This window comes from Kribbella sp. NPDC000426 (assembly GCF_040300265.1).
In the GTDB taxonomy this organism is placed as follows: Bacteria; Actinomycetota; Actinomycetes; order Propionibacteriales; family Kribbellaceae; genus Kribbella.
The window spans coordinates 109750-220988 of record NZ_JBEPDK010000006.1; the positions used below are offsets into that span (position 1 = coordinate 109750).

A 111239-nucleotide genomic window follows, 5' to 3' on the forward strand; every position below is an offset into this window, starting at 1 on the left:
GTGGCCGGAATCGGTCGGCGGGAGATCGAGTTTGAGGAAGACGTTGCCGACGTGTTTGTGCACGGCACCGTCGGAGATGACCAGCTTCTCGCCGATGGCTGTGTTGCCGAGGCCTTCGGCCATCAGGGCGAGCACTTCGCGCTCTCGCGGTGTGAGGCGGTCGAGCGGGCTGCTGCGCTTGACCATCAGCTGGCTGACCACCTCCGGGTCGAGCACGGTCCCGCCCGCCGCAACCCGGCGTACTGCTTCGAGGAACTCGTCGACGCGGGAGACCCGGTCCTTGAGGAGGTAGCCGACACCTTCGCTGCCGGCGGCGAGGAGCTCGGCGGCGTACACCTCCTCGACGTACTGCGAGAACACCAGCACCGGAAGCCCTGGCCGGACCCGGCGTGCCTCGATCGCGGCCCGGAGGCCCTCGTCGGTGAAGGTGGGCGGCAGCCGTACGTCGACCACGGCGATGTCGACCGGGTGCTCGGCGATCGCCTTGGCGAACTCGTCTGCGTCGGTGGCGACCGCAGCGACCTCGAAGCCGGAGTTGTTCAGCAGCAGGCTCAGGCCCTCGGCGAGGATCGGGTTGTCCTCGAGGATGATCACCCGCACGGAAGGATCACCTCGATGGTGGTCGGCCCGCCGATCGGGCTCTGCAGCTCCATGTGACCGTCGATCGCCTGCACGCGGTGGAGCATGCCATGCAGCCCGCTCCCCCGGCCCAGTAGGTCGGACTGCTCGCTGATCCGCGCTCCGCCGATCCCGTCGTCCATGACGGACAGGTAGAGCTCAGTCCCCCGCCGTTCGAGCTGTACGTCGACATGGCCGGCCGCGCTGTGCTTGGTGACGTTGGTGAGTGACTCCGCGACCACGAAGTACGCAGCGGCCTCCACTGCGGCCGGGACCTCGCCCAGCTCACCGATGCGCAGCTGGACCGGGAGAGGGCACCGGGCGGCCAGTGCGGAGACCGCCCCGACCAAACCGCGGTCAGCGAGGATCGGCGGGTACATGGTCCGCAGTACGCCGCGTAGCTCGGTCATGGCCTGCTCTGCGCCGTCACGGGCGTCGTCGAGCAGCTTGGCGGCCTTCTCCGGGTCCTCTGCCATCGTCTGCTTGGCAATGCCGATCCGCATGGCCAGTGACACCAGCTGGGCCTGGGTGCCGTCGTGCAGGTCCCGTTCGATACGCCGCAGCTCGGCACCGTGGGAGTCGACCGCACCTGCGCGGCTCTTGGTGAGCTCCTCGACCCGCTGCGACAGTCTGGCGTTCTCCAGCTGGTCCTGGCTCGGCGTCAGCAGCTTGAGCGTGGCCTTGGCGTGGCCGCGGGCAAGAGCCGGTGCGACCCAGCCCAGGATGCCCAGACTGAACACCACCTGCAGCGGGCCGAGAGTGAGGGCCTCGAACCAGCTGTCGACGTCCACACCCATCAGGCTGAAGTTGCCCGGGTCAACCCACCACAGCAGCATCCCAGCGATCGCAGCGGGCACGCCGACAAGTCCGATCACTGCGACGAGCAGTTCGGGAACCATGGCCAGCGGCATCAGCAGCAGCCACAAGCTGCGCTTGAACGACCGGTCCCTGAACAGCGTGACCACGTCGCCCGGGTTCCGCGGTGTCGCGGCCGGCAGCGGCGTACTTTCAGACACGCCCAGGTGCTTGGCGGCCCTGCGGCGCTCACTGTTGGCCAGCTTCACCAACGCGCCGGTGAACGGCGTGATCAGCCAGCCGAAGAACACACCGTTCGGCAATGCCAGCAACAACAGCAGCGCCCGGAGGTAGCGGACCGCCAGGTAGGCGCATGCCCGTCCGCCCCGAGCCAGGATCTTGTTGACCATGACTCAATCCTGCGGGACGGCCGGGCACGTGTCGGTACAGCGGGCTCTACCTTTGCGGCTCTAGCAGTCTGGAACGCCGGGGAGTTTGGCGTTCGGATCGTCGATGTAGATGTTGGTCATGTAGCCGCCCTGGTCGCGGAGCTTGGCCCACCAGTTGTTGGTGTAGCCGTTCGCCGTCACGGTGTCGCCCTGGACCTGGCACTCGACGAAGACCTGCGTCGGGCCGGGCAGCGTGGTCACGACCGAGGCGGAGAGCTTCGGCGCCGAGCGGACGTTGACGCCGTTGCCCCAGGTGGTGAAGTTGTACTCCGGCGGGTTCGGGTCGCCGCCGTTCACCAGCTGCATGTAGTAGTCCCAGTTCCAGTTCGGGCCGGGGTCGGTGTGGTCGTTGCCGGGCATCTCGCTGTGGCCCTTGATGTGGTTGCGGTCCTTCGGGATGCCACGGCGGTCGGCGATGTTCGCGGTCAGCGCGGCCGACGACCGGTACATCGCGTCGGTGAACCAGGACGGCTGGTCGATGAAGCCTTCGTGCTCGATGCCGATCGCGTACGGGTTCGCGCTGCGGGCGTGCCAGGCGGTGTCCTTCTCGGCCACCATCTGGGTGATCTGGCCGTCGCTGGACCGGACCACGTAGTGCGCGCTGACCTGGGCCGCCGGGTCCTTGAACCAGCTGATCGTGCCGGCGTACGAGCCCTGGGTCACGTGGATCACGATCGTGGTGATCGCCTGGGTGCGGCCGACCGCGTAGTTGCAGGTGCAGGCCGGGTTCCAGATCGCGCCCGGGTAGTCGGTTGCCTGGACCTTCGCTTCGGTCCCCAGCGGCGATACCTTCGCATAGGCGCCGAGGTCCGGGGTGACCTGCTTCGGGTCGGTCGAGACACCCGCGGTGCTGACGCCGCGGGCGATGACCCGGTAGACCTCGTCGGTGTACAGCCGCGCGGTCGGGCCGTCGGCGGAGTGCGAGTACTTCGCGATCACGGAGTACCACTTGCCGAGGTCGGAGCGGTCCTTGAGACCGGCCTGGTCGGCGTACGAGTCGAGGACCGCGGCGGCGCCGAGGATGTTCGATGAGTCGTCCTTGCTCAGTTTCGCGACCGGCAGCCCGGTCAAGGTGCTTGCCTCGGACATCGTCTTGTTGGTGTTGTTGCCGGCCAGGTGCATGACACCGTAGCCGTTCGCCTGGCTCGGCGCGCCGTCGTGGCCGTCGAGGTGCGTCTCGGCGAATCCGACGCTGACGAGCACCTCACGCGGTACGTCGTACTTGCTCGCGGCGGCCTGGAACGCCGACGCGAGATCCGGCTGACCGGTGGGCTGTGGCGGTTGAGCTGCGTGGCTCGGGAGGGCTGTCAGCGCGAGTGCTCCGACAGCAAGCAGAATCGTGGCGGTCTTCCGCATGGGCGGCGGTCCTTCCCTCTGTCCGGTCCGCCGAGGGGCGTCGGCGGTCCCGGGAGCCACGCTAAGGGAAGATCTTCCGTCCGATCCAGTGTTTGAGTGAATTTTTTCCCGTCACCGGTGGAATACCACGCGACCACGGAGTGCGATCAGACGCGGATGCGTGAGGACGGCCAGATTCGCCCGCGGGTCCTCGTCGTACACGACCAGATCGGCCGGGTCTCCGGGCCGCAGCTCGCTCGGCGCACCGAGCCAGGCACGAGCCGCCCACGATCCCGCGGCCAGGGCCTGCTCCCCCGACATGCCGATCTCGGTCAGCGCCTGGATTTCCTGGGCGACGAGACCGTGCCCGAGGACACCGCCCGCATCGGTGCCCGCGTAGACCGGGACCCCGGCCTCGAACGCGTCCCGCAGCCGGTGCAGGCGACGCTCGTACAGGTCGCGCATGTGCGCCGAGTAGACCGGGAACTTCGCGGCGGCCTGCTCGGCGTACTCCGGGAAGTTCTCGAGCTGGATCAGCGTCGGTACGACGGCGACGCCGTGGTCGGCCATGTGCGCGAGCATGTCCGGCTCGAGGCCGGTGCCGTGCTCGATGCAGTCGATGCCCGCGGCAAGCAGATCGGGCAGGGCGTGCTCGCCGAAGACGTGCGCGGTGACGCGGGCTCCGAGTTCGTGCGCCCGGGCGATCGCCGCCGTCAGCGCATCGGCCGGCCAACACGGGGTCAGGTCGCCGGCCTCGCGGTCGATCCAGTCGCCGACCAGCTTGACCCAGCCGTCACCGCGACGAGCCTCCTGCTCGACGTACGCAACCAGTTCCGCCGGTTCGATCTCCCAGCCGTAGTTGCGGATGTAGCGCTTGGAGCGGGCGATGTGACGGCCGGCGCGGATGATCTTCGGCAGGTCCTCGCGATCGTCGATCCAGCGGGTGTCGGCGGCCGAGCCGGCGTCGCGGACCAGCAGCGCGCCGGCGTCGCGGTCGACGACCGCCTGCTGCTCCTGGACGTCGATGCCGACGGCACCGTGCTGGTCGAGGCCGATGTGGCAGTGCGCGTCGACCAGGCCGGGCACGATCCAGCCGCCGGCGTGCACGGTGGTCACATCAGCAGCGGTGGGCCGGTCGACGACCAGCCCACCGCTGAGGTGAAGCTCCTGCTGCTCACCGACCGGCAGCACCGTGCCGACGAGCTTGAGTACGGTCATGGCTCGACCGTATCCGGGGACCTCCTAGCCGTGCGAGCCGCCGCCCGGCGTACAGGTCGGGGTGGTGGGCTCGTTGCCGGCGCACGGCGTCCCGGACGGGGTCTCCGTCGGGGTGTCCGTGGGCGTCTGGGTCGGAGTCTGCGTCGGAGTCTCCGTGGGCGTCTTGGTCGGAGTCTTGGTCGGCGTCTTCGTGGGGGTCTTGGTCGGCGTCGACGTCGGCCGGTGCGTCGGCGTACCAGTCGGGGTGTCGATCGGCTTCGGCACCGTCGGCTTGTCCCACTCCGTCGACGGCGGCGTCGACGGCGGCACCGGCGGCGGCACGGTCGCGGTCGGCGTCGCGGTCGTCGTCTTCGTGTCGTCAGGGACGTCGGGAACCTGGCGCGGGTCGACCTTGCGGTCGGCGTTGCCGGTCCACTTCGCGGCGGCGATGTTGCCGGACGCGTTCGGGATCAGAACCGCGTTCTTGCTGTAGACCCGCATCCACTTCAGCACCGTGGCGACGAAGTCCTTGGAGTGCTGGTAGCGCAGCAGAGCCTCGACCAGGTCCCGCGGCTGCTTCAGGTCGTCGCCCTGGGAGCACAGCACGACGGCGACCGTGGTGACCGCGTCGTACACGTTGTTGGGGTTGCGGAAGCCGTCGCCGTTGCCGTCGGCCCCGAACTCGTCCCAGACCTGCGGGATGATCTGCATCGGCCCGACGGCCCGGTCGTACGTCGCGTCGCCGTCGAACTTGCCCTTGTCGGAGTCGCTGATCCGGCCGTTGCCGTGCCGGCCGTTGAGCACCGGGCCGAGGATCCGGCCGCGGGTGGTGCCGGCCACGTCGACGCGGCCGCCGCTGGCGTGGTCGGACTCGACCTTGCCGACGCCGGCGAGCAGCGGCCAGGTGAGCCCGCAGTTCGGCCGGACGACCGCGAGGTTGGCGGTGGCGCGGCGGTACGCGGGGAACACCCCGCGCGGAATGCCGTTGACTGCTCCCGGCCGGCCGGGACGGACGACCGACCGGCCGTCGGTGGCTCCCTGCACGGGAACGTCGGCGCGGGCGGGCTGGTCGGATCCGAGCCGGCCGTCCACTCCCGGACGCTGCGGCACGATCATCGTCAGTTCGTCGAACTCACCGCTGTTCAGCCCGGCCCCAGGCGACGGGGCGACCGGGTTGGTGCCGGCGAGCTGGCCGGTGGCACCGGCCCCGCCCGAAGCAACTGTCACGATGGCCCCGACCAGGAGCGGGGCCGTGCACAGCGAAGCGATGATTATTTTGACCCGACGGTTACCACTACGGGTTAGGCGCATAGCCCCTTCAACGAACCATGCGCCACAAAGTTACATCAAGACGACGCAAAGTTACGGGCCACAGAAACCGCTCGGAAAACCGGCACCGAGGTAACGATCGCGGCTACCTGAAGCCGTGTCGGCCCTGAGGCTACAGCCGGCGTCAGTTGCCCGATCAGCTGCCCGGCACGGGGGCGTCGCTCGGGGTCGCCGCCGTCTTCGTCGGGTCGGACTCCGTACCGGTCGTGGTGCACGGACTCGGCGTCGGGGTCGGCGTGGGTGTCGGGGTGACCGTCTCGCTCGGCGACGGGGTCGGCGTCTCCGACGGCGGCGGGGTCGGCGTACAGGTCGGGTCGTTCGGCGTGCTCGGCGGAGTCGTCGGCGGTGTCGTCGGGGGCGTGGTCGGCGGGGTGTACGGCGGCTTGGTGGGTGACGTCGAGGTCGAACCCGGGCCGTTCGTCGGCCGCGGGACGGTCGGCTTCGACGAGCTCGGGCGGCTGCTGGTCGGCTTCGACGTGGTCGGGGCGACTGTCGGGCTCGTGGTCGGCGCGGTGGTCGGAACCGTCGTCGGGGCCGTCGTCGGCGTGGTGGGCGGCGGCGTGGTCGCCGTACGCCCGTCGTTGTCGCCGTCGCCGTTGTTGCCGCCGTCGCCCGGGGTGTCGATCGTGCCCGGTTTGTCCGGCACGGTCACGGTGTCGTTGCTGTACGACTGCATCCAGCGGAGGACGGTCGACACGTAGTCCATCGAGTGGTTGTAGCGCAGCACCGCCTGGACCAGGCCCTGCGGGTCGGCCAGGTTCGCGCCGCCGGAGCAGAGGTAGTCACCGGTCGCCCGGGCCGCGTCGAAGACGTTGTGCGGGTCCTTGATCCCGTCGCCGTTGCCGTCCGCGCCGAACGCCCGCCAGGTGCCGGGGATGAACTGCATCGGACCGACGGCGCGGTCCCAGGTCGTGTTCCCGTCGTACACACCCTGGTCGGTGTCGGCGATCGCCGCCATCCCGGGGCTGCCGTCGAGGACCGGGCCGAGGATCTTGCCGCGGGTGTTGCCGTTCGCGTCGACCTTGCCGCCGCTGGCGTGGCCGGACTCGACCTTGCCGATGCCGGCGAGCAGCGGCCAGGTGAGGTGGCAGCCGGGCATCGAGAGCGCGAGGTCCCTGGCTGCCTTCTGGTACGCCGCGAGCACCGTGCCCGGGATGCCCGAGGTGTCGCCTATCGCACCCGGGATCGGCTGCACGGTGCCGTCGGTCGAGCCGGTGACCGGGACCCCGATCGTGGACTTCTCCTGCGTCGGCAGGCTGCCGTCGACACCGGGCTGGTTCGGCACGTTGTTGGCCAGGTCGTCGAAGACCGCGTCCTGGCGCGGGGCGGCCAGCGCGTGCGCGTCGACGATGAACGTGTTCGAGGTGACGCCGCCGACGACGAACACGGCGACCATCGCGGTCGGCGGCGCCAAGCAGGTACAAGCGGCGGACAACTTGCCCCGCCACGTGTCCAGGTTCTTGAACTGCTGCCTCATCCGAACCGTCCTCGACGCATTCCGCAGGTGGTGTGTCTCTCGGGCGTAGGCACGATCTTAGCCGTCACAGGTTCGAGGACAACCGGTAACGGTGTGCCAACCCTCGCCGTGACCGGATGCCGAACGGGTCCGTTCAGACGGGTTTCGCCCAACGTTCACGCCCCCTCCCCCGTCCACCGTAAGCCGAACCGGGGGCGGCGGCGCCGGCTGAACGATGACAGTTCAGACATCCGGTCAGACATCCGCACTGCCCTTTCGGGAAGGTCAGTTGCCGCCGAGCATCTTCTTCAGGTCGTCCGGCAGCTCGAAGTCGCCGCCGTTCTGCTGACCGCCGCCGAACGCGGCGGGGAGCTGGCCCGGCTGCGGAGCCTGCGGCTGCGCGCTGCCCTGGTTCGCCCGCTTGGCGGGGTTGCCGGAGCCGCGCTTCTTGCCCTTCTTCGCCTGCTGCTTGGCCTTCCGGGCCCCGCCGGCGCCCGCACCCGGCATACCCGGCATTCCGGGCATCCCCGGGATGCCCTTGCCGGACGCCATCGCGGCCATCATCTTGCGGGCCTCGAAGAACCGCTCGACCAGGCCGCTGACCGTAGCGACCTCGGTGCCCGAACCCTTCGCGATCCGGGCCCGGCGGGAGCCGTTGATGATGTTCGGATCGTTGCGCTCGGCCGGCGTCATCGAGTGGATGACCGCCTCGATCCGGTCGATCTCGCGCTCGTCGAAGTTCTCCAGCTGGTCCTTGAACTGGTTCGCACCGGGCAGCATGCCGAAGATCTTGGTCAGCGGACCCATCTTGCGGACCGATTGCATCTGGGCGAGGAAGTCGTCCAGGGTGAAGTCCTTGCCACCCTTCTTCTGCAGCTTGGCGGCGGTCTTGGCCGCCTCCTCGGCGTCGAAGGTGCGCTCGGCCTGCTCGATCAGGCTCATCACGTCGCCCATGCCCAGGATGCGGCTCGCCATCCGGTCCGGGTGGAAGACGTCGAAGTCCTCGAGCTTCTCGCCGTTGCTGGCGAACATCACCTGGCGGCCGGTGACCTGCGCGATCGACAGCGCGGCACCACCGCGGGCGTCACCGTCGAGCTTGGACAGGACGACGCCGTCGAAACCGACGCCGTCGAGGAAGGCCTGCGCGGTGGTGACCGCGTCCTGGCCGATCATCGCGTCGACGACGAACAGGATCTCGTCCGGGCTGACGGCGTCGCGGATGTCCGCGGCCTGCTTCATCAGCTCCTCGTCGACACCCAGCCGGCCGGCGGTGTCGACGATCACGACGCTGTACTGCTTGGCGCGCGCCTCGTCCATCGCCTTGCGGGCGACGTCGACCGGGTCGCCGACACCGTTGCCGGGCTCGGGCGCGTACACCGGGACGCCGGCGCGCTCACCGACGACCTGCAGCTGGGTCACGGCGTTCGGCCGCTGGAGGTCGGCGGCGACCAGCATCGGGGTCTGGTGCTTGGTCTCGCGCAGCCACTTGGCGAGCTTGCCGGCCAGGGTGGTCTTACCTGCACCCTGCAGACCGGCGAGCATGATCACCGTCGGCGGCCGCTTCGCCATCCGCAGCTCGCGGGTCTCGCCGCCGAGGATCTTGACCAGTTCCTCGTTGACGATCTTGATCACCTGCTGCGCCGGGTTCAGCCCGCCGCGCACCTCGGCGCCGCTGGCGCGGTCCCGCACCGCCGCGATGAACTCCCGCACCACCGGCAGCGCAACATCCGCCTCCAGCAACGCGATCCGGATCTCCCGGGTGGTCGCGTCGATGTCGGCGTCGGTCAGCTTGCCCTTGCCCCGCAGATTCTTGAACGCGGTGGAGAGCCGATCGGAAAGCGTGTCGAACACGAGAAACAGTCCGTTTCGTCGAAGCGATGAACTCCCCGAGTCTACCGGCCCGGCAACCTGTGGATAACTCCGGCAGCAAGCCACCCTCCCTCGCTACCGTGAACCCCATGCCCCTCGACATCCCAGCCTTCAACATGGCGTTCGGCCGAGCGTACGACCGAGTGCACCGCAGCGCTCAGCCCGCCGACCTGTCAGTTGAACAGGAGAAGCTGCGCACGCTCGTACCCGCCGACGCGTCGGAGGAGGACCGCACCTGGACCGGCCAACTGATCAACGACCTCGCCGAGCCGCCACCTCCGCCCCGCGAATGGAGTGAGCTGTACCACGAAGCAGTGCGGATCCATGTCGCCGTCTATCCGCCGAAGGGGACGACGGAGGAACAGATCGCGATGCTGGCGGACGGGCGTCGCCGGATCTGGGAGCTCGCCGATCGCGCGTCGTCGGACGAAGAGTGGGACATCCGGGCGATGACGGAGGACCTCGAGTCGATGGAGAACTGGATCCGCAACCCACCGTTCCCCTTGACCGACGCCCCCTTCCCCACCTCCGATGCCTGAGTCAGCCGAGCGGGTTCCGGAGGACTCGCCGACATACCGCGAGTTCACCCGGCTGTACGAACTTGCGCGGCAGCTCCGGCCGACCAGCGTCGACCGATGGAACCACGAGCTGTACGAGACGAGCGGAACTGGCGGCTTCGACCAGGACAGCGGTGCGATCGGGATCCACAAGCCGCTCCTGAGGGAAGGGCTCGCGACACAGTCGACCGCGAATCCTCGGCTCCAGGCACGCGCACTGCAGGCGGTTCTGACCCGGGTTACTCAGGCCGGGATGGAGCTGGACGCACCAGGTGAGACCAATGCGGTCCGGACGACCCAGTCACGAGGTTTGCACGACGGCGTGGCGTCGGTTCGCGCCGCCACGGACCTCCACGCCTTCAGCAGAAGAGCCGGATACCCGAGTCTGACAGTCGACGACCAGCAGTCGGGCGCGTACGCCGCCGCGAACGGGTTGATCCAGCAGGCGTCTGGGGTGGGGGTTGATCGGCGGGAGTTGATCGATCGGCTCAGTCAGGGGCCGGCGGTCATGCATTTTGATCAGTTGGCGGAGGCTGTTGTGCGGAATCGGTTGGCGGAGATTGCGCCGGCTGAGGGGGTGGATCGGGCGGCGGTGCGGCGTGAGTTGGTTGAGACGATGTTGCATCCGCAGTGGGAGTCGTTGGCGGGGCGGTCGCCTGAGGCGGGGCAGCATGTTGCTGAGGAGATCGGGCGGGGGCTGAACGCGAAGGTCGAGGAGATCCGGCGTCGGGGGCCGCACCCGGCGCGTGGTGCGGAGAGTGGCGACGTACCGCAACAGCAGGTAGGTCGGGATGCGCCGGTCGACGGGACGCAGCCGCGGCCGGAGAAGCCGAGTCAAGCGACCGAGGTGCCGGCGGCGAGGTTCTTGAGCGGGGTGGCACCGGCCGCGGGGGCGGCAGGGCGAGGGTCGGCGCTCGGGGACGGGTCGCGGGCGGCAGCCGCTCGTGCGGCGGGCCTGGGGCGAGGCGCGTCGGTGCCGCGGGGTGCTTCAGCGCCGCGGGATACCCCGCGACAGCGCAGCGGTTAGGCCCCGCGGGATACCCCGCGACAGCGCAGCGGTTAGGCCCCGCGGGATACCCCGCGACAGCGCGGCGGTTAGGGGCCGGGGGGTTGGGCGTTGACAGGTGGGGGTGGAGTCGTGAGGATCTAACCGGCTGGGTGGTGTTTACAGGTTAGGAGCGATGGCGTGCGGGTTGTGGTGGATGGGCCTTCTAACTTGGGGTTGCGGCCGCCGGTGGAGGGGGCTGTGCCGGGGTGTTACAAGCTGGCGGGGGCGTTGCGGGATCGCGGGTTCGTGGGGCGGATCGGCGCGGAGGATGGTGGGTCTGTGACGCCGCCTCGGTACGACCGGGGTTCCTGGAAGCCGGGTGACGGGGTGTTCAACGCTCGGGCGATGGCGGCGTACACGGTGAAGTTGGCGGATCGGGTTGCGGGGTTCGTCGAGCAGGGGAAGTTCGTCGTGGTGCTGGGTGGTGAGTGCAGCAATCTGCTCGGGCCGGCGTTGGGGTTGAAGCGGCTGGGGCGGTACGGCGTGGTGTACCTGGACGGGCACTCCGACTTCCGGACTGTCGACAACGCGCCGTACGTCGGTGCTGCGGGCGGCGAGGCACTCGCGTTGGTCACGGGGCGCGGCCAGGCCGATCTGACCGACTTGGAAGGGCTGGGGCCGTACACGCGGGACACCGACGCGGTGCTGCTCGGGATCCGCGAGAACGACGAGTACGCCGCCGACGCGGTGAAGGCCGGGATCCCGGTGTGGCCGGCGTTGACGATCGCCGGGGACGTGGACGCCGCGGCGGCCGGGACGCTGGAGCATCTCGAGCGGGACGAGCTGGACGGGTTCTGGGTGCATCTGGACGTGGACATCCTCGACGCGGAGATCATGCCCGCGGTCGACAGCCCGGATCCCGGCGGGATCGACCACGCTCAACTGCGAGCACTCCTGCGACCGCTGCTCGCCTCGCCGAAGTGTGTCGGGATCGACGTCGGGATCTTCGACCCGGACCTCGACCCGGACGGCGGCTACGCGACCGAGCTCACCGACACCCTCGTTGCAGCGCTCAGCTGAGGTTCCAGACGAGCGCCTGGCCGTGCGGCCCTACTGCACCGAGCGTGCGCCGGCTGCTGCCGGGCCAGGTCTGGAGGTCGACGCGGTACTCCCAGCCCTCGGCGCCACGGCTATGACTGATCGAAGCGTGGGGCTCGAGGCTCAGATGCGCCAGTGGTGCAGACTCCGTCGCCTGGGCACCGAGTTCTTCCAGCCGGGCTTCGATCGCGGCTCGATCCGGCCTGCGAAGGTACTGCCACATGATCGAGTGCCACACCACCGTCACGTGCCCCTCGGAGAGCTCCAGCCCGCGCAGGAACGACACGGCGTCCTCCCGGTGTACGTCGGCCGGCACCTGCCGCGCCACCTCAACCGCCCCGTGCAGGCGCGCCAAGCGCTCGGCCTGGTCCGGCCACACGTACGACGCCAGCGTGCGGGCCCCCTCCTCGGTCAGGGGGTTCACCGGCGCGATGTCGCACCCGACACGTTCCGCGATCCGCAGGTCTGCGGCCGGCATGTCTCCGACCCAGGCCGGATCGAACACCACCGGACTGTCCGCGGGCCCGTACGACACCCGGTCACCGACGTAGCGGAAGTGGTCGGCGCGCAGGTTCAGTCCGGCCGACGCACCGATCTCGAACAACCGCACCGGTAGCGGCACGGTCTGGGCCAATTGCAGGAGACCGCCGTACAAGGCGACAGATCGGTTGACCTCGTTCGTCTGTGGTGGCTGGGTCAGCAGCGACCGCACCTCCCCCTGACGCGACTGCAGCACCTGCTCGAACGCCTCCCAGCCGAGGACCGGGTCCCACGCGCCGCCCACGCTCGGGTAGAACTCCGCGAGCTCGGGCACTGTCCCGGACAGCACCAGACCGTGTACGGCGCCCAGCAACCGCAGACCGATCGCCTCACCGAACGACCGGTCCTCGTACCCCTCCAGCACTTCGACAGACACACCACCGACCTCGTAGTCGTCGACGAGCAGCCCGAGCAGCTCGGCGTACATCGGGGACCCGAGGTCCTCGCAGGCGACGGCTTGGCGCTGTAAAGCCTCTACGACATGCACAGCGCTGAGACTAGAACGTCAACCGATCGAGCACGGACTTCGCCGTCGTTCGCGCGTCCTCCGGCTCGAGTGGTGCGCCGTGACGGTCGGTGAGGTAGAAGACGTCGACGCACTCCGCACCTAGCGTGCTGACGTGCGCAGAGCGGATGTCCGCACCAGTCGCCGCGATCGCCGCAGTGACGTCGTACAGCAGTCCTGGACGGTCGTGTGCTCGCACTTGCAGCACAGTCGCGGTCTCGGACGCTTCCGGTAGCAGGTCCACTCTGCTGGCAACACGTGCAGTAGACGAGTCCCGCGCGGCCAACCGGCGTACGACGTCGCTGGAGTCCCGCAGCGCAACTGCCAGCCGGTCCCGCAGCCGGACCGGATCAGGAGCCGACCCTGCAACGGTCCACTGCGAGATACCAAGGCCTTCGACCGACGTGATGACGGCAGACCGCACTGCCAGCCGCTCTACCGCGAGTACGGCGGCCACGGTCGACAGCGTGCCCACCTGATCGGGTACGGCGACGTTGATCCGCAGGTCGCCATGGTGGTCGGACACAGTGAGCCCGAGCCGCCCCACACCGACCACCTGGTGCAGCACTGGCACCGGAACGGGCGGGGCCTCGGTCCACATGCCCTCGCCGCCACCGGACAGCTCACCACGCACCCGGCGACACAGCTCACCCACCAGCCGCATCCGCCACGGTGACGAGGCCGCCGGACCGGCGGCCCGCGCGTCGGCGTACGTCAGTGCTTCCAGCAGATCCAAGGTCTCAGTACTGCGAACGATGCCGGCCACCATGTCCACAGTCATGGGGTCGTCCAGGTCCCGCCTGGTGGCGACCTGGGCGAGCATCAGGTGCTGGCGGACCAGCAACGCGATGGTGTCCGAGTCCGCCTCGCTGAAGCCGATGCGGCGAGCCAATCGAGCCGCAATGGCCGCACCGGTGACGCTGTGGTCGCCGTCGAGCGCCTTGCCCAAGTCATGAATCAACGCCGCGATCAGCAACAGGTCAGGCCGTCGTACGTCGCGGACCATCGCCGACGCCTCTACGCACGTCTCCAGCAGATGCCTGTCGACAGTGAACCTGTGGACCGCGGACTGCGGCGGCCGGAATCGCACCGAGTCCCACTCGGGCAGGATGCGCGAGACGTACCCGGCCTGGTCCAGCGCCTCCCACACTTCAAGCAGTCCGCTGCCCGCACCGAGCAGAGCACACAGCAACCGCCGCGCCTCCCCCGGCCACGGCTCCGGCAGGTCAGCAGCCGACGCGGCCAACCGAGCACAGACAGCGGGAGACAGAACGAGTTGACGATCCGCAGCGACCGCAGCAGCACGCAGACCGAGCACAGCGTCCCGCTCCGGTCGCGCATCCGGCATCAGCACGACCTCGCCCTCGTGCTGGCCAACTCCTTCGTCCAGGGCAAGCAGCAGCGGCCCACCGGTCCGCTGGCGGCGCCGGGAACGCGGCGGCTTGGTCATCAAGCTCTCGACCCGTCGCCAGGACACGTCGCACACGTGCGCGAGCGTCCGGCCGGTCGCGTACACGTGGCGCAGTAGCTCGTCCCGCCCGGACAGACCCAGCCCAGCGGCCACCTCACCCGCCAGGTCAGCCACCAGCCGGTCAGTCGCCCGCCCGGCGATCTCATGCAGTACGTCGCGGACCTCAAGCAGATCACGCCGCGCCCGCTCCACCACCGGATGCGGTACGTCGACCAGCCAGGACGCCACCAGTGCACGCAGTACGACGGCATCCCGCAGACCGCCGTACGCCTCCTTGAGGTCGGGCTCTGCGAGATGCGCGAGCTCCCCGACCGTGGACGCGCGGTCGCGGCACGCCTGCGCCAGTCCGGGCAGCCGGGTCCGCGCCGTACGACGCCAGTCCGCCATCAGCACGGACCGCAGCTGCAGCGTCAGATGCGAGTCGCCGGCTACGTGGCGCGCGTCCAGCAGACCGAGTGCCACCCGGTCGTCCGCCGCGGCCGCTTCGCGTGCTTCGGCGAGTGTGCGGACACTGTGGTCCAGCTTGGTCCGCGAGTCCCACAGCGGATACCAGATCTGTGCGGCGAGCTCGTCCACCCGTGGGTACCCCTCGACGTGCACGAGCATCACGTCGAGATCGCTGTACGGCGACAGCTCCTCCCGGCCATAGCCGCCGACCGCGACCAGCGCGACGCCCTCGGTAGGTACACCGAGGGCGTCACAGGCCTTGGAGAGGAGCAGGTACAGCAGCGCGTCGGCCTCCTCGGCACGGACGCGCCGCTGCTCTGCTCGGTCCACCATCTAGAGAGCGTCTCCGTCCAGTTCACCGGTGCGAACCCGGACGATCGTCTCGACCGGCGTGACCCATACCTTGCCATCACCGATCTTGCCGGTCTGCGCCGCCTTGACGATCACGTCGACCACGTCGGCGCTGTCACCGTCCTCGACGACCACCTCGAGCCGGACCTTGGGCACCAGGTCCACCTCGTACTCGGCGCCGCGGTAGACCTCGGTGTGGCCCTTCTGCCGGCCGTAGCCGCTCGCCTCGGTCACCGTCATACCGGTGACGCCGAACGTCTCCAGCGCGGCCCGGACGTCCTCCAGCTTGTGCGGCTTGACCACCGCGGTGACCAGCTTCATGCCTTGACACCTTCCTTCTCCGACGGCTCAGCAGCCTCAGTGGTCCCATTCTCGGTCCCGGCCGGGACCGGGCGGGCCGACAGCGCGCCGCGCAGACCGGACGAGCCGAGGTAGTCGTACGCCGTCTCCGCGTGCTCGACCTGGTCGACACCGGTGACCTCGTCGTCCTCCTTGAGCCGGAAGCCGATCGTCTTGTCGATGACCTTGCCCAGGATGTAGGCGACGGTGAAGGAGTACAGACCGACGACCACGTTGGCCAGCGCCTGGCGCCCGAGCTGGGTAACGCCGCCGCCGTAGAACAGCCCGTCCACGGCCGACGGAGCCGCCGCAGTACCGAGCAGGCCGATCGCCAGCGAGCCGAACAGACCGCCGACGAAGTGCACGCCGACAACGTCGAGCGAGTCGTCGAAGCCCAGCTTGTACTTCAGCGACACCGCGAAGCAGCAGATCGCGCCGGCTGCGAGGCCGAGGATCAGTGCGCCGATCGGCGACACCGCGCCACAGGACGGGGTGATCGCGACCAGACCGGCGACCGCACCGGACGCCAGGCCGAGCGTGGTGGCCTTGCCGTGCACGATCCGTTCGACGATCAGCCAGCCGATCACGGCCGCGGCGGTGGCGGCCTGGGTGTTCACGAAGGTGACGGCGGCGGTGGTGCCGGCGCTCAGCGCGGAGCCCGCGTTGAACCCGAACCAGCCGAACCACAGCAGACCGGCGCCGAGCAGGACCAACGGCAGGCTGTGCGGCCGCATCGGGTCCTTCTTCCAGCCGACGCGCTTGCCGAGCACGATCGCCAGTGCGAGCGCGGCGGCGCCGGCGTTCAGGTGGACCGCCGTGCCGCCGGCGAAGTCGACCGCCTTCAGCTTGTCGCCGATCCAGCCGCCGTTGCCGTCGTCCAGGAACCAGACCGAGTGCGCGACCGGGAAGTACACCAGCAGCGTCCAGCCGACGACGAACGCGATCCAGCCGCGGAACGTGGCCCGGTCCGCGATGGCGCCGGAGATCAGCGCCGGCGTGATGATCGCGAACATCAACTGGAAGGCGACGAAAGCGAGCGTGGGCGTCGTCCCGCTCACCGCCTCCGGTGCGAGCAGGCCCTTCAGGCCGACCTCCGAGAAGTTGCCGATCACGTGTCCGGTGTCACCGGCGAACGTCAGCGAGTAGCCGACCACCACCCAGAGGATGGTGACGACGGCGATGGTGATGAAACTCATCATCATCATGTTCAGCACGCTCTTCATGCGCACCATGCCGCCGTAGAAGAAAGCCAGGCCCGGTGTCATCAGCATCACCAGGGCGGCACTGGCCAAGACCCAGGCGGTATCGCCGGCGTTGATCTCCATCAACGTCATCCCTTCCATCGATACAGGGGGTGGCCGACGTCCTCAGTCGGGTGAACTCCACAACACCGGGGAGCCCGCGCCCAGCCACACCGCAAACGGTGTCGGCGCGCCGTTTCAGCCGATCGGTCCATTTGTTTCAGGCATGTGACAAAGCGGTCTCCCACGTGACATCGAGGTGACATCACCCCTGAATCGTTCAGGTGTGGCACTCTGGCCTGGACCACACGGGCCCGCAGCCGCGCCACTGCACCCGTCCGAGCTGGGGACGAAGAAATGGAGCAGACGTACGGGGTGAGGCCGCGCCGCGGCAGACCACGGGACCCGGAGGCGGAGCCGAGGATCCGCCGATTCGCCGTCCAACTGCTACTGGAGCGGGGATTCGACGGAATGACGGTGGACGACGTTGCCGAGGCCGCGGGGGTCGGCAAGGCGACGATCTACCGTCGGTGGGCCAGCAAGGAGTTGCTCGCCAACGACGCGATGGCCGACCTGTTCAACATGGAGATACCGGATGCGGACACCGGCTCGATCGCCGGCGACCTGCTGGAGGTCTACCGGACCGCACTGGTTTTCGCCAACAGTGAAAGGGGACTTGCCTTGATCCGCCTCGCAGTTGCCGAGGCGAACCGCGACCCACGGTCCGCGCAGATCTACCGGGACGTCCTGGACCGGCGGATCGAGCTGACCGAGGCCGCGCTGGACCGGGCCAGAGCCCGGGGAGAACCGGTCCGCAGTACCGCGGATCCGGTAGTGATGGTGGAGTGGATGGCTGGTGTGTTCGTGGTCCGGGCATTGACCGGACGACCGATGCCGCCGCCGGAGGACGCCGAGCGCCTGGCCGACGTCACCCTGCGGGCCATCCTGGACGGGTGGAGCGGCTCATGGCCGCAAGCCGGGGCCGAGCGCCAGCTGGCCCACCGCGAGTTCGGTGACCCTCCGGACCTGACCTGAGTCCAGGTCCCAGGCCAAGACCCAGCCTCGGACCTGCACCAGTACGTTCTGCTGGTCGTACCAGCCCAGGACCTCGCAGCAGCCGGGCTCCCGCACATAGGAGGGATCCCCGGCGCCGACCGGTGTCTGTGCCGAGCCGGCGAAGGGTTCGCCCAGGATCAGCAACCGGCTGGGACGCATGCTCAAGGTCGAAACAGCCGCCACGCCCTGTGGTTGCGACCGCATCGTGGGGACCTGCGGCAGCTTCTCCGCCACGAACAGCCGGGCGACACCGCTACCGGACGAGAACGTCTGACCGACCCACGACCGGACCGGCAGTGTGAGCGGGTTTTCCTCCATCCACTGACCGGTGACGAGGTAGCGCATCAGATGGCCGGTCTCGATCCGGAACGGCGCGGTGATCGCCTCCGGGTCGTTCGAGCCCTCGATCCGGACCAGCGGCGGCTCACCGTCGCCGCCCTCCCCGACCAGCACCCGGTACGCGACACCCGGTCCGCTGACGAGGATGCGCTGGTCGTCCTCGAGCCATGACACGCTGCGGAAGTCCCCAGCGGGCAGGTCGTACTGCGAGATCTCCGCCGTCGAGGCATCGACGACCACGAGTTTCCCGGGCTGTGCAAAGGCGACGACCTTGCCGTCAGGTGACACCGCTCCCGGACTCAACGGTGAACCCTCGTCGACGGGAGCCAACTGGACCGCGGCCTCCGACCAGGACCCGTCACGGCCGAGCAGGAGCGGCTCGTAGCCGTCGCCGTTCTTCACCAGCACCACGGCGGCGACACTGTCGAGCTTGTGCTTGGCCAGCGGATGCACCTTGCGCGGCAACTCCAGGCGGTCGCCGAGTGGAGTCTCGAGCCGGTCGAGGAACCGTTCGCTCCCGGGCGGCGGCGCCACCCAGAAGTCGATCCCAGCGATCTGACCGGCCGGCGCGAGGTAGTCGCGCGGCGTGTGCTGCAGCCTGTTCGGCGGGGTGATGTCCGCGTTGCCGCGCGAACCCACCTCGATCGTGATCGAGACGATCAGCAGCACGACGAACACCAGGATCACACCGGCCAGAGTGATCCGGCGCCGACGCCGTCGTACCTTCAGGCCGGCTGCCCAGGCCGCGTCGGCCAGGTCCGGCTCGGACAGTTGGTCGGCGGCCCGGACCAGCAGCGGTGGAACGTCTTCACGCCTCATTTGGCATCACGCCAGTCCCCCGCACCCAGCGCCGCACGGAACCGCCCGAAGGCCGTCAGACCGTGTGCGTGGACAGCTGTGTGCGACATCCCGAGCAGATCAGCGACCTCGAACTCGGTGAGCTCCTCCACGTGCAGCAGGACGAACACGGTGCGCTGTGCGGGTGTCAGCTCGCCCAGTGCGGCCTTCACCTGGTCGTCCTCGTCCGGGAACGCCGGCGTGCGGTTCCACGGCTTCAGCACCGGCAGGTACAGCACCCGCTGCACGAACGCATCCGGATCGTCCACCCTGGTCCACTGCATCGACAGTTGCGTGAACGCGCGCAACAGCGCCCGCTCGGCTCGTTCGAGGTCGCCGTACACCAGGTACGCCGTCCGGAGCCATCTGCCTTGTCGTGCGTCGACGAACGAGGCGAAATCCGGGTCGACCGTGTCGCGCATCCACCCTCCCGCCTCTATTCAACTCCTCAACTACTCCCTGCGGCCAGAGCCTGTTTTCTTTCGCGCCGAAGCCGTCTCTTCGACGATCAGGTCGTAGTTGAGCCCGGCACCCGCCATCAGGCCGGCTCCGGCGGATGGCATCACCTGTGCCATCGGATTGGTGACGTTGCCGGCCGCGAAGACGCCGGGGACCTCTGTCGCTCCCATGCCGTCGACCTGGATCGCCGTACCGACCTCTACCCCGTTGTTCTCGACCATGGTTGGCTCCAGGCCCAGATCGGCCAGGAAGCCCGCCCGGGCGCGCACGGTGGTCTGGATCGCCAGCGCCTGTCGTGGAATGACCTTGCCGCCCTCCAGCCGCACTCCGGTGATCCGGTCATCGGACACCTCGAGCTGCTCGACCTTGCCTTGTACTACGGAGATCCCGCGCGCAGCCAGCTCCTCCCACTGCTCCTCGGTCGGCTCCGGCGCAGTGTGGAGGAACAGCGTCACGTCGTCACTCAGCTGCCGGAACAGCTGCACCTGGTGCAGCGCCATCGGACTGGTCGCCAGTACGCCGATCGCCTGGTCCCGCACCTCCCAGCCGTGGCAGTACGGGCAGTGGATCACGTCCTTCCCCCACCGCTCTGGCAGTCCGGGTACGTCGGGCAGTACGTCGGTCAGCCCGGTCGTCACCAGCAGCCGCCGGCTCCGGTACGTCGTACCGTCGGCCAGCTCGACCACGAAACCGTCGCCGTCCTTCCGTGCGGTCGTCACAGTGCCTTCGGCGATCTCGCCGCCGTACCCCACGACCTCCTGGCGGCCAAGCGCGTAGATCTCACCCGGCGGCGTGCCGTCGCGGGTCAAGAAGTTGTGCACGCCGTCCGCGGGCGCGTTGCGCGGCGTACCGTCGTCGATCACCAGCACCGAGCGGCGGGACCGGACCAGCGCCAGCGCTCCACTCAGGCCGGCGGCGCCGCCGCCGATCACGATCACGTCGTACTTCGTCATGTTCCGGGCTCCTCGTCTCGACTGTGATTCGAGGATGCGTCGTGGTTTTCATTTTCGACAAGTACTGTTGCTGATATGGCAAACGACGAGGACGTCCTGGAGTCGGTCGGACCGCGACTGCGGTCGCTGCGGATCGAGCGCGGGACCACGCTGGCCCAGCTGTCCGAGGTCACCGGCATCTCGGTCAGCACGCTGTCCCGGCTGGAGTCCGGCCAGCGCCGGCCGACGCTGGAGCTGCTGCTGCCGCTGGCTCGCGCACATCAGGTGCAGCTGGACGAGCTGGTGGACGCGCCGCCGACCGGCGACCCGCGGATCTACGCGAAGCCGATCAACCGTCACGGCACGGTGCACATCCCGCTGAGCCGGCGCCCGGGTGGGCTGCAGGCGTTCAAGCAGATCCTCCCGGAGGGGTATCCGGGCAACGACGCGGTGCAGAAGACGCACGAGGGCTACGACTGGCTGTACGTGCTGTCCGGCCGGGTCCGGCTGAAGCTCGGCGACAAGGACTTCATCCTGAAGGAGGGTGAGGTGGCCGAGTTCGACTGCCGGGTGCCGCACTGGTTCGCCAATCCCGGCCCTGGACCGACAGAGGTGCTATGTCTTTACGGCCCGCAAGGGGAGCGGATGCACGTCAGAGCCCGCACCACATGACAGGAGACTCGTAGTGAGTGTCGCGTTGTTCACCTTGGGTGGAACGATCTCGATGGCCGGCAACCAGCGCCTGACCGGTGACGACCTCACCGCGGCGATGCCCGGGCTGTCCGAGCTGGGACACCCGGTGGAGATCCAGGACATCGAGAAGATCCCCAGTGCCAACCTGACTGCCGCCAAGATCCTCGAGGTCGTCGACGCCGCCTCGAAGGCCGTAGCTGCAGGTGCTGCCGGCGCCGTGGTCACGCAGGGCACCGACACGCTCGAGGAGAGTGCGTTCCTCGCGGATCTGGTCTGGCCGCACCCGCAACCGCTCGTCTTCACCGGTGCGATGCGCAACCCGACACTGGCCGGTCCTGACGGTCCCGCCAACCTCCTGGCCGCGCTGCGCGTCGCCTGCTCCCCTGCTGCCCGCGATCTGGGCGCTCTGGTCGTCTTCAAGGACGAGATCCACGCCGCGCGCTGGGTGCGCAAGACACACAGCACGAGTACGGCGACCTTCGTGTCTCCGAACACCGGGCCGATCGGCCATGTCGTGGAGGACCGCGTCAGCGTCCTCACCCGGCCGCTGCGGCTGGACGGCGTACAGGGCAGCGCTGAGCCCGCCGAGCTCGACAACCTCAAGGTGGCGCTCTACACGGTCACCATGGACGACGACGGCCTGCTCCTGCAGGGACTGGCCGACACCCATCAGGGCCTGGTCGTCGCCGGGTACGGCGTGGGCCATGTGCCGGCCGCACTCGCACCGGTGCTGGGCGACCTGGCCGCCCGGATGCCGGTCGTCCTGACCTCACGCACCGGCGCCGGCTCGGTGGTCCGCAACACGTACCACTCCCCCGGCTCGGAGACCGACCTGTTGCAGCGCGGCCTGATCGACGGCGGATTCCTCGACCCGTACAAGGCGCGCATCCTGCTTCGGTTGCTCTTGGCAACAGATGACGACGTCGCCGGGGCGTTCGCCCAGTACGTCTAGACGTCTAGCTGAGCGAGGCGGCCTTGGCCGTCAGGTAGTCGCGTTCGGGGAGGCTCGTCGTACCGCGGGCCGCGGCGCGGAAGTGTTCGGCGGCGGTCTCGCGGTCACCGCGCATCTCGTAGAGGTGTCCGCGGGTGGCGTCCAGGCGGTAGTGCCCGGCCAGTTCGTCGTCGAGTGGTTCGAGGAGTTTCAGACCGGCGTCGGGGCCGTCCACCATGGCGGCCGCGATCGCCCGGTTGAGTTTCACCATCGGGTTGCCGGACAGGTCCTCCAGCAGTCCGTACAGCGCGAGGATCTGCGGCCAGTCGGTGTCCTCGGCGCGGTCCACCTCGTCGTGCAATGCTGCGATGGCGGCCTGGATCTGATACTCGCCGAGTGGCGGCGTGTTGAAGGCTTCGACCGCCAGCGCCACGCCTTCGGCGATGTGGTCGTGGTCCCACAGCGATCGGTCCTGCTCTGCCAGCGGGATGAGCTCTCCGCTCTTGCCGGTCCGCGCTGCGCGGCGGGCGTCGGTCAGCAGCATCAGAGCGAGCAGTCCGGCGACCTGACCGTCGTCGGACAGTTGGCGGCGTACTGCGCGCGTCAGCCGGATCGCCTCTGTCGAGAGGTCGCTGCGGTGCAGCTCCGGACCGCTGGTGCTCGTGTAGCCCTCGTTGAACATCAGATACAGGACATGCAGCACGTTGCGCAGCCGGTCCGGGTCGGCGTCGAGTTCGAAGCTGGCGCCTTTCAACTTCTGCTTCGCCCTGCTGATCCGCTGCGCCATGGTTGCCTCAGGCACCAGGTACGCCGTCGCGATCTCCGCTGTGGTCAGACCGCCGACCGCCCGCAGGGTAAGCGCGATCGCCGAGGCCGGGGTCAGCGCGGGATGGCAGCACAGGAACAACAGCCGGAGCGTGTCGTCGTGCTCCTCCGTCTCCCCGACCGGTACGTCGCGCAGTGCGGCGCGTTCCTCGCGCCGCCGGCGCGCCTGCTCCTGCCGTACTTCGTCGATCAGCCGCCGCGAGGCCGTCTGGATCAGCCAGGCCTTCGGCTTGTCCGGGCGGCCGTCGCGCGGCCAGGTGGTCGTGGCGGCCAGCAGCGCCTCCTGGACCGCGTCCTCCGCCGCGGCGAAGTCACCGGACCAGCGCACGACCGCGCCGAGGACCTGCGGCGTCAGCTCACGCAGCAGGTCCTCCAGGCCGTCGCCCGCGTCAGAAGTCGTACAGATCGGCATCGCCGTCCATCACGCGGCGCACCTCGATCGGCTGCTCGAGAGGTACGCCGCCGGGACCGGGGGCGGCAGACTGCTCGGCAGCGATCTCCAGCGCCCGCTCCTCGGACTCGACGTCCACCATCGTGTAGCCGGCCAGGACCTCCTTGGCCTCGGCGTACGGGCCGTCGGTCAGCACCGGCGCGCTCACACCGGTCGCGCGGACCACCTTCGCGTGCTTGGGCCAGGTCAGTGCGTTGACCTCGACCAGCTCGCCGCTCTGCCGCAACCGCTCGATCGAGTCGCCCAGGTGCTTCATGTGGGCGTTCCGGTCGGCCTCGTCCCACTCCAGCATCGGGATGTCGGTGTTACCGCCGTCGTTGGTCATCAGCAGCATGAACTTGGTCATGTCATCTCCTTCTCGTTCGGGCCTTCACCCGGAGACGAAGCCGGCCTCTGCAGCTCTACATCATTCCAGCGGCGTCATTCGAGCGGCGTCATTCCAGCAGGGCGTCGACGAACTGCTCGGCGTCGAACGGCGCCAGGTCGTCGGGTCCCTCGCCCAGGCCGACCAGCTTGACCGGTACGCCGAGCTCCCGCTGGACCGCGATCACGATGCCGCCCTTCGCCGTACCGTCCAGCTTGGTCAGGACCAGCCCGGTGACGTCGATGACCTCTGCGAACACCCGGGCCTGGGTGAGGCCGTTCTGACCGGTGGTGGCGTCGATGACCAGCAGTACTTCGTCCACCTCGGCCGTCTTCTCGATGACGCGCTTGACCTTGCCGAGCTCGTCCATCAGACCGGTCTTGGTGTGCAACCGGCCGGCCGTGTCGACCAGTACGACGTCCGCCTCTTCCGTGATGCCTTCCTTCACGGCGTCGAACGCGATGCTCGCCGGGTCGCCGCCCTCGGGGCCGCGCACGGTGCGCGCGCCGACGCGCTCACCCCAGGTCTGCAGCTGGTCGGCCGCGGCCGCGCGGAAGGTGTCGGCCGCACCGAGGACCACGTGCTTGTCCTCGGCGATCAGCACGCGGGCCAGGCGGCCGACGGTGGTGGTCTTGCCGGTGCCGTTCACCCCGACCATCAGCATGACCGCGGGCTGCCCGTCCTTACGGCTCGCCTTGAGCGACCGGTCCATCGACGGGTCGACCAAGGCGACCAGCTCCTCGCGGAGGATCTCGCGGGCCTGTGCGGCGCCGACACCCTCGACGCGCATCCGGGTGCGCAGCTTCTCGACCAGCTCCTGCGTCGGCGCGACACCGACGTCAGCGGTGATCAGCGTGGTCTCGATGTCCTCCCACGCCTCCTCGTCGAGCTTGTCGCGCGACAGCAGCGCGAGCAGCCCCTTGCCGAGCGAGCCCTGCGACCGCGCCAGCCGGGCACGCAGCCGGACCAGCCGGCCCTGTGCGGACTCCGGCTTCTCGAGCGTGGTGCCAGGAGCTGCGGTCTCCGCCTCCGGCAGCTCGGTGTCCTCCAGCGTCCGGGTGGGGGTGTCCCGGGGTTCCTCGGCGTCCTCACCGACCTTCGGCTCCGGTGCCTCCACGGCCGGCATGGTGGCCGCGGGGAGCTCGGAACGGCGCCGCCGGGCGACGACCAGACCGGTCGTGCCGACGACGAGCACGACCGCGATCACGACGACGATCGTGATCAGGGCCTGGTCCGTGACGAGCGGCAGGACGAGTGGCGTCAGGAGCGAGACAAGCAGTGGGGTCAACACGATTCCCCATCTTGACAGACACCGGGCCCGCCGCCCGCATTTGTCACGTCAGGCAAACCAGTTGTCGCGGTACGTGAGGAGGCACAAGCTCCGGACGGTGCGTGAGCAGTACGACGGTCCGCTCGCCCGCGGCCGCGAAGAGGTCCGCGAGCAACGCCTGGCCGGTCTCCTCGTCCAGGTGCTCGGTCGGCTCGTCCAGCACGAGTACGTCGCGGTCGGCGAGCAGGAGCCGCGCGAACGCTAGCCGCTGACGCTCACCGCCCGACAACCGGGCACCGTGCTCGCCGACCATAGTGTCGAGGCCGTCCGGCAGTTTCTCGACGAAGAGGCCGAGACGTGCGCGGTAGAGCGCCTTCCACAGCTGCAGGTCGCTCACACCCGGCTTCGCGAGCAGCAGGTTCTCGCGGATGCTCGTGTCGAAGACGTGGCTCTCCTGGGTCAGCAGGCCGACGACGGACCGCACCTGGTCGCCTTCGAGCCTGGCGAGGTCCACGCCGTCCAGCAGCACCTCTCCCCCACGCGGCTCGAGGAACCGCAGCAGTACTGCGGCCAGAGTGCTCTTCCCCGAACCACTCGGGCCGGTGATCACCACGCGGCTCCCAGCGGGCATGTCCAGGCTGAGCCCGTCCAGTACGTCGGTGTCGTCGTACCCGACGCGCAGCAGCCGCACCTGCAGGTCACGTCCGGTCGGGAGCGGTAGCGGATCGGTCGGCTCGGTGACTGCGTCCGGGGTGTCCATGAGTTCCTGGACTCGGCCCAGTGACGCTCGGACTCGGATGGCTAGCTGGGCGGCGGCTGGGATGCCCCCGAGCACGTCGGCCAGGGCCAGCGGGGTGAGGACCAGTACTGCGAACACGGCGCCGCTGATGTTCGAGGTACTGCCGAGGACCAGCGCAGCGATGCTGGCGCCGCCGATGCAGAGGACGAGCAGGGCGCTGCCGAGGCCGGTGCTCCAGGCCGAGCGGCGTTCTGCGGCGGCCAGGCGGGCGTCGTGGCGGGAGAAGTCGTCCAGGACTGCGTCGACCGCGTTGTAGGCGAGTACGTCGGCTGCCGTGAGCAGGGTCTCTGTCGTGGTGGCTGCCACGTCACCGCGGGCACCGGCGATGTTCCGCTCGGCTCGCTGGGCGGTGCGGGCGGTCAGCCACGGTACGACGGTGCAGGCGACCAGTACTGCCAGCGCGACCGCCGCACCGGCTGTTGGGAGGAGAAGGGCCAGGAGAGCCACGGTCGCGGCGGCCGTGACGGCTGCTACCGCGACCGGCAGGAATACACGCAGCCAGAGGTCGAGAACCGCGTCCACGTCCAGCACGAGCCGCGCAAGCAGGTCGCCCTTCCGCTGGGACGTCGGTCCGAGCTTCTCGAGCCGACCGGTGACGCGGGCGCGCGTCTCACCCAACACCCGGTACGCCGCGTCGTGGCCGACCAGGCGCTCGACGTACCGGAAGACGCCGCGGCCGACGCCGAACGCCCGCACCGCCACGATCGGTACCAGCAACAGCAGGATCGGAGGCTGCGCCGAAGCCGCCGTAATCAACCAGGCGGAGGTAGCAAGGAGAGCCACCGCCGACCCGGCAGCGGCAACGCCCAACACCAACGCAAGCACCAGCCGCCACCGCACCCCTGGCTCGGGCTGCACCAATTGCGAGCTCATGCGTTCACCAGCTCTCGAGCCCCGACGGAGACTGTTCGATCGGCGGCCGCTATCAGTGCTGGCCTGTGAGCGACCATCAGGACGGTCCGGCCGGTGGAGCGGAGGCCGGTGATGACGGCAGCTTCGGCGTCCGGGTCCAGGCCGGCGGTCGGCTCGTCCAGCAGGAGCACTGGGGCGTTGGTGATGAGTGCTCGGGCCAGAGCGACTCGGCGTTGCTGACCGCCGGACAGGAGCTGGCCTTGCTCGCCGACCGGCTTGTCCAGCGCGAGCTCACCGGCACCTGCAGTGATGAGGGCCAACCGAACCTCGTCGTCGGACCCGGTCGGACGGCCTAGCCGCACGTTGTCCGCGACAGTCCCGAGGCGCAGACCGGGGCGCTGAGGCACCCAGGCGAACTGGCGACGCCACTCGGCCGGGTCGAACTCGTCCGCCGCACTGCCACCGGCCACAACCACACCGCTCTCTGGCTCGACGAAACCGAGCAGCACAGCCAGAGCGGTCGACTTCCCAGCGCCACTAGGACCGGTCAGCGCCACCACCTCCCCCGGCCGCAGCTCCAGGTCGAACCCGTCCAGCGCCGGCTCGTCACGACCCGGGTACCGGACTGTCACGTCGTACATCTGCACTGGACTCACCCGCAGGTCAGGCACATCGGTCCGGTCGCCGCGGACCGGCAACGGCGTCTCCAGCACGCGGAACACCTCTTCGCTCGCCGCAACGCCGTCAGCGCTGGCGTGGAACTGCAGGCCGACCTGGCGGAGCGGCAGGTATGCCTCCGGCGCCAGGATCAGCACCATCAGCGCGGTCTCCAGCCCCAGCTTCCCGTCGACGAGCCGGAGCCCGACGCCAACGGCAACCAGCGCCACGGAGATACTCGCCAGCACCTCCAGCGCGAACGACGACAAGAACGCCAGCCGCAGACTCCCCATCGACGCAGCACGGTGCTGATCGGTCACCCGACGTACGGCGGACTCCTGCGCCTTCGCGCGTCCGAACAGCTTCAGCGTGGTCAGTCCACCGACCACATCAGCGAAGTGATGCGCCAGCACGGCCAGTGCGTGCTGACGCCGCCGGCTGCGCGCCTGTGTCGCCCAGCCGATCAGCGCCATGAAGATCGGGATCAACGGCAGCGTGACCAGCACAGTCCCTGCCGCGATCAGATCCCCTGTGGCCATCCAGCCGATCACACCGGCCGGGACAGTCGACGCGAGGACGAGCTGCGGCAAATAGCGCGCGAAGTACGGGTCCAGGTCGTCAAGACCCTTGGTGAGCAGCGTTGTCAGCGCACTGCTGCGTTCACCGCTCAGCCACACCGGTCCGAGCTTCAGCGAGTGCTCCAGCACCTGCCGCCGCAGCGTCGACTTCACCGCTGCCGCAGCGCGCTGCGCGACCACCTCCTGCCCCCACACCAGCAACGCCCGCCCTGCAACGACCAGCGCCAACGCCAGCCCCACACCGGCGACCCCGTTGCCGCGCAGTACGACGCCGGTGATGCCGTGCGCCAGCAGCACAGCCTGTACGACGATCAGCACGCCACTCGCGACACCGATCAATACCGAGGCGGCCAGGAAGACCCGGGCGCCCCGGGCCCTCCGCAGCAACCGCGGGTCGAGCGGCTTCACGACGCCGCCACCATCACGCGCTTCCGGAACACCCAGTACGTCCAGCCCTGATACAGCAGCACAAGTGGGAAGAAGATCGCCGTGATGATCGTCATCGCCTTCAACGTGTACGCCGAGGACGCCGCCTCGACCGCGGTCAGCGTCGACCCGGGCTCCAGCGTCGACGGCATCACGTCCGGGAACAGCGCGATGAACAACGACACGACCGCCAGCCCGATGGCCGCCGTCGTACCGATGAAGGCCCAGCCCTCGCGACGCAACAGGTTCGCCACGAGGCCGCCGGCGAACGCGACCACGGCCGCAACCGTGACGACGATCGAGACGGTGTCGCCGCGCAACGCCTGCGCCCAGGCCAGGAAGGCGATCGTCAGCACCGCGGCCACGATCCCGGTGCGCGTCGCCAGCCGATTGGCGCGGACGCGCAGGTCGTCGGTGGTGCGCAGGGCCAGGAAGATCGCGCCATGTGTCACGAACACCGCGACGAACGTCAGTCCGCCGAGCAGCGCGAACGGGTTCAGCAGCGTCCCGAAGCTCCCGATGTACTCGTGATCGGCGTCCAGCGGTACGCCGCGCACGATGTTGCCGAAGGCAACGCCCCACAGCAGCGCCGGCAGCAGCGAGCCGATCGTGATCATCAGATCCATCCGCCCGCGCCAGACCGGATCGTCGCGCTTGCCGCGGTACTCCAGCGCGACACCGCGCACGATCAGCCCGACCAGGATCAGGAACAACGGCAAATAGAAGCCGCTGAACAACGTCGCGTACCACTCGGGAAACGCTGCGAACGTCGCGGCGCCGGCCATGATCAGCCAGACCTCGTTGCCGTCCCAGACCGGCCCGATCGTGGTGATCGCAGCCTTTCGTTCGGGCTCGTTGCGGCCGAGCACCCGGAACAGCATCCCGACTCCGAAGTCGAAGCCCTCGAGCACGAAGTACCCGGTCCACAGCATCGCGATCGCGATGAACCACACGGTGGTCAGTTCCATGTCGAGCCCCTCAGTACGCGAACGACAGTGGTTTGTCGGGCTGATCCGGTGAGGTGTCCGGTGGCTCGTCGGTGCCGGCCAGTCCGCCGCGGATCGTTCGCAGCATCAGCTTGGTCTCGACGACCGCGAGCGCGCCGTACAGCAACGTGAAGCCGACCAGTGACGTGATCACCTCGCCGCTCGTCGTACTGGGCGACACACCCGATGCCGTGGGCAACAAGCCGAACACCAGCCAGGGTTGTCGTCCGGTCTCGGTGAAGATCCAGCCGAACGTGTTCGCGATCAACGGCAGCAGCGGCAACGGCGCGGCCAGCCAGATCAGCCAATGCGCAGGCGCCCGGCCGCGGCGCGTTGTCCACAGCAACCACAGCGCGATCGCGGCGGACAGCATCCCGACGCCGATCATCAGCCGGAACGTCCAGTACGTCAGCGGGATGTTCGGCTTGTACGACCCCGGGCCGTACAACTGCTCGTACGCGTCCTGCAGCGAGTTGATGCCCTTCACCTCGCCGTTGAAGTGCCCGGTGGCCAGGAAGGACAGCAGGTACGGCAGCTTGATCGAGAAGATCTCCTTCGACCCGTCCAGCGTGCCGACGGTGAAGACCGAGAACGACGCCGGCTTCTCGGTCTCGTACAACGCCTCCGCGGCAGCCATCTTCATCGGCTGCACTTCGGTCATCACCTTGCCCTGCAGGTCGCCGCTGATCGCCACGCCGACGCTGGCGACCAGCACCACCGACGCGCCGATCTTCAGCGCCGATCGGAACACGTCCTTGTCCACCAGCGGACGCCGGACCAAGTGCCACAGCGCGACGCCCGCGACGAACGCGCCGCCGACCATGAACGCGGCGAAGATCGTGTGCGGGTACGTGACGAGTACGACCTTGTTGGTCAGCACCGCCCACAGATCCGTCAACTCGGCGCGACCGCGGGCGGCGTTGTAGCGGAAGCCGACCGGGTTCTGCATCCACGAGTTCGCCGCGAGGATGAAGTACGCCGAGAGCTGCGTACCGAGCACGACCATCCAGATGCAGCCGAGGTGCACGAGCTTGGGCAGGCGCTCCCAGCCGAAGATCCACAGGCCGATGAACGTCGACTCGAGGAAGAACGCGAGCAGGCCCTCGAGCGCGAGCGGGGCGCCGAACACGTCCCCGACGAAGCGCGAGTAGTCGCTCCAGTTCATCCCGAACTGGAACTCCTGCACCAGGCCGGTGACCACGCCCATCGCGATGTTGATCAGGAACAGCTTCCCGTAGAACTTGGTCAGCCGCAGGTACTTCTCCTTGCCGGTGCGGTACCACGCGGTCTGCAGGCCGGCCGTGATCGCGACCAGCGAGATCGTCACCGGCACGAAGAAGAAGTGGTACACGGTGGTGATCGCGAACTGCCACCGGGCCAGATCCAGCGTGTCCATCGGAAGGCCTCCCGAGCCGTCTACGACGTTTCGTAGTAGATGCTAGCGCGGATCTACTACGACGTGTAGTTATACTGGTCACGTGGCGAGTGAGGACAAATCGCCGAGGCCTCTCGGGGACCTCGAGCGGCTGGTGATGGAGCAGCTGTGGGCTGCGTCGGCGGCGTTGACCGTGCGCGAGGTGCACGAGCGGTTGTCCCGCACCAGGGAGCTCGCCTACACCACCGTGATGACCGTTCTGGACCGGCTGGCGAAGAAGAAGCTGACCGAGCGCGAGCGCGACGGCAAGGCCTGGCGCTACCGCGCGGCCGCGCCCCGTGAGGAGCTGGCCGCCGACCTCATGCGCGACGCACTCGACCGCGCCGGCGACCGGCGTGAGGCGCTGGTCCGCTTCGTCGGCCAGGTCTCCGACGAGGAAGCAGCGCTGCTGCGCGAGGCCCTGTCCCGGCTGGACGGTCAGGAGCGGACGGGGTGATCACCCCGGTCCTGCTGGCCGTCCTCGCACTGGTCCTCACCGGTCCGGCACCGGCCGTGCTGGCTCGCTCCAACTGGCCCTACCGGGTCCCCCGCGCCGCGGTCATCCTCTGGCAGGCGATCGCGCTGGCCGCCGTCCTGGCTGCGCTGGGTGCCGGTATAGCGCTCTCGTACTCGATCGCGGGCCAGCCTGGTAAGCCGAAGTTCGACCCGTCGTCACCGCGGGACCTCGTGGCCGCACTGATCCTCGCGATGACCGCGTCGGTCGTTGTGCGGTTGCTCTGGGCCGTCGGGAAGGTCGCAGTCGGCACGAGGGCACGTCGCAAGCGGCACCGCGATCTGGTCGACGTACTCGCCACTCCGGACGGACTGATCCCCGGACTGCGGGTGCTGGCCGAGGAGACGCCGCTGGCGTACTGCCTACCTGCGCTGCGAGGCGCACGGGTCGTTGTGTCGGTCGGTGCGCTGGACCGGCTCGACGACAGCGAGCTGAAGGCAGTGCTGGCGCACGAGCAAGCTCATCTGCGGGCACGTCACGACCTGGTGCTGGAGGAGTTCACAGCGCTCCACCACGCGTTCCCGCGCTGGGTGCGGAGCGACGTGGCGCTGGAGCAGGCCCGCACACTCGTGGAGCTCCTCGCTGACGACGACGCCCGCCGCCGCAACGGCCCGCGCCCGCTGGCCCGCGCACTGGTCGCCCTGGCCGGCTCACCAGCGCCCGAAGCGGCTCTGGCCGCAGCCAAGTCCGCCACAGTCCTCCGAGTCGAGCGCCTGGCCGACCCGGCTCCTGACGAGCGCGTGCTCGCTGCCCTGACGTACGCCGGTGCCGTCACACTGCTGGTCCTGCCCACGATCACCATCGCCGCCCCGATCGTGAAGGCGATCGTGGACGCCGTCAGCTAGCCGGCCGGTACCGCACGAGTACGCCGCCGCTGGCCCACGGGCGCGCTTCGATCAGCTCCAGCTGGACCGGTGACTCGCCACTGGGAAACGCGCTCGTGCCTGCTCCCAGCAGGATCGGGCAGATGCGCAGCTGGACCTCGTCGACCAGCCCGGCGCGCAGCAGCGACTGGAACAGCGTGATGCTGCCCCACAGGATGATGTCCTTGCCGGTGTCCTCGGCCTTGAGCGCACGCACCGCATCGAGGTCGCGGATCACCAGACCCGGTTCGTAGGACCCCCACGGCGCACTCTCCAGCCTGGTCGACACGACGACCAGGCGCAACGCGTTCAGCTTCGGCGCGATCGGCTGGTCCGCCGAGGCGTCGGTCGGCCAGTAGCCCGCGAACAACCGGTACGTCTCGGCGCCGAGCAGCATCGTGTCGATGCTGTCCAGCAGCTCGAGATTGTCGTCATCGGCATGGTCGGCGATGGAGTCGAAGAACTCCAGTCCCCCGTCAGGCCCCGCGGCGTAGCCGTCGAGTGTCACGTACTCCTGGAAGATGAGTCGCCTCATGCCCTGCGACAGTACAGCGAGACTACCCGAACCGCTTACCCTCCCCACGAGCCACAGCGAGCAGCACCAGGCCCGACAGAACCAGCAGAACGACCATCGTCACAACGAATGTCAGCACTTCACTCCCCGAATCCCCACGCCCCAACACACTTCCCGACGCTCTCAGCGCGTGAGAAGTTCCCCGAACGCCTTCGCGATCTCGTCGACCTGCCAGGTCAGCGAGTGCGGCGTCACCACCACTTCGATCCACGACCAGCCAGGCACGTCGGCCGGCTGCCACGGAGAGCACAACGCCTCCCGGGTCCGCTCCATCCTATCGATCGACGCGTGCTCGATCGAATCGGCCGCCCGCGGCGCATAGAGGCGGAACGAGTTCGTGTGCGGCGGCTCCGGGAAGACGCGGAATCCCTCGCTCTGCAAGGCCATCGCGACCTCGACGGCACGCTGGTGCAGCTCGTCCATCAGCGGGAGAACGGTCCGCAGACCGTCGCGCGCGGACACGGCGTACGGGAAGAGCGAGAAGAGGTTGCCGCCGAGCCGGCGCTGCCAGCGGCGTACTTCGGCGATGACGTCCTCCGGACCGGCCAGGGCGGCGCCGCTGATCCCGCCGAGCACCTTGTAGAAGGACACGTAGACGGTTGAAGCCAGTGCGGCGATCTCCGCCAGGCTGTGTTCGAGGTACGGCGTGCTCTCCCACAGGCGCGCCCCGTCCAGGTGCAGCGGTACGCCGCGCTCGGCGCAGTACTCGGAGAAGACGACCAGCTCGTCCCACGTCGGCAGCACGTACCCGGCGTCGCGCAGCGGCAGCTCCAGCGTGACCGTGGCCAGCTTGCCGGGGATAGCGGCCAGCTCGTCCGGGCGCGGCTGGCGCGGCTCCGACGTCAGCCGCTCGATCCGCAGGTGGTGCACCTCTTCCAGCGCGTTCAGCTCGTGCACCAGGAGGTGGGACAGCCCGTGTACTGCGACCCGGCTGATGCCCGCGCGGTCGGCGTACACGCGGAGCACACTCTGCTGCGCCATGATGCCGGTCGGCAGGAACACTGCGGCCGGCTTGCCCAGCAGGTCGGCCACCTCCTGCTCCAGCGCCGCGACCTCGCCGCCGTTGCCGTACATGTCGACGAGGTCGTCCGTGGCGACTTCTGCGAGACGCTGGAGCCGCTCCGGCGCCGGCACTCGCCGGTTGCCGAGCCATCGCTCGCAGTTGTCCGTCGCGCTCTTCCGGCGCTCCCGCAGGTCCTCGGAGGTTGTAGTAGCCACGGCTCCATCCTCTCGTGTCCCGCAACTACTTTCAGATGGTGGCGGTGATCACGTGCTTTCCCTGGAGGGTCCTGATCTCCACCGAGTGCACCTGATCGAGCGGAACCAGCACACCGCCGCCGAACGTGCTGCCGTTCTTGGCTGCCTTCTCCGAGACCACCCAGCTGCCGGCGGTCCAGGTCTTGCCGGCCTTGTCGGTGACGAGCAGCTGGCACTGGTCTCCGGCCTTCAGACCCGTGACCTGCACCTGCACCCAGCTCCAACCGGTCCGCGGTTCCACGGTGGTTGCCATGCTGGCACCGGAGTCTGTGTCGGTCGTAGTGACTTCCCTGTAGCCGGCCGCAGGCTCGGTCGCCTGTGGCGGCGCGGTCGACCGGCCCAGTGCGACGCCGCCACCGAGCGCACCGCCAACCACGACCAGTGCGGCGGCCACCATGAGCCAGCGGGAGCCGCGGCGCTTGGCCGGAACCTGGACGACAGGCTCCGGCACCGCCTCGCGGACCTCCCGCAGTGTGCGCTGCAGCAACAGGTCGCCGCCTTCCGGCGGTCCTTCGAGGAACGCCTCCGGCGGGACCTCACCGAGGAAGTCCTTCATCTCCTCGAGCTCAGCGAGCTCGGCGCGGCACTCCGCGCACGTGGCCAGGTGCTCATCCACCTCGGCTACCTCACTGGGTTCCAATGCGCCTAACGCGTAGGCGCCGAGTTGCGTACGGTCGTGCTCGTTCATCGGGACACCTCCGCCTCTGTTCCGGCCATCACCGCGCGCAGAGCTCGGAGGGCGTAGTACGAACGTGATTTCACGGTACCGGGTGGGACACCCAGCTCCTTGGCAGCTTCTGCCACGGACCGCCCGCGGTAGTACAGCTGCACGAGTACTTCACGGTGCTCGGGCGACACCTTGTCCAGTGCGTCCATCACAACCATGGTGTTGACCACAGACTCGGAGTGGTCGCTCTGGACCGGCGGCTTGTCCACCACGTCCGCCACCTCGGCCGGACGCACCGCTCTGGCCCGGGCGCGGTCGGTGACGATGTTGCGCGCCACTGTCAGCAGCCAGCCCCGCACCGACCCTTTGCCGGTGGTCAGGTCGCCGGCGTGCTTCCACGCGCGTACGAGTGTCTCCTGTACGACGTCCTCGGCGGCAGCCCGGTCTCCGGTGAGACGGGTCGCGTAGGCGAGCAGACTGCGCCCGTGTTCGGCGTACAGCGTGCGAATCAGCGTCTCGGCATCCTGCGGCCCTGGGGTGTCACCCACCGACCGCACGATACCGGGATTCGCCGGTGCCAACACCAGCAGAGGTTCAGTAGCCGTTGCCATTTCCGGAGCCGCTCGGCTGGGTGGTGATCTTCTTACCGTCTGCGCCGACGACCCACCAGACACCGCCGACAGCCTGGCCCTTGGCCTCACCGGCCGCGCTGTCGCCCGCGAACAGGTAGAGCGGCAGGCCGTTGATGGCCAACTGCTTGGTGCCGTCCGAGCGGGTGACCGTGCTGACCAGCGAGGCCCGTCCGTTGCCGTCGACAACGGACTTGCCGAGCCCGCTCACGTCCGCGGCCGCCGGCTTCGCTGCGCCGAGCACTCCGACCGCACTGCTCAGTCGCTTCATCAGACCCTCCTCCGTCGACCGTTCGTCACCCCGCCATACGTACGGATTCACGGATCGGTTCAACCGGGAGGGCTATCGTCGCCACCATGAGCCAGGAGATCCCAGCCGCGGTCCAGCGCGCGCTCACCGCGATCGACGAACAGGACAACGACGCGTTCGTGGCGGCGTTCGCCCCGGACGGGTACGTCAACGACTGGGGCCGGGAGTTCCGCGGCCCGGACCAGATCCGCTCCTGGAGCCGGAACGAGCTGATCGGCAAAGAGGCCACGTTCACCGACACCCGGGTCACGGTCGCGGGCAACCCGCTGACGATCCTGACCCAGGTGGGCGGGAAGGGCTTCAACGGCCCCTCCCACTTCACCTTCGCCGTCGAGGGCGACCAGCTCGCCTCGATGACGATCACGGCCTAGACGCGCCGGCCCGGGCGGGCCGACGCCGGCGGGCCGGCCCTAGACGGGTTCGGGCTCGCGGATCCGCTGGGAGATGACCGAGGAGACGCCGTCGCCGCGCATCGTCACGCCGTACAGCGCGTCGGCGACCTCCATCGTGCGCTTCTGGTGGGTGATGACCAGCAGCTGGCTGTTCTCGCGGAGCTCTTCGTAGATCTCCAGCAGGCGGCCGAGGTTCGTGTCGTCGAGGGCGGCCTCGACCTCGTCGAGGATGTAGAACGGCGACGGCCGGGCCTTGAACAGCGCGACCAGGAACGCGACCGCGACCAGTGAGCGCTCACCGCCGGACAGCAGCGACAGCCGCTTGACCTTCTTGCCGGGCGGGCGGGCCTCGACGTCGATACCGGTGGCGAGCATGTCGTCGGGGTCGGTCAGGACGAGCCGGCCCTCACCGCCCGGGAACAGCCGGCTGAACACATGCTCGAACGCGATCTCGACGTCGCGGTACGCCTCGGTGAAGACCTGCTCGACCCGCTCGTCGACCTCCTTGACGATGTCCATCAGGTCGCGGCGGGACTTCTTCAGGTCGTCGAGCTGCTCGGACAGGAAGCGGTGCCGCTCCTCCATCGCCTCGAACTCCTCGAGCGCGAGCGGGTTGATCTTGCCGAGCTGGTTCAGCGCCCGCTCGGCCTGCTTGAGCCGCTTCTCGACCTTGGTCCGGTTGAACGGCTCGCCCTCGAGCTCCAGCGTCCCGTCGTCACCGTCCTTCGGTAGCGGCGGCACCAGCTGATCCGGCCCGTACTCCGTGACGAGGGCGTCGACCTCGATCCCGAGCTCGCCCAGCGCCCTCTCGTACAGCTGCTCGAGCCGCATCTTCTGCTCGGCCCGGGCCAGCGCGTCCCGGTGGACCGTGTTCGTCAGCTGCTCCAGCTCGGAGCTCAGGTTCCGCGTCGCGGACCGGGCCTGCGACAGCGCCTGCTCACGGTCGGCCCGCTGCGCCTGGATCGCCGACCGCTCGGCCGCCGCCTGCTGCAGCGAGGACTCCAGCCGGGCCAGCACGTGCCCAGCGGCCAGGTGCACAGCCTGAGCCGCGTCTGCCTGACGAGCCCGCCGTGCCGCCCGAGCGATCGCCCTGGCCCGCGCCTCGCGCTCCTGCCGGGCAGCGCGCTCCAGCGAGTCGGCCCGGCCGGACAGTGCCCGGGCTCGCTCCTCGGTGGTACGCAGCGCCAGCCGCGCCTCCATCTCGGCCGCACGCCCAGCCTTGGCCGCCTCGGCCAGCCGGTCACGCTCCGACGCGTCCGGCTCGTCGCCGTCGTCGTCGAACGCCTCGGCGTCCATCAGCCGCTCTTCGAGCTCGGCCAGGCCGGACAGGTTCTTGTCGCGCTCCTCCTCGGCCGCAGCGATCGCCTCGCCCATCCGCTGCGCCTCACCGCGGGACGCCTTCGCCAGCGACCCGAAGTGCGCCAGCTGCTCCGCCACCGCAGCCATGGCTGCGTCGGACTCGTGCAGCCGGGCCAGCGTGATCTCCACGGACTCCTTCTGCCGGGCCCGCTCGTCCTCCAGCCCCTGCAGCTCGAACCGCAGCCGCTCGCTCCGCGCCGTCGCCTCGAGCAGCTTCTCCGCCGCCTCGTCGACCGCGGACTGCACCTCGATCAGGCTCGGCGCCGCGTCCGATCCGCCGAACGCGAAGTGCGCACCCAGTACATCGCCGGCGCGCGTCGCGCAGGTGACGTCAGGCAGGTTCCGCACCAGGGACTGCGCGGCGGGTACGTCGTCCACGACGGCCACCTTGCGCAGCAGCCGCCGCAGCGCGGGTCGCAGCGTCTCCGGGCAGTCCACGACGTCGACGGCGTACGACGCGCCGTACGGCAGCACCGGCCACATGGAGTAGTCGTCCGCGGGGGCGTCGCCGAGCAGCATCCCGGCCCGGCCGAGGTCGTGCTGCTTCAGGTGCCCGACCGCCTGCAGCGCCGCGTCGGCGTGCGTGACAGCGACTGCGTCAGCTGCCTCGCCCAGGGCGGCCGCGATGGCCGTCTCGTACCCGGCGCGCACGCTCAGCAGCGCGGCGACCGAGCCCATCAGGCCGTTGACCTGCTCGGAGGCGGCCAGCAGGGCGCCGGCGCCGTCCTTGCGGTTGAGACCGAGCTCGAGCGCTTCCTTGCGCGCCGCCAGGCCGGTGCGCTCGCGCTCGGCGTCACGCTCCTCGGCCCGGAGCTTCGCCAGCCGCTCGTCCATCTCGTCGAGCACCGCCTGCGCGGCCTCGAACTGGTCGTCGAGCCCCTTCTCGCCCGCGTCCAGCCCGGCGACCTGGGTCTCCAGCGCGGTGAAGTCGTGCTGCGCCTTCGCGGCCCGCACCTCGGCCTCGTGCATGTTGCTCGCGAGCCGGCCGATCTCGGACTCGGCGGCGGCCGCGCGGCTCTTCAGCGCGTTCACCTGACCGGTCAGCCGGGCCAGGCCCTCGCGGCGGTCGGCGGCGGCCCGGATCAGCGCGGAGATCCGGCGCTCCTCCTCGGCCTCCTGCGCCTCGAGCTGCTGGCGGCGCTCGACGGATTCGGCGAGCAGCTCGGAGTGGGCCTCGACCTCGGCCTCGATCTGCGCCTCGGTCTCCCGGACCCGCGCGGCCTCGAGCTCGAGCTCCTCCGGGTCCCGGCCGGAGCGCGGTCCGTCGTCGGCCTCGTCGTTCAGCGAACGGATCCGGTCGGCGGCGATCCGCGCCGTACCTTTGATCTTCTCGCCGAAGCCGGACAGCTGGTACCAGGTGTCCTGGGCGGCCTGCAGGGCCGGCGCGTCCTCCCGGAGCGCGTCCTCGAGCTCGGCCTCCAGCTCGCGGGCCTCCCGCAGCTTCGCCTCGGTCTCGGACCGGCGCTCGGTCAGCGCTGCCTCGTCCCGCAGCTCGGCCTCGAGCGCGGACTGGGCCTGAACGATGTCGTCGGCGAGCAGCCGCGCGCGGCCGTCCCGCACCTCCGCCTGGATCGTCACTGCCCGGCGCGCCACCTCCGCCTGGCGCCCGAGCGGTTTCAACTGGCGGCGGATCTCGGCGATCAGGTCCCCGAGCCGGTGCAGGTTGCCCTCGGTGGCCTCCAGCTTCCGGATCGCCTTTTCCTTGCGCTTGCGGTGCTTCAGGACGCCGGCGGCCTCCTCGACGAAGCCGCGGCGGCCCTCCGGCGTGGCGCGCAGGATCGAGTCGAGCTGGCCCTGGCCGACGATGACGTGCATCTCGCGGCCGATACCGGAGTCGCTGAGCAGCTCCTGGACGTCGAGCAGCCGGCAGTTCTGGCCGTTGATCTGGTAGTCGGACCCGCCGTTGCGGAACATCGTCCGGCTGATCGTCACCTCGGCGTACTCGATCGGCAGCGCGCCGTCGGTGTTGTCGATGGTGAGCACCACCTCGGCGCGGCCCAGCGGGGCGCGGCCGGAGGTGCCGGCGAAGATGACGTCCTCCATCTTGCCGCCGCGCAGCGACTTCGCGCCCTGCTCACCCATCACCCAGGCCAGCGCGTCGACGACGTTGGACTTGCCGGAGCCGTTGGGGCCGACGATGCAGGTGATGCCTGGTTCGAAGTTCATCGTCGTCGCGGACGCGAACGACTTGAAGCCTCGGAGCGTCATGCTCTTCAGGTACAAGGCGAAGCTCTCCAACCCGTGAAAGGACAGACGATACCTAAGGAACCGTCGTAACTGCTCGTGCCGCTACCCGGGGGAAGTAGTTCCGCTCTGCAGTCTAGGGGCAGAGGCGCGTGAACCTGTGGAGGCCGACCGGTGAAGAAACGGCCGGCTGTTAGGGCAACAGAAGCTGAACATAGAACCGGCGGAGGCCCGGACGGGGGCCACCGCCGTGGTTGTGCGGACGGTCGAGATGCAATTCTCTGTTGTCGCGGCTAGGGTCCTCAGACCGAAGCGGGGGCGCGCAAAGCCTCGTCGACGGTCAGCAGGCGACCCTCGTGAATCTGTGCGACGAGGTGGTCGTTCTCTGCCTGCAGACGCATCACGTGCGCCTCCAGGTCGGCGACACGCCGGTTGAGCAGACGAACCTGCTCGAGCATGCGCGGGTCAGTGCCTCCAAGATGCCCTAGAAGAGCCTTGGCCATTGTGCTGTCCTCCGGAAGGGTTCTGGCCGGGTGCGCTCCAGGTCCTGGTCATGAAGGAGCGCTGAAAATGTGTGCCGTCTTTCAGGGTGACACCGGCGGGGCCGACGGGTCAACCTGGGCCACGTTTATTAACGATACCTCGCTCACCAGCGAACATGGCGGGGAACGGGCTGACATTTCGGGCACCGGTACGACGAACGGTTCATGAACGGCTCGCGACGGATCGGCCGGCCGTCCCGCGGGCACGGCGATCCCTCCTGCCCGTAGACGTTCAGGCCGCGCTCGAAGTATCCGGATTCCCCATTGACGTTGACGTAAAGCGCGTCAAAGCTGGTGCCACCAACGTTCAGCGCCTCGGCCATCACCTCGTGGGCATCGTGCAGGATGCCCTTTATTTGCACGGGTTTCAGCGTCTCGGTCGCCCGGGCGTAATGCAGCTTGGCCCGCCACAAGGCTTCGTCGGCGTAGATGTTGCCGATCCCGCTGACCACGGTCTGGTCCAGCAGCGCCCGCTTCAGCCCGGTCCTGCGGCGCCGGATCCGCGCCGTCACCGCGTCCGGATCGAACAGAGGATCGAACGGATCCCGGCCGATGTGGGCGATCTCGGCGGGCAGCTCCGCGCCGCCCTCGGAGTAGGACAGACCACCGAACATCCGCTGGTCCACAAAACGGACCTCTCCGAGGTCGTCCGCAAAGCGGAACCGGACCCTCAGATGCGGTTCGTCGGGCGCGCCGACGGGCTGGACCCGGAACTGGCCGCTCATCCCGAGATGGGTCAGAACGGCATCTCCGGACTCCAGCGGGAGCCACAGGTACTTGCCGCGGCGGGCCGGTTCGGCGAACACCTGGCCCTTGAGCCGGGCGGCGAAATCGTCCGGCCCGGCGGCATGACGCCGTACCGGGCGGGGATGCAGGACCTCGACCGCGTCGATGGTCCGGCCGTTGGTGAACTCCGTCAGCCCCCGGCGGACGACCTCGACCTCAGGAAGCTCGGGCACTCAGGACTGCGAGGGGTCGATCGTGTCGGGATGCGCGGCGCGCAGGGCCTTCCAGGCGGTCTCGGCGGCCTGCTGCTCGGCTTCCTTCTTGCTCCGGCCGATGCCGTGACCGTAGGTGTCGGAGCCGATCCGGACCCGCGCCTCGAACGTCTTCGCGTGGTCCGGTCCGGACTCCGCGATCACGTACTCCGGGACGCCGACGCTGAGCTGGGCGACCAGCTCCTGCAGCGACGTCTTCCAGTCCAGGCCGGCGCCGAGCCGGGCCGACGACTCCATCAGGTCGTCGAACAGCCGGTGCACCACCAGGCCCGCGGTCTCGAACCCTCGGTCCAGGTAGACGGCGCCGATCAGCGCTTCGACGCAGTCGGCCAGGATCGACGACTTGTCCCGGCCGCCGGTGGCTTCCTCCCCGCGGCCGAGCCGCAGGTACTTGCCGAGCTTGAGCTCGCGGGCGACACCCGCGAGCGCACGCATGTTGACCACCGCGGCCCGTAGCTTGGCCAGCCGGCCCTCGGACAGGTCCGGGTGGTTCCGGAACAGCGACTCCGTGACGATGACGCCGAGCACGGAGTCCCCGAGGAACTCCAGCCGCTCGTTCGTCGGCAACCCGCCGTTCTCGTACGCGTACGAGCGGTGGGTGAAGGCGTGCTCCAGCAATTCGTCAGCCAGCGATACGCCGAGCCGCTGGTTCAGCTCGGCGTAGAGCCCCGTTTCGTTGGCAGAGTTCACTGGGTTGGTTGCCGTTTAGCTCTCGACGACCTGGCGACGCTCGCCCTTGGCGCCGTACTGGCCGCAGTTGGGGCAAACGGTGTGCTGCAGGTGCTTCGCGCGGCAGGCGGGGTTCACGCAGGTCACCAGCGACGGGGCAGTGGTCTTCCACTGGGCCCGGCGGCTACGGGTGTTGCTGCGCGACATCTTCCGCTTCGGAACGGCCACGGTTATGACTCCTCGGTTCGGCCGGGGGCTGGTGGACCCGGCCGGCTAGCTGACGTTGTTCGGTCTTCAGTTGTCCTGCTGGTCGTTCTGGAGCAGTCCGCCGAGGGCTGCCCAGCGAGGATCGGTCGGATCCTCGTGCTTGTGGCCGGGCTCGTCCGCCAGGCGAACCCCGCACTCGGGGCACAGACCCGGACAGTCGTCCGTACACAGCGGCTGGAACGGTAGTGCGAGCACCACCTGGTCCCTCAGCACCGGCTCGAGGTCGATCAGATCGCCCTCCATCCGGCTGGCCTCGTCCGGCTCGGCTTCGCTCTCCGGGTAGACGTACAGCTCCTGGACGTCAGCGAGGAACTCGTCCTCGATATCGACCAGGCACCGCGCGCACTCCCCGACCAGACGGCCGCGGGCCGTACCGGTGACGAGCACCCCTTCGACCACCGATTCCAGCCGTAGATCGAACTGGATCGGATCGCCTTCGGGGACGCCGATCACGTCGATTCCGAGATCCGCCGGCGCCGGGGCAGTGAAAGTGACTTCGCGTTGGGACCCGGCGCGGCGTGTCAGCTCGTGCGTGTCGATCACGAGTGGGGACCGCGGGTCCAAGACGCTCAGAGCAAACCTTTCAAGCACGGGCAGGCAGGAACTCGGTCTCGTCGAGACCGGTGATCTACACTACCAACTCCGCGGCGCTGCGCCCAATTCGGGTCAGCCTAGAGCTTGTCCAGTAACCGGGAGTGAACGGCCGGCGTCACGAACGTGCTCACGTCGCCGCCGAGCCGGGCGATCTCCTTGACCCAGCTGGAGGAGATGAAAGCGTTCTCCGGGGCCGTCGGGAAGAACAGCGTGTCGACCCCGGTCATCCGCCGGTTCAGCTGCGCCATCTGCAGTTCGTAGTCGTAGTCGGCGGCCGAGCGCAGACCCTTCACGATCACTCCGGCGCCCTCGGCCCGGCAGTAGTCGACCAGCAGCCCGTCGAAGGTGCCGACCCGGACGTTCGGGAACGGGGCGATCAGCTCGGTGAGCATCTCGATCCGCTCCTGCGGGTCGAACAGCCGGTTCTTCGACTGGTTCACCCCGGTCGCGACGATCAGCTCGTCGAAGGCGGCGGCCGCCCGGGTGACGATGTCGAGGTGCCCGACGGTGGGCGGATCGAAGGTGCCGGGGAAGACAGCCTTAGCCATGGCGGTGACCGTACCAAAGCCGGGCCTCGCCGTACTTGCGGTCCCGCAGCGCGGCGAACCCCTCCGGCCACTCCCACGGCTCCCGCTTGCCCCGCTCGACGACCACGATCGCGTCGTCCGCGAGCCAGCCGCGCGCCGCCAGGTCGGTCAGGACGTCCTGCAGCTCGGTGGTCTCCAGCTTGTACGGCGGGTCCGCGAACACCAGGTCGAACGCGGCCGGGACCTCACCCGCAGTGATCTTTTCCACCGGGCGTGTCACGAGCTTCACGCCGGGCAGGCCCACGACCTTGATGTTGGCCGCGATCACGTCGGCGGCCCGCCGGTCGGACTCGACCAGCACCACGTCAGCGGCGCCGCGGGACAGCGCTTCGAGCCCGATCGCGCCGGATCCGGCGTACAGGTCGAGGACTGCCAGTCCGTCGAAGCTGCCGAACTCGGACTCCAGCGACGAGAACAGCGCCTCCCGCACCCGGTCCGCGGTCGGCCTGGTCCCGCTCCCCGGCGGCACGGCAATCCGCCGCCCGCCGGCCGCTCCCCCGACTATCCGGCTCACGTCTTCTCCAGGTACTCGGTGGTCTCGGACTCGAGGGCTGCCCGTACGACGGCCCTGAGCGCCGGGTACTCGGCGAGGTCGACGTCGACCGAGACGATCGAGTTCGCGACGTGGCGGGCGGCCAGGATGATGTCCTCGTCCCGCAGCACGCTGAGCAGCTTCAGGCTGGTCCGCCGCCCGGACTGCGCCACGCCCAGCACGTCGCCTTCCCGCCGGGTCTCCAGGTCGATCCGGGACAGCTCGAACCCGTCGGTCGTGGATGCGACCGCGTCGAGCCGCCCGTACGAGCGCGACCCCGGCCACAGGTCCGTCACCAGCAGGCACAGCCCCGGCACCTTGCCGCGGCCGACGCGGCCGCGGAGCTGGTGCAGCTGCGAGATGCCGAACCGGTCGGCGTCCATGATCACCATTGTCGAGGCGTTCGGTACGTCGACGCCGACCTCGATCACCGTCGTCGCGATGAGTACGTCGATGTCGCCGGCCGCGAACCGCGACATCACCGCGTCCTTCTCGTCGGCCGGCAGCCGCCCGTGCAGGATGTCGACGCGCAGGTCGTGCAGGATCTCGCCCAGCGCCTCGGCCACCTGCATCACCGAGATCGGCGGCCGCGCCTGCTTCTTCCCGCCCTCGTCGGTCTCGAGGAGCTCGCCTTCCTCGTCACCGGCGTTCTTGACGTCGTCCCCGATCCGCGGGCACACGACGTACACCTGGTGGCCTTTGCCGACCTCCTCGCGGACCCGTTTCCAGGCGCGCTGCAGCCAGTCCGGCTTCTCCTTGGCGGGAACGACCGAGGACTGGATCGGCGACCGGCCGGCCGGGAGCTGGGTCAGCGTCGAGACCGCGAGGTCGCCGAACACCGTCATCGCCACGGTCCGCGGGATCGGTGTCGCCGTCATCACCAGCACGTGCGGGGTGTTGTCACCGGACTTGGCGCTCAGCGCAGCCCGCTGCTCGACGCCGAACCGGTGCTGCTCGTCGACCACGACCAGCCCGAGATCTGCGAACTGCACCTTGTCCTCGAGCAGCGCGTGTGTCCCCACGACGATCCCCGCGGCCCCGCTGGCCGCATCGAGCATCGCCGTACGGCGGCCGGCCGCGTTCAGCGAGCCGGTCAGCAGACCGATCTTGGTGGCATGCTCCGCGCCGCCGAGCATCCCCTGCTCCGCCAGGTCACCGAGCATCTTCGTCAGCGTCTTGTGGTGCTGGACGGCCAGCACTTCGGTCGGGGCCAGCAGGGCCGCCTGGCCGCCGTTGTCGACCACGGACAGCATCGCCCGCAGCGCGACCACGGTCTTGCCGGAGCCGACCTCGCCCTGCAGCAGCCGGTGCATCGGGTGCGGCCGGGCCAGGTCGGCGAAGATCTCCTCCCCCACCTCGGCCTGCCCCTCCGTCAGCTCGAACGGCAACCGCTGGTCGAACTCGTCGAGCAGACCACCCGCGACGCGCGGCCGCGGTACGGCGTTCAGCGCGTCGGTCACCGCCCGCCGCTGCGCGAGGATCGTTTGCATTACCAACGCTTCTTCGAACCGGAACCGGTGCTGGGCCTTGTCGATGTCCTTCTCGGTGTCCGGAAGATGCACCAACTGCAGGGCTTCGCGCAGGCCGAGCAGCTTCTCGTTGCGCAGGATCAGGTCCGGGATCGGGTCGTCGAGCCGCTCGTCCAGGCTGTCCAGCACGATCTTCACCGACCGCTCGATCGTTGCGGTGGGCAACTTCGCGGTGGCCGGGTAGAGCGGGCGGAAGGGGCGGGCCCGGCGTTCGATCTCGGCCTCGGTGAGGTCCTCCTCGTCGAGGATCTCGGTGCCGGGGTTCTTCAGCTGCATGGTGGTGCGGAACATCGTCACCTCGCCCCAGAACAGGGCGGAGGTGCCGGGGGTGAGCTTGGTCAGCAGCCAGGGCTGGTTGAAGAACGCCGCTTCGAGGTCGTTGCGGCCGTCGGTGACGACGACCTTGGTGATCGTCCGCCGCTTGCGGAACTTGTGCACCTCGTCCGGCCGGATCTCGATCTTGCTGTCCAGGGCGCGGGCGGTGACCTTCTTGACCCGCCCGTTGACGGTGGCCTGGTCGCCGACCTCGAGCTCGTCGAACGGGGTCAGCTCGCCCTTCTTCAGGTACCGCCGCGGGTAATGGCGCAGCAGTTCGCCGACGGTCTCGATCTCGAGCACCTCGGCGAACGTCTTGGCCGTCTTCGCTCCGAGGAAGTCGCGGAGCTTGCGGTCAATGTCAGTCCTCATTCCACCCCGATCAGCAACGGGTACCTGTCCTGCCCTCCGTCGTACACCACGACGTCGACATCTTTGCGTTGCCGGCGCACGTGCCGCTCCACGGCTTCGGCCAGCGCCGGGTCCGCGTCCCGGCCGGTGACGATGGTCAGGAGCTCGCCGCCGCCGCCGAGCAGCCGGTCGACGACTCCGACCGCGGCGGTCTCGAGGTCCTCGGTGATCAGTGCGAAGTCTCCGTCGACCACGCCGAGCGCGTCTCCGATCCGGCACCGGCCGGCCATCGTCCAGGCGTCCTTGATCGCGATGGTCACCGCGCCGTGCCGGGTCTGCCCGGCGGCGGCCGACAGGTGTACGACGTCGTCGTCGAAGCTGCGCTCGGGGTCGTGGACGGCGATCGCGGCCAGGCCCTGGACCTGCGCGCGGGTCGGGATCACGGCGACCCGGATGCCGTCCTGGCGGGCGGCGGTGGCGGCTGCCTCGGCGACCGCGATCGAGTCCTGGTCGTTGGGCAGGACCACGATCTCGGGCGCCTGGGACTGCTCGATCGCCTGCAGCAGTTCGCCGGTCGAGCAGCGCCGGCCGGGGCCGCCGCGGATGACCCGGGCGCCGGCTTCGGCGTACAGGTCGGCCAGTCCGTCACCGGCGACGACGGCGATCACCGCACGGCCGGGGGCGGGTTCGTGGTGGTGGGTCTGGTCGGCGAAGTGGGTGACGCGGATGCGGTGCGGGCGGCCGATGTCGATGCCGTGCTCTATCGCGGCGCCGACATCGTCGGTGTGGACGTGCACGTTCCAGAGCCCGTCGCCGCCGACCACGACGACCGAGTCGCCGAGCGCGGCCAGGCTCTGCCGGAAGTCGCCGACCTTGTCGTCGGGCGCGTCGAGCAGATACATCACCTCGTACGCCGGTCCCTCGGAGCTCAGATCGGTCGTGCTCTCGGTGGGAATCCTCGCCGGTACGTCGACGTGTACGTGCCGGCCTGTCAGCACGGACTCCATCGCGCCGAGGATCACGACCAGGCCGGCTCCCCCGGCGTCGACGACCCCGGCACGACGCAGTACGTCGAGCTGCTCGGTGGTCTTGGTCAGCGCCTGCCGGGCGGACGCGACTGCGGCGAGGCAGACGTCGGCGAGGGTCTTCCCGTCGTTGGCGGCGGTCATCGCGCCGGTCGCGGCGGCGCGGGCGACGGTGAGCATCGTGCCTTCGACGGGTTGCGCGACCGCGCCGTACGCGGCGTCGGCGGCGTACTTGAGCGCGTCGGCGAAGGCGGCGGCCTCGCTCATCCTGGGGTCCGCGAGTACGCCTTCTGTGCGGTCTGGGCGGCCTGGGCGGTCGCGTGGGAGGTTCTCGTTGAGGCGGTTCCCGCAGGCGCGGATGAGTTGGGAGGTGATGACGCCGGAGTTGCCGCGGGCGCCGAGCAGGGCGCCGCGGCCGAAGGCCTGGATCGCCTCGGTGAAGGTCAGCTCGCCCTTGGGGAGGGCGTCGCAGGCGGCTTCCCAGGTCAGGTAGAGGTTGGTGCCGGTGTCGCCGTCCGGCACCGGGTACACGTTCAGTTCGTCGATCTCGGTCCGGGCCCGCGTCAGCTCCGCCAGCGCCGTCCGCGCCCAGGCCCGCAGTACCTCGACCGTCAATTCCTCCACGCCCGGAAGGCTAACCAATCCGTTTACGATGTGCTGTGCCCCGCTCGATTCTGTTCTCGTTCGCGTCCGACAGTTACCGGTACGCGGTCCGGGAGATCCGGGAGGCGTTTCCGGGCGAGCACCGGTTCGAGCGGCTCGGGGCCGAGGTGGCCCGGCTGGTCGACACGGCGGTTCCGATCGGGGAGTTCGCGGCGGCGTGTGACGAAGGCCGCATCATGTTCGTCCGGCATCTGACGGTCGAGGTGGCCGGCTATCCGCTGGACGACCTGCCGACCGAGCCTGAGCTCGCCACGACGCTGCTCGAGGAGGTCTCGGCCAGGTCGGTCGCGGTGCAGACCTGGGTCGACGGCACCGGCAGCTCGCACCACCACTTGATAGTCGAAGCGTTGGCCGGCCGCGGGGTCACCAGCACCCGGTCCGGGCAGGACGTCGTCGTGTCCGGCGTCGTGGTCGGCAAGCAGCTGTTGATCGGTGTGAACCGGCTGGCGGACAGCTTGTCGGACTGGCCGGGTGGGCGGATGCGGTTGGCGCGCGGGGACGAGCGGGTGTCGCGGTCGGAGTTCAAGCTGGAGGAGGCGATCGCGACCTTCGGGCTGGTGCTGCCGGCCGGCGGGAAGGCGGTCGATCTGGGTGCCTCGCCGGGCGGCTGGACGCGGATTCTGCGGCTGCACGGGCAGGAGGTGTGGTCGGTGGATCCCGGTTCGCTGGATCCGCGGCTGCGGCGCGATCGGCGGATCCATCACGAGGCGACGACCGCGGGCCGTTTCTTCGCGGCGAACCGGGTGCGCTTCGACGTGGTGGTCAACGACATGCGGATGGATCAGTTGATGAGCGCGCGGATGATGCTCGACGCGGCGGCCCAGTTACGCCGCGGCGGGCTGGCGATCGTCACGTTGAAGGGCGGCGGCAAGAACCCGCTGGACGGGGCGCGGCGCGGTATCGAGGTGCTCCGCGAGCAGTACGACGTATTGCATGCTCGTCAGCTGCACCACAACCGCAACGAGATCACTGTGGTTGCGCGGAAACACGAATAGGCGCCCGGGAGAGTGTCCCGGGCGCCTTTCGAAAGGCCCTACACGGAGTAAAAGCTGGGATCAGCCGACGACGCGCTGGACCTTGCCGGCCTTGATGCAGGACGTGCAGACCTTCAGCTTGGTCGGGGTGCCCTTGATGAGCGCCCGGACCGGCTGGATGTTGGGGTTGAACCGCCGGGGCGTGCGAGCCTTGACCCGGCGGATCATCGCGCCCTTACCCAAGCGGGCAACGCTGTTGCCGAACGTCGGCTGCTTGCCGCAGACATCGCACTTCTTAGACATGATTCTCCGTGTTCAGGGTCGTGACACCGACAGACCATGTTACATGGGTGTCAGCGAGCCACCAATTCGGCTTCAGGACGTGAGGTAGGCCACTTCGTCCTCGGTCAACGACACCGAAAGTCCCGGTGTCGAGGTGCGGGTTTCGCTGATGTGACGCGGCCCGATCAGCGGAAATACAGGATACGGCTGGTGCAGCAGCCACGCCAAAGCGATGGCGGTCGGCTCGACTCCCTTGGCCTTGGCGAGCTCCCGCGCGCGGTCCAGCCGCTGGAAGTTCTCGTCGGAGTAGAAGCAGCGCACGAGCTCGGCGTCCGAGGTGTCCTCGGGCTTGGCGCGGCCGGTGAAGAACCCGCGGGCCTGGCTCGACCACGGGAACAGCGCGACCTGCCGTTCGCGCAGCCAGGCCTGGGACTCGTCGTCGGACACGTGCCGGCAGCCGGCCCACGGTACGTCGTACGCCCGGGCGAGGCTGAGGTGGTTGCTGAGCAGCGTGAACGGCTGCTTGCTGTTGGCCTCGGCGTACGCGTTGGCCTCGTCGAAGCGCGCGGTGGACCAGTTCGATCCGCCGAAGGCCTTGATCCGGCCGGCCTTGAAGTGCTCGTCGAGGACGTCGACGAATTCGGAGACCGGGATCTCCTCGTTGTCGCGGTGCATCAGGTAGAGGTCGACGTGGTCGGTCTGCAGCCGCTCGAGGCTCTCGTGCAGCTGGCGGGTGATCGCCTCGGGGTTGCAGTGCGGGGTGTGCGCTCCCTTGCCGATGACGACGACGTCGTCCCGGTTGCCGCGGGACTTCATCCATTGCCCGAGCAGCCGTTCACCGCGTCCACCGCCGTAGATGTAGGCGGTGTCGAACGTCGTACCGCCGCGTTCGACGAAGTCGTCGAAGATCACCGCGGCGTGCGGCAGTGTCTGCTGGTTGTCGACGCCCATGACGAGCCGCGACACCTGCTTGTCGAGGCCCGGGACCTTCCCGTAGGTCATCGTTGCGTCGTCGCGCCGGGTGAGCGGACGGCCGCTCGCGGTCGGGATGACCGCGTCGTCGCGCTCGCTCGTGTACTGCTGCCCGATCGCCGCCCGCCACTGGTCCTGGACGGTGAGGTTGCCGAGGGTGTCGGCCCAGCTCATCTCCGGGGCTTCCTTCGCCCCGGCCTGGATCGCCACCTGGACCGCCTCGGCCTCGGCCGTGTAGATCAGGGCGGGTTCCGCGGAGATGTCGCGGGGTTCCTCGCCGACCTTGTGCAGGGTGACGTGGGTGGGTTTGCCGTCGCCGCCGAACCACGGGTCCTCGACGACGAGGTATCCCTCGCTGCCGAAGATCCGGACCTGGTTCTGGTCGGCCAGCCGTACGCCGGTGCTCACCTGTGCGGTGATGCCGCCGTCGAAGAACAGCGTGGCGACGCTCCATTCGTCGACGCCGGTCTCGCCGACGTGGCCGACGGCGTTGACGGCGGCCGGGTCGGCGAAGGGCCGGCCGGTGGCGGCGCCGGCGATCAGCCGCGAGTACGAGACCGGGTAGCCGCCGACGTCGAGGATGCCGCCGCCGGCGAGTTCGTCGGCGAAGATCCGCGATTCGGGCCGGAAGCCGGCGGCGAACGCGAAGGTGGCCTGGATCTGGTGGACCGTGCCGATCTCGCCGTCGCGGACGAGCTGGGCGACCAGTTTGGTCTGCGGCAGGCACCGGTACATGAATGCTTCCATCAGGAAGACGTCGTTGCGTACGGCGGCCTCGATCATCGCCTCGGACCAGGCCCGGTTGATCGAGAGCGGCTTCTCGCACAGCACGTGCTTGCCGGCTTCGGCGGTCTTGATCGCCCACTCGGCGTGCGACGGGTGCGGGGTGGCGATGTAGACGGCGTCGACGGTGTCGTCGGCGAGCAGGTCGTCGTACGAACCGTGCCGGTGGGCGATGTCCCATTTGTCGGCGAAGGCGTTGGCCGAGTCGAGGGACCTGCTGCCGACGGCGACGACCTCGTTGGTCTTCGAGGTCGGTACCTGGCTGGCGAACCGGGAAGCGATGTTGCCGGTGCCGAGGATGCCCCAGCGGAGCGTGTGGTCAGTCAAAAGAGATCCCGTGTCTGTGTGGTTGGGTCAGAACTTCATGGCGCCCGCCGCGAGATCGGCGATGAAGGAGCGGGCTCCGATCAGGAAGACGCCGATCAGGGGGATGACGCTCATCAGGGCTCCGGCCATCACCATTGAGTAGTCGGTGCCGTAGATGCCGTTGAGCTGGTCGAGGGCGACCTGCAGGGTGAGACGGTTGGGGTCGGTCATCACGATCAGCGGCCAGAGGTAATCGTTCCAGACGTTGATGAAGGTGAAGATACCGAGGAAGGCGAGGCCGGGCCGCAGTACCGGCAGGCCGACGGTGAGGTACTGCCGGAAGAACCCGGCGCCGTCGACCTTGGCGGCGGAGATGAGTTCGTCCGGGATCGCGCCGCGGGCGTACTGGCGCATCCAGAAGATCCCGAACGCGTTCGCGGCGCCGGGGATGACGAGTGCTTTCAGCGAGCCGATCCAGCCGAACTCGGCGAGCGTGACGAACTGCGGCACCAGCGACAGCTGGGCCGGGATCATGAACGTCGCGAGCAGGATCGCGAACAGGACGTTCCGGCCGGGGAAGTCGTACTTCGCGAACGCGAACGCGGCCAGCGAGTCGAAGAACAGCACCAGCACGGTGACGCCGAGCGAGGCGATCAGCGTGAGCAGCATCGAGCCGAAGAAGTCGATGTTGTCGAGCACCTTGCCCATGTTCTCGAACAGATGCGATCCGATCCAGAGCTTCGGCGGGTAGGTGAAGATGTCCGGGGTGGTGTTGGAGGCCATCACCACCATCCAGTAGAAGGGGAACAGCGAGACCACGACGCCGAGCATCAGCACGACGTGGCCGACGGCGGTGCGTAGGCGCTCAGTGCTGGTCTGCATGGACATCTGCGGCCTCCCTCTTGGCATTCTGGGCTGCGATCTTGCGTTCCACCCGCCGAGCGGCGCGTCGGGTCAGGCGTTCGTCGTCGTTGCCGCCGATCAGCCGCCAGTTGATGATGCTGAACAGCACGATCAGGATGAACAGCGCCCAGCCGATCGCGGCGCCGTACCCGAACTGGTTGTCGATGAACGCGCTCTGGTAGAGGTACGAGACGATCGTGAGACCGGCGTCGCCGGGGCCGCCGATGCTGCTGGTGTCGCCGAACAGCACGCGGGACTCGGTGAAGATCTGCAGTCCGCCGATGGTCGAGGTGACCGCGGTGAACAGGATGACCGGCCGCATCATCGGGACGGTGATCCGCCAGAACGTCTGCCGCGGGCTGGCACCGTCCACCTTGGCGGCCTCGTACACGTCGGCCGAGATGGCCTGGAGTCCGGCGAGATAGATGATCGCGTTGTAGCCGACCCAGCGCCAGGTGACGATGGTGGCGATCGCGATCTTGATGCCCCACGGCGAGGTCAGCCATTCGACCTGGCCGACGCCGATCGATTGCAGGAACGCGTTCAGCAGGCCGAAGTTGTTGCTGAAGATCGAGCCGAACACGAGGGTGATCGCGACCACCGAGGTGACGTTGGGGATGAAGTAGGCGACCCGGTAGAAGGTGCGGAGCCTGGTGGCGTTGTGCAGCGCGTTGGCGATGATCAGCGCGAGCAGCAGCATCGGCACGGTGGAGAGCACCCAGATGATCAGGGTGTTGCCGATGGTCTTCCAGAACGTCGCGTCGGTGAGCAGGTAGTGGTACTGCTCGAGGCCGACCCATTTCATCTGGCCGATGCCGTCCCAGGAGTGGAACGAGATCCAGATCGAGAACAGCACCGGGAACGCGCCGAAGATCGCGAACAGGATGAAGAACGGCGAGACCGCGGCGTACTGCGGGAGTGCCTGCCGGTACTTGTTCGGCGGTTTGTCGTCGGTCGCGGCTGTCCGGCTGACGGTGGTGGGGAGGGTTTTGCTGGTCACGGCCATCTCAGATCGCCCCCGCTCGGGTGAGTTCGCGCTGCACCTGACGCTGGGCGTCGGCCCAGGCCTGGTCGGGGTCCTTGCCGGCCGCTTCGACGTTCACGAGTTCGGCGCCGATGGGCGTGTCGACGATCGAGTCGTACGGCGAGAAGTACGCGCCCGGGTACTTCTTGGCGGAGTCGGCGAACACGTCGACGATCTGCTGGCCGCCGAAGAACGGATCCGGCGCAGTGAGGGTCTTGTCCGTGTAGGTCGCCGGGGTGGACGGGAACAGGACCGGGTCGAGGAACGCCTGCGCCTGGTTCTTCGCCGACTCCAGCCAGCTGATGAACGCGAAGGCCGCCTTCGGGTTCTTGCAGTACTTCGTGATCGCCAGGAAGGACCCGCCCTTGTTGCCGGCGCCACCAGGAGCCGCCGTCACCCGCCAGAGTCCCTTGGTCTTCGGCGCCGCGTTCTTCGGCCCGAGCTGCGCCCACCAGACGGCCGCGTTGTACGCGACGAGCTTGCCGTTGGTGACGACGGCGTTCTTGTCGGTCGAGTTCTGCGCGTTGGCCGACAGTCCTTCCTTCACGACCCGGACCGCCAGGTCGAAGGCCTCCCGGACGTGGTCCTGGTCGCCGATGTACTGCCCGTCGGCGGTCATGTAGCGCTTGGACTGCTGCGCCATCCGGTAGCCGTAGATACCGGTGATGTTGTCGGTGATCGTGGAGCCGGGGACGGCCTGCTTGAGCTTCTTGCCGAGCGCGATGTAGGTGTCCCAGTCGGGTGCCAGCTCGGCGACGGCGCCGGGGTCGACGTCGATCCCGGCCTTGGTGAGGACGTCGCTGCGGTAGAACAGCGCGGTCGGGCCGGTGTCCATCGGGTAGGCCATCATCTTGCCGGTCTCGGTGATGCCCAGCTTCCACTTCCAGGGCAGGAAGTCCTTCTCGAGATCCTTGGCGCCGAAGTCGTTGAGGTCGTGGAACTGGTCGGCGTTGGGGAAGTAGGTCGCGACGTCGTCGTTGATCGCGACGATGTCCGGGACGAGGGATTTGCCGGCCAGGGCGGTCAGCACCTTGGTCTTGTAGTTGCTGCCGATCCGGGTCATGGCCAGCTTCATGCCGTCGTACCCCGGGATCGCCTTCTCCGCCTGACCGATCAGGCCGTCGTTGACAGACCCGACCCAGGTCCACATGCTGAGCTCGTTCGATCCGCCCAGTGAGCTGCGGGATCCGCAGCCGGTGAGTCCCGCGGCGGCCGCGACTGCGGAGCCGCCGGCCGCGAGGAAGTGCCTTCTGCTCAAGGTCATAGCCTCACCTGGCGCTTTCTGTTGGATTTCGCCGGAAGGTGTCCAGATATGTTTACGTAGCCATTAGGTAAGCGCATACCGACTGAACCGGTCAAGGTGCCGGTGACAAGATTGGACTCATGATGATGCGTGGCGTCACCGCCGTCCTCTTCGACGCGGACGGCGTCGTCCAGCGCCCGACCTCCGACTGGTGGTCGCGGTTGTCGTCGCTCGTCCCCGGTGACGGGGAGGCCTTCGTGGCGGACCTGATGGCGGCGGAGAAGCCGTGCCTGGTCGGCAAGGTCGACTTCAGGGACGCGCTGGCCGACGTACTGCGGCGATGGAACTCGACCGCGTCCGTGGACGAGGCGCTGGAGCCGTGGAGCTGGTTCGCCGCGGAGCCCGAGGTGGTGTCGTTGATCGGGACGCTGCGGTCGGCCGGGGTCGGGTGCCATCTCGCGACCAACCAGCAGGCGTACCGGCGGGCGATCATGCAGGACGAGCGCGGGTACGGCGAGTGGTTCGACCAGACGTTCTACTCGTGCGATCTCGGGCTCGCGAAGCCGGATCCGGCGTATTTCCGGGCGATTCTGGCCTCGCTGGACCTGCCGGCGTCGTCGGTGCTGTTCATCGACGACAACGTCGCCAACGTGGCGGCCGCGTCGAGCGCCGGGCTGCAGGCATCGCACTACGACCTCTCGGCCGGCGTACCGGCGCTGGCTTCGGTGCTTCGGCGTTATGGGCTGCCGATTCCGGCCTGAGGTCTTGTGAAGGAGTGACGGCTGTGGCATCGTCGCCGGTCAGTTGACAACGTAGGACATCCACCAGCCGCTCCCTGGAGGCCTCCCATGTCCGATCGGTTCAATCTCTCCCGCCGACGCCTTCTCGGCCTGACCGCCGGGGTCGGTCTGACGGCGGTTGCGTCGCCTTCACTCGCCTTCGGTTCTGGGGTCGGTGCTGGGGTCGCGTCGGCCTATCCCAAGGGCCAGCGGCCGCGGATGCTGAACGTCCTGACCGAGGATTCGCTGTCGTCCGCTGAGCGGACACTCGCGACGACGCTCCAGGGTCTGATGGCGCGCCGCGGCGGTGAATCCCTGTACCTCAACCTGCCGACTCTCGGCTACCAGCACTGGCTCGACGGCCTCGTTACGCAGTACGGCGTCCGCACCCGGACCGAAGACCTGTGGAAAACCGTCGGACGCTCCGGCATCCGCGGATATGTTCTCTTCCGTACAGGCACTCCGTCGGTCAACGTCGCGACCACGCTCGCCGGCGTGACGGGTGCAGTGGCAATCGAGGAAAGCTTGGAGGCACTGGCAATCCAGCAGGGATTGCACAAAGTCCTGGACGTGCGGGACAAGGACGACCGCTGGGTGTTCGAGACGTACTGGCCCCGCCTGCGACACGACGTCGTGGTCGAGCAGCGCGCCGACTTCCCGGAGCGGCTCCGGGACTACGTCACGATGGCGGGGACGCTCGCCTTCTTCGACGGCAACTCGGACTTCCGCGCCGAGGTGGTCAACGCGCTCACCGACGACGGCACAGTCATCGGCTGGGGCGACGCCTCGAACGGCGAAGACGCATTCATCGGGGTCAACTCGAGCACGGGCGTAAAAGCCCTGCCCGCCGACCACGCACGCAACCTGTCCGTGCTGTCAGGAATCCAAGAAGACTCCCTGAAACAGCAAGGCCGCGCGTTCGACCCCGCCCTGCGCCCAGCCCCAGCGCCGTCCACCGCTCAACCGACGAACGGACCACAGAGCGGAGGGGGTGGGGGGAGGGCCCTCGAACCAGCCCCGGACCCCAACGCCCACTACGTGAGTTTCCTGATCACCGACGGCGACAACATCCAGTGGGCGCTCGGCGACTTCCCGACCGACCCGCGGTGGTTCGGCAGCCCCCGCCGCGGTGAGGTCGACCTCGGCTGGGGCATCTCCCCCTCGCTGATCGATCTGGCCCCGTCGGTCATGCGCTGGTTCTACGAGCAGTCCGAGAAGGACCGCTGGGTCGTCGGCCCCTCCGGCGGCGGCTACATGTACCCGAGCCGCTACCCCACCGCAGCCCTCGACAAGCACACCGCCTCACTGGCCAAGGCGATGGGCCGAGCCGACTTGTCGGTGGCCCAGATCATCGACTTCGACGCATTCGACAACACCCGCCTCTGGTCGTCGTACCTCAAGCGCCGCGAGATCGACGGCCTGATCTACCTCGAGTACTCCCGGTACGACGGTCTCAAGGGCAGGGTCGTCTGGTCCGAAGGCAAGCCGGTCATCTCGGCTCGCACGATGCTGTGGGACGGCCTCGACGGCGCCGACGAGGCGTCCGTCACCGCCGAACTCAACGCTGCCACCCGCAACCCGCACTCAACCGCCGGCTACTCGATCGTCGTCTGGCACGCCTGGAGCAAGTCCGTCGACAACGTCCTGTCCGTCGTCAACAACCTGGCTCCACACGTAAAGGTCATCCCGCCGGACACGCTGGTCCGCATGGTCGGCAAGTACGCCAAGCCCTAGTTGCCCATAGCAACTAGGACGAGGTTATCCACAGATTTCAATCTGTGGATAACCTGAATCCCTTGAAATAAAGGGATTCCGCGTTTGAGAACTGTCGGTGACCATGTCTAGAGTCATCGACATGGAGCTGTTGGGCGAGCGACCGGCATGGTCGATGAGCGGCGCAGAAGTGCTGTCGACTCTCGACCGGCTGGATGCTGACCTCGCCCGCCGCGAAACGTACCGTCTCCAGCTCATCGCCCGGATGGACCTGCTAGAACACGCACAGGAGATCGGCGCACACAACACCGCCCAGCTGCTCGAGTTCCGCTACCGCCTGGACCGCTCCCGCGCCCACCGCGACGTGCGCCTGGCCCGTTCCCTCGCCAAGTACGACGCTGTGTCGTCCGCCCTCCCGGATCCCCACGCCGACCCCAACTCCGACCCCGACTCCGAATGCGGCGATGCCCCAGATGTCGTACTGCGTCCCGCGCAAGCGGAGGCAATCGTGTCAGCGCTCAACCAGGTCCCGTCAAAGGTGCCGCCCGACGACGTCGCCGTCGCCGAACGCGAACTGGTCGGCCTGGCCCGCCACCTGTCCCCCTGGGAACTACGCCAAGCCGGTCAACGCATCCGAGACGTCCTCGACACCGACGGCCCCGAGCCCGAAGAACACAAGGCCTACGCCCGCGAAACCCTCACGCTGACCACCGCCGACCGAGGCGTGAAGTTCCGCGGCTACCTAGCCAACGAAAACGCAGAACTCTTCCGCGCCCTCATCCACGCCGGCGCCCGCCCCCACAAAACCCTCGACGGCGACCCCGACCCCCGCTCCCGCGAAAAACGCCAAGCCGACGCCCTATCCACCACCCTCACCATCGCCGCCACCTCGCTAGACGCCGGCACTCCCACCCCACACACCCCTCGCCCCACCCACACCCCCTCACCCAACCAACCCCCAAACCCACCCCGCACACCGACCACCTCCACCACAAACGACGCAACCACCGTGAGCCGCACACCCAGCACGAGCGATGACACCACCACGTCCCGCACGCCCGGTGCGCCCAGCACGCCCGGTGCGCCCGGCACGAGCGGCACGACCCGCACGCCGGCGACACCCGGCGGTGCAGGAGTCGGCCGGGGACCTGAGGGACGCGGCGAGGTACCGGGTTTCGGCGCCAAGGCGAACATCACGGTGACCATCGACCTCCAGGACCTGAAGTCAGCGGCCTCGGCTGCAATCGGAGACATCGTGTACGGCGACGGCCTATCGGCGGCTACGATCCGCCGTCTCGCATGTGATGCGAAGGTCATCCCCCTGGTCCTCGGGACAAACTCCGAACCCCTCGACGTAGGCCGCGCCGAACGCCTAGTAACTCGAGCGATGCGTCGTGCCCTCAACACCCGCGACAAAGGCTGCGTCATCTGCGTAGCCCCACCAATCATGTGCGACGCCCACCACCTCACCTCGTGGATAGACGGTGGCGAAACCAAGATCTCCAACCTTGCCCTGCTCTGCCGCCGCCACCACATCGACCTCCATGCCGGCGACTGGACCATCACCATCACGAACGGCGAAGTGCACGTATCCCGCCCCCACTGGGCCGACCCACCACCCCGCCAACGAACAATCCCCACACCCCCGAACGCCGCGGCACAGCCTCACGCCGCGCGCCACTCATCCACGCCCAATGACAAACCCTCTGCCAACAACTCACCCCACCACGCGGCGATCAGTCCGGAGACGGATCCACCCAAGGCAGCCCGTCAAGACGCAGACCCACGGACCACACGCGATCAGGACGAGTCGGACGGTCCGCCGATGGGCGGTCCGCCGGTGGGCGGTCCGGCGGTAGCTGGTCCGGCGGTAGCTGGTCCGGCGGTGGGTGGTCCGGCGGTAGGTGACTGTCGTTTGACCGAGCGTTCTGTGGCAAGGGCTGCTGTTGCGTCCGTGGTTCGGCGGTCTGCGCTGGGGCGTGAGCTGCTTCGTCGAGGTCGGCCGGACGAGGCCAGCGGTGCTGATCCGAGCGGCGCTGCTGATCGGAGCAGTGGTGCTGGTCGGAGCAGTGGTGCTGGTCGGAGCAGTGGTGCTGGTCGGAGCGGTGTTGACGACGGGTCGACGGCTTCGTTTGGCGAGGCTGCGTATCAAGCGATCTGGGGCGAGACGCCCACGCCGCCCGATCCACTCGCCGATCCACTCGCCGATCCACTGGGTGATCCACTGGGTGATCCACTGGGCGGTTCACTGGCTGGCCCTGCGCAGCTTCAGAGCAGGGATCGCCGGCTCGGGGTTCCGTTCGAGTCCAGTGCCGGTCCGCCAGTGGAGCCGGCAGCCCGTGCCGTGGCCACGCAGGCCGAGGCCACGCAGGCCGACGCGGTCGTCACGCGACTGCCGACGGGTAACGAAGGCAGCGGTATCCCACCGAGGCCTTTCCACCGGGCCTCGTAGGGTTGGCTGCCTAGGCAACAGGTCGGCGCGCCGGGCGCATGTGGGAGTAGGCGTTGGCACGGCCCCGCCGCGGACCTGACTTCGGTGCCGACCGAACTGCGGGTCGACGGTGATGACGTCTGCAAGTCCGCGCTGGCCGTTCGCAGGAGCCGGCAGCAAACGTGCGTCATCGGTGCTGCGGGTAGTCGGCGAAGAGCTGCAGGCCGCTGGGATGAGTCCGTCGGGTTGCAGCGGCGGTGGACTCACCTCAGCGGGAGCAGGAGCAGCTCAGGTGCGGGGCACCTTTAGTTTGTCCCAGGTTTCGGGGCCTGGGATTCCGTCGGCGTCGCTGCCGGGTTGGGAGACGGAGCCGTGGAAGCCGAGTTTTTGTTGCCAGGCTGAGTAGGACTTGAGGTCGCCGGTGCCCCACGTGTCCTTGTTGGTCTGGGTTTCGTATTTGTTGCAGCCGACGGCGATCAGCCGCGCGTGCATGGCTGCGATGATCGGGCTCTTGCGGCCCATCACGAAGAACGACTTGCCCGGGAACGTGACGAAGCCGGTGCGTGGTTCGGTCGAGTGGACGTACGACGGGCGGCCGTAGCCGGCGATCACGTCCGACTTGCGGGTGTGGCGATCGCATTTGTCGTCGAAGTTGCCTTCGATGGTGTAGATCTTCGAGCCGCTGACACCGGTGACGAGGCCGACGTGGTCGATCTTCGACTTGGTGTCGGTGCCGCCCCAGTCGAAGAAGACGATGTCGCCGCGCTGGATGCCGGCGACGTCCTTGTGCCATTGGCTGTGGTTCTTGAACGCGTGGGCGTGGGCCGTGGTCAGGGCGTAGAACCCGCCGTACGTCACCGCGTTCTGGTTGCCCGAATGCCAGGCCCAGTAGGTGATCGAGGCGTCACACCATGGGAAGTTGCCGCTGAAGGCTGAGCCGTTCTTGTCGCGGTACCACTTCTGGATCTTGTTCGGCTCGCCGAGTCCGAGGTCGAGTTCGGCCTGGTGGACCATGTCCTCGACGCCGCTCATGAGCCGCTGCTCTCGCTGTACTCCGGAGTGGCCGGCGGGCGTCCGAAGCCGCCGCGTTCGGGTGGGCCGAACTCCTCTTCGAGCAGTTCGGATTCGTTGTCGAGCCGATTGTCGAAGCTCGGCTCGGTGAGCAATCTGGCTTGTTCTTCTTGGGACATCTCGTCCGGGTCCTGCGGATACGGTCCTCCGTCGGACCGCACGTCGTCGATGGTCACAGCTCCCCCTCAAGACGCTCTGAGCCCCCAGCCTTGATCTGTTCATCATGCTCCGGCCCCGGATGTTCGTCCACGGGCCGGAGCATGATCAACGGGCTAGCTCAAGCGCTTCATCGACAAGCGCGTCTAGAGCTCGCGGAAGTACACCGCGAGCGGGAGTTTCACGCAGCCGAGACTCTCGTAGAACGCACGCGCCGGCGCGTGGAAGTCGTCGCCGCCGGTGCCGATCTCGACGTACTCCGCTTGTTCCGCGCGCATCGCCTCGAACGCGTGCTCGCACAGTGCGGTTCCGGCGTTCGACCGACGGTACGCCGCTGAGACCGCCAGCAGCGTGACCGTACCTTTCGAGCGAGCCGGTTCGACGTGCCAGGCGACGTACCCGAGGAGTACGCCGTCGTCCTCGGCGAGCGCGACGTGCTTGTGTTGCGCCGGGTCGTGCAACCCGGCGACTTCCTGGTGGTAGTCGCCCCGCCAGTCGCCGTGCTGGCGCGTGAAGATGGTCTCGCCGACCAGCGGGCGGAACGATTCCTCGAAGAACGGCCCGAAGGTGTCGATGGTCAGGTCGATGAGCCGGGCCAGGTCAGCATCGACGTACGAACGAATCTGCATGGAGTGTGCCTCTCGCAGCGAAGGTGGAATCCGGGCAGGCGTCACCGGCGCGCCGCGCGTGTGGCAGCGGCGGGCCGGTGTCAGCGCCGAGTACGCCCGGCGGCGAAGCACTCCATGCAGGGGATCTTACCGACCGACGCTGACGGGGACGGTGAAGATCTGGCCGGTGCGCGGTCCGTTCTTCAGCCGGTCGAGGTTGTCGGTGATGCCGTCGTCCGCCCGCCACTCCGAGGTCAGGATGCAGAGGGTCGGGCCGTTGAAGTCGGCGAGCGTGAGCGCGAACGGCGCGCGGTGCTCGGGGAGATCGATGTGCTGCAGGATCTCGCCCCCGTCGGTGACGCGAACGACGGCGTTGCCGCCGGTCTGGACCCAGATCGCGCCCTCGGCGTCGAGGCAGATGCCGTCCGGGCCGAGGTTCTCGGCGAACACGCGGCGCTTGGCCAACCCGCCGTCCGGCTCGACGTCGAACGCGGTCAGGCGGCCGGCGAACGACTCCGAGATGACCAGGGTCCTGCCGTCGGGCGTGAGCACCATCCCGTTCGGGAACTGGATCTCGTCGGCGACCTGGCGGATCTGACCGTCAGGCGTGACCAGCTTGATGTAGCCGGGTTTCGGCGCCTCTCCCCCGGCGAAGTTGAAGTCCGCGCCGTTGAGATAGATGTTGTCGTGCGCGTCCAGCACGAGCTCGTTGGCCTTCTGTTCGGCCAGAACCGTGACCGATCCGTCGGGCTCGTAGCGGCGCAGCTTCTCGCCGGTCGTCAGCATCCTGCCGTCGGCCAGCCAGTCGATCGACCAGCCCATGAGCTGTTCGACCGGCACCGGGAAGTACTCCGCTTTGCCGTCGGCGTCGACGGCAACCACCTGCTGCTCGATCCAGTTGCAGAACCACAGCCGTCCGTCGTGCCACCGGGCAGACTCGGGCATCCCGAGACCGTCCAGCAGAATCGTCGGTTCGGACATCACGTCACCTCATTCGTCGATCGGGTCGTTTCACCCCCTACACGAACGAGGCCCGGCCGGATCGACGGCTGAGCAGAAAAAGTACGGCGATCAGCGGAAGCGTCACCAGGTACGCCGTACGCAGATCGACGACACGCGCTAGTACGGCGAGGACCGCGGGCGCGAGCAGGATCGCCGTACCGGAGGCCAGCGCGCCGATCGCGGACAGGCGGGCCGAGCTGAGGCCGGGTGTCGCGACCAAGGCGGCGAGGGTGACCGGGTAGAGCGGCGCGACGCCGAGACCGGCCACGACCAGGCCGAGGGCGACGATCGCGGGGGTGTCGAACAGGCTCACCATCAAGGTGCCGCAGGCGGCGAACGCGCCGGAGGGCAGCACGGGCGACCAACCGCGCCAGCGGATCGGGCCGATCGCTCGCCCGGCCGCCATCCCGATCGGGAACGCACTCCCGAGCAACGCAGCCGTTGCCGTCGGCAATCCGGTGGCCACCAGGCGCGCCACTGCCCACACCACGAAACAGAACTCGACCGAGACCGACAGCACCACGCGCAGCCATCCGATCCCGACGTCCATCACAACCTGTCGCCCCACCCGACCCCGCCATTTCCGCCCCAGCCCCACCGCCGGCGCGGAATCAATCAAGACCGCCACCGGCTGCTCGACGTCCCCATCCACCTGCCGGATCGACTGGTCCGGGGGTTGGCCGAAGCCGGGGCTGACGGGGTTCGCGCGGCGAGTTAGAACGGCGGCGCTGACGGGGTTCGCGCGACGGGTTAGAACGGCCAGGAGCAATAGAGGTGGCGCGGCAGCGAGCATGGCCAGGCGGCCGCTGGGTCCGAGGCCGTCAAGGGCGCCGATGGCGAGTGGCGCGAGAATGCCTGCCCCACTGGCAACAGCGTTGACGCGGCTGAGACGCAGTGCGGCTGTTGGTCCGTTGAGCATCAGCGGGGCGACCAGTGTGAGCATCGCTCCACCCAGCCCGACACAGAGGGTGCCTGCGATGACGACGGCGTACACAGGGGCGACCGCGATCAGCACCGCGCCGAATGCGCAGACAACTGAGCCGAACGCCATCGCCATCGGGATCGGCAACGACCGCAGCAACCGCGGCCCGACGAAGGCGACCACCAGCAGCCCGACCGCGAACCCGGACGACAACAGCGCCAGCCGGCCCGTCGGCTGGTCGAGATCGCGGGCGAGGATCGCGACGCAGGCGCCGAGCCCGGCGAGGACGAACCCCATCGCGGACAGCGCGATGCCGATCCGGACCTCGTCGCCGCGAGCTCCGGAGTCCGCCGGCGCCTCCGTGGCCGCGGTCATTCCGAGCCTTTGAACAGCCTGCCGAGCTGGTGCAGGTCGGCCAACTCGATGTCAGCGGCAATGCCCTTCAGCCCAGCCGTCAGCGCGCCGGAAGCCCGCCCAGCCGTCAGGCCGACCACGGTGTCCTCGACGACCAGGCACTGCACAGCTGGTACGCCGAGCAGCTCGGCAGCCCGCAGGTATCCCTCGGGATCCGGCTTGCCCCGCCTGACGTCGTCAAGCGTCACGAGGACCGACGGCGAGATCCCGACCGCGCCCAGCCGGACCTTCGCCAACCGGGTCGACGCACTCGTGTAGACCGCCCACGGCAGACCCAGCTGATCCAGCAGTGCAGTCAGCACGAGCGCGCCCGGCGTGGCAACGACATCGGACACGTCGTCGCATTCGATCTCCAGCACGCGCTCGACCGCGGCCGCACGATCGGTCGGCGAGAGGTCAGGCCGCATCCGCGTAATGGTCGCCTCGGCGGGGCTCCCGTGCGCGATCGCGAGCACGTCGTCGACGGGCACGCCGTACTCCGTCGCCCAGCGGCTCCAGCTCCGGTCGACGACCGCGTCGGAATCGACCAGGGTGCCGTCCATGTCGAACAGGACGGCGCGGATGTCCCGGATCTCCATGACCTTCCCTCCCATTAAACTCGTCCCACGAGCATAAACTGCTCCGGGGACAGAACGGAAGGCAGCTATGAATCCTGTGCGCCGGGGACAGTGGCAGACGGCTTCGGACGTGCTGACCCAACTTGCCCGTCAGCCCGGGATCACCCGGGCCGCGGTCGCGCGGACGCTGCGATTGAGCACGGGTTCGGCGACAGAAGTGACTGCTCGGCTACGCGACGTTCACCTGGTGACCGAAGTACCGGCGCCTAGTCAGGGGCGGGGTCGGCCGACGACGCTGCTGCGGGCGCATCCAGAAGGACCTGTGGTGCTCGCGCTCGACCTGCGGCAGAGCAGTTGGCGGAGTGCGATCGTGACGCTCGACGGGTCGCTGCAGGATCCGGAGCACCGGCGTCACCGGAGCAGACGGCCGCAGGTGGTGCTGCACAACCTGCGCCGGCAGGTGGAGCAGGCACGGGAGCAGTACGGCGACCGGCTGCGGATGGTGAGCCTCGCCGTACCAGGGACCATCCGCGACAACCACCTGATGCAGGCGCCGACGCTGGAGTGGGCCGAGCTGGATCTGGAGGCCGTGACCGAAGGCACTGGGCTGCCGCTCTTGGCCGGCAACGACGCGACTCTGAGTGGCGTGGCGGAGGCTCGTACGGGCGCCGCCGCGGGAGCTGGTACGGCGCTGCACCTGATCATCGAGGTGGGCATCGGCGGGACGCTGCTGATTGACGGCGTGCCGGCGCAGGGGGCGTCCGGTGCGGGCGGTGAGTACGGGCATATGCCGTTCGGTGACCGCTCAAGGGCGTGTCCGTGCGGTGCGCGCGGGTGCTGGGACCTGGAGATCGACGGGCGTGCTCTGGCGCGGCACCTGAAACAGGGGCGGCCGGACGACCCGTACGCGTACACGGAGCAAGTCCTGCGGCGCACAGACCGGAGTGCGCAGGCCGCAGTCACCAAGGTGGTGTCAGCGCTGGGCAGCGGCATCGCAGGGCTGGTCAACGCGCACGACCCGGATGTGATCACCATCGGAGGGCTGGCGATCCCACTCCGGGCGGCTGCCGAGCGCACGTTCAAGGACGCCTACGAGGGTGGGCTGATGACGTTCCACCGCGGCACTCCCCCACCGGTGCTGCCTGCGACCCTGTCCGACGGTCCGCTCCGTGGCGCGGCGGCGCTGGCGCTCGACCAGCTCACCACGGAGCCCGCGATCGCCGCGTGGGTGGCGCGGCGCTAGTCGGCCACCTGTTGCGCGACGGCCTCTTCGACAACGGCCTCGTCCACGACGGCTGCTTCGTCAGCCTCTTCGGCCTTCGGCTTGGGGACGATCGGCGGCTCGACCTTCGCCAGGATCTCAACGATGTCGTGCCGGTGGTGCTGGATCTCGTGCGCGGTGTGCCGGATGATCCAGCCCAGTGTCCGCGGCGCCCGCACCGGGTAGTTGTACAGCCCCAGCTTCCCCAGCTCCTGCGGCCGCAGCACACGCGCAGCCGCACCGAAGTCCTTGGCGTTGCGCACCAGCGCGGCCGCCACCTCCATCGGGTCCTGGTTCTCGTACTTCTCCTGCTTCACCCGACCGGTCCGGTCCATCGGCGCGTACACCGGCCGGTCCTCCGCCAGGCACTGCGCGATCCGCAGCCGCTGCACCTCGAGTACGTCGCGCACGTGGCACGCATACTCGATCGCGGACCACACCTCCGGCTCCGGCCGCAGGCGCACGACGTTCGCATCCGGACCGGCCGCGGCCTTCGTCAGCGCCATGCTGCAGTCCGCCGACTGCCGGATCAGCAGGGTCACAGTGCCCTGCAGATCACCGGTGTCGTAGTTGAAACCGCACTGCTCGCAGTACCCGTCGACCGGGGGCTGCTGCTTGGTCAACTGCTTCTCCCTCGAAATCTCCACGCATGATCGACCGGACCGATCCCGTCACCGAGTGCGAACCCGGCCGCGATCGCTCCGGTCACGTACTCCTTCGCGGCACCGACCGCGCCCGGCACGTCGTACCCACGTGCCAGGTACGACGCGATGGTGCTCGCCAGCGTGCATCCGGTGCCGTGCGTGTGCCTGTTGTCCGCGCGGACCGCGCTGTACGAACGCCGTACCCCCGGACCGTGCAGCACGTCCACAGCCGCCGTCCCGACGTCGTGGCCGCCCTTCACGAGTACCCAGCGTGCACCGGCGTCCAGCAGTAGCTTCGCCGCGAGCTCCCGGTCCTCGATGGTCTCCAGCTCGACCCCGGCGACCGGTCCGAGCTCGGTGAGGTTCGGAGTGAGGACCGTGGCCAGCGGGACGATCTCGGAGCGTACGGCGTCCATCGCGTCAGCAGCCAGTAAGGCGTCGCCGTGCTTGGACACCGACACCGGGTCCACCACGATCGGCACGCCCTCCGGCAGCGTCCGCAGCAGCGAGGCGACGACCCGCACCATCGACTCCGACGCCAGCATGCCGGTCTTCACCGCGTCCACGCCGATGTCGTCGACCACGCTGTGGAACTGGGCGCGCACCTGCTCCTCCGGCAGCTCCCAGGCGCCCTGGACGCCGAGGCTGTTCTGCGCGGTGATCGCGGTCAGCACGCTCATACCGTGCACGCCGTTCGCGAGCATCGCCTTGAGGTCGGCCTGGATCCCGGCCCCGCCGCCGGAGTCGGACCCGGCGATCGTCAGCACTCTGGGCGGTGCGATCCCGACCGGCATCTCAACTCCTGAAGTGGGCGTGTCCTGTCTCGTCAGCATACGGCGAGCCGTCCACCGTCACGGTCCCGGCCGGGCGTTCCTCGTTGCCCTCAGCAACCGACCCGATGACGGTCCAGCCCTCGGGCACGTCGGCGGGCTCGAAGGTGCCGACCAGGGCGTGGTCCTCACCGCCGGTCAGCACGAACTTCAGCGCGTCCACACCGGTCGCCGCAGCAACCGCCTGCAACGGCTCCGGCACGGTCAGCGCCTTCGTGTGGACGTCGATGATCACCTGGCTCGCAGCGGCGATATGGCCCAGGTCGGACAGCAGTCCGTCGCTCACGTCGCACAGTGAGGACGCTCCAGCGACCGCGGCGCGCGGACCTTCGGCGTACGGCGGTTGCGGGCGGCGATGCGCTTCGACGACTGCCCGCGGTGAGCGGAAGCCGCGGGCGAGAACGGCCCAGCCTGCCTCGGCCCAACCCAGCCGGCCGACGTACGCCACCTCGTCGCCGGGGCGGGCGCCTGACCGCAGTACCGGCCGGCGTCCGTCCAGCGAACCGAACGCGGTGACCGACACGACGATCTTGTCCGACTGGACGGTGTCACCGCCGACGATGCTCGCCTCGACCAGTTCGCACTCGTCGACGAGGCCCTGGTTGAGCTCCAGCGCCCAGGCGGTCGGCAGGTCGGCCGGACCGCCGAAGCCGACCACGAGCGCAGTCGGCCGGGCACCCATGGCCACCACGTCGGCCAGGTTCTGTGCGGCCGCCTTACGGCCCACGTCGTACGCGGACGACCAGTCCTGGCGGAAGTGGCGTCCCTCGACCAGCAGGTCGGTCGTGATCACCATGCGGCCGTCCGGCACTGCCATCACGGCCGCGTCGTCACCTGGACCTACCAGGACGTCCTCACCTGTGGACAGCCCTTTGGTGACGGCCGCGATCAGGCCGAACTCACCCGTGCTCCCCAACGTCTCTGTCACGTCAGCAGACCTCCCATATCGCTGACCGGAGTCTAGGCGGTACCGTGACCGGGCAACTATGAGTACGCCCGGCTGTCTCGCAGTACTGCACGACAGCCGGAGCCAGCTGAGGACGACTGAGTGGAGAACGACGTGGTGGTCCAGGCCTACATCCTGATCCAGACCGAGGTCGGCCGCGCGGCCGACGTCGCCGCGCAGATCGCCGAGGTCCAGGGCGTCACCCTGGCCGAGGACGTCACCGGTCCGTACGACGTGATCGTCCGCGCGGAAGCCCGCAACGTCGACGAACTGGGCAAGCTGGTGGTTGCCCGGGTCCAGAACGTTCCCGGCATCACCCGTACGCTGACCTGTCCCGTCGTCCACATCTGAGCCGTCCACACGAGGACCCGTCTGTTTTCGGTATGCCCAAAATCCTGCTAGCTGCACTCGGCGTGATCGTGCTCGCCGGGTGCAGCCCGGGTCCGACGCCGGTCCCGGTTCCCTCCGCCGCGCCCGAGGTCGCCGCCGCCTGCACGCAGCTCATCCAGGCGATGCCGGCGAAGGTGCTCGATCAGCAGAAGCGGAAGACCTCGCCCGAGAGCCCGCTGACCACCGCGTACGGCGACCCGCCGATCGAGGTGACATGCGGCGTCGCGCCGCCGGCCGGGACGGCCGACGACCTGTCCAAGTGCTTCCAGGTCAACGGCGTCGGCTGGTTCGCCAAGCAGGTCAAGAACGGCTACATCTTCACCACCATCGGCCGCGAGCTCTATCTCGAGATGGCTGTTCCGTCGAAGTACTCCCCCGAAGCCAACGCGCTCACGGACGTCTCGGACGCTATCCACAACCACAACAAAGTCGTCACGCCCTGTACCTGACGAGTGCATACTCCCTGGCGAGATCGAAAATCGTCTGTTGACGGTGTCCGGTTGGGCGCCTCGGGGGCGACGTCTCGGGTGGAGGCGCCCGCGGTGGGCGTCCGGACGACGGGAGACAGTTGTGAAGTACATGATCCTGACGTATGCGTCGCAGCAGGACTACGACGGGATGGCCGGGAAAGAGACCGAGAAGCCCGCGTGGACGGCGGAGGCCTTTGCCGCGATGGGGGCGTTCATGGAGAAGTTCAACAACGAGTTGGCCGAGTCGGGCGAGCTGGTCGAGACGCGGGCGCTGGCGGCGCCGGTGCTGACGCGGCGGCTCGGGTCCAAGGACGGGCAGGCGGTGGTGACGGACGGTCCGTACGCCGAGACCCAGGAGGTGCTCGCCGGGTACTGGATCGTCGAGTGCGAATCGTTCGATCGGGCGACGGAGATCGCGTCCCGGCTCGCGGATACGCCGGCGCCTGAGTTCCTGCGTGCCACGGCGTACGCCGACATCCGGCCGATCGTCGAGGGCCAGGACGACCTGGTGGGGTGACCGGGATGACCGTCGCGCTTGGGGAGCTGCTGCGGGAGTTGGCGCCGCAGGTGCTGGGTGCCTTGGTGCGGCGGTACGGGCATTTCGACACGGCTGAGGACGCGGTGCAGGAGGCTCTGCTGGCGGCGGCGGAGCAGTGGCCGGTGGATGGTGTGCCGGACAGTCCTCGCGGGTGGTTGATCACGGTGGCTTCTCGTCGGCTGACGGATCTGCTCAGGCGGGAGCAGGCTCGTCAGCGGCGGGAGGACCGGGTGGCGCACTGGGCGCCGCAGGGTGAGCCGGTCGGCGGTGCGGACGACACGCTGGTGCTGCTGTTCCTGTGTTGTCATCCGGCGTTGTCACCGGCGTCGCAGATCGCGTTGACGCTGCGGGCGGTCGGTGGTCTGACGACGGCGGAGATCGCTCGGGCGTTCCTGGTGCCGGAGGCAACCATGACGCGGCGGATCAGCCGGGCGAAGGCGAGTGTGAAGGAGAGCGGAGCGCGGTTCACCTTGCCGGCCGATCGCGAGGAGCGGCTGGGTGCGGTGCTGAAGGTCGTGTACCTGATCTTCAACGAGGGCTATGCGAGTACGACGGGATCCAGCCTGCAGCGGGTGGAGTTGGCGGCCGAGGGGATCCGGTTGGCGCGGATGCTGCATCGGTTGCTGCCTGCCGACCCTGAGGTGGCGGGGTTGCTGGCGTTGATGTTGCTGACCGATGCGCGACGGCCGGCGAGGACCGGGCCGCTCGGTGAGCTGGTGCCGATGGCGGAGCAGGATCGGTCGCTGTGGATTCCGGAGCTGATCCGGGAGGGCGTGGAGCTGATCACGGCGGCGTTGCCGCGGGGGCCGGTCGGGCCGTACCAGTTGCAGGCGGCGATTGCTGCCGTTCATGACGAGTCGCCCAGTGGAGAGGAGACTGATTGGCCGCAGATCGTCGCGCTGTACGAGGTGTTGCTGCAGTTGACCGACAACCCGATGGTTGCGCTGAACCACGTGGTCGCTGTCGCGATGGCGCGGGGTCCGGACGCGGGGCTCGCGCTGCTGGGTGAGATCGAGGACGACGAGCACCTCGCGAAGGACCACCGGCTGGCGGCGGTCCGGGCGCATCTGCTGGAGATGTCAGGTGATGCGGCTGGTGCTCGCGAGGCGTACGAGGAGGCGGCGAGCCGGACCACCAGCCTCCCCCAACAGCGCTACCTCCACTCCCGGGCCAGCCGCTTGTAGCCGGCCCGCCGGGAGTTCCCGGCCCGCCGGGAGTTCCCGGCCCGCCGGGAGTAGGAGGTGACGCCGGGAGTAGGAGGTGACGCCGGGTGGGTTAGCGGAGGCCGGTGGGGCGGGTCATGGCTAGGGAGAGGAGGTGTTCGACCAGTGCTGCGTAGTCCTTGCCGGAGGCGGCCCAGAGGCGGGGGAACATGCTGGTCGGGGTGAAGCCGGGCATGGTGTTGATCTCGTTGATGATCACGCGGTTGTCGGCGTCGAGGAAGAAGTCGACGCGGGCCAGGCCCTCGGCGTCGATGGCGTCGAAGGCGGTGAGGGCCTTGGCGCGGACCTCGGCGGCGATCTTCTCGGGGAGGTCGGCCGGGACCGAGAGCGCGGTGTACTCCTCGCCTTCGGGCAGGTACTTGGTCTCGAAGTCGTAGAAGTCGTGGCCGCCGCCGGAGACCGCGATCTCGCCGCAGACGCTGACCTCGGGCTTGGCGCCGTCCAGGCCGCCGAGTACGCCGACCTCGATCTCGCGCGGGTGCTTCGCGGACGCCTCGACGATCACCTTCGGGTCGTGGGCGCGAGCCACCGCGACGGCCTCGTCGAGCTCGTCGAGGCTGTTCACCTTGCTGATCCCGAGGCTCGAGCCGCCGCGGCACGGCTTCACGAACACCGGGTAGCCGAGGGCGTCGACCGCCGCGCGGCAGGCGTCCTGGTCGCGGGTCCAGTCGCGGTCGCGGATCACGACGTACGGCGTGACCTCGAGGCCGGCGGCCTGGAAGACGACCTTCATGTAGTGCTTGTCCATGCCGACGGCGCTGGCGAGTACGCCGGAGCCGACGTACCGGATGTCGGACATCTCGAGCAGACCCTGGATGGTGCCGTCCTCGCCCCACGGGCCGTGCAGCAGCGGGAAGACCACGTCGACCTGGCCGAGCGTGCTCGGGACCTGCTCGGGTTCGCTGATCACGAGCTCGCGGTTCGCGCCGAACAGCACCGGCATCGCGGTCACATCGACCTCGGGGAGCTTGCCGTCGGTGATCGACAGCCGCTCGGGGTCGCCGCTCTCCAGCACCCAGTGGCCGCTGGTGCTGATCCCGATCGGGACGACGTCGTACTTGTCCCGGTCGATCACCTGCAGAACGTTGGCCGCGGTGACGCAGGAGATGGCGTGCTCGCTCGACCGGCCACCGAAAACGACGGCGACGCGGGGCTTGCGCTGTTGTTCGCTCGAGTACTCACTCACCGGCTCGACTGTAGCGGCCCGGGGATCAGGTTCCGACCAGGGTTCGGTTAAGACCCCTTCAGATCGCGCTCCGTAGCGAACGGCGCCGAAGTCAGTCCCAGGCGACTGGCAACGCTGTCACTCCGTACACGAGCGTGTTGTCCCGGTACTCGATCTCCTCGAACGGTACAGCGAGTCGCAGCGTCGGGATCCGCGCGTACAGCCGGGTGAAGACCTCGTGCAACTCGACCCGCGCCAACTGCTGCCCGAGGCACTGGTGCGGCCCGAACCCGAACGCCACATGCGCCCCGTCCGACCGCTGCAGATCCAGCCGGTCGGGATCCGGGAACACGTCCGAATCCCGGTTCGCCGAGGACAGCGCCGCGATCAGGTAGTCGCCTGCCTGCAGAGTCGCGGCCCCGACCGGCAGCTCGTCCGTGACATGACGGAACAGCCCGAACTGGACGACGGACAGATACCGAAGCAGCTCCTCGACCGCGGCCGGCGCCAGCGTCGGATCGGCCCGCAGCGCGGCCAACTCGACAGGGTTCCGCAGCAGCGCGAGCGTGCTCAAAGCGATCATGTTCGCCGTCGTCTCGTGCCCGGCGATCAGCAGCGTGATCCCGATCGACACCAGCTCCGGCAAGGTCAGCGGCTCGCCAAGCTCCTCGCCACGGGTGATGAGCCGCGACAGCAGGTCGTCCGACCGGGAGGACTGCTTCGCCAGCACCAGCCCGACCATGTACTGGTTGAGCGCGTCGCTGACCCGCATGATCTCGTCCCGATCGCCGTCGACCCGCACCAGCGTCGCGCTCCGCTCCTGGAACTCGTCGCGATCCGCATAAGGAACACCCAGCAGCTCGCAGATCACCAGCGACGGGATCGGCAGCGCGAACGCCTGCACCAGATCGACCGGCCCGCCGGCGGCGAGCATCGTGTCGAGCTGGGTGTCGATCATCGCGGCGATCCGCGGCCGCATCGCCTCCATCCGCTTCACCGCGAACTCGGTCGCCAGCATCCGCCGCAGCCGTTTGTGGGCCGCACCGTCCGCGTGCAGGATCGAGCCCGACTCGGCCTCCCGGTCCAGATCCGCGCCCGGTACGACGTGGTCCGACGGCGCGGACCGCGAGCTCAGCCGGCTGTCGCGGAGCAGCGTGCGTACGTCGTCGTACCGGCTGACCACATAGGCGTCGACGCCGGCCGGGGTGGAGACCTTCGCCAGCTCGGGAGTACGGCGGAATCCGGCGTACGCCGAGGCCGGGTCGAAAGGACACCCGGACGGCCGGTCGACGGGGAAGCTCTCGGTCATCAAACCCTCCCGGAAGATTTTGGTAGTGACTACCATATGGCTGAGTCAACCAAACAGAAGCAACATCCGGCGAGTCGGCGAACCGGTACCCTGCCCGCGGAGGTGCTGATGGGACTGCGCGAGGTGAAGCGGGAGCGGACCCGCCGGCTGATCGCGGACAAAGCGTTCGAGCTGTTCAACGACAACGGCTTCGGCCGGACCACGGTCGAGCAGATCGCCGCGGCGGCCGAGGTCGGGCCGAGCACGCTGTACCGGTACTTCCCGACCAAGGAGACGCTGGTCCTCGAGTTCGTCGAGGACTGTCTGGGCGACGCGGTCAGCTGGTTCCGTGAGCAGCCCGAGCTGGAGCTGACGGCCGGCCTGCAGGCGGTGATCGAGCGCGTCCTGGAGCAGCTGGAGACCAATCCGGGCCGGGTGCGGGCCGTGTTCGACATGGCCGCGCAGACGGCGTCGGTGAGCGCTCATCTCAACGAGCTGATCTGGCGCTTCCGTACCGACCTCGCCGACGAGCTGGTACTGCGGTTGCCGGCCGACAGCCGGGCCGAGTTCACCGGCGCGCTGGCGGCCGGGATCGCGATGAACATCATCGAGACGGTGGTCCGCGTCTGGGTCGACACGCCCGATACGACGGACGCGAAGTCGCTCGCTCGCCAAGCGATGAGTCTGCTCCGTACCGGCGGCATCCCCCTGCCCGCAGCTACCTACCGGGTCAGCGACAATTCGCGGTATGACTCCTGAGCTTGATCCCTCCACGGTCGTCGTCCACGCCGGGCGGCCGGAGCGGGTGCCGAATGCGCCGGTCGGTGAGTCGCCGGTGTTCAGCTCGACGTACGTCGCCGGCGGAGATCGCGGGTACGGGCGGTTCGGCAACGACGCGTGGTCGGCGCTGGAGGAGACGCTCGGCGAGCTCGAGGGCGGCCGCGGGGTGACGTTCGCCTCGGGGATGGCGGCGGCAGCGGCGGTGATCGACATGGTCCCGGTCGGCGGGCGGGTCGTGGCGCCGCAGCACGCGTACTCCGGCGTGGTGGCCCTGCTCGATCAGCAGACCGAGACCGGCCGGCTCATGGTCGAGCACGTCGACATCGCGGACACCGACGCCGTCAAGCAGGTCGTCGACGGAGCCGACATGCTGTGGATCGAGTCACCGACCAACCCCGCGATGGAGGTCGCCGACATCCCCGCGCTCGCCGAGGCGGGCCATGCGGCCGGCGCGATCGTTGTCGTGGACAACACGTTCGCTACTCCCCTGCTCCAGCAGCCACTCCGGCTCGGCGCGGATGTCGTGATGCACTCGGCCACCAAGTTCATCTCCGGCCACTCCGACGTCATCCTCGGCGCGGTCGTCACCGCGGACGACGACCTGTGGTCCGCGATCGAGCACCGCCGCCGTGGCCTCGGCGCGATCCCGGGCCCGATGGAGGCCTGGCTCGCGCTGCGCGGTCTGCGTACCCTCGCCCTGCGCCTCGAGCGCGCCCAGTCGAACGCCGCGTTCCTGGCTGAGCGCCTGCTGGCACACCAGCGCGTCAGCCGCGTCCGCTACCCCGGACTGCCGAGCGACCCGGGCCACGACCGCGCCAAAGCCCAGATGTCCGGTTTCGGCGCGATCCTCGCCGTCGAACTCGGTGGCGACGCGGCCCTCGCCCAGCGGGTCTGCGAGCGCACCGAGCTCTGGGTGCACGCGACGAGCCTCGGCGGCGTCGAGTCGATGCTCGAACGCCGCCGCCGCTGGGCGATGGAGGTCCCGACGATCCCCGAGGACCTGATCCGCCTGTCGGTCGGCATCGAGCACCCCGACGACCTCTGGGCGGACCTCGAACAAGCCCTCAGTTAGCAGCATTCTTCGGCGCCGACCCCTTGAGAACAGGGCCGCCGAAGAACGTCAGCACACAGAGCACGACCGGCAGGATGAACGCGATGTTCAGCGGCATCCAGTGCGCGAGTCCGCCGATCAGCGCCGGCCCGGCCAGCAGTCCGACGTATCCGAGGCCGACGACGCGCGCCATCAGCGCGCCCGAAGACCGCGGGTCGAGGTTGCCCGCGGCGGTGAAGAGCTGCGGTACGCCGCCCGCGAGGCCCAGCCCGAAGACGGCCCAGCCGACGAGCGCGGCCGGCACCCACGGTACGACGATCACGAGCGTCAGACCGACCGCCGCCATCGCCGCGCCCCACCGGACGATCGCCGCCGGACCGACGACGGCCGCGACCCGGTCGGTGAGGAATCGGCCCACGGTCATCGCGACCGCGAACGCGCCGTACGCGTAGGCCGCCGTGCTCACGGAGGTGCCGAGGATGTCGCGGAAGTGCAGTGCGGCCCAGTCGTTCGCGACGCCCTCGGACAGCATCAGGCCGAAGGCGAGTCCACCCAGAGCCCAGACCAGCTTGGCCGACGGCTTCGCCCGCTGCTCCCCCTCGGCGACGTCGTCCTCCGGCGGAACGGTTGCCTCCAGCAAGAACCGGCTGGCGACGAGCGACAGCGCGATGCACAGCACACCGGCCGAGGCGAGGGTGACCTCCGGCGGTACGTCGGCCCGCAGCGTCGCGGCACCGACGATCGCGGCGATCGCGCCGCCGATCGACCACATCGCATGGAAGGCGGCCATGATCGGTCGCGGGTAGCCGCGCTCGACGACCACGGCCTGCGCGTTCATGCCGACGTCGATCGAGCCGTTGCCGAAGCCGATCAGGATCAGCGTGAGGCCGAGCGTCCACCAGTTCGTCGCGAGGCCCGGTCCGGCGAGTGCGATGCCGAGCAGGATGCCGGCCGCCGGGACGAGCCGGCGCTGGCCGAGCTTGTCGACGAGCGGACCCGCGACCTGCATACCTGTGAACGCCGCGCCGCCGAGGACCAGCAGGAGCAGTCCGAGCGTGCTGTGGGTGATGCCGGTCTTCTGCTCGATGCTCGGGATGTGCACGACCCACATCCCGACCGCGAACCCGTTCAGACCGAAGTACATCCAGGTGGCGACCCGAGCGGCGCGCGGCGGCGCGGTCTGCGGTCGCAGATCAGTCGCGGTCAAGAAGCCACCTCTACCAGAACGCCTCGTTGGGTCAGGATTGTGCGTTGGTCTTCGGGCGCCGACTCGTCGGTGATGATGAGGTCCGGGCGGTCGGCGGGGCAGACGTACGCGAGCGCCGAGCGGTCCCACTTGGCGCCGTCCGCGAGTACGACGGTGCGGGTGGCGACTTTCATCGCCTCCTGCTTGACCTCCGCATCGCCCAGGTCGAACGCCGTCAGCCCCGCGTCGAGACTGAACGCGCACGGACTCAGTACGGCGGCGTCGAAGCGCAGCGCTCGCAGCGAGGCGACGGTCAGCGGGCCGACCAGCGACAGTTCGCCCTTGCGCGCCTCGCCGCCCGGCATCAGCAGCCGGATCCGCGGCGCGTCCGCCAACTCGTGCGCGACATGCAGCGAGAGCGGCATCACCGTGAGAGCGCGGTCGTGCAGCAGTCGCGCGGTCTCCAACGCGGTCGTACCGCTGTCGAGGACGATCGTCTCGCCGTCGTGCAGATGCTCGACCGCGGCCTTGGCGATCGCCTTCTTGGCGGCGGCCGCGGCCTGCGTGCGGAGCGAGTACGGCGGCTCGAGGCCGGACGGCATCGCGGACACGGCGCCGCCGTGGACGCGCTTCAGCACGCCCTGCGCCGCCAGGAAGTCGAGGTCGCGGCGGACCGTCATATCCGACGCCTCGGTCGCCTCGACCAGTTCCTGGACCGACACTCGGTCGACGACTCGTAGTCGTTCTACGATCACTTGATGCCGTTCTGCACTTCTCACGTGCAAAAATCTACCATCCGTCTGATCGTTCAAACAGATAGCGTGTTTGCTTGTGACTGAAGACACCGCCCTCGTCAAACGTTCCCGGTACGCCGTGGCCGCCGTCTTCTGCGTGCACGGATCGGTGACCGGATCGTTCGCGACCCGGGTGCCCTGGATCCAGGAACACGCGGGAGTGTCCGCCGGGCAGCTCGGGCTGGCGCTCGCGTTCCCGGCGCTCGGCGCGGCGCTGATGATGCCGCTGGCGGCCCGGATCAGTCACCGATTGGGCACCCGGAACGCGCTGCGCGGTCTGCTCGCGCTCTGGACCCTCGCGCTGATCCTGCCGTCGCTCGCCCCGGGTCTGCTGACGTTGTGCGCGGCGCTGTTCATCTACGGCGGTACGGCGGGCATGGCCGACGTGGCGATGAACGCGCTTGGTGTCGAGATCGAGCACCGGCTGAAGAAGTCGATCATGTCCGGGCTGCACGGTCTGTGGAGTGTGGGCGCGCTGCTCGGTTCGGCGGTCGGGACGATCGCTGCCCACAAGAACATCAGCGCACAGCTCCATCACGCAGTCGTAGCCGTCGTGCTGACGGTGATCGGTGCGGTGGTGTGTCACTTCGTGCTGAACATCCATCCGGAGGAGGACGAGGAGCCGCCGGCGCGGTTCGCGCTGCCGCCGAAGTCGGCGTTGCTGATCGGGGCGGTCGGGTTCTGCGCGGTGTTCGCGGAAGGTGCGAGCCTGGACTGGTCGGCCGTGTACCTGCGGGACATCCTCGACAGCTCGGCGGGGGTCGCGGCCGGCGCGACGACCGGGTTCGCGTTGACGATGGCGGTCGCCCGGTTGACCGGCGATGCGGTGGTTGATCGGTTCGGCGCCGTACGGACGGTGCGGTGGAGCGGTGTGATCGCGACGCTCGGCGGGTTGCTCGTGGTGGTTTCGCCGACGGCGGTCGTGGCGATGGCCGGCTTCGGCCTGATCGGCGTGGGGATCGCGGTCGTCGTACCGCTCGCTTTCGCCGCCGCCGGTCACACCGGCCCCAACCCGAGCCAGGCGATCGCGGGCGTCGCGACCATCACCTACGCGTCCGGGCTGGTCGCCCCGTCGATCATCGGCGGCATCGCCCAGGCCAGCAACCTGACGATGTCGTTCATCGTGGTCACCGCACTGGCCGCGGGAATCGGCGTGTTCGCCCGCGTGCTCGCACCCCGTCGGGCGGATGCCCGCTCAGCCCAGTAGGCGGTTGAGGACTTCGGCTGCTTCGTCGTAGCCGGCGTCGGCGATGCGTTGGAGTTCCAGGAGGTCCTTCGCGGCGGCGGCGCGGCGGGTGAGGTGTTCGCCGGCGCGGTCGGAGCCTTCGTCGAGTAGTTCGCTCAGGGCCTCGGCGTCGTTGCGCTCGTCGGCCAGATCCGCGAGCCGGTCGAGCGCCTTCTCGTTGCCTTCGTCGGCGAGCGCGCGCAGCGTGTCCCAATCGGTCATGCGGCCATCGTGCGACATTGCCCCTAGGGCAAGGTCAAGAATGGTGTCGTGCTCACCATCGGACAGCTGGCGCGGTACGTCGGGGTGTCGACCAAGACCGTCCGCGTCTACCACGCGAAGGGCCTGCTCCCCGAACCCGAGCGGGACGCGTCCGGATATCGCCGGTACGGCGCGGACGCGGTCGTCGAGCTGGTCCGGATCCGCATGCTGGCCGACGCCGGCGTGCCGCTCGCCCGGATCCGCGAGCTCGGGTCTGCGCCGGACGAGCTCGGGACCGCAGTCAAGCAGATCGATGCCGACCTGACTGCCCGCATCAAACGACTCCGCGACACCCAGCGACGGCTCCGCAAACTGGCCGCCGGCGAGATCCGCATCCTGCCGGCCAACGTCGAGGAGCACCTCGCCGGCTTGACCACGCTCGGCTTCACCGACCGATGGATCGCGATGGAGCGGGACCTGTGGATCATCGTCTACGCAACCCATCCGGACCTGGCCGGCACCTTGTTCCACGACCAGGCGCAGGCGCTGACGCAGCCGGAGCTGAGGAACCTCTACCTCGCCGCCGACCACGCCCACGACCTCGACCCGGACGACCCCGCCCTGACGGAGCTCGCCGACCGGATCGTTGCGGCCAGCATCCAGCGCTACGGAACCGAGCCACCCGGCAGCGAGGCCGATCCCGCCATCCCCGACCTCCTGCAGAACACGCTCAACGCATCCTCACCGGGCTGGCAGCAGCTCGACTCGTTGATCCGCCGCCGAATGGCGGACGCCGGGTTCACCCTTCGGACATCCCCGGAGGACCGCCGGAGCGAGTGATACCAATGCGAGGATGAACGAGCTGCGGTTTCGGACGGCTGGGGCAGATGACGCGGCAGCGGTGGCTGAGCTGCACGGGGACAGTTGGCGGCGGCACTACCGCGGTGCGTACGCCGACGCGTTCCTCGACGACGAGTCGGCCGGCTATCTCGACGCGATGTGGGCCAAGCGGCTGGCAGCGCGCGAGGGCACGCGGACGACGCTCGCGGAGTACGACGGTCAGCTGGTCGGGCTGGCCCACCTGATTGTCGGCGCCGACCCGAAGTTCGGTGCGCTCGTCGACAACCTGCATGTCCGCGCTCCACTGAAGCGGCAGGGGATCGGGACACAGCTACTCGCGTTGACCGCCAAGGCGCTGCAGGAGGACGCACCGGGGTCCGGGATCTACCTGTGGGTCCTCGAGCAGAACACGGCCGCACAGGGGTTCTACGAAGCGCGCGGCGGCGTCCGTGGCGACCGCAAGGACGTCCCACCGCCCGGCGGCGAGCCGCGGCGGCTCAACGGGCAACCGGCCTGCTTCAGGTACTACTGGCCGGATCCTTCGCTTCTTGCTTGATGGTCTCGATCAGGGCGTACGACGCCTGACTGGCCGCCTCGGGATCGCGCGCGCGGATCGCCTCGAGTACGTCGACATGCGCGTCGAGGATCCGGTGGTCCTCGGGCATCGTGGCGGTCTGGTGGATCGACTCGGTCAGCACTTCGGCGATCGCGTCGTACAAACGCAGCAGCAGCGGATTCCCGCTCGCGACCACGACTCCGCGGTGGAAGTCGGCGTCAGCAGCTACGAACGTGTCCAGGTCACCCGCAGCCGCCCGAGCCTCCAGTGCGACGACCAAAGCCGCCTGGCTGTCCTGGTCGGGGCGCTGAGCGGCCAGGCGGGCAGCTGCGGCCTCGATGCCGGCGCGGGCGTCGAGCACGTGCGTCAACGATGCGGAGAGCTCGTCCCTGACCAGTACGCCGCTGATCTCGTTCGTCGCGCGGACGTAGGTGCCGTCGCCGACGCGCGGCTCGAGCAGGCCGGTCAGGCTCAGCGAACGCAGCGCCTCGCGGATCGTCCCGCGGCTGACGCCGAGCTCGGTCGCGAGCTGGTTCTCGCCGGGGATCCGCGAGCCGCGCGGCCAGGCCCCGGACTCGATCTGGGCACGGAAACGCTCCGACACCTGCAGCACGAGCGGCACCTGCCGCACTGGTCCTTCGATCGACAACGCGCCCACCTCCGTTTCGGGGATAGCGTACAGTGTGTAAATGTCGGACATCTGCAGAGAGCGGGAACAGGGAGAGGTGTGTCGTGGCGGTGTTGACCGAACCAGTGGCTCGGGAGCGGTCGGCGCTGATCACAGCGACCGCCTTCGTGGTCGCGCTGAGCCTCCGGCCGGCGCTGACCGCGGTCGGTCCGGTGCTGCCGCGGATCGGTCTCGACCTGCACCTGGGTGAGGCCGCGCAGGGCCTGCTCGGCACGCTGCCGCTGCTCGCGTTCGCAGCCGCCTCTCCCCTGGTGCATTTCGCGTCCCGCCGGTTCGGGATGGAGCGGACGGTCTTCGCGTCGCTCCTGGTGCTGGCGCTCAGCAGCGCGCTGCGCCCGTACACGGGCCACGCCGGTCTCTGGATCGGTACGGCGGTGGTCGGCGCGGCGATCGCGGTGGGGAACGTGCTCGTCCCGGTGATCATCAAGCGCGACTATCCCGGTCACGTGTCCCGCGCGACCGGCATCTACACGGCCTTCATCACCGGCGGTGCGGCGACGGCGTCGATCCTGGCCGTGCCGATCGCGGATGCAGTCGACTGGCGACTGTCACTCGCCGTCTGGGGCGGCCTGGCGCTCCTCGTGGCTGTGGTATGGCTGCCGCGGACGCTGGCACCTGAGCCGATGCCGGCCACGCACACAGACGACGAGACGCCTCCGGTCAGCGTCTGGAAGCAGCCGATGGCGTGGCTGGTCACGGCGTTCATGGGCCTGCAGTCCACGAGCTTCTACCTGTTCGTGAACTGGCTGCCCACCATCGAGATCTCGACCGGCGGGGTTTCCGAGCGCGCCACCGGCGTGCATCTGTTCATCTTCCAGGTGTTCGGCCTGATCGGCGGTCTGACGATTCCGCTGCTGCTCAAGCACCCGACCAACCAGCGGGCCGGTCTGATGACCGCGAGCACGCCGATCCTGATCGCGCTGCTCGGCCTGTTGCTGGCGCCGCACCTGGCCGTCGTCTGGGCGATCGTCGGCGGTCTGGGCCAGGGTGCCGGGCTGGTCGCCGCGCTGTCGCTGATCAGTCTCCGCGGCCGCGGGCACCACGAGACCACGCAACTGTCCGGGATGGCGCAGGCAGTCGGCTACACGCTGGCCGCGGCCGGTCCGGTCGTCGCGGGCTACCTGACCCAGGTAACCGGCGGCTGGAGCACGACGCTCATCGTGTTCGTCGTACTCTCAGCCACGCAGGTCACCATCGGGTTCGTCGCCGGACGCGACAACCGCTGACTTACTCGGCTGACTACTTGTCGGTCGCGAAGGCCGCGTCGAAAGCCGCCGCCGGCTTGTCGAACGCGAGCGCGCGGATGACGTTGACCGCCTCGGCGGCGCCGACCTTGCGCTCCATGCCGGCGTCCTCCCACTCGACCGAGATCGGGCCGTCGTAGCCGATCGAGTTCAGCACCCGGAAGCAGTCCTCCCACTTCACGTCGCCGTGACCGGTCGAGTAGAAGTCCCAGCCGCGGCGCGGGTCGCCCCACGGCAGGTGCGAACCGAGCCGGCCGTTGCGGCCGCCGCCGACCCGCATCCGGGTGTCCTTGCAGTCCACGTGGTAGATCCGGTCCTTGAAGTCCCAGAGGAACGCGACCGGGTCGATGTCCTGCCAGACCATGTGCGACGGGTCCCAGTTCAGGCCGAACGCCTCGCGGTGACCGATCGCCTCGAGTGTCAGCGTCGTGGTCCAGTAGTCGTACGCGATCTCCGACGGGTGCACCTCGTGCGCGAACCGCACACCCTCCTCGTCGAACACGTCGAGGATCGGGTTCCACCGGTCGGCGAAGTCCTTGTAGCCGGCCTCGATCCGCTCCGCCGGCACCGGCGGGAACATCGCGACGTACTGCCAGATCGACGAACCGGTGAAGCCGATGACGGTGTTCACACCGAGCTTCTTGGCCGCGCGGGCGGTGTTCTTCAGGTCCTCGGCGGCGCGCTGCCGGACACCCTCGGCGTCGCCGTCGCCCCAGATCCGGGACGGCACGATGGCCTGGTGGCGGAAGTCGATCGGGTTGTCGCAGACCGCCTGCCCCACCAGGTGGTTGGAGATCGCGAAGACCTGCAGGTTGTACTTCTCCAGGATGTCCTTGCGGCCCTGGACGTACGTGTCGTCGTCGACGGCCTGCTGGACGTCGAAGTGGTCGCCCGAGCAGGCGATCTCCACGCCGTCGTACCCGGCCTCGGACGCGAACTGGCAGACCTCCTCGAACGGCAGGTCGGCCCACTGACCGGTGAACAGCGTGATCGGGCGTGGCATCTGAAGGCTCCTAAGAATTGTCGACGGTGATCCAGGCAGAGTCCGCGGCGGCCGAGCGCAGTACGGCGTCGACCACGCGGGCGGACCGCGCTCCCGCGGTGAAGTCCGGCAGGCCGTCCGGGTGGTCCCCCAGTACGGCGGCATAGCTGTCGGCGACGAACGAGTCGAACGCGTCCTGGTACCCCTGCGCGTGCCCGGCCGGCAGCCGGTTCACCCGCGCGGCAGGCGGGCTCAGCGTCCCGGGATCGCGGGTCAGCAACTGCGATGCGTCGCGGCGGCCGACCCACAGGCGGTCCGGGTCCTCCTGGTCGAATCCGAAGCTCGACTCGGTGCCGGACACCTCCAGGTACAGGCGGTTCTTCCGGCCGGCCGCCACCTGGCTGACCACGATCGTCCCGACCACTCCGGCCTCGGTCCGGAACTGCGCCGTCGCCAGATCTTCGGTGTGCACGTCGACGCCACCGCGCTGCGCCCGCACGGTCCGCAGCTGCGCGCTGATGGCGGCGATCCGGTCGCCCGTGACGAACTCGGTCAGGTCACACCAGTGCGACCCGATGTCCGCGAACGTCCGCGACGGGCCGCCGGTCGAGTCGTCGACACGCCAGTTCTGGTCGTCCGCGCCGGCCAGCCAGTCCTGCAGGTACGAGCCGTGCAGGCTGGTGATCGTCCCCGCGTCACCTGCCGCGATCCGGGTTCGCAGCTCGCGGACCATCGGGTGGTAGCGGTACACGAACGGGACGGCGCCGACGAGGCCGGCCTCCTGGGCCGCAGCGGTCAGACCGGTCGCATCTCCGACTGACGTGGCGAGCGGCTTCTCGCAGACCACGTGCTTGCCCGCCTCGAACGCCTTCAGCGTGACATCGCGATGCGTGTTGTTCGGCGTACAGACGTGGACGACGTCGATGTCGGAGGCGAGCAGCTCGTCGAGGGTCGCGAACCCGCGCTCGGCGCCGGTCGCCTCCGCGGCGGCCTCGGCTCTTGCCGGTGACGAGCCGACCGCGCCCACCACGGTTGCTCCCGAGACCAGCGCGGCCCTGCCGTGGACCTGGCCCATGAAGCCGCCGCCGACGATCCCGACCTTGAGCTTGCGCGCAGTGGTGGACACGTCGTAGGACGCTATGGGACCCTTTTGAACCCTGTCAAGCAAAAGTCCACGGCTGGTACGACGAAAGTCCGACACATGAGCGAGCTGGGTACGACGGATGCGGTCCTGCGGCTGCTCCTCGACGGGCAGGCCCGGACCCGCGCCGAGCTGATCGACGTCACCGGTCTGGCCCGGTCCACGGTCACCGGGCGGATCGAGGCGCTGCTCGCGGCCGGTCTCGTCGTACCGTCCGGAGAAGCCGCGTCTACCGGTGGGCGACCGCCGGCGCGGTTCCGGTTCAACCCGACTGCGCGACTCGTGCTCGCCGCGGACGTCGGCGCGACGCACCTGTCCGTCGCGCTCACCGACCTGGCCGGCGGGATCCTGCACCGGTCGACGACACCGCTCAAGATCGCCGAAGGACCAGAGGTCGTGCTCGCCGCGGTCGCGCGAGCCGGACAAGCACTGCTGCGCGAGGCCGGCCGATCCCCCGACGATCTGGCCGGCACCGGGGTCGGACTGCCCGGTCCGGTCGAGCACGGCACCGGACGGCCGAACCATCCGCCGATCATGCCCGGCTGGGATTCGTACGACGTGGTCGGCCGGCTGAGTCGTGAACTCCCCGGGCCGGTGCTGGTCGACAACGACGTCAACATCATGGCGCTCGGCGAGCACGCAACGGCGTACCCGGAGGTCGAGCACCTGCTGTTCGTGAAGGTTGCCACCGGCATCGGTGCCGGTGTGATCAGCGGCGGCCGTCTGCATCGCGGCGCCCAGGGCGCGGCCGGCGACATCGGCCACATCCAGGCACCCGGGCACACCGAACTCTGCCGCTGCGGCAACATCGGCTGCCTCGAGGCTGTTGCGTCCGCCGCTGCGCTGGCGACCCGGCTGGGGGTCGGCACCAGCGGCGACATCGTCGAGCTGGTCCGCTCCGGAAACACCGCCGCCACCGCCGAGATCCGCCAGGCCGGTCGCGAGATCGGCACGGTCCTCGCCGCCGCAGTCAGCCTGCTCAACCCGTCGGTGATCGTCGTCGGCGGCTCACTCTCCCAGGCCGGCGACAGCCTGCTCGCCGGCCTCCGCGAAACCATCTACGCCAGATCGTTGCCCCTGGCCACAACCCACCTCCGGGTCGTCCCCTCCCAGACCGGCCGCGACGCAGCCCTCCTGGGCGCAGCCACCCTCGTCCTCCAGCAGGCCCTCAACTAGGCTGCGCCTACGCGCTCCAGCTGAGGGCGAGCTCGTCGCACAGGGCGATGAAGCGGTTGAGTTCGCTGCCGGCGCGGGCGCGGCCGAAGCCGTGGCGGCGGCCCCAGAAAGCGGACTGGACCATGTTCAGGTGGGCCCAGCGGCGGATGCGTTCGGGATCGAGCTCGGCAGTCTCGGCGAACAGTTCGAGCTCCTGTTCCAGGATGCCGATGAGATTGTCGGCGCCGAGCTGGTGCGCGGCGCGGGTCCGCAGGAACGTCGTCGCGTCGTACGCCGGGTCGCCGACGTAGCCCTTGGGATCGACAGCCAGCCACGGCTCCCGGTCCGCACGCAGGATGTTGCGCGGGTGGAAGTCGCCGTGGATCAGGACCTCCGGCTGATCGCGGCCAAGCTCGTCGACGACGGCGAGCGCCGCATCCACGACGTACGGCGGCAGCGCGTGGTCGAGCTCGGCGGCGTCCTTGCGGAGCTCGTCCTCCCACGTGTCGGCCTGCTGCGACATGCGGGGCAGGCCGTCCGGGGCCGGGATCGTCAGCCGGCGGTGCAGCTCGGCCGCGATCGTGACGACGTCCTCGTCGTGTTCCAGCAGCGTCGTGGGATGCGCGCGCTCGAGCAGCATGGCGTAACGGGCGTCGTCGCGTTCGTACAGCTTGACCGCGCCCTCACCGTCCCAGGCCTCGAAGGCGTCCGGCTCGTGCACGTTGCCCGGATGGGGGAACGACACCTTGATGACGGCGTCCCGGACCGGCACGACCAGGCCGACCTGCCCGTGTCCGGCTTCGCCGTCGGGCTCGCGGTCCCACTGGGTCAACAGGTCGTCGACGATGCCGGGCAGCTCGGCGAGCCAAGCTTCGCCGTCAGCGCCTTCCCGATCGATGGTGGCTTTGGCGAACGCGGCCGGGATCATCCCCAGCGCTCCGACTTCGCCGAGCGGGAGACCAGGCTGAACAGCATGTCCTTCGGGGTCATCTCCCCGGCGACGACCTTGGTGACGTGTTCGGCGATCGGCATCTCGACGTCGTGCTGGTGCGCCAGCTCGGAGATCGACGCGCAGGACTTCACGCCCTCGGCGACCTGCCGGGTCGCGCCGGCGATCTCCGCGACGCTCATCCCCTGGCCGAGTTTCTCGCCGAAGGTCCGGTTCCGCGACAGCGGTGACGAGCACGTCGCCACCAGATCGCCGAGCCCGGCCAGACCCGAGAAGGTGTGCTCGTCCGCGCCGAGCGCCGTACCCAGGCGGGCGATCTCAGCGAGGCCGCGGGTGATCACCGACGCGCGGGCGTTGTCGCCGAAGCCGAGTCCGACGGCCATGCCGACCGCGAGCGCGATCACGTTCTTGCAGGCGCCGCCGAGCTCACAGCCGACGACATCGTTGTTCGTGTACGGGCGAAAGGTCGGCGAATGGCACAGCTTCTGCAGGCGTGCCGCCGTACCTTCGTCCGCGCAGGCGACGACCGACGCGGCCGGCTGACCTTCGGCGATCTCGCGTGCGAGGTTCGGCCCGGAGACGACGGCGATCCGTTCCGGCCCCGCGCCGGTCAGCTCGGCGATCACCTCGCTCATCCGCTTGGTCGTACCGAGCTCGACGCCCTTCATCAGACTGACCAGCGGTACGGCGTTCGGCAGCACGCCGGCCCAGTCCGCGAGGTTGTCCCGCAACGACTGCGACGGAACCGCGAGGACGATCGCCTCCGCACCGTCGGCCGCGGCGGCGGGGTCGTGCGTCGCGGTGATCGCATCGGGCAATCGCAGACCCGGAAGGTACTCGGCGTTCTCGTGCCCGGCGTTGATCGACTCGCAGAGCGACTCACGCCGGCCCCAGACCGACACCTGGTTCCCGGCGTTCGCCAGCACCACCGCGAACGCCGTACCCCAGGACCCGGCACCGAACACCGCGACCTTGGTCATTCCTTCTCCTCACGTCGGGCCTTGCGGAGGTCGTAGAGCTCCTTGGGCGGAGTCTCGCCGCGCAGTTCGCCGAGGGTCTCGGCGACCCGGGCCATGATCAGCTCGGTTGCCTCGTGCAACAGCTGGTTGGTCAGCGGCTTGCCCTCGAACGCGCTCAGGTCGACCGGCGCGCCGGCCCGGACCAGCAGCGTCTTGCGCGGCAGCAGCCGGATCCGGATCTTGCCGGTGTACGACTTGATGATGTCCTGCGCGCCCCAGTTGGCGATCGGGATCACCGGGCAGCCGGTCATCAACGCGATCCGGGCGGCGCCGGTCTTGCCGGTCATCGGCCACATGTCCGGGTCACGGGTGATAGTGCCCTCCGGGTAAACGCCCACACACTCACCGCGTTCGACCGCCGCCACAGCGTCCCGGAACGCATCCGCGGCCTGGGTCGAATCCCGGTACACCGGGATCTGCCCTGCGCCGCGGATGATCGTGCCGAGCACCGGGATCTTGAACAGCGACGCCTTGCCCAGGAATCGCGGGATCCGCCGGCACTCCCAGATGAAGTACCCGAGCAGCACCGGGTCGAAATGCGAGATGTGGTTGGGCACGTAGATGACGCCGCCGGTGCGCGGCATGTTCTCCCGGCCGGTGAACCGGCACTTGGTCATCACGATCATGAACGGCTTGACGATCGCCGCGATGATGCCGAACCAGAAGCCCCGCGGCGGACGCGGATCACCCTGCCCGTTGTCCACTGGAGCCTCCTGCTGCTCGTTGCTGCCATCCGTCATGGGAGAATCCTGCCTGATGGCAGACCTACAGGTCGCTCCCTGGATCCTGGCGATCCCGGTGAAGCGTACGGCGATCGCGAAGAGCCGGCTCGCTCCGGCGTACCCGCAGCACCGTCCCGAGCTGGCCCGTGCCTTCGCTGTCGACACTACTGCGGCTGCCCTCGCCTCTCCCCTGGTGCGGGCCGTCCTGGTCGTCACGGACGATCCGCTGGTCGCGGCCGATGTCACCGCCGCCGGCGCGTACGTCGTACCGGATCTGCCGGCCGCCGGGCTCAACGAGGCCTTGCTGCACGGTGCCGCGGTCGCCGCTGCCGAGTTCCCGGGTCACGGCGTCGCAGCGTTGTCCGCGGATCTGCCCGCGCTACGGCCGGCCGAGCTGACCGCCGTCCTCGCGGCCTGTACGGCGCCGCGCTCGTTCGTGGTCGACCAGCCCGGCACCGGTACGACGTTGCTCGCGGCGGCTCCCGGCGTACCGCTGGATCCCCGCTTCGGCGTGGGTTCCGCGCTGGCACACCAGGCGTCCGGGGCGATCCCCATCGAGCTGACCGGGATCGAGTCGGTACGTCGTGATGTCGACACGGCCGCCGATCTCGCGCACGCCGTACAGCTCGGGGTGGGGCCGGCCACCGCCGACGTGATGTCGCTGGTTCTCGGTGCCGCGACCGGGACCGAGGGTCTAGCCTGCTGACATGCAGGCCATGCAAGCAACAGTGAGCCGCTACGACGGCGAGACGTTCTCCGGAGCAGTGCTGACCGACACCGGGATCGAGCTTCCGTTCACCGTGCACGCCGTCGCCGATACCCCGGTCCGCCATCTGCGTGTGGGACAACGGGTCCGGCTGGAGACCACCGGAACTGGCGCCGACCTGACTATTACCAAAGTCGAGTTCGCCACCCGGCTCTAGTTGCTGCAGACAACGGCGAAGGCCGGTCAACCCCTGGAGTGGGGTGACCGGCCTTCGCTGTACTACTGGTGCCGCAGTGCGTGAAGATCAGCGAGCGGTACGCTTCGCCGCGGTCTTCTTGGCGGGGGCCTTCTTGGCCGGCGCCTTCTTCGCAACGGTCTTGGCCGGAGCCTTCTTCGCGACCGTCTTCGCCGGGGCCTTCTTGGCAACGGTCTTGGCCGGAGCCTTCTTGGCGACCGTCTTGGCCGGGGCCTTCTTCGCGACCGTCTTCTTCGCAGCGGCGGTCTTGGTTGCAGCGGCCTTGACCGGAGCAGCCTTCTTCGCCGGGGCAGCCGCCTTGGTGGCGGTCGCGGCCGGCTTCGGGACTACCAGCTTCGGCAGCTTCTTCGCGCCGGAGACAACGGCCTTCAGCTCCGCACCCGCGCGGAACTTCGGAACCACGGTCTTCTTGGCGCGCTTGGTCTCACCGGTCCGCGGGTTGCGCACGATGCGCGCCCCACGCTCGATGGCCTCGAAGGCACCGAAACCGGTGATGGCGACCTTGCCACCCTTCTTGGTCAGCTCGCGCTCCACGGTGTCGATCACCGATTCCAGCGCGTGCTGGGCCTGGCGGCGGTTTCCGTCGAAGTGCACTGCGAGCGCTTCGACCAACTGGCTCTTGTTCACTGCTTCCCTCCGTGAACACTAGGCGTCGAGCACAGCGCTCGATCTCACAGGAACGTTATGGACTCAACACGCCGTTCACAAACACCAACGCGGCAATTCGCCCTTGTTTTGGGCGATTCGTGCCACAATTTGGCCCGATCCGGTCCCTGAGGGCCCTTTTCGCAGGAGATTCCCAGGTGTTCAGAGCCAGCCGCGGCGTTTGAAGATCTGGTGCAGACCTCCACACACCAAGGCCATCAGGCCGATCGCGAACGGGTATCCGTACTGCCAGTGCAGCTCCGGCATCTTGTCGAAGTTCATCCCGTAGACGGTGCCGATCAGGGTCGGGGCGAACAGGATCGCCGCCCAGGCAGAGATCCGCTTGACCTCTTCGTTCTGCTCGCTGCTGGCGATCGCGAGGCTCTTCATCTCCTCGTTCTGCTGCTGGGCGACCAGGGTCGCGTTCACCGTCAGGATGTCGCGCAGCAGTTCGCGGAACCCGTCGACCTTCTCCACCACCTCGGTGACGTGGTCGGCGACATCGCGCAGTGAACGTTGCAGTTCCTCGTCCACGCCGTACTTCTGGAATCCGCCGCGCAACTGCTCGAGCATGCCGACCAGCGGCCGGGTGGCGCGCTGGAACTCGATCACCTCACGGGAGAGTTCGTAGATGCGCCGCGACACCTTCGGGTCGCCGCGGAACACCTCGGTCTCGATCTCGTCGATGTCGTTCTCCAGACCGGCGACCACCGGCGCGTAGCCGTCGACGACCTTGTCCATGATCGCGTAGAGAACCGCTTCGGCACCGCGGCTGAGCAGCTCCGGGTCGCGCTCGACGCGGCGCCGTACCGCTGCCAGGTTGGGCGCTTCGGCGTGCCGGACCGTCACCACGAAGTCCGGTCCGACGAACACGTGCACCTCACCGAACTCGACCTCCTCGGTCGCGTCCCGGTACCGCGCGGCCTTCAGTACGACGAACAACGTGTCGCCGTACCGCTCCAGCTTCGGCCGCTGATGCGCCTCGTTGGCGTCCTCGATCGCCAGCTCGTGCAGGTCGAACTCCTGAGCCAGCGAGGCCAGCTCGCGGCGGTCCGGCCGGTACAGGCCGATCCAGGCCAGGCTGTGCGGGGCCTGGTGCAGCTCGCCGTAGGTCTCGGCGAGGGAGTCCGGAGAAGCGACCCGGCGGCCGTCGCAGTAGATGGCACTGTCCACGACGCTGTGCCCTTTGGGCATCTGCGGATCGCGGGGCTGCTTCTCGGGCTGCTCGGGTACGGCGGCGGAGACGGCAGCAGCGTGCTTGCGGGCGGCAGCGCGCAGTGACGGAGTACGGCTGAACGCACGGATCGTGCGCAGGCGCAGGTCGGACATGAGTCCTCCAGGTGCGGTGGAACAAGTGAGTGATGCACACACGTCTGCCCGACCGCTTACTACTAGAGGAAAAAGCCCCCCACAGGCCGAGCGAGACCGGTATGTCTGGAGGGATCGCTGCTGTTGGTCATCAACGCCTCACCTCCCAGGTCTCGCAAGCCTTGTTCTGACAACTGCCGACAACTCGGCAAGGGTAACACCAGAGTTATCGCCCCCGCCTACCCCAACGTTACGGGGACGATAACTCTGCAAGGGTTTTTCAGGCCTTCGCAGGCAGCGTGGCCGGCTTGAAGGACGGCCGGGTCGCTTCGTAGGCAGCGATCTCGTCCGCGTGCGACAACGTGATGCCGACGTCGTCCAGGCCGTTCAGCAACCGGTAACGGGTGTAGTCGTCGATCTCGAAGGGTGCCGACACGTCACCGGCCGAGATCGTCTTGTTCTCCAGGTCGACCGTCACCTTGGTGCCCGGGTCGCTCTCGATCGTGGTCCACAGCTGCTCGACCACGTCCTGCTCCACCAGGGCCGCGAGCAGCCCGGCCTTGCCGGAGTTGCCGCGGAAGATGTCGCCGAACCGCGACGACACGACCACGCGGAACCCGTAGTCGAGCAGTGCCCAGACCGCGTGCTCACGCGACGATCCGGTGCCGAAGTCCGGTCCCGCGACGAGCACCGAGACGCCGTCGTACTCGGGCTGGTTGAGGACGAACGACGGATCGTTGCGCCAGGCAGCGAACAGCCCGTCCTCGAAGCCGGTCCGGGTGACCCGCTTCAGGTACACGGCCGGGATGATCTGGTCGGTGTCGACGTTGCTGCGGCGCAGCGGGGCCGCCGTACCGATGTGCTGGGTGAAGGCTTCCATGATTCCCTTGCTCCTCAGGCGTTCGCAGGTACGGCGACGGGCGGCAGGTCGGCCGGTGCGGCCAGGGTCCCGGTGACAGCGGTCGCGGCGGCGACCAGCGGCGACACCAGGTGGGTGCGACCGCCCTTGCCCTGGCGGCCTTCGAAGTTCCGGTTCGAGGTGGAGGCGCTGCGCTCCCCGGGGGCCAGCTGGTCCGGGTTCATGCCCAGGCACATCGAGCAGCCGGCGCCGCGCCACTCGGCGCCGGCGTCCTTGAAGATCGCGTCCAGACCCTCGGCCTCGGCCTGCAGCCGGACCCGGCCCGAGCCCGGTACGACGAGCATCCGGGTGCCCTCGGCAACCTTCCGCCCGGCGAGCACGCCGGCCGCGGCGCGCAGGTCCTCGATCCGGCCGTTGGTGCAGGAGCCCAGGAAGACCGTGTCCACGTGGATCTCGCGCATCGGCGTCCCGGCGGTGAGGCCCATGTACTCCAGCGCGCGCTCGGCGGCGACCTTGTCGTTCTCGTTGCCGAAGTCGTCCGGCGACGGCACCTTCTCCGACAGCGGGATGCCCTGGCCCGGGTTCGTTCCCCAGGTGACGAACGGGGCGATGTCCTCGGCCCGCAGCACGACCTCGCGGTCGAACGTCGCGTCCGCGTCGGTGGCCAGGCTCTTCCAGTACTCGACCGCGGCTTCCCAGTCGACGCCCTGCGGCGCGTGCGGCTTGTCCTGCAGATACGCGAACGTGGTCTCGTCCGGCGCGATCATGCCGGCCTTGGCGCCCCACTCGATCGACATGTTGCAGATCGTCATCCGGGCTTCCATGCTCAAGCTCCGGATCGCCTCACCGCGGTACTCGACGATGTAGCCCTGGCCGCCGCCGGTGCCGACCTGCGCGATCAGCGCCAGCACCAGGTCCTTCGCGGAGACGCCGTCCGGCAGTACGCCGTCGACCGTGACAGCCATCGTCTTCGGCCGCGCCTGCATCAGCGTCTGGGTGGCCAGCACGTGCTCGACCTCGCTGGTACCGATGCCGAAGGCAATGGCTCCGAACGCGCCGTGGGTGGAGGTGTGGCTGTCACCGCAGACCACGGTCATGCCCGGCTGGGTCAGCCCGAGCTGCGGGCCGATCACGTGCACGACGCCCTGGTCCGGGTCGCCGAGGGTGTGGATCCGGATGCCGAACTCCTCGGCGTTCTTGCGCAGCGTGTCCACCTGGGTGCGCGACACCGGGTCGGCGATCGGCTTGTCCACGTCGTACGTCGGGACGTTGTGGTCCTCGGTCGCGATCGTCAGATCGGGACGGCGGACGCCGCGGCCGGCCAGCCGGAGACCGTCGAAGGCCTGCGGGCTGGTCACCTCGTGGACCAGATGGAGGTCGATGTAGAGGAGGTCGGGTTCTCCGTCGGCATGGCGCACGACGTGCGCATCCCAGACCTTTTCCGACAACGTCCTACCCATCAGACTCTCCTTTGAGATATGGAAGTGGGTGCTTTCGCTCACAGTGCTCTCGATTGGGTGCCTGAAGCGACTTGCGTTCCACGATTCGAGACGGCAGTATCGTCTCATGGACAACTCTAGCGGAGTCGGCGTTCTCGACAAAGCAGCTCTCGTTCTGTCTGCGCTCGAGTCCGGGCCGGCGACCCTGGCCGGCCTCGTCGCGGCCACCGGGCTGGCCCGCCCGACTGCGCACCGGCTCGCGGTGGCGCTGGAGCACCACCGCCTGGTCGGTCGCGACATGCAGGGACGGTTCGTGCTCGGTCCGCGACTCAGTGAGTTGGCCTCCGCCGCCGGTGAGGACCGGCTGCTCGCAACCGCCGGCCCGGTGCTGGCGCGGCTGCGGGACATCACCGGTGAGTCCGCACAGCTGTTCCGCCGCCAGGGTGAGTACCGCGTGTGCGTCGCGGCCGCCGAGCGTCCGTCGGGTCTGCGCGACACCGTGCCGGTCGGCAGTCAGCTGACCATGGCCGCCGGCTCGGCTGCCCAGATACTGCTTGCCTGGGAGGACCCGGAGCGAATGCACCGCGGTCTCCACAACGCGTCGTTCAACGCGGCCGCGCTGGCCGGCGTACGGCGTCGTGGCTGGGCCCACTCGGTCGGCGAGCGGGAGCAGGGCGTCGCGTCCGTCTCCGCCCCGGTCCGCTCCCCCAGCGGCAAGGTGATCGCCGCCGTTTCGGTCTCCGGCCCGATCGAGCGTCTGTCCCGCCAGCCCGGCCGGATGCACGCCCCGGCCGTGATGGCCGCCGCCGAGCGGCTCTCGGAAGCGCTGCGACGCGCATCGGAGTAGACGTCCGGTAGTTGTCACGTAACGCAACCAGGATCACCATGAGGATGGAAAGCCCCTCAAAGGAGGTCCGACATGGAGCGGGACTGGCTGACTCTCGGCTGGAAGATGTTGCTCGTCCGCGGTGTCATCGCCATCATCTTCGGGATCCTCGCGATCGCGTGGCCCATTCACACCGCGATCGCGCTGGCGTTGCTGTGGGGCTTCTGGGCCCTGTTCGACGGCGTCGGCTCGATCGTCCAGGCGTTCCAGTCCGAGTCGAAGGGCAGCCGGCTCTGGCTGGTCGTGCTCGGCGTGATCGCGTTGGTCGCGGCGTTCTTCGCGATCACCAGCCCCGGCATGGCCGCCGCGACCCTGACCTGGATCCTCGGGATCTGGCTGATCATCCGCGGCATCTTCGAGCTCGCCGGCGCCTTCAGCAGTCAGCAGGTGATGCCGCGCTGGCTCCTGGTGCTGAACGGTCTGCTGTCGATCCTGATCGGCGTACTGTTCGCGGCCAAGCCCGGAGCGGGTGCGGTCAGCATCGCCGTCGTCCTGGGCGTCAGCGCCCTGGTCTGGGGCGTCGTCCTGATCGGCGTCGGCTTCTCGGTACGGCGCGAACTCCACAGCGGCCCGGCCCAGTCCAGCCCATCCCCGGCCTGACGACCCTCGAGGTTCTTACGGCGGCCGGCGCTGTCAGTCGCGGGCTGCGGGCCAGCCGCCGTAAGGAACTGTGAGGATTTCCAGATTGTGGTCGTCGGGGTCGTTCCAGTAGAGGCCTCGGCCGCCGTCGTTGGTGTTGATTTCGCGCTCGCGGCGGTGGAACGGGTCCGCCCAGTACGGCAGGTCCCGCTCGACGATCCGTGCGTGGATCTGGTCGAACTCCGCCTCGGTGACGAGGAACGCGTAGTGCTGGGTGTGCGGGCGTCCGTGGGCGTCGGCGAAGTCCAGAGAGGTGCCGTTCGCGAGTTGCACCACCGCGAACGGCCCGTAGCTGCTCGGCTCCCCGAGTCCGAGGATGTCGGCCACGAAACGCGCCGATGCTTCCTTGTCGGTGCAGTTCACGATGGTGTGGTTGAACTCGACGGCCATCTGTTCAGGCTACCCGTGGCAGCCGCACGACGTGCTGGGGATCAGCTCGTAGTCGAGGACGTGGCGGGTGGCCTGTGTGTTTGTGCGGTCCAGGAGGAGTTCGACCGCGCGGCGTGCGGTGTCCTCGATCGGCTGGCGGACGCTGGCCAGCGGCGGGATCGTCACCGTGCACTCGCTGGTGCCGTCGAACCCCATCACCGCAACGTCTTCCGGCACCCGCAGCCCGGCTTCCCAGGCCGCGAACAGCACTCCGAACGCCTGCTCGTCCGTCGAGCAGTAGATCGCCCGCGGCGGCCGCTTCTGCTTGAACCACGGCTGTACGGCGTCGCGTGCGGCGAAGCGTGACACCGGGCTGGCGACGTACCGCGCCGAGGCCCGCGGGTGGTTCTCAAGCGCACGCTCGATGCCGCGCCGGTGTTCCGACGTACCGGGTGAATCCTCCGGACCGGTGACGACGCCGAGAGTGCGGTAGCCGTGTGAGAGCAGGTGGTCGGTCGACGCCTCGGCAGCCGCGACGTAGTCGATCGAAAGGGTCGACACCGTTACGCCCTCAGGCACAGGATGCAGAGCAACGACCGGTACGCCGGCTGCCGCGAACCGCTGGATCGCCGGCTCCACCAGCAGCGAGACGAGGACGACGCCGTCGACCTTGCGCTCGATGAACGAGCCGATGTGCGCGGACTCCTGCTCCGGATCGCCTGCCGAGTCGCCGATCAGCAGCAGGTGGTCGTGCCGGCGCGCGAAGTTCTCCAGGTGCTCCGCGAGCGTGGCGAAGTACGGGTTGCGGATCTGCGGGATCAGTAGACCGAGCGAGTACGTGCGGCCCGCACTCAGCGCACGGGCGAGGATGTTGGGCCGGTAGTCCAGCTCCGCCGCTGCCTCCAGCACCCGTCGGCGGGTCTCCGCCGACACGGGCCGGGGGCCGTTGTTGAAGACGTAGCTGACGACCGCGGTGGACGTGCCGGCCCGCTCCGCGACATCACGAGCCGTCGCCATCGATCTCCCCATGATCTGCAGGGTATGCCGCCACGATCCGGGCGGTGATCTCCTCAGCCACCTCGTCGGCGCGCACACCGGTGACGATCCGCACGGTCCCCCGGGGATCCGGCGTGAAAGTACTGCGCCCACCGGCCGCGACGCTCACTCGACCGGCCTCGGAGAAGCTGAACAGTTCCGGGCGGCTCAGCGCGAGAACCGCCACCGGATCGTGCGGCACGTTCCACGTCTCGTTCCAGTAGGCCCACCATTGCTCGATATCCGCCCCGAGCGCCCGGCCGAGCGGGCCTGCCTGCCGGATCCGCTCCAGCAGGTCGGCGCCGATCGTCACCTGCTGCGTGATCTCCAGTCCGGTGATCGTCGTCGGGATCCCGGCGTTCAGTACGGCCTGCGCGGCCACGTCGTCGGACTTGAAGTTGTGCTCCGACACCTCGTCGCCGAACGATCCGCCCATCACCCACAGGTGACGCATCCACCGCGCCGCCTCCGGTTCGCGCTCGAGTGCCGCCGCGAGATTCGTCAGCGGCCCGATCGCCGCAACGTCGATCTCACCCGGGTGCTCCTTCAACCGGGTCACCAGCCGGTCCGGTGCGGTGTCGCTGCTGACGACCTCCGCGGACAGCCCGTCGTGCAACGACCCCTCATGCCCGGCCCACCACACCTCCCGTCCCGACAACGGCTGGACCACACCCGGTACGACGTCGACGTCGCGTCTGGCCAGTGCGGCGTACCGGCGGGCGAGTTGCGCGCGCAACCGGGTGTCGCCGTACACGGTGTGCACCTCGAGCAGCTCGACGTCCGGGCTGCCCAGGAGCTGGGCCAGGGCCATGGCGTCGTCGACGTCGGAGCCGATATCGGTATCCAGGATGAGCTGGTGCATGGTCTCCCTATTTCAGGCCCGTGCTGGTCACGGACTGGACGAAGTACCGCTGGAAGCCGGCGATGACGACCAGCGGGATGACGGTGAGGACGACGGCGCCCGCGAACACGAGACCGTAGTCGGCGAAGTTCTGACCTTGCAGGTTGGACAGGGCCACCGGGCCGAGGATGTGCTTGGCGTCGGTGCCGATCAGCAGCGGCCAGACGTACGACTGCCACTGGAACAGGAACAGCATCAGGCCGGCGCCGATCAGCGCGGGCCGCGACAGCGGCAGGTAGATCCAGCGGAACACGCCGAACCAGCCCAGCCCGTCGAGCCGGCCGGCCTCGACCAGCTCGGCCGGGATGCCCAGGAAGAACTGCCGTAGCAGGAAGATCGCCATCCCGTTGCCGATGCCCGGCAGCACCAGTCCGGTAAACGTGTTGGTCAGGTGCCAGTCGCGGAACATCGTCGACAGCGGGATCGCGATCGCGTCGAACGGCACCAGGAAGCTCAGTACGACGATGCCGAACACCAGCCCGCGCCCGCGGTACTCGAACGCCGCCAGCCCGAACGCCGCCGACGCACAGACCGCGAGACCGATGACGACTGTGGCCACGCTGACCAGGATCGAGTTGAACGTCGCGCGCCCGACATGGCTGCTCAGCAGGGCCGAGTAGTTGTGCAGCGTCGGCTTCAGCTCGAAGAACGTCTGCCACGACAGCGTCAGATGCGCGAACGTCTCGGAGCCCGGCCGCAGCGAGTTGGTCAGCACCCACAGCAGCGGCAGGAAGAACAGGATGCCGACGACTCCGCCGAGCACCGACAGGCTGTACGACTGGAGGCGCTTCACTGGTCACCTCGCAGCAGCCGGAACTGCCCGGCCACGATCGCGAGCGTCAACGCGACCAGGATGACGACCTCGGCCTGCGCGACGTGGATGTCGCCGATCGCGTAGGCGCGCGTGTAGACGTCGTACATCAGCAGGTTGCTGTTGCCGTTCGGGCCGCCCTTGGTGAGGATCTGCACCGGCGCGAACACGAGCAGGTTGGAGACCGTGTCGGCGACCAGGACGAACGCCAGCGGGCGGCGAACCAGCGGGAGGATGACCGAGATCATCCGGCGCCAGGCACTCGCACCGTCGAGCAGCGCAGCCTCACGTACCTCGACCGGGACCTCCTGGATGCCTGCGATCAGGAACAGCATCCAGTAGCCGACGCCGATCCACGACAGCAGCACGATGAGCGACGGCAGCACCTGGCCGGACGACGTCAGGAACGGCTGCGCGGGCAGACCGAGCCGCTCGAGTACGCCGTTCGCGAGGCCGTCCGGCCGGTAGATCACGCTCCAGATCACTGCCGACACCGCAGGCGGGGTGGCTATCGGCAGGATGACCAGCGTGCGCCAGAGCTTCGAGCCGGCCGCACGCTGGGTGAAGAGCACGGCCAGCAAGAACGAGACGACGACCTGGATCGGGTTCACCAGGACGGTGAACAGCAACGTCACGCCGACCGCCTGCCGGAAGTCCTTGTTCGACAGCAGGTCCGTGTAGTTGCCCAGCCCCGCGAACACCCGGCCGCCGCGCAGCAGGCTCTCGGTGTAGAAGCTCTCGACGACGGCTGAGATCGCCGGCACGATCCGCAGTACGGCCAGGCACAGCAGCGCCGGCGCGAGGAAGGCAAGGGCGATCAGCCCTTGCCCACGCTTCCTCACTTTATTGACTTCCAAGCGTCAGTTAGCTGGCGCGTGGCTTCCTGGAGCCGGGTGTCGGGGTTGGTGCCGTTGCGGATGTCGGCGAACGCCTTGCCCATGACTTCCTCGAACTGGATGTACCCGACGCTGACCGGCCGCGACACCGCCGTGTGCTCACTCTCGTACGCCGTGATCGCCGCGGCGCCGGCGGTTTTGGCGCCGGAGAACGTGTCCATCTTCGGGGTGTACTGCTTCTGCGCGTCGAGGTTGGCCGGGATGATCGTCGTCGTACTGGTCGTGGCCAGGTTGCCGGCGGCGTCGAGCGTCGCGAACTCGAGGAACTTGCGCGCCATCGCCTGCTGCTTCGACGCCGGGTTGATGCCGAGCGACCAGGATCCGGTCGGCGTGACCGGCTGACCGCCCTGGAAGTACGGCAGCGGCGCGACGCCCCAGTCGATCTTCGAGCTGCCGAAGATCTTCAGGTCCCACGGACCGCCGACGAAGAACGCCACCTGCCCGTTGGCGAACACCGGGCCGGTCTGGAAGCCGCCGATGCCCCGCGGGGAAAGCCCGCTCGCGAAGGTCGCGCCGTACCACTGCATGGCCTTCTTCCAGCCGTCGGTCTCGACCGCCGGGGTGAGTGCGTCGTCGCCTTCGATCCCGGAGCCGCCGCCGAGCGATTCGGCCAGCGGCTGCAACTGGTAGTAGGCCTCGGGCTGCTCCATGAACAGGCCGTACTTCGTGCCGCCCGACTGCATCGCCTTGCGGCCGGCCGCCTCGACCTGCTCCCAGGTCCAGCGCTGCTGCGGGTCCGCGGTCGGCGGCGTCACCCTCGCCTTCGCGAGCGCGGTCTTGTTGTAGAAGAGGAACTGCGTCGAGTTCCACATCGGCAACGACCACAGCTTGTCGCGGAAGTGATTGGTCTTGTACGCCGCGGCGCTGACCTTCGTCTTCACCTGGCCGTCGAGGTCGCTCAGGTCGACCAGGAAGCCCTTCGCGGCGAGCTGCGAGACCCGCGGCTCGTCGACCGTGTAGACGTCGATCCCGCTGTCCTTCGCGCTCAGCCGCTGCTGCATGGTCGCGTTGAACTGGTCGAACGGGATCTGGGTGTAGGCGACCTTGATCCCCGGGTTCTTCGCCTCGAAGGCCTTGATCACCGGCTGGTAGGTCTCGGCGTTGTCGGTCCCGGTGAACGTGACGGTCCCGGTCTGCGGCCCTTCGGCAGTCGCCGTCGGAGTGCCGGAATCCGCGGCGCCGCCGCAGCCGGCGACGAGTGCCGCGACGGCCACGACCACGGCGGGAAGGAGTGGCTTCACAAGGATCCCTTTCCTCGATCAATCCCCGGAGCGATTATCTAAGCGGTTAGACTAAGCGCTTAGACTCACGCTGTCCACTGCCGCCGAGGCTGTCGGACTCCGGCGTCGCGGACGTACTCTCTGCTGATGAGGGTGGGGATTCTCGGGGCGGCGGAGGTCGTGCGGGACGGGGCGCCGGTCGACCTCGGCGGGCGGAAGCAGCGCATGTTGCTGTCCGCCCTGGCGCTGTACGGCGGGCAGCCGGCGCCGGTGGACAGCCTGATCGACATGCTGTGGCGGGACCGACCGCCGCCGGGGGCGCTGCCGACCCTGCAGGCGTACCTCGCCGGCGTGCGCAAGGCGCTGGAGCCGGATCGTCCGGCTCGCGCCCAGCCGAAGACCGTGGTGACAGTCGCGCCCGGGTACGCGTTGCGGCTGCCCGAAGACGGTCTCGACGCAACGCGGTTCGCCGCGGCCGTGGACGCGGCACATCTCCGGCTGGGTCCGTGGTCCGGCGAAGCGACCGGCGCGATCGCGGCGCCTGCTGCCGAGCCGCACGAGCTGACGACCGTCATCGGTACGCTCGACGACGCGCTGGCGTTGTGGCGCGGCACACCGTACTTCGAGCTGGACGACGTCCCCGCCGCAGTCGCCGAGCGTGGACGGCTCGAGGAACTCCGGATGGTGGCTCTCGAGGATCGCGCGGTCGCCCGGCTGGCGCTCGGGCAGCAGGCGACGCTCGCCGCCGAGCTCGAAGTGCTCACCGCCGAGCATCCGCTGCGCGAGCGGTTGTGGGTCCTGCGGGTCCTGGCCCTGGCGGGCGCCGGCCGGCAGGCCGATGCGCTCGACGCACTCCGCCAGGTACGCCGGATGCTCGCGGACGAACTCGGGATCGATCCGGGAACAGCCCTGCGTGAGCTGGAGCTCGCCGTACTGCGTCAGGACCCCGATCTGATCTGGCGGCCGAAGCGTGCCGAGCTCGCACCCGCCGGGGACATCGCGTCGTCGTCGGGGCTTGTCGGCCGGGAGACGGAGCTCGCGGCGCTCGACCGGCTCCTCGACGAGGCGCTGGTGGCACCGCAGTTCGCCGTACTGGTCGGTGAGCCCGGGATCGGCAAGACGCGGCTGGCGTCGGAGATTGCGGCCCGGGCCCGTCCGCGCGGGTTCGCCGTACTCACCGGGCGGTGTTCGGACGACGAGGGCGCTCCCCCGCTGTGGCCCTGGCTCGGAGTGCTGCGGACGCTCGGCGCGACGGACCTCCCGGCGGAGGTGCGAGGGCGGCTCACCGAGCTGATCGGCCTGCTCGAGTCCGGCGTCGCGGGACCGGCGGAAGATGTCGGCGCCGCGCGGTTCCGGCTGTGGACGATGACGGCCGACGTCCTGATCTCCGCGTCCCGGGTGATGCCGCTGCTCGTCATCCTTGATGATCTGCACTGGGCCGATCCGTCGTCGCTGAAGCTGCTGAAGCATCTCGCCGACCTGGTCGACAGCGGACGTCTGCTCGTGATCGCCACTCGCCGGTCGGCTCCCGAGCTCGTGGGTCCGCTCGCCGCGGTGGCCGAGAGCCTCGCCCGGCGGCAGGCGCTGCGCGTCGAGCTGCACGGGCTGACGTCCGCGGAGACCGCCGTACTCGTCGAGGTCGTGACTCGGCACAGCCCTGGTCGCGGTGCGGCCGAGACCTTGCAGGCCCGCACGGACGGCAATCCGTTCTTCCTGCTCGAGTTCCTGCGCGATGGCGGGGACGCCGTGCCGGCGGGTGTGGCCGACGTCGTCGCCCGGCGGGTCGCACGGTTGCCAGCGGCAACCACGGAGGTGGTGCGAGCCGCCGTGGTGATCGGCCGGGAGTTCGACCTGGCGGTGCTGGCCGCGGCCGCCGGCCTCGACGAGGACGACGTACTCGATGCCCTCGATCCCGCGCTGGCCGCCGGTGTCATCACCGAAGGAGAGCAGGTGGACCGGTTCCGGTTCGCGCATGCGTTGGTTCATGACGTCGTGTACGCCGGTCTGCCGGCCGCCCGGTGCGCACGCCGTCATGCGACGACCGCACAGGTACTCGAAGATCGTGGCGCAGCAGCTTCCGAGACGGCACGGCACTGGCTCGCCGCCGGGCCGGCGTACGCGGCACGAGCCTGGCGGGCAGCGACCGAAGCGGCCGAGCACGCCGTCCGGCTGTACGCGTACGACGAAGCGGCAGCGCTGCTCGCGGCCGCGCTCGACGTGCAGCGATCCGACGCTGCGGCCACCGAGCTCGACCGCTACGACCTCCTGATGGCACGAGCGGACGCGTGCCGATGGTCGGTCGACCGGGACTCCCTGAACGCGGCGCTCACCGAGGCCACGCAGGTGGCGGAGGGCCTGGGCGACGTCGTACGGACGACGCGGGCCGCGGTCGGTGGCGCGGAAGGCGCTCTGTGGCAGACGCGTCCGTACGGACAGACCGATCAGTACCTGATCGCCGTACTGCGCCGTGCGCTCCGCGACCTGCCGGCCGACGACAGTGAACTCCGCTGCCGAGCCCTGCTCGTGCTCGCGATCGAGCTGTATCACTCCGACGCGCCCGCCTACCGAGAGGCGCTGGTCGAGCAGGGCATGGCCATGGCACGCAGACTCGGCGTCCCCGCGCTGCTGCTGTGGGCGTGCCAGGCCGCATTCATCGCCACCTGGCGTCCGGCCACTGCACCGGACCGGCTCCAACTGGCCGACGAGGCTGTTGCCTGTGCGGTCGAGCAGACCGACCCGGTCCGCGAGGCGCTGGCCCGTACCCTGCGGGTGATCGTGCTGAGTGAGCTCGGCCAGGTCTCGGCGCTCCGGGACGAGATCGGGCGGCTGCGGGAGATCGCGGAACCGCGCCGCCTGGCCTATGCGCTTATCGTGCTGACCGAACTCGAACCACCCTGGCTGGCGATGCAAGGACGGTTCGAGGAGGCGGAACGGATGGTCGAGCAGCGGCGCGACCTCGTCGCGGGCGCCTCCCTTCCGCAACGGGACGAATCGATGGTCTCCGCCCGAGCCTGCATCGAGCTGTGGCGGTCCGGCGCAGGCGGGCTGGTGGCCGCGTTCGAGGCGCTGGCGTCGGTGAGCCCGATGCCGTTCGACCTGCCTGTCCGGTGGTTGCTCGTGCGCGCCGGCAGGTTGGACGAAGCCCGCGCGGTCCCGGCGGACCTGGTGCCCGGGACCGACGACTGGGTGTCGATGCACCACTACTGCGCCGCGGCGGAGATCGCGTACGGGTTGGCTGAGCCCGAGGCGGCCCGTGCGCTGTACCGGTGGTTGAGCCCGTACGCCGGACGGGTCTGCAGCGCCGGCTTCTCGGTGGCGGTCGGTCCGGTCGACGCGTTCCTGGCCTTCGCCGCGATGGCGACCGGCGAGCGGGAGCTCGCGACCCGGCACGCCGACCGGGCGCTGGAGCTGTGCGAGGAGTGGGAGATCCCGCTGGCCGCGCAATGGCTGCGCGGCGAGCGGGACCGTGGCGGCTTCTGAATCAGGCGTACCGGAACGTTTCGCGCTCCCGTCGCTCGAACGGCCGGCGCCAGAACAGCCGCCACATGAACTCCATCGGACGGCCGGCCATCGAGTCGCGGACCCGGGCGAAATGTTCGGGAGGCATCCGGTACATGCCCCACGCGGCGAGGAACGGCAGGTCGCGCGGACTGTGGGCCGGCTTGAAATGCTCCCGCTCCAGTCGCTGCCAGTCGGCCTCGACCAGGTAGCGCTGCACAAGAGTCATCGCGTCGCGCTCCTCGTGGTCCAGGTGCCGGTTCAGGTGCTCTCCCAGCGCCACCACCCGTACCTCGAGTGCATCGCGTGCGTCGGAGTCGGCGTACGCCGCCAGCCGGTCGAACCCCGCCGTACACGAGGCCAGCAGCGGGTCGATCCCGGCGTGCTCCGCCTCCATCGCCTGCAGCGTGGCGCGATCGTCGGTGTCCGCCCTGGCCAGCAGGAGCGGCCACAGGCCGGCGTCCTCCCCGGTGTGGTGCTTGTGCAGGATGTCGTAGAACCGGCCCCATCGCGTCGCGAGGGCCCGCCAGGTGGCGCGGTCCTCCAGCGGCGTGGCGATCACCGCTGCCTTGAAGGCGGCGAGGTCGCGGCGGAACGCGTGGTGGACGACGTACATGGCGGTCGCGTCGACCGGCCCCGGCGGTGCGGCTGCCTGTCCCGGCAGCAGCAGTTGGTCAACGGTCCCGGTGGTCATGAGCTTGTTCCTTTCTCGAGGTACGCCCACCGTGCACGTCACCGCTTGGGATCGGCTGGTGGCCGCAACCCAAGCCGATCCCAAGGCCACCGGCCGGAACGAGAACAGCCTCCCATCCAGATGGATGGGAGGCTGTTCTTCTCTGGTAGCCCCGACGGGATTCGAACCCGCGCTACCGCCTTGAGAGGGCGGCGTGCTAGGCCGCTACACAACGGGGCCAGAGTGTTGTCAGCCGGACCTTGCGGCCCGGGCAACGAGGTTGAACTCTACCGATTCTCATCGGTGCGGTCCAATCCGCTGGGGTACTAGGACTCGAACCTAGACTAACTGAACCAGAATCAGACGGGCTGCCAATTACCCCATACCCCAAAGGCATTTCACCGTCGCTGGGAGTTTGTTTCCGCCCTCACCAACCCGGCTCGGAGAGCTTACCCGAGGCGGGGACCGGACACCAAAACGGGCCCCCTCCGGCGCGTTGTCACTCCCGTCACACCAGACTCTTCCGCTCGTCGGCGGTCAGCCCGAGCCGGCGCGCGATCACCAGCGCCACCGCACCGAACGCGACGAACTTCACCACGTCGACCGTCACCAGCGACCACGGCGCATCCTTCACGCCGAGGCTCGCACCCACAGTGTCGGTCAGCGCCGCGAAGATGAACGTCACCACGTTGTTGGCCGCGTGCGCCGAGATCGACGCCTCCAGACCACCGGTCCGTACGACGAGCACCGCCGCGACGAGCCCGAACGCGAGCCGGTCCACGAACAGCGCCGGACTCTGCCACGGCCAGATCCCATGGGCCGCCGTGAACAGGAGCGCCGTCACCACGACGACGATCGCCGTACTGCGCACCAGCGCACCCATCGCCTGCAGCAGGTAGCCGCGGAAGTAGTACTCCTCCCCCGCAGCCTGGAACGTCGAGGTGAACAGCGTGACGACGATGACCGCGATCGCGTCCGGCGCCGCGCCGCCGCTGTGCCGCTCACCGGTGGCTAGCTGGATGTCACCGAACTGGACGACGGCGAGCGCCAGCAGCTCGATCACGATCGCCGCCAGGGCGAACCAGGCCAGTGGCCGCCACCGCAGCCCGCCGGCCACCGAGGACAGCAGCCCCGGCGCCTGCCGGTTGAGCTTGCGGGCGACGAGCATGCTGAGCGGGATCAGCACGATCAGCGTCAGATTCGTCGCGAGCAGGCCGAACCAGGACAGCGTGCCCTCGGGGTCCTTCCGGATCGCCTGCTGGAGGCCGAGGATGACGACGCTGGCGACCATCCAGCCGACCAGGATCGTGAGCGCGCCGAGCACGACGTACCCGCGCGGGGCGTCCGGGTTGCGCAGCAGCCGCTGGTACAGCCGGTCGTCCGGCGTGCGCGGGGTGACGTCGCTCATGACAGCGACGGCGTCGTACGCCGGGCCTGGTCGAGCCGGTGCAGGGATTTCTCCCGGCCGAGCAACTCGAGCGATTCGAACAGCGGCGGCGAGATCCGGCGGCCCGAGATCGCCACCCGGACCGGGCCGAACGCGTTCTTCGGCTTCAGCCCGAGGCCGTCGATCAGCGACGCCCGCAGCGCCGCCTCGATCGCCTCGGTGGTCCACTCGCAGTCGCCGAGCGCCTTGGCCGAGGCATCGAGTACTGCGCCCGCATCGCCGGTCAGCACCTTCGCGGCGGCATCCGGATCGATCGCGAACGCGTCCTCGTCGACGAACAGGAAGCCGAGCATGTCGACCGACTCGGACAGCATGTTCATCCGCTCCTGCACCAGCGGTACGGCGGCCTGCAGCGTCGCGAGCTGGTCCGCCGACGGCTCCGCCGGGAGCACGCCGGCGCCGGCCAGGAACGGGATCATCCGCTGCGCGAAGTCCTCCGGCGGCAGCATCCGCATGTGCGCCGCGTTGATCGCCTCGCACTTCTTCGGGTCGAACCGGGCCGCGTTCGAGTTCACCTTACGGACGTCGAAGGCCTTCACCATCTCGTCCATCGTGAACACGTCGCGGTCGTCGGCGATCGACCAGCCGAGCAGCGCCAGGTAGTTCAGCAGGCCTTCGGGCAGGAAGCCGCGCTGCATGTATTCACCGAGGCCGGAGCCCGGGTCGCGCTTGGACAGCTTCTTGTTGCCCTCGCCCATCACGAACGGCAGGTGCCCGAACCGCGGCGTCCGGCCGCTGCCGACCCCGATCTCGGCCAGCGCCTCGTACAGCGCGATCTGCCGCGGCGTCGACGAGAGCAGGTCCTCGCCCCGCAGGACGTGGCTGATCTCCATCAGCGCGTCGTCGACCGGGTTCACCAGCGGGTAGAGCGGGTAACCGTTCGCGCGGACCAGGACGTAGTCGCCCAGGTTCTCCGGGAGGAACGTGATCTCGCCGCGGACCAGGTCGTCGAACACGATCGGGCGGTCCGGCATCAGCAGCCGCACCACCGGGCGACGGCCTTGCTCGACGTACGCCTGGATCTGCTCGGGCGTCAGGTTGCGGCAGTGGCCGTCGTACCCGCTGTGCTCGCCGGCGGTGCGGGCGGCCTCGCGGCGCTGGTCGAGCTCTTCCTGCGAGCAGTAGCAGTGGTACGCCTTGCCCGCAGCGAGCAGCTTCGCGACGACGTCGGCGTACAGGTCCATGCGTTCGGACTGCAGGTACGGCCCGTAGTCGCCGCCGGCTCCGGGGCCTTCGTCCCAGGTGAGGCCGAGCCAGCGCAGCGAGTCGTACGTGTACTGGTAGCCCTCTTCGGTGTTGCGGGCGGTGTCGGTGTCCTCGATCCGCAGTACCAGCTTGCCGCCGTAGTGCCGGGCAAAGGCCCAGTTGAACAGCGCGCTGCGGATGTTGCCGACGGTCAGCAGCCCGGTCGGCGACGGTGGGAACCGAACCCGCACGTTCCCGGGCTCAAGATCTCCCAGTACGTCGTCAGTCACGGACGATCACCTTGTTGGTCAGAGTGCCGATGCCTTCGACGGTGACCGAGACCTCGTCGCCGGGCAGCATCGGGCCGACCCCGGCCGGGGTGCCGGTCAGCACCACGTCGCCGGGCAGCAGCGTGGTGAACGAGGTGATGAAGGCCAGCACCTCGGGGATGTCGAAGATGAACTGCGACGTCCGCCCGTCCTGCTTGGGCTCGCCGTTCAGCTCGGTGCTGACCCGCAGGTCGGACGCGTCGAGCTCGGTGGTGATCCACGGGCCGAGCGGGCAGAACGTGTCGTACCCCTTGGCCCGGGCCCACTGCCCGTCGGTCTTCTGCAGGTCGCGCGCGGTCACGTCGTTGGCGACCGTGTAGCCGAAGATCACCTCGTCGGCGCGCTCCTTGGGCAGGTCCCGGCAGATCCGGCCGATCACGATCGCCAGCTCGCCCTCGAAGTGCAGGTCGCTGGTCTGCTCGGGGTAGACGATGCCGTCCCGCGGGCCGATCACGCTGGTGTTCGGCTTCAGGAAGATCATCGGCTGCTCGGGTACGTCGTTGCCGAGCTCCTGCGCGTGCGCCGCGTAGTTGCGGCCGACGCAGACCACCTTGCTGCGCGGGATGACCGGCGCGAGCAGCCGGACGTCGGCGAGCTGCAACCGTTCGCCGGTGAACTGCACCGGCCGGTAGAGCGGGTCCGAGTCGAGAACGTTGACCGTCCCGACGAGTCCTTCGGGGTCGTCGGTCTCGACCACGCCGTACTTCGGCTCGTCGTCCACAGAGAATCTGGCGATACGCACGGGCCCGAGCCTACCGTCGCGATGAGATGAGACAGTTATGTGGTGACTATCCGCCTTGCGCTGCCGTCCGAGTACGACGCTGTCGGTGAGCTGACCGTGGAGGCGTACTCGTACGACGGATTCGTTCGCGGTGAGTACGCGATGACGCTCCGCGCCGCCGCCGACCGGGCCGCCAAGGCCGAGCTGTGGGTCTCGGTGGACGACGAAGGACTGCTGGGCACGGTGACCTATTGCCCGGTCGGCTCTGTCTACCGCGAGATCGGCCGTGACGACGAGGGCGAGTTCCGCATGCTCGGCGTCGCCGGCAGGGCCCGCGGGCAAGGGATCGGCACGGCGCTGACCGAGCGCTGCATCGAGAGGTCACGCGAGCAGGGCCTCCGCCGGGTGGTCATGAGCAGCGCCACGTACATGACGAAGGCCCACCGCATCTACGAACGCCTCGGCTTCACCCGTCTCCCCGAACGCGACTGGGCCCCGATCCCGGGCGTCGACCTGTACGCGTTCGTTCGCGACCTATGACCACCACACTTCCCTTTGCCGAGTGGTCGTCGTACGCCGCGCAGCACGCCCACCGTGTCGACAGCTTGGTAGCCGGGCACCTTGACCGCCGCCAGCGCCGCGAAGCCCACCCTGTTGAGGACTTCCTCTTTACCTACTACTCAACTCGCCCGAACCAGCTCCGCGTCTGGCACCCCGGCCCGGGCGTGCGCCTGCTTGACGCTGCGTCGTACGGCGATCGCCGCGGGTATGTGGTGGTCGACGGGGTAGCGGCTCTCGATCCTGCGGAGATCTCGCGCCGTGCGGACAACATCGCGTGGATCCGGCGGCTGCTCGCGTCGACGCTCGACCGGCAACCGCAGTTCGGGTGTTTCGGGCTGCACGAATGGGCGATGGTCTACCGGACTCCCGACGTACGGCATGCCTCCTGGCCGCTGCGGTTAGGGGCCGAGGGCACCGATCAGGTGGTCGAGTCGCACAAAGTCGCCTGTTCGCACTTCGACGCGTTCCGCTTCTTCACGACGCCCGCACGGCCGCTCAACGTGTTGCAGCCGACGCGCGAGTCCCAGCCGGCGTTGGAGCAAGGCGGTTGTCTGCACGCCAACATGGACCTCTACAAGTGGGCTTCCAAGCTCATGCCCTTCACCCCGAGCTCTTTGCTGCTCGACTGTTTCGAGCTTGCCCGAGACATCCGCACGCTCGACATGCAGGCGTCGCCGTACGACCTGGCCCCGCTCGGCTACGCGCCGGTCCGGATCGAGACGCCCGAGGGTAAGGCCGAGTACACGGCAGCCCAGCGGTCCTTCGCCGATCGCGCCCGCCCGCTCCGCCGCCAACTCGTGACCCTTTGCGACGCACTCCTCGGCTAACCTCGCCCCATGGGAAAGATCGTCGCCACTGCCATCGCCGCACTCCTGATCGCGATCGGCGGCGTCTGGACCCTGCAGGGCCTCGGCTACGTCAAGGGCAGCTCGATGACCGGCAGCACGGTCTGGGCAACGATCGGCCCCATCGTCGCCGCCTTCGGAGTGGCTCTGATCTACGTCGCCTTCCGCGGCCCTAAGAAGCACTGACCCTGGTCGCCTTCAGGGCGAACAGGAGTGGGATGCGCGGGGCGTTGTCGGGCAGGCGCCACCAGCCTTCGGGGGTCTGCTCCATCGTCGACCAGCGCGGCCATGGGAGTACTTCGGACTCCCGCAGGCTCGCGAGGTGGAAGCCGGCGCCTGCGAGCGCAGTCGTGATTTCGCCGAGGCCGTGGCGCCATTCGTAGCTGGTCTGGCGGCCGGGGACCTCGTCGCCGGTGTAGGTGACGGTGGAGTCGTGGGCGATGGGGCCGCGGCCTTCGAGGTAGTCGGCGCGCAGGACCAACTCGTCGGATTCGCCGGGGAGGGAGACCTCTCGGAGTGAGTTCAGCAACGGGTGGAACTCGACGATGTAGACAGCACCACCAGGCTTGAGGAGATCGCGGACCACTGCGGCCCATTCGTTCAGATCAGGCAGGTAACACAGCGCGCCCTTGCCGGTGTAGACGATGTCGAACTGCCGGTTGTCGACGGCCTCGACCGCGTCGTACACGTTCGCATGTACGTAGTCGACCTCGACGCCGGCCCCGGCCGCGATCCGCCTCGCGGCGTCCAGGGACTCGTTGGACAGGTCGAGCCCGCTGGTCCGCGCACCCCGGCGTGCGAATGCGATCGTCTCGGTGCCCAGGTGACATTGCAGATGCAGTACGTCGCGGTCCCCAAGCGGCCCGAGGTCCTCCCACTCGTAGTCGGCGAACCAGAACTCCGCGGGCCGGTCGTAGAAGTCGCTCGCCGCGTGCAGCGGCGCCCGGGCGTCCCAGTCGGCTTCGTTGGCGGCCACCATCTCCAGCGTCTGCGCGTCGAGAGTCACAACCAGCAGTCTGCCCACAGGCAGGTCCACAGGTGGGTCCACAGTTGGCACGCTCCCATCCACAGTCTTGTTCAAGGTTTGTGGATAAGGTTGAATAAGGACATGGCACGGGTGGAGTTACATCGGTGGCCCGGGCACCCCGACGGGTTCACCCGGGCGGAGCGGCTCGGCGGGTCGTACGAGCTGTACTTCCCGGATCCGCTGGTCGGGCGTGAGTTCGATCTGAGCGACGACGTGCTCGCGGTGCTCGAGGATGCCGCGGGCGATCTGGCGCGGCTCGACGCGACCGCGGCCGTGCTGACGAACAGCGAGGCGCTTGCTCGGCTGCTGCTGCGGGCCGAGGCCGTCGGGTCGTCGCACATCGAAGGGCTCGTCGTCGGAGCGCGGCGCCTGCTGAAGGCCGACGTACTGCGGGAGCGGACGCGCGACGTGACGGCCGAGGAAGTGCTTGGCGCGGTCGATGCGATGACGTGGGTGACCGAGTCCGTGCAGGCCGGTGACAAGCTCGAGGTCGAGCATCTGCTCGAGGCGCATCGCCGGCTGATGGCGCAGTCGCCGCACTCGGAGTACGGCGGCGAGATCCGCTACCTGCAGAACTGGATCGGCGGGCGCTCCCCCGCCGAGGCGTACTACGTCCCGCCGCCGGCGCAGCTGATCCCGGACCTGCTCGACGACCTGGTCACGTTCGTCCGCGAGTCGCGGCTGCCCGTGCTGGCGAAGGCCGCGATCGCGCACGCCCAGTTCGAGACCATCCACCCGTTTGCCGACGGCAACGGCCGGACCGGGCGCGCGCTGATCCACCTGATCCTGCGCGCCGAAGGCCTGGTCACACGGACGGTGCCGCCCGTCTCGCTCTCGCTCGCCACGCACGCAACGGAGTACGTCGACGCCCTGACCGCCTTCCGGTACGTCGGCCGCGCGACGACCCCGAAGGCGCGCGCCGCCGCGAATCCGTGGCTGCGGATGTTTGCGACGGCCTGCACGCTCGCGACCGCCGAGGCGGCGCGTTTCGAGCAGACCGCCGTCGATCTCAAGGCCGCCTGGCGGGAACGTGCGGCGCCCGTCCGGGCCGGCTCCGCGACCGAGCTGCTGATCGAGGCTCTGCCCGCCGCGCCCGTCCTGACGCTCGCCGCCGCGGCGCAACTCATCGACCGCTCGCAGCAGGCCGCCAACCAGGGGCTCGCCCGGCTGGTCGAGGCGCGGATCCTGCGTGAGGTGACCGACGGCCGGCGCAACCGCGTCTACGAGGCGCCCGAGCTGATCGACGCCTTCACGCTGCTCGAACGCCGCTTCGCCAGCCCGGCCGCCGACACCCGGATCGAGCCACCTAGCAGACCCGTTCCCTCGAGGCCAGAACCGACACACCGGTGAATTGACTTTCGTCTCCCCGGCGAGCAAGAATTCGAACACATGTTCGATCGTACAGGGGAGAAGTGATGTCGGAGGCGTTCGACTGGGACATCCTGCACAAGCCATCGGCGATGGCCATGGTGCGCGGCCAGCTCGGCTTCAGCTGGATGGTGCTGTCCGGGCGACTCGCACAGCTGACCGACGAGCAGTACTTCTGGCGGCCGAGCAGCGAGGCGCTGACCGTCGTTCGGCGTCATTACGCCGGTCATTTCCGATCCCTCGGATCCGGCGAATGGGTGGCACAGTGGCCGGACGAGCCGGACCATCGCGGTCCCCGCACGATCGCCTGGCTGATCGCCCACCTCACCGAGACCTTCTTCGAGCGCTGGGAGTGGACGTTCGGCGCGAGCCAGCAAGGCCGGGCCGACATCAACCTGCACGGCAATGCACGAGACGCGGTCGCCTGGCTGACGTACTGGGTCGAGGCCTGGCGCGACGCGATCGCCGAACTCGACGAGGACGAGGTGATGACCGTCGGCCTCAGCCAGGCCAACGAGCTGGATGCCGGCGAGCCGTTCGGTCACGTCGTCCTGCGGCTGAATCGCGAGCTGATCCACCACGGCTCGGAGATCATGACGCTCCAGGACCTCTACGCGGTGGCGGCGTGAGATCGGGGACCACAACATGTGCGACACGCGGCGTGGCGCTACCACAAGATCTAGATCTCTCCGCCTAGCATCACTACTGCTGGTGGTTCGGAGTGGTCGGCACCACAAGATGTGGGCTACTTCGAGGCAACAGGGGAATCCGGTGCGAATCCGGAGCTGCCCCGCAACGGTGAGCGGACGTGCTGTCGAGAGGCGTCCGCGAGTCCGGATACCTGCCACCGGCGCGTGCACCGCCGGTGCATGCGGTCCGAGACCTCGCGGGTGGGTCGCAGGGCGTGACGGC

111 protein-coding genes, 2 tRNA genes and 1 riboswitch (1 of these 114 running past the window's edge) are annotated in these 111239 nt (G+C 68.9%); of the genes, 35 read left to right on the forward strand and 78 right to left on the reverse strand.

Annotated elements, in window-relative coordinates:
* The 7 genes from ABT313_RS29185 to ffh form a co-directional block, all read right to left on the reverse strand.
* Positions 1-600, reverse strand: the 5' portion of a protein-coding gene (locus ABT313_RS29185) for a response regulator transcription factor (RefSeq protein ID WP_350860440.1). It extends 39 nt beyond the left edge of the window; only the first 600 of its 639 coding nucleotides appear in the window; it begins with the start codon at positions 598-600; its stop codon lies beyond the left edge, outside the window.
* Positions 591-1823 (reverse strand): sensor histidine kinase, encoded by a 1233-nt coding sequence (locus ABT313_RS29190; protein WP_350860442.1) that lies wholly within the window; start codon positions 1821-1823, stop codon positions 591-593. The genes ABT313_RS29185 and ABT313_RS29190 overlap by 10 nt, the downstream gene beginning before the upstream one ends.
* A gap of 60 nt (positions 1824-1883) precedes the next feature.
* Positions 1884-3218: an N-acetylmuramoyl-L-alanine amidase gene (locus ABT313_RS29195; protein ID WP_350860444.1), complete on the reverse strand. Its 1335-nt coding sequence runs from the start codon at positions 3216-3218 to the stop codon at positions 1884-1886.
* A gap of 111 nt (positions 3219-3329) precedes the next feature.
* The gene (locus tag ABT313_RS29200) at positions 3330-4415 is read right to left on the reverse strand and encodes an amidohydrolase family protein (protein WP_350860446.1); all 1086 of its coding nucleotides are present in this window, start codon (positions 4413-4415) and stop codon (positions 3330-3332) included.
* A gap of 24 nt (positions 4416-4439) precedes the next feature.
* Positions 4440-5621, reverse strand: a complete 1182-nt coding sequence (locus ABT313_RS29205) for a lytic transglycosylase domain-containing protein (RefSeq protein ID WP_350860448.1) — start codon at positions 5619-5621, stop codon at positions 4440-4442.
* Between the two features lie 238 nt (positions 5622-5859).
* Positions 5860-7200: a lytic transglycosylase domain-containing protein gene (locus ABT313_RS29210; RefSeq protein ID WP_350860450.1), complete on the reverse strand. Its 1341-nt coding sequence runs from the start codon at positions 7198-7200 to the stop codon at positions 5860-5862.
* A 264-nt stretch (positions 7201-7464) separates the two neighbouring features.
* A complete protein-coding gene (gene ffh, locus ABT313_RS29215) occupies positions 7465-9030 on the reverse strand; it encodes a signal recognition particle protein (RefSeq protein ID WP_350860452.1) in 1566 nt (521 codons plus the stop codon).
* Positions 9031-9137: 107 nt separating this feature from the next.
* On the opposite strand from ffh, the gene ABT313_RS29220 reads away from it, so the two are divergent.
* The 3 genes from ABT313_RS29220 (at position 9138) to ABT313_RS29230 (ending at position 11673) form a co-directional block, all read left to right on the forward strand.
* Positions 9138-9587 carry a hypothetical protein gene (locus ABT313_RS29220; protein ID WP_350860454.1) on the forward strand — a complete coding sequence of 150 codons (450 nt, stop codon included), beginning with the start codon at positions 9138-9140 and terminating at the stop codon, positions 9585-9587.
* Complete coding sequence (locus ABT313_RS29225) at positions 9580-10632, forward strand: hypothetical protein (RefSeq protein WP_350860456.1); 1053 nt, start codon at positions 9580-9582, stop codon at positions 10630-10632. Before ABT313_RS29220 ends, ABT313_RS29225 begins: the two co-directional genes overlap by 8 nt.
* 300 nt (positions 10633-10932) lie before the next feature.
* Positions 10933-11673, forward strand: coding sequence for an arginase family protein (locus ABT313_RS29230; protein ID WP_350860458.1), 741 nt, complete (start codon positions 10933-10935; stop codon positions 11671-11673).
* Here ABT313_RS29230 and ABT313_RS29235 read toward each other — a convergent pair.
* Genes ABT313_RS29235 through ABT313_RS29250 form a run of 4 tightly spaced genes read right to left on the reverse strand, consistent with a single transcriptional unit; the run spans position 11666 to position 16678 of the window.
* Complete coding sequence (locus tag ABT313_RS29235) at positions 11666-12718, reverse strand: DUF2332 domain-containing protein (protein ID WP_350860460.1); 1053 nt, start codon at positions 12716-12718, stop codon at positions 11666-11668. The two genes, ABT313_RS29230 and ABT313_RS29235, sit on opposite strands and share 8 nt — an antisense overlap.
* Before the next feature lie 10 nt (positions 12719-12728).
* Positions 12729-14987, reverse strand: coding sequence for a [protein-PII] uridylyltransferase (locus ABT313_RS29240; protein WP_350860462.1), 2259 nt, complete (start codon positions 14985-14987; stop codon positions 12729-12731).
* A complete protein-coding gene (locus tag ABT313_RS29245) occupies positions 14988-15326 on the reverse strand; it encodes a P-II family nitrogen regulator (RefSeq protein WP_344188166.1) in 339 nt (112 codons plus the stop codon).
* Positions 15323-16678 (reverse strand): ammonium transporter, encoded by a 1356-nt coding sequence (locus tag ABT313_RS29250; RefSeq protein ID WP_502884031.1) that lies wholly within the window; start codon positions 16676-16678, stop codon positions 15323-15325. Before ABT313_RS29250 ends, ABT313_RS29245 begins: the two co-directional genes overlap by 4 nt.
* 378 nt (positions 16679-17056) lie before the next feature.
* Here ABT313_RS29250 and ABT313_RS29255 point away from each other — a divergent pair, with 378 nt between their 5' ends.
* Complete coding sequence (locus ABT313_RS29255) at positions 17057-17620, forward strand: TetR/AcrR family transcriptional regulator (protein ID WP_350860467.1); 564 nt, start codon at positions 17057-17059, stop codon at positions 17618-17620.
* Here ABT313_RS29255 and ABT313_RS29260 read toward each other — a convergent pair.
* From ABT313_RS29260 to ABT313_RS29270, 3 genes are read right to left on the reverse strand one after another with little or no spacing between them, the layout of a single operon-like run.
* Positions 17549-18799, reverse strand: coding sequence for a hypothetical protein (locus tag ABT313_RS29260; protein WP_350860469.1), 1251 nt, complete (start codon positions 18797-18799; stop codon positions 17549-17551). The two genes, ABT313_RS29255 and ABT313_RS29260, sit on opposite strands and share 72 nt — an antisense overlap.
* On the reverse strand, positions 18796-19239 hold the full coding sequence (locus ABT313_RS29265; protein WP_350860471.1) for a sigma factor-like helix-turn-helix DNA-binding protein: 444 nt from the start codon (positions 19237-19239) through the stop codon (positions 18796-18798). Before ABT313_RS29265 ends, ABT313_RS29260 begins: the two co-directional genes overlap by 4 nt.
* 30 nt (positions 19240-19269) lie before the next feature.
* Positions 19270-20229, reverse strand: coding sequence for an NAD(P)/FAD-dependent oxidoreductase (locus ABT313_RS29270; RefSeq protein WP_350860473.1), 960 nt, complete (start codon positions 20227-20229; stop codon positions 19270-19272).
* A 75-nt stretch (positions 20230-20304) separates the two neighbouring features.
* Here ABT313_RS29270 and ABT313_RS29275 point away from each other — a divergent pair, with 75 nt between their 5' ends.
* On the forward strand, positions 20305-20880 hold the full coding sequence (locus tag ABT313_RS29275; RefSeq protein WP_350860475.1) for a helix-turn-helix domain-containing protein: 576 nt from the start codon (positions 20305-20307) through the stop codon (positions 20878-20880).
* Positions 20881-20893: 13 nt separating this feature from the next.
* Complete coding sequence (locus ABT313_RS29280) at positions 20894-21853, forward strand: asparaginase (protein ID WP_350860477.1); 960 nt, start codon at positions 20894-20896, stop codon at positions 21851-21853.
* 4 nt (positions 21854-21857) lie between these two features.
* Here ABT313_RS29280 and ABT313_RS29285 read toward each other — a convergent pair whose 3' ends face one another.
* From ABT313_RS29285 to ABT313_RS29315, 7 genes are all read right to left on the reverse strand, one after another.
* Positions 21858-23069: an RNA polymerase sigma factor gene (locus tag ABT313_RS29285; protein ID WP_350860479.1), complete on the reverse strand. Its 1212-nt coding sequence runs from the start codon at positions 23067-23069 to the stop codon at positions 21858-21860.
* Positions 23047-23454 (reverse strand): YciI family protein, encoded by a 408-nt coding sequence (locus ABT313_RS29290; RefSeq protein WP_350860481.1) that lies wholly within the window; start codon positions 23452-23454, stop codon positions 23047-23049. The genes ABT313_RS29285 and ABT313_RS29290 overlap by 23 nt, the downstream gene beginning before the upstream one ends.
* Before the next feature lie 88 nt (positions 23455-23542).
* The gene (gene ftsY, locus ABT313_RS29295; protein WP_502884032.1) at positions 23543-24763 is read right to left on the reverse strand and encodes a signal recognition particle-docking protein FtsY; all 1221 of its coding nucleotides are present in this window, start codon (positions 24761-24763) and stop codon (positions 23543-23545) included.
* A gap of 43 nt (positions 24764-24806) precedes the next feature.
* Complete coding sequence (gene cydC, locus ABT313_RS29300; RefSeq protein WP_350860483.1) at positions 24807-26414, reverse strand: thiol reductant ABC exporter subunit CydC; 1608 nt, start codon at positions 26412-26414, stop codon at positions 24807-24809.
* Positions 26411-28036 (reverse strand): thiol reductant ABC exporter subunit CydD, encoded by a 1626-nt coding sequence (cydD, locus tag ABT313_RS29305; protein ID WP_350860485.1) that lies wholly within the window; start codon positions 28034-28036, stop codon positions 26411-26413. Before cydD ends, cydC begins: the two co-directional genes overlap by 4 nt.
* Positions 28033-29022, reverse strand: a complete 990-nt coding sequence (gene cydB, locus ABT313_RS29310) for a cytochrome d ubiquinol oxidase subunit II (protein WP_350860487.1) — start codon at positions 29020-29022, stop codon at positions 28033-28035. Before cydB ends, cydD begins: the two co-directional genes overlap by 4 nt.
* 10 nt (positions 29023-29032) lie before the next feature.
* Positions 29033-30436 (reverse strand): cytochrome ubiquinol oxidase subunit I, encoded by a 1404-nt coding sequence (locus ABT313_RS29315; protein ID WP_350860489.1) that lies wholly within the window; start codon positions 30434-30436, stop codon positions 29033-29035.
* 82 nt (positions 30437-30518) lie between these two features.
* Here ABT313_RS29315 and ABT313_RS29320 point away from each other — a divergent pair, with 82 nt between their 5' ends.
* Both ABT313_RS29320 and ABT313_RS29325 read left to right on the forward strand, forming a co-directional pair.
* Positions 30519-30911 (forward strand): BlaI/MecI/CopY family transcriptional regulator, encoded by a 393-nt coding sequence (locus ABT313_RS29320; protein WP_350860491.1) that lies wholly within the window; start codon positions 30519-30521, stop codon positions 30909-30911.
* A complete protein-coding gene (locus tag ABT313_RS29325; protein WP_350860493.1) occupies positions 30908-31813 on the forward strand; it encodes a M56 family metallopeptidase in 906 nt (301 codons plus the stop codon). The genes ABT313_RS29320 and ABT313_RS29325 overlap by 4 nt, the downstream gene beginning before the upstream one ends.
* Here ABT313_RS29325 and ABT313_RS29330 read toward each other — a convergent pair.
* From ABT313_RS29330 to ABT313_RS29350, 5 genes are all read right to left on the reverse strand, one after another.
* Positions 31806-32366 (reverse strand): dihydrofolate reductase family protein, encoded by a 561-nt coding sequence (locus ABT313_RS29330; RefSeq protein ID WP_350860495.1) that lies wholly within the window; start codon positions 32364-32366, stop codon positions 31806-31808. The genes ABT313_RS29325 and ABT313_RS29330 overlap by 8 nt on opposite strands.
* A 162-nt stretch (positions 32367-32528) precedes the next feature.
* Positions 32529-33623 carry a threonine aldolase family protein gene (locus tag ABT313_RS29335; RefSeq protein WP_350860497.1) on the reverse strand — a complete coding sequence of 365 codons (1095 nt, stop codon included), beginning with the start codon at positions 33621-33623 and terminating at the stop codon, positions 32529-32531.
* Between the two features lie 31 nt (positions 33624-33654).
* Positions 33655-34350 carry an anti-sigma factor family protein gene (locus tag ABT313_RS29340; protein WP_350860499.1) on the reverse strand — a complete coding sequence of 232 codons (696 nt, stop codon included), beginning with the start codon at positions 34348-34350 and terminating at the stop codon, positions 33655-33657.
* Positions 34347-34877 carry a sigma-70 family RNA polymerase sigma factor gene (locus ABT313_RS29345; protein ID WP_350860501.1) on the reverse strand — a complete coding sequence of 177 codons (531 nt, stop codon included), beginning with the start codon at positions 34875-34877 and terminating at the stop codon, positions 34347-34349. The genes ABT313_RS29340 and ABT313_RS29345 overlap by 4 nt, the downstream gene beginning before the upstream one ends.
* Before the next feature lie 46 nt (positions 34878-34923).
* Entirely contained in the window at positions 34924-35229 is a 306-nt protein-coding gene (locus ABT313_RS29350) for a COG4315 family predicted lipoprotein (protein WP_350860502.1), read from the reverse strand.
* A gap of 86 nt (positions 35230-35315) precedes the next feature.
* Here ABT313_RS29350 and ABT313_RS29355 point away from each other — a divergent pair, with 86 nt between their 5' ends.
* Positions 35316-35639, forward strand: a complete 324-nt coding sequence (locus tag ABT313_RS29355) for a nuclear transport factor 2 family protein (RefSeq protein WP_350860503.1) — start codon at positions 35316-35318, stop codon at positions 35637-35639.
* A gap of 39 nt (positions 35640-35678) precedes the next feature.
* Here the strand turns inward: ABT313_RS29355 and smc are convergent, their stop codons facing one another.
* The 10 genes from smc to ABT313_RS29405 form a co-directional block, all read right to left on the reverse strand.
* Positions 35679-39227: a chromosome segregation protein SMC gene (smc, locus tag ABT313_RS29360; protein WP_502884033.1), complete on the reverse strand. Its 3549-nt coding sequence runs from the start codon at positions 39225-39227 to the stop codon at positions 35679-35681.
* Between the two features lie 278 nt (positions 39228-39505).
* Positions 39506-39706 (reverse strand): hypothetical protein, encoded by a 201-nt coding sequence (locus ABT313_RS29365; RefSeq protein WP_130449173.1) that lies wholly within the window; start codon positions 39704-39706, stop codon positions 39506-39508.
* A 143-nt stretch (positions 39707-39849) separates the two neighbouring features.
* Positions 39850-40704 (reverse strand): bifunctional DNA-formamidopyrimidine glycosylase/DNA-(apurinic or apyrimidinic site) lyase, encoded by an 855-nt coding sequence (gene mutM, locus ABT313_RS29370; protein WP_350860505.1) that lies wholly within the window; start codon positions 40702-40704, stop codon positions 39850-39852.
* Entirely contained in the window at positions 40705-41433 is a 729-nt protein-coding gene (gene rnc, locus ABT313_RS29375; protein WP_350860507.1) for a ribonuclease III, read from the reverse strand.
* Between the two features lie 15 nt (positions 41434-41448).
* Positions 41449-41640, reverse strand: a complete 192-nt coding sequence (gene rpmF, locus ABT313_RS29380; RefSeq protein WP_130387616.1) for a 50S ribosomal protein L32 — start codon at positions 41638-41640, stop codon at positions 41449-41451.
* A gap of 66 nt (positions 41641-41706) precedes the next feature.
* Positions 41707-42222 (reverse strand): YceD family protein, encoded by a 516-nt coding sequence (locus ABT313_RS29385; RefSeq protein ID WP_350860510.1) that lies wholly within the window; start codon positions 42220-42222, stop codon positions 41707-41709.
* Positions 42223-42350: 128 nt separating this feature from the next.
* Positions 42351-42821 (reverse strand): pantetheine-phosphate adenylyltransferase, encoded by a 471-nt coding sequence (coaD, locus tag ABT313_RS29390; RefSeq protein ID WP_350860512.1) that lies wholly within the window; start codon positions 42819-42821, stop codon positions 42351-42353.
* Complete coding sequence (gene rsmD / locus ABT313_RS29395; RefSeq protein ID WP_350860514.1) at positions 42814-43374, reverse strand: 16S rRNA (guanine(966)-N(2))-methyltransferase RsmD; 561 nt, start codon at positions 43372-43374, stop codon at positions 42814-42816. The genes coaD and rsmD overlap by 8 nt, the downstream gene beginning before the upstream one ends.
* Positions 43371-45608, reverse strand: a complete 2238-nt coding sequence (recG, locus tag ABT313_RS29400; protein WP_350860515.1) for an ATP-dependent DNA helicase RecG — start codon at positions 45606-45608, stop codon at positions 43371-43373. Before recG ends, rsmD begins: the two co-directional genes overlap by 4 nt.
* Entirely contained in the window at positions 45605-47236 is a 1632-nt protein-coding gene (locus tag ABT313_RS29405; RefSeq protein WP_350860517.1) for a DAK2 domain-containing protein, read from the reverse strand. The genes recG and ABT313_RS29405 overlap by 4 nt, the downstream gene beginning before the upstream one ends.
* Before the next feature lie 35 nt (positions 47237-47271).
* On the opposite strand from ABT313_RS29405, the gene ABT313_RS29410 reads away from it, so the two are divergent.
* A complete protein-coding gene (locus ABT313_RS29410; RefSeq protein ID WP_350860519.1) occupies positions 47272-48270 on the forward strand; it encodes an SAM-dependent methyltransferase in 999 nt (332 codons plus the stop codon).
* A gap of 60 nt (positions 48271-48330) precedes the next feature.
* On the opposite strand, the gene rpmB is transcribed toward ABT313_RS29410, so the two are convergent.
* The 5 genes from rpmB to ABT313_RS29435 form a co-directional block, all read right to left on the reverse strand.
* Positions 48331-48552 (reverse strand): 50S ribosomal protein L28, encoded by a 222-nt coding sequence (rpmB, locus tag ABT313_RS29415; protein WP_130449155.1) that lies wholly within the window; start codon positions 48550-48552, stop codon positions 48331-48333.
* Positions 48553-48624: 72 nt separating this feature from the next.
* Positions 48625-50613: an aldo/keto reductase gene (locus ABT313_RS29420; protein WP_350860522.1), complete on the reverse strand. Its 1989-nt coding sequence runs from the start codon at positions 50611-50613 to the stop codon at positions 48625-48627.
* 27 nt (positions 50614-50640) lie between these two features.
* Positions 50641-51480, reverse strand: a complete 840-nt coding sequence (locus ABT313_RS29425) for a carbohydrate ABC transporter permease (protein ID WP_350860524.1) — start codon at positions 51478-51480, stop codon at positions 50641-50643.
* Positions 51458-52501 (reverse strand): carbohydrate ABC transporter permease, encoded by a 1044-nt coding sequence (locus tag ABT313_RS29430; RefSeq protein ID WP_350860526.1) that lies wholly within the window; start codon positions 52499-52501, stop codon positions 51458-51460. Before ABT313_RS29430 ends, ABT313_RS29425 begins: the two co-directional genes overlap by 23 nt.
* A gap of 1 nt (position 52502) precedes the next feature.
* A complete protein-coding gene (locus ABT313_RS29435; protein WP_350860528.1) occupies positions 52503-53783 on the reverse strand; it encodes an ABC transporter substrate-binding protein in 1281 nt (426 codons plus the stop codon).
* Between the two features lie 119 nt (positions 53784-53902).
* Between ABT313_RS29435 and ABT313_RS29440 the strand changes: the two genes are divergently transcribed.
* The 3 genes from ABT313_RS29440 to ABT313_RS29450 all read left to right on the forward strand — a co-directional run bounded on the left by ABT313_RS29440 (position 53903) and on the right by ABT313_RS29450 (position 58706).
* Positions 53903-54523 carry an HAD family hydrolase gene (locus tag ABT313_RS29440; RefSeq protein WP_350860530.1) on the forward strand — a complete coding sequence of 207 codons (621 nt, stop codon included), beginning with the start codon at positions 53903-53905 and terminating at the stop codon, positions 54521-54523.
* Between the two features lie 87 nt (positions 54524-54610).
* On the forward strand, positions 54611-56275 hold the full coding sequence (locus ABT313_RS29445; RefSeq protein WP_350860532.1) for a GxGYxYP domain-containing protein: 1665 nt from the start codon (positions 54611-54613) through the stop codon (positions 56273-56275).
* 121 nt (positions 56276-56396) lie between these two features.
* Positions 56397-58706, forward strand: a complete 2310-nt coding sequence (locus ABT313_RS29450; protein ID WP_350860534.1) for an HNH endonuclease signature motif containing protein — start codon at positions 56397-56399, stop codon at positions 58704-58706.
* A 267-nt stretch (positions 58707-58973) separates the two neighbouring features.
* Here the strand turns inward: ABT313_RS29450 and ABT313_RS29455 are convergent, their stop codons facing one another.
* The 6 genes from ABT313_RS29455 to ABT313_RS29480 all read right to left on the reverse strand — a co-directional run bounded on the left by ABT313_RS29455 (position 58974) and on the right by ABT313_RS29480 (position 63436).
* A complete protein-coding gene (locus ABT313_RS29455; protein WP_350860536.1) occupies positions 58974-59717 on the reverse strand; it encodes a peptidoglycan-binding protein in 744 nt (247 codons plus the stop codon).
* A complete protein-coding gene (locus ABT313_RS29460; RefSeq protein ID WP_350860538.1) occupies positions 59714-59932 on the reverse strand; it encodes a hypothetical protein in 219 nt (72 codons plus the stop codon). The genes ABT313_RS29455 and ABT313_RS29460 overlap by 4 nt, the downstream gene beginning before the upstream one ends.
* A 126-nt stretch (positions 59933-60058) precedes the next feature.
* Positions 60059-60541: a GNAT family N-acetyltransferase gene (locus tag ABT313_RS29465; RefSeq protein ID WP_350860540.1), complete on the reverse strand. Its 483-nt coding sequence runs from the start codon at positions 60539-60541 to the stop codon at positions 60059-60061.
* Between the two features lie 126 nt (positions 60542-60667).
* Positions 60668-61501: an SMP-30/gluconolactonase/LRE family protein gene (locus ABT313_RS29470; protein ID WP_350860542.1), complete on the reverse strand. Its 834-nt coding sequence runs from the start codon at positions 61499-61501 to the stop codon at positions 60668-60670.
* 37 nt (positions 61502-61538) lie between these two features.
* On the reverse strand, positions 61539-62819 hold the full coding sequence (locus ABT313_RS29475; RefSeq protein WP_350860544.1) for an MFS transporter: 1281 nt from the start codon (positions 62817-62819) through the stop codon (positions 61539-61541).
* Positions 62816-63436, reverse strand: coding sequence for an HAD-IA family hydrolase (locus ABT313_RS29480; RefSeq protein WP_350860546.1), 621 nt, complete (start codon positions 63434-63436; stop codon positions 62816-62818). Before ABT313_RS29480 ends, ABT313_RS29475 begins: the two co-directional genes overlap by 4 nt.
* A gap of 67 nt (positions 63437-63503) precedes the next feature.
* On the opposite strand from ABT313_RS29480, the gene ABT313_RS29485 reads away from it, so the two are divergent.
* Positions 63504-64658, forward strand: a complete 1155-nt coding sequence (locus ABT313_RS29485) for an ROK family transcriptional regulator (protein WP_350860548.1) — start codon at positions 63504-63506, stop codon at positions 64656-64658.
* Here the strand turns inward: ABT313_RS29485 and ABT313_RS29490 are convergent.
* From ABT313_RS29490 to ABT313_RS29500, 3 genes are read right to left on the reverse strand one after another with little or no spacing between them, the layout of a single operon-like run.
* The gene (locus tag ABT313_RS29490; RefSeq protein WP_350860550.1) at positions 64655-65299 is read right to left on the reverse strand and encodes a DinB family protein; all 645 of its coding nucleotides are present in this window, start codon (positions 65297-65299) and stop codon (positions 64655-64657) included. The genes ABT313_RS29485 and ABT313_RS29490 overlap by 4 nt on opposite strands.
* Positions 65296-66114, reverse strand: a complete 819-nt coding sequence (gene thiD / locus ABT313_RS29495) for a bifunctional hydroxymethylpyrimidine kinase/phosphomethylpyrimidine kinase (RefSeq protein WP_350860552.1) — start codon at positions 66112-66114, stop codon at positions 65296-65298. The genes ABT313_RS29490 and thiD overlap by 4 nt, the downstream gene beginning before the upstream one ends.
* Position 66115: 1 nt before the next feature.
* Positions 66116-67078, reverse strand: coding sequence for a thiamine-phosphate kinase (locus ABT313_RS29500; RefSeq protein ID WP_350860554.1), 963 nt, complete (start codon positions 67076-67078; stop codon positions 66116-66118).
* Positions 67079-67210: 132 nt separating this feature from the next.
* On the opposite strand from ABT313_RS29500, the gene ABT313_RS29505 reads away from it, so the two are divergent.
* The 4 genes from ABT313_RS29505 (at position 67211) to ABT313_RS29520 (ending at position 69678) form a co-directional block, all read left to right on the forward strand.
* Complete coding sequence (locus ABT313_RS29505; RefSeq protein WP_170990044.1) at positions 67211-67447, forward strand: Lrp/AsnC family transcriptional regulator; 237 nt, start codon at positions 67211-67213, stop codon at positions 67445-67447.
* A 32-nt stretch (positions 67448-67479) separates the two neighbouring features.
* Positions 67480-67935, forward strand: coding sequence for a DUF3515 domain-containing protein (locus ABT313_RS29510; protein ID WP_350860556.1), 456 nt, complete (start codon positions 67480-67482; stop codon positions 67933-67935).
* Positions 67936-68065: 130 nt separating this feature from the next.
* A complete protein-coding gene (locus tag ABT313_RS29515) occupies positions 68066-68473 on the forward strand; it encodes a YciI family protein (protein ID WP_350861333.1) in 408 nt (135 codons plus the stop codon).
* 5 nt (positions 68474-68478) lie between these two features.
* Positions 68479-69678: an RNA polymerase sigma factor gene (locus tag ABT313_RS29520; RefSeq protein ID WP_350860558.1), complete on the forward strand. Its 1200-nt coding sequence runs from the start codon at positions 68479-68481 to the stop codon at positions 69676-69678.
* A gap of 91 nt (positions 69679-69769) precedes the next feature.
* On the opposite strand, the gene ABT313_RS29525 is transcribed toward ABT313_RS29520, so the two are convergent.
* On the reverse strand, positions 69770-70903 hold the full coding sequence (locus tag ABT313_RS29525) for a D-alanine--D-alanine ligase family protein (RefSeq protein ID WP_350860560.1): 1134 nt from the start codon (positions 70901-70903) through the stop codon (positions 69770-69772).
* A 91-nt stretch (positions 70904-70994) separates the two neighbouring features.
* Positions 70995-72191 (reverse strand): cytochrome P450, encoded by a 1197-nt coding sequence (locus ABT313_RS29530; protein WP_350860562.1) that lies wholly within the window; start codon positions 72189-72191, stop codon positions 70995-70997.
* Between the two features lie 108 nt (positions 72192-72299).
* Here ABT313_RS29530 and ABT313_RS29535 point away from each other — a divergent pair, with 108 nt between their 5' ends.
* Positions 72300-72929, forward strand: a complete 630-nt coding sequence (locus ABT313_RS29535; RefSeq protein WP_350860564.1) for a TetR/AcrR family transcriptional regulator — start codon at positions 72300-72302, stop codon at positions 72927-72929.
* Positions 72919-74022, forward strand: a complete 1104-nt coding sequence (locus tag ABT313_RS29540; protein WP_350860566.1) for a trans-sulfuration enzyme family protein — start codon at positions 72919-72921, stop codon at positions 74020-74022. Before ABT313_RS29535 ends, ABT313_RS29540 begins: the two co-directional genes overlap by 11 nt.
* On the opposite strand, the gene ABT313_RS29545 is transcribed toward ABT313_RS29540, so the two are convergent.
* Together ABT313_RS29545 and ABT313_RS29550 are read right to left on the reverse strand one after the other, a co-directional pair.
* A complete protein-coding gene (locus ABT313_RS29545; protein ID WP_350860568.1) occupies positions 74015-75208 on the reverse strand; it encodes an MFS transporter in 1194 nt (397 codons plus the stop codon). The genes ABT313_RS29540 and ABT313_RS29545 overlap by 8 nt on opposite strands.
* On the reverse strand, positions 75205-75966 hold the full coding sequence (locus tag ABT313_RS29550) for a DeoR/GlpR family DNA-binding transcription regulator (protein ID WP_350860570.1): 762 nt from the start codon (positions 75964-75966) through the stop codon (positions 75205-75207). The genes ABT313_RS29545 and ABT313_RS29550 overlap by 4 nt, the downstream gene beginning before the upstream one ends.
* A gap of 52 nt (positions 75967-76018) precedes the next feature.
* On the opposite strand from ABT313_RS29550, the gene ABT313_RS29555 reads away from it, so the two are divergent.
* Positions 76019-77188, forward strand: a complete 1170-nt coding sequence (locus tag ABT313_RS29555) for an MFS transporter (RefSeq protein ID WP_350860572.1) — start codon at positions 76019-76021, stop codon at positions 77186-77188.
* On the opposite strand, the gene ABT313_RS29560 is transcribed toward ABT313_RS29555, so the two are convergent.
* Entirely contained in the window at positions 77177-77428 is a 252-nt protein-coding gene (locus ABT313_RS29560; protein WP_350860574.1) for a hypothetical protein, read from the reverse strand. The genes ABT313_RS29555 and ABT313_RS29560 overlap by 12 nt on opposite strands.
* A 48-nt stretch (positions 77429-77476) precedes the next feature.
* On the opposite strand from ABT313_RS29560, the gene ABT313_RS29565 reads away from it, so the two are divergent.
* Both ABT313_RS29565 and ABT313_RS29570 read left to right on the forward strand, forming a co-directional pair.
* A complete protein-coding gene (locus tag ABT313_RS29565) occupies positions 77477-78247 on the forward strand; it encodes a MerR family transcriptional regulator (protein WP_350860576.1) in 771 nt (256 codons plus the stop codon).
* Positions 78248-78260: 13 nt separating this feature from the next.
* Positions 78261-78803 carry a GNAT family N-acetyltransferase gene (locus ABT313_RS29570; protein WP_350860578.1) on the forward strand — a complete coding sequence of 181 codons (543 nt, stop codon included), beginning with the start codon at positions 78261-78263 and terminating at the stop codon, positions 78801-78803.
* Here ABT313_RS29570 and ABT313_RS29575 read toward each other — a convergent pair.
* Positions 78766-79452 carry a FadR/GntR family transcriptional regulator gene (locus tag ABT313_RS29575; protein ID WP_350860580.1) on the reverse strand — a complete coding sequence of 229 codons (687 nt, stop codon included), beginning with the start codon at positions 79450-79452 and terminating at the stop codon, positions 78766-78768. The genes ABT313_RS29570 and ABT313_RS29575 overlap by 38 nt on opposite strands.
* Before the next feature lie 83 nt (positions 79453-79535).
* Between ABT313_RS29575 and ABT313_RS29580 the strand changes: the two genes are divergently transcribed.
* On the forward strand, positions 79536-80717 hold the full coding sequence (locus ABT313_RS29580) for a CynX/NimT family MFS transporter (RefSeq protein WP_350860582.1): 1182 nt from the start codon (positions 79536-79538) through the stop codon (positions 80715-80717).
* Positions 80718-80730: 13 nt separating this feature from the next.
* Here ABT313_RS29580 and ABT313_RS29585 read toward each other — a convergent pair whose 3' ends face one another.
* Both ABT313_RS29585 and ABT313_RS29590 read right to left on the reverse strand, forming a co-directional pair.
* Positions 80731-81738 carry a sugar phosphate isomerase/epimerase family protein gene (locus ABT313_RS29585; RefSeq protein ID WP_350860584.1) on the reverse strand — a complete coding sequence of 336 codons (1008 nt, stop codon included), beginning with the start codon at positions 81736-81738 and terminating at the stop codon, positions 80731-80733.
* A gap of 10 nt (positions 81739-81748) precedes the next feature.
* A complete protein-coding gene (locus ABT313_RS29590; RefSeq protein WP_350860586.1) occupies positions 81749-82843 on the reverse strand; it encodes a Gfo/Idh/MocA family protein in 1095 nt (364 codons plus the stop codon).
* Positions 82844-82918: 75 nt separating this feature from the next.
* On the opposite strand from ABT313_RS29590, the gene ABT313_RS29595 reads away from it, so the two are divergent.
* The gene (locus tag ABT313_RS29595) at positions 82919-84034 is read left to right on the forward strand and encodes an ROK family transcriptional regulator (RefSeq protein WP_350860588.1); all 1116 of its coding nucleotides are present in this window, start codon (positions 82919-82921) and stop codon (positions 84032-84034) included.
* Positions 84035-84041: 7 nt separating this feature from the next.
* On the opposite strand, the gene ABT313_RS29600 is transcribed toward ABT313_RS29595, so the two are convergent.
* The 3 genes from ABT313_RS29600 to ABT313_RS29610 are packed head-to-tail and all read right to left on the reverse strand — an operon-like array spanning position 84042 to position 86721.
* Positions 84042-84941, reverse strand: coding sequence for an aminoglycoside phosphotransferase family protein (locus tag ABT313_RS29600; protein ID WP_350860590.1), 900 nt, complete (start codon positions 84939-84941; stop codon positions 84042-84044).
* Positions 84938-85942 carry an NAD(P)H-dependent glycerol-3-phosphate dehydrogenase gene (locus ABT313_RS29605; protein ID WP_350860593.1) on the reverse strand — a complete coding sequence of 335 codons (1005 nt, stop codon included), beginning with the start codon at positions 85940-85942 and terminating at the stop codon, positions 84938-84940. Before ABT313_RS29605 ends, ABT313_RS29600 begins: the two co-directional genes overlap by 4 nt.
* Positions 85939-86721, reverse strand: coding sequence for a lysophospholipid acyltransferase family protein (locus ABT313_RS29610; RefSeq protein ID WP_350860595.1), 783 nt, complete (start codon positions 86719-86721; stop codon positions 85939-85941). The genes ABT313_RS29605 and ABT313_RS29610 overlap by 4 nt, the downstream gene beginning before the upstream one ends.
* Before the next feature lie 16 nt (positions 86722-86737).
* Between ABT313_RS29610 and cofC the strand changes: the two genes are divergently transcribed.
* Positions 86738-87409, forward strand: a complete 672-nt coding sequence (gene cofC / locus ABT313_RS29615; protein ID WP_350860597.1) for a 2-phospho-L-lactate guanylyltransferase — start codon at positions 86738-86740, stop codon at positions 87407-87409.
* Between the two features lies 1 nt (position 87410).
* Positions 87411-87626, forward strand: coding sequence for a hypothetical protein (locus ABT313_RS29620; protein ID WP_350860599.1), 216 nt, complete (start codon positions 87411-87413; stop codon positions 87624-87626).
* An 87-nt stretch (positions 87627-87713) separates the two neighbouring features.
* Here the strand turns inward: ABT313_RS29620 and ABT313_RS29625 are convergent, their stop codons facing one another.
* The 4 genes from ABT313_RS29625 to leuC all read right to left on the reverse strand — a co-directional run bounded on the left by ABT313_RS29625 (position 87714) and on the right by leuC (position 91937).
* A complete protein-coding gene (locus tag ABT313_RS29625) occupies positions 87714-88292 on the reverse strand; it encodes an HU family DNA-binding protein (RefSeq protein ID WP_350860601.1) in 579 nt (192 codons plus the stop codon).
* A gap of 180 nt (positions 88293-88472) precedes the next feature.
* Positions 88473-89639, reverse strand: a complete 1167-nt coding sequence (gene corA / locus ABT313_RS29630; RefSeq protein ID WP_350860603.1) for a magnesium/cobalt transporter CorA — start codon at positions 89637-89639, stop codon at positions 88473-88475.
* 259 nt (positions 89640-89898) lie between these two features.
* Positions 89899-90498 carry a 3-isopropylmalate dehydratase small subunit gene (leuD, locus tag ABT313_RS29635; RefSeq protein WP_350860605.1) on the reverse strand — a complete coding sequence of 200 codons (600 nt, stop codon included), beginning with the start codon at positions 90496-90498 and terminating at the stop codon, positions 89899-89901.
* 14 nt (positions 90499-90512) lie between these two features.
* On the reverse strand, positions 90513-91937 hold the full coding sequence (gene leuC, locus ABT313_RS29640) for a 3-isopropylmalate dehydratase large subunit (protein ID WP_350860607.1): 1425 nt from the start codon (positions 91935-91937) through the stop codon (positions 90513-90515).
* A 106-nt stretch (positions 91938-92043) separates the two neighbouring features.
* Between leuC and ABT313_RS29645 the strand changes: the two genes are divergently transcribed.
* Complete coding sequence (locus ABT313_RS29645) at positions 92044-92763, forward strand: IclR family transcriptional regulator (RefSeq protein ID WP_130387568.1); 720 nt, start codon at positions 92044-92046, stop codon at positions 92761-92763.
* A gap of 72 nt (positions 92764-92835) precedes the next feature.
* The gene (locus tag ABT313_RS29650; protein ID WP_350860610.1) at positions 92836-93402 is read left to right on the forward strand and encodes an HdeD family acid-resistance protein; all 567 of its coding nucleotides are present in this window, start codon (positions 92836-92838) and stop codon (positions 93400-93402) included.
* Between the two features lie 33 nt (positions 93403-93435).
* Here the strand turns inward: ABT313_RS29650 and ABT313_RS29655 are convergent, their stop codons facing one another.
* The 6 genes from ABT313_RS29655 to ABT313_RS29680 are packed head-to-tail and all read right to left on the reverse strand — an operon-like array spanning position 93436 to position 98694.
* Entirely contained in the window at positions 93436-93831 is a 396-nt protein-coding gene (locus ABT313_RS29655; RefSeq protein ID WP_350860612.1) for a VOC family protein, read from the reverse strand.
* A gap of 9 nt (positions 93832-93840) precedes the next feature.
* Entirely contained in the window at positions 93841-94839 is a 999-nt protein-coding gene (locus tag ABT313_RS29660; RefSeq protein ID WP_350860614.1) for a LacI family DNA-binding transcriptional regulator, read from the reverse strand.
* Positions 94811-95707, reverse strand: coding sequence for a nucleoside hydrolase (locus tag ABT313_RS29665; protein WP_350860616.1), 897 nt, complete (start codon positions 95705-95707; stop codon positions 94811-94813). Before ABT313_RS29665 ends, ABT313_RS29660 begins: the two co-directional genes overlap by 29 nt.
* Before the next feature lie 7 nt (positions 95708-95714).
* On the reverse strand, positions 95715-96539 hold the full coding sequence (locus tag ABT313_RS29670; RefSeq protein ID WP_350860618.1) for a carbohydrate ABC transporter permease: 825 nt from the start codon (positions 96537-96539) through the stop codon (positions 95715-95717).
* Entirely contained in the window at positions 96536-97399 is an 864-nt protein-coding gene (locus tag ABT313_RS29675; RefSeq protein WP_350860620.1) for a carbohydrate ABC transporter permease, read from the reverse strand. Before ABT313_RS29675 ends, ABT313_RS29670 begins: the two co-directional genes overlap by 4 nt.
* A complete protein-coding gene (locus ABT313_RS29680) occupies positions 97396-98694 on the reverse strand; it encodes a sugar ABC transporter substrate-binding protein (protein ID WP_350860622.1) in 1299 nt (432 codons plus the stop codon). Before ABT313_RS29680 ends, ABT313_RS29675 begins: the two co-directional genes overlap by 4 nt.
* A 126-nt stretch (positions 98695-98820) precedes the next feature.
* Here ABT313_RS29680 and ABT313_RS29685 point away from each other — a divergent pair, with 126 nt between their 5' ends.
* Positions 98821-102153: an ATP-binding protein gene (locus tag ABT313_RS29685; RefSeq protein WP_350860624.1), complete on the forward strand. Its 3333-nt coding sequence runs from the start codon at positions 98821-98823 to the stop codon at positions 102151-102153.
* A 1-nt stretch (position 102154) separates the two neighbouring features.
* Here ABT313_RS29685 and ABT313_RS29690 read toward each other — a convergent pair whose 3' ends face one another.
* The 6 genes from ABT313_RS29690 to ABT313_RS29715 all read right to left on the reverse strand — a co-directional run bounded on the left by ABT313_RS29690 (position 102155) and on the right by ABT313_RS29715 (position 106547).
* Positions 102155-102865: a hemerythrin domain-containing protein gene (locus ABT313_RS29690; RefSeq protein WP_350860626.1), complete on the reverse strand. Its 711-nt coding sequence runs from the start codon at positions 102863-102865 to the stop codon at positions 102155-102157.
* Between the two features lie 143 nt (positions 102866-103008).
* Positions 103009-103084, reverse strand: a tRNA-Glu gene (locus ABT313_RS29695).
* Positions 103085-103162: 78 nt separating this feature from the next.
* Positions 103163-103234 (reverse strand) — tRNA-Gln (locus tag ABT313_RS29700).
* Positions 103235-103352: 118 nt separating this feature from the next.
* Entirely contained in the window at positions 103353-104252 is a 900-nt protein-coding gene (locus tag ABT313_RS29705) for a CPBP family intramembrane glutamic endopeptidase (protein WP_350860628.1), read from the reverse strand.
* Entirely contained in the window at positions 104249-105766 is a 1518-nt protein-coding gene (gene gltX, locus ABT313_RS29710) for a glutamate--tRNA ligase (RefSeq protein ID WP_350860630.1), read from the reverse strand. Before gltX ends, ABT313_RS29705 begins: the two co-directional genes overlap by 4 nt.
* Positions 105759-106547, reverse strand: coding sequence for a fumarylacetoacetate hydrolase family protein (locus ABT313_RS29715; RefSeq protein ID WP_350860632.1), 789 nt, complete (start codon positions 106545-106547; stop codon positions 105759-105761). The genes gltX and ABT313_RS29715 overlap by 8 nt, the downstream gene beginning before the upstream one ends.
* Before the next feature lie 42 nt (positions 106548-106589).
* Between ABT313_RS29715 and ABT313_RS29720 the strand changes: the two genes are divergently transcribed.
* The 3 genes from ABT313_RS29720 to ABT313_RS29730 are packed head-to-tail and all read left to right on the forward strand — an operon-like array spanning position 106590 to position 108118.
* Positions 106590-107066 carry a GNAT family N-acetyltransferase gene (locus ABT313_RS29720; protein WP_350860634.1) on the forward strand — a complete coding sequence of 159 codons (477 nt, stop codon included), beginning with the start codon at positions 106590-106592 and terminating at the stop codon, positions 107064-107066.
* Positions 107063-107914, forward strand: a complete 852-nt coding sequence (locus ABT313_RS29725; RefSeq protein WP_350860636.1) for a 3-methyladenine DNA glycosylase — start codon at positions 107063-107065, stop codon at positions 107912-107914. The genes ABT313_RS29720 and ABT313_RS29725 overlap by 4 nt, the downstream gene beginning before the upstream one ends.
* A 9-nt stretch (positions 107915-107923) precedes the next feature.
* Positions 107924-108118 carry a hypothetical protein gene (locus tag ABT313_RS29730; RefSeq protein ID WP_350860638.1) on the forward strand — a complete coding sequence of 65 codons (195 nt, stop codon included), beginning with the start codon at positions 107924-107926 and terminating at the stop codon, positions 108116-108118.
* Here ABT313_RS29730 and ABT313_RS29735 read toward each other — a convergent pair.
* On the reverse strand, positions 108105-108938 hold the full coding sequence (locus ABT313_RS29735; protein ID WP_350860640.1) for a class I SAM-dependent methyltransferase: 834 nt from the start codon (positions 108936-108938) through the stop codon (positions 108105-108107). The genes ABT313_RS29730 and ABT313_RS29735 overlap by 14 nt on opposite strands.
* A gap of 102 nt (positions 108939-109040) precedes the next feature.
* Between ABT313_RS29735 and ABT313_RS29740 the strand changes: the two genes are divergently transcribed.
* Both ABT313_RS29740 and ABT313_RS29745 read left to right on the forward strand, forming a co-directional pair.
* A complete protein-coding gene (locus ABT313_RS29740) occupies positions 109041-110309 on the forward strand; it encodes a Fic family protein (RefSeq protein ID WP_350860642.1) in 1269 nt (422 codons plus the stop codon).
* 65 nt (positions 110310-110374) lie between these two features.
* Entirely contained in the window at positions 110375-110956 is a 582-nt protein-coding gene (locus tag ABT313_RS29745; RefSeq protein WP_350860644.1) for a DinB family protein, read from the forward strand.
* A 66-nt stretch (positions 110957-111022) separates the two neighbouring features.
* Positions 111023-111190, forward strand: a riboswitch (cobalamin riboswitch).
* Positions 111191-111239 lie beyond the last annotated feature (49 nt).

What these genes read in the sequence shown, in the direction of transcription:
- ABT313_RS29475 (WP_350860544.1), bottom strand. Translation starts at nt 62,819, where the DNA reads ATGACCGCGGCCACGGAGGCGCCGGCGGACTCCGGAGCTCGCGGCGAC.
- ABT313_RS29445 (WP_350860532.1), top strand. Translation starts at nt 54,611, where the DNA reads ATGTCCGATCGGTTCAATCTCTCCCGCCGACGCCTTCTCGGCCTGACC.
- ABT313_RS29605 (WP_350860593.1), bottom strand. Translation starts at nt 85,942, where the DNA reads ATGACCAAGGTCGCGGTGTTCGGTGCCGGGTCCTGGGGTACGGCGTTC.
- ABT313_RS29240 (WP_350860462.1), bottom strand. Translation starts at nt 14,987, where the DNA reads ATGGTGGACCGAGCAGAGCAGCGGCGCGTCCGTGCCGAGGAGGCCGAC.
- coaD (WP_350860512.1), bottom strand. Translation starts at nt 42,821, where the DNA reads ATGGCTAAGGCTGTCTTCCCCGGCACCTTCGATCCGCCCACCGTCGGG.
- ABT313_RS29190 (WP_350860442.1), bottom strand. Translation starts at nt 1,823, where the DNA reads ATGGTCAACAAGATCCTGGCTCGGGGCGGACGGGCATGCGCCTACCTG.
- ABT313_RS29290 (WP_350860481.1), bottom strand. Translation starts at nt 23,454, where the DNA reads ATGACCAAGTTCATGCTGCTGATGACCAACGACGGCGGTAACACCGAC.
- cydB (WP_350860487.1), bottom strand. Translation starts at nt 29,022, where the DNA reads ATGGAACTGACCACCGTGTGGTTCATCGCGATCGCGATGCTGTGGACC.
- thiD (WP_350860552.1), bottom strand. Translation starts at nt 66,114, where the DNA reads ATGCCGGTCGGGATCGCACCGCCCAGAGTGCTGACGATCGCCGGGTCC.
- ABT313_RS29315 (WP_350860489.1), bottom strand. Translation starts at nt 30,436, where the DNA reads ATGGACACGCTGGATCTGGCCCGGTGGCAGTTCGCGATCACCACCGTG.
- ABT313_RS29255 (WP_350860467.1), top strand. Translation starts at nt 17,057, where the DNA reads ATGACGGTGGACGACGTTGCCGAGGCCGCGGGGGTCGGCAAGGCGACG.
- ABT313_RS29210 (WP_350860450.1), bottom strand. Translation starts at nt 7,200, where the DNA reads ATGAGGCAGCAGTTCAAGAACCTGGACACGTGGCGGGGCAAGTTGTCC.
- cofC (WP_350860597.1), top strand. Translation starts at nt 86,738, where the DNA reads ATGGCAGACCTACAGGTCGCTCCCTGGATCCTGGCGATCCCGGTGAAG.
- recG (WP_350860515.1), bottom strand. Translation starts at nt 45,608, where the DNA reads ATGAGGACTGACATTGACCGCAAGCTCCGCGACTTCCTCGGAGCGAAG.
- ABT313_RS29705 (WP_350860628.1), bottom strand. Translation starts at nt 104,252, where the DNA reads ATGAGCGACGTCACCCCGCGCACGCCGGACGACCGGCTGTACCAGCGG.
- ABT313_RS29725 (WP_350860636.1), top strand. Translation starts at nt 107,063, where the DNA reads ATGACCACCACACTTCCCTTTGCCGAGTGGTCGTCGTACGCCGCGCAG.
- ABT313_RS29620 (WP_350860599.1), top strand. Translation starts at nt 87,411, where the DNA reads ATGCAGGCCATGCAAGCAACAGTGAGCCGCTACGACGGCGAGACGTTC.
- ABT313_RS29540 (WP_350860566.1), top strand. Translation starts at nt 72,919, where the DNA reads ATGACTCCTGAGCTTGATCCCTCCACGGTCGTCGTCCACGCCGGGCGG.
- ABT313_RS29535 (WP_350860564.1), top strand. Translation starts at nt 72,300, where the DNA reads ATGGGACTGCGCGAGGTGAAGCGGGAGCGGACCCGCCGGCTGATCGCG.
- ABT313_RS29690 (WP_350860626.1), bottom strand. Translation starts at nt 102,865, where the DNA reads ATGACCACCGGGACCGTTGACCAACTGCTGCTGCCGGGACAGGCAGCC.
- ABT313_RS29510 (WP_350860556.1), top strand. Translation starts at nt 67,480, where the DNA reads ATGCCCAAAATCCTGCTAGCTGCACTCGGCGTGATCGTGCTCGCCGGG.
- ABT313_RS29530 (WP_350860562.1), bottom strand. Translation starts at nt 72,191, where the DNA reads ATGACCGAGAGCTTCCCCGTCGACCGGCCGTCCGGGTGTCCTTTCGAC.
- ABT313_RS29745 (WP_350860644.1), top strand. Translation starts at nt 110,375, where the DNA reads ATGTCGGAGGCGTTCGACTGGGACATCCTGCACAAGCCATCGGCGATG.
- ABT313_RS29485 (WP_350860548.1), top strand. Translation starts at nt 63,504, where the DNA reads ATGAATCCTGTGCGCCGGGGACAGTGGCAGACGGCTTCGGACGTGCTG.
- ABT313_RS29515 (WP_350861333.1), top strand. Translation starts at nt 68,066, where the DNA reads ATGATCCTGACGTATGCGTCGCAGCAGGACTACGACGGGATGGCCGGG.
- ABT313_RS29200 (WP_350860446.1), bottom strand. Translation starts at nt 4,415, where the DNA reads ATGACCGTACTCAAGCTCGTCGGCACGGTGCTGCCGGTCGGTGAGCAG.
- ABT313_RS29610 (WP_350860595.1), bottom strand. Translation starts at nt 86,721, where the DNA reads ATGACGGATGGCAGCAACGAGCAGCAGGAGGCTCCAGTGGACAACGGG.
- ABT313_RS29665 (WP_350860616.1), bottom strand. Translation starts at nt 95,707, where the DNA reads ATGCACCAGCTCATCCTGGATACCGATATCGGCTCCGACGTCGACGAC.
- ABT313_RS29250 (WP_502884031.1), bottom strand. Translation starts at nt 16,678, where the DNA reads ATGACGTTGATGGAGATCAACGCCGGCGATACCGCCTGGGTCTTGGCC.
- leuD (WP_350860605.1), bottom strand. Translation starts at nt 90,498, where the DNA reads ATGGAAGCCTTCACCCAGCACATCGGTACGGCGGCCCCGCTGCGCCGC.
- ABT313_RS29455 (WP_350860536.1), bottom strand. Translation starts at nt 59,717, where the DNA reads ATGAGCGGCGTCGAGGACATGGTCCACCAGGCCGAACTCGACCTCGGA.
- ABT313_RS29270 (WP_350860473.1), bottom strand. Translation starts at nt 20,229, where the DNA reads ATGACGAAGTACGACGTGATCGTGATCGGCGGCGGCGCCGCCGGCCTG.
- ABT313_RS29655 (WP_350860612.1), bottom strand. Translation starts at nt 93,831, where the DNA reads ATGGCCGTCGAGTTCAACCACACCATCGTGAACTGCACCGACAAGGAA.
- ABT313_RS29265 (WP_350860471.1), bottom strand. Translation starts at nt 19,239, where the DNA reads ATGCGCGACACGGTCGACCCGGATTTCGCCTCGTTCGTCGACGCACGA.
- ABT313_RS29225 (WP_350860456.1), top strand. Translation starts at nt 9,580, where the DNA reads ATGCCTGAGTCAGCCGAGCGGGTTCCGGAGGACTCGCCGACATACCGC.
- ABT313_RS29425 (WP_350860524.1), bottom strand. Translation starts at nt 51,480, where the DNA reads ATGTCCATGCAGACCAGCACTGAGCGCCTACGCACCGCCGTCGGCCAC.
- ABT313_RS29430 (WP_350860526.1), bottom strand. Translation starts at nt 52,501, where the DNA reads ATGGCCGTGACCAGCAAAACCCTCCCCACCACCGTCAGCCGGACAGCC.
- leuC (WP_350860607.1), bottom strand. Translation starts at nt 91,937, where the DNA reads ATGGGTAGGACGTTGTCGGAAAAGGTCTGGGATGCGCACGTCGTGCGC.
- ABT313_RS29600 (WP_350860590.1), bottom strand. Translation starts at nt 84,941, where the DNA reads ATGATCCCGGCCGCGTTCGCCAAAGCCACCATCGATCGGGAAGGCGCT.
- ABT313_RS29275 (WP_350860475.1), top strand. Translation starts at nt 20,305, where the DNA reads ATGGCAAACGACGAGGACGTCCTGGAGTCGGTCGGACCGCGACTGCGG.
- ABT313_RS29350 (WP_350860502.1), bottom strand. Translation starts at nt 35,229, where the DNA reads ATGAAGCGACTGAGCAGTGCGGTCGGAGTGCTCGGCGCAGCGAAGCCG.
- rpmB (WP_130449155.1), bottom strand. Translation starts at nt 48,552, where the DNA reads ATGTCTAAGAAGTGCGATGTCTGCGGCAAGCAGCCGACGTTCGGCAAC.
- smc (WP_502884033.1), bottom strand. Translation starts at nt 39,227, where the DNA reads ATGACGCTCCGAGGCTTCAAGTCGTTCGCGTCCGCGACGACGATGAAC.
- ABT313_RS29435 (WP_350860528.1), bottom strand. Translation starts at nt 53,783, where the DNA reads ATGACCTTGAGCAGAAGGCACTTCCTCGCGGCCGGCGGCTCCGCAGTC.
- ABT313_RS29195 (WP_350860444.1), bottom strand. Translation starts at nt 3,218, where the DNA reads ATGCGGAAGACCGCCACGATTCTGCTTGCTGTCGGAGCACTCGCGCTG.
- ABT313_RS29285 (WP_350860479.1), bottom strand. Translation starts at nt 23,069, where the DNA reads ATGCCGATCTGTACGACTTCTGACGCGGGCGACGGCCTGGAGGACCTG.
- ABT313_RS29470 (WP_350860542.1), bottom strand. Translation starts at nt 61,501, where the DNA reads ATGTCCGAACCGACGATTCTGCTGGACGGTCTCGGGATGCCCGAGTCT.
- ABT313_RS29480 (WP_350860546.1), bottom strand. Translation starts at nt 63,436, where the DNA reads ATGGAGATCCGGGACATCCGCGCCGTCCTGTTCGACATGGACGGCACC.
- ABT313_RS29520 (WP_350860558.1), top strand. Translation starts at nt 68,479, where the DNA reads ATGACCGTCGCGCTTGGGGAGCTGCTGCGGGAGTTGGCGCCGCAGGTG.
- ABT313_RS29365 (WP_130449173.1), bottom strand. Translation starts at nt 39,706, where the DNA reads ATGGCCAAGGCTCTTCTAGGGCATCTTGGAGGCACTGACCCGCGCATG.
- ABT313_RS29330 (WP_350860495.1), bottom strand. Translation starts at nt 32,366, where the DNA reads ATGAGGCGACTCATCTTCCAGGAGTACGTGACACTCGACGGCTACGCC.
- ABT313_RS29450 (WP_350860534.1), top strand. Translation starts at nt 56,397, where the DNA reads ATGGAGCTGTTGGGCGAGCGACCGGCATGGTCGATGAGCGGCGCAGAA.
- ABT313_RS29245 (WP_344188166.1), bottom strand. Translation starts at nt 15,326, where the DNA reads ATGAAGCTGGTCACCGCGGTGGTCAAGCCGCACAAGCTGGAGGACGTC.
- ABT313_RS29650 (WP_350860610.1), top strand. Translation starts at nt 92,836, where the DNA reads ATGGAGCGGGACTGGCTGACTCTCGGCTGGAAGATGTTGCTCGTCCGC.
- ABT313_RS29560 (WP_350860574.1), bottom strand. Translation starts at nt 77,428, where the DNA reads ATGACCGATTGGGACACGCTGCGCGCGCTCGCCGACGAAGGCAACGAG.
- ABT313_RS29645 (WP_130387568.1), top strand. Translation starts at nt 92,044, where the DNA reads ATGGACAACTCTAGCGGAGTCGGCGTTCTCGACAAAGCAGCTCTCGTT.
- ABT313_RS29260 (WP_350860469.1), bottom strand. Translation starts at nt 18,799, where the DNA reads ATGAGGCGTGAAGACGTTCCACCGCTGCTGGTCCGGGCCGCCGACCAA.
- cydC (WP_350860483.1), bottom strand. Translation starts at nt 26,414, where the DNA reads ATGAGCTCGCAATTGGTGCAGCCCGAGCCAGGGGTGCGGTGGCGGCTG.
- ABT313_RS29355 (WP_350860503.1), top strand. Translation starts at nt 35,316, where the DNA reads ATGAGCCAGGAGATCCCAGCCGCGGTCCAGCGCGCGCTCACCGCGATC.
- ABT313_RS29465 (WP_350860540.1), bottom strand. Translation starts at nt 60,541, where the DNA reads ATGCAGATTCGTTCGTACGTCGATGCTGACCTGGCCCGGCTCATCGAC.
- corA (WP_350860603.1), bottom strand. Translation starts at nt 89,639, where the DNA reads ATGTCCGACCTGCGCCTGCGCACGATCCGTGCGTTCAGCCGTACTCCG.
- ABT313_RS29730 (WP_350860638.1), top strand. Translation starts at nt 107,924, where the DNA reads ATGGGAAAGATCGTCGCCACTGCCATCGCCGCACTCCTGATCGCGATC.
- ABT313_RS29595 (WP_350860588.1), top strand. Translation starts at nt 82,919, where the DNA reads ATGAGCGAGCTGGGTACGACGGATGCGGTCCTGCGGCTGCTCCTCGAC.
- ABT313_RS29740 (WP_350860642.1), top strand. Translation starts at nt 109,041, where the DNA reads ATGGCACGGGTGGAGTTACATCGGTGGCCCGGGCACCCCGACGGGTTC.
- ABT313_RS29585 (WP_350860584.1), bottom strand. Translation starts at nt 81,738, where the DNA reads ATGCCACGCCCGATCACGCTGTTCACCGGTCAGTGGGCCGACCTGCCG.
- ABT313_RS29570 (WP_350860578.1), top strand. Translation starts at nt 78,261, where the DNA reads ATGAACGAGCTGCGGTTTCGGACGGCTGGGGCAGATGACGCGGCAGCG.
- ABT313_RS29440 (WP_350860530.1), top strand. Translation starts at nt 53,903, where the DNA reads ATGATGATGCGTGGCGTCACCGCCGTCCTCTTCGACGCGGACGGCGTC.
- ABT313_RS29220 (WP_350860454.1), top strand. Translation starts at nt 9,138, where the DNA reads ATGCCCCTCGACATCCCAGCCTTCAACATGGCGTTCGGCCGAGCGTAC.
- ABT313_RS29685 (WP_350860624.1), top strand. Translation starts at nt 98,821, where the DNA reads ATGAGGGTGGGGATTCTCGGGGCGGCGGAGGTCGTGCGGGACGGGGCG.
- ABT313_RS29660 (WP_350860614.1), bottom strand. Translation starts at nt 94,839, where the DNA reads ATGGGGAGATCGATGGCGACGGCTCGTGATGTCGCGGAGCGGGCCGGC.
- ABT313_RS29340 (WP_350860499.1), bottom strand. Translation starts at nt 34,350, where the DNA reads ATGAACGAGCACGACCGTACGCAACTCGGCGCCTACGCGTTAGGCGCA.